We start from the raw sequence: 115,343 nt of genomic DNA on the forward strand, positions 1-115,343 counted from the left end.
GCAAAACCGGGGTGAGCCCTGCGTGCTGGTAACCATCATCGAAGAGCTCGGCTCCACGCCGCGCAATGCCGGCTCGAAGATGGTCATCAGCGCGAACCAGGCCTTCGACACCATCGGTGGCGGGCACCTGGAATACAAGGCCATGAAGATCGCCCGCGAGATGCTCGCCAGCGGCAAGCAGGACACCCATCTGGAGCGTTTCAGCCTCGGCGCCAGCCTCGGCCAGTGCTGCGGCGGTGCCACCGTTCTGTTGTTCGAACCGATGGGCCAGGTGCAGGCGCAGATCGCCGTATTCGGTGCCGGCCACGTCGGCCGCGCCCTGGTGCCGCTGCTGGCCAGCCTGCCTTGCCGGGTACGCTGGATCGATTCGCGGGAAGAGGAATTCCCCGAACAGATCCCCCACGGCGTGCGCAAGATCGTCAGCGAAGAACCGGTGGATGAAGTCGATGACCTGCCCGCCGGCAGCTATTGCATCGTGATGACCCACAACCACCAGCTCGACCTCGAGTTGACCGCCGCGATCCTCAAGCGCAACGACTTCGCCTACTTCGGCCTGATCGGTTCGAAGACCAAACGCGTGAAGTTCGAACATCGCCTGCGCGACCGCGGGTTCGACAACAGCGTCGTGCAACGCATGCGCTGCCCGATGGGCATCGGCGAAGTCAAAGGCAAGTTGCCTGTGGAAATCGCCATCTCCATCGCCGGCGAAATCATCGCCACCTATAACGCGAACTTCGGCCAGCAGACCTCCAGCGCCGAACCGATTGCCAAACTGCTGCCCGCGTCACGCCGCAGCCAAACCGCAAACTTGAAAGCCTCGAACTGAGAATCTCATGCCTTTGACTCGCAAAGCTTACCGCGCCGCCATCCTGCACAGCATCGCCGACCCAGCCGAAGTCGGTATCGAAGCCTCCTACGAGTATTTCGAAGACGGCTTGCTGGTTGTGGATAACGGCCAGATCAGCGCCCTGGGCCACGCCAGCGAATTGCTGCCAACCCTGCCGGCGGATATCGAAATCACCCACTACCAGGACGCACTGATCACCCCCGGCTTCATCGATACCCACATCCACCTGCCGCAAACCGGCATGGTCGGCGCCTATGGCGAGCAATTGCTGGACTGGCTCAACACCTACACCTTCCCGTGCGAAAGCCAGTTCGCCGACAAGGCCCACGCTGACCAGGTCGCGGACATTTTCATCAAGGAACTGCTGCGCAATGGCACCACCACCGCGCTGGTGTTCGGCAGTGTGCACCCGCAATCGGTGAACTCGTTCTTCGAAGCGGCCGAACAGCTCGACCTGCGGATGATCGCCGGCAAGGTGATGATGGACCGCAACGCCCCGGACTATCTGACCGATACCGCCAAGTCCAGCTACGTCGACAGCAAGGCGCTGATCGAGCGCTGGCACGGCAAGGGTCGCCTGCACTACGCGGTCACCCCACGCTTCGCACCGACCAGTACCCCGGAACAGTTGACCCTGGCCGGCCAGTTGCTGACCGAATACCCGGATCTGTATATGCAGACCCACATCAGTGAAAACCTCAAGGAAATCGAGTGGGTCAAGGAGCTGTTCCCCGAGCGCAAAGGCTACCTGGACGTCTACGACCACTACCAGTTGCTCGGCGAGCGCTCGGTGTTCGCCCACGGCGTGCACCTGTGCGATGACGAGTGCGCGCGCCTGGCAGAAACCGGTTCGGCCATTTCGTTCTGCCCGACCTCGAACTTCTTCCTCGGCAGCGGCCTGTTCAACCTGCCGATGGCCGAGAAGCACAAGCTCAATGTCGGCATCGGCACCGATGTCGGCGGCGGCACCAGTTTCTCGCTGCTGCAAACCCTTAACGAAGCCTACAAGGTGATGCAACTGCAAGGTGCGCGCCTGAGCCCGTTCAAGTCGCTGTACCTGGCCACCCTCGGCGGCGCTCGCGCACTGCGCCTGGAAGACAGGATCGGCACCCTGCAACCGGGCACCGACGCCGACTTCCTGGTGCTGGACTACAACGCCACACCGCTGCTGGGCTATCGCCTGAAGCAGGCCAATAACATCGCCGAGACGTTGTTTGTGTTGATGACGCTGGGGGATGACCGGACGGTGCTGCAGACGTATGCGGCGGGCAATCTGGTGCATCAGCGCTAAATTTCTTCGGGCATAAAAAATCCCCCGTTGCTTTTCAGCCCGGGGGATTTTTTGTGTCTTTAAGGCCGCCTTCGCGAGCAAGCCCGCTCCCACAGGGGATTTGTGAACGGCACAGATCAAATGTGGGAGCGGGCTTGCTCGCGAATCAGGCGACGCGGTATTTCAGAGTTTCGCGGTCGATCGACCCGGCTTCTTGGTCTGCAGCAAATGCGAGAACACCGCATGCAGGTCATCCGAAGCACTTTCCTCGTCGAGGTTGAGCTTGCTGTCGATGTGATCCATGTGATGCATCATCAGGTTCACCGCCAGTTCAGAGTCGCGCTTCTCGATGGCGTCGATCAGCTGGGTGTGCTCGTCGTAGGAACAGTGGGAACGGTTGCCGCTTTCGTACTGGGCGATGATCAGCGACGTCTGGGACACCAGGCTGCGCTGGAAGCTGATCAACGGGGCATTTTTCGCCGCTTCAGCCAGTTTCAGGTGGAATTCGCCCGACAGACGGATGCCGGCACCACGGTCGCCACGGGAGAAGCTGTCGCGTTCGTCGTTGACCATCTGGCGCAATTCGGCGATCTGCTCGGCGGTGGCGTGCTGCACCGCCAGCTCGGTGATCGCGCGCTCGACCAGACGCCGGGCCATGAACACCTGGCGCGCCTCCTCGACACTCGGGCTGGCAACCACGGCGCCGCGATTCGGACGCAACAGCACCACGCCTTCATGGGCCAGGCGCGACAGGGCGCGGCGAATGATGGTACGGCTGACCCCGAAAATTTCCCCCAGCGCTTCTTCGCTCAACTTGGTGCCGGGCGCCAGACGCTGCTCGAGGATGGCCTCGAAGATATGCGCGTAGACAATATCGTCCTGGGTACCGCTGCGGCCGGCTTTGCCTGCTCGCGGTTGTTTCTTTAGGGGTTGCAACTGTTCGTTCATGGGCACTCGAGTCGGAAGAACTGCGGCGAATTGACCGTGACTGTAATACGGCACAGTGGGTCGCTGGCAAGTATCGCGTAAAAAACACTGCGATTGTACACAATGGATGGTGGCAACACGACTGTACGGCTGAATGTTGCCTCGGCTGTATCGCAACGCCTGATTACTTTTGAGTTTAGGCTTTAACGCAGAATCCGCTGCCTAAACACGATCCGTGTAGGAGCTGCCGAAGGCTGCGATCTTTTGATCTTGAAAATCAAAAGATCGCAGCCTTCGGCAGCTCCTACAGGGAACAACTTCATCAGTAGAAGGCCCCGTCATGAACGACGCCACCCACACGCAAATCCGCCCGCTGGCCGACACCTCGCCCTCGGCCATCGTCGCCGGGTTCATCGCCATGATGACCGGCTACACCAGCTCCCTGGTGCTGATGTTCCAGGCCGGACAAGCGGCGGGCCTGAGCAGCGGGCAGATTTCTTCGTGGATCTGGGCGATCTCCATCGGCATGGCGGTGTGCTCCATCGGCCTGTCCCTGCGTTATCGCACACCGATCACCATTGCCTGGTCGACCCCGGGTGCCGCGCTGCTGATCACCAGCCTGGGCGGCGTGAGCTACGGCGAAGCCATTGGCGCCTATATGACCTGCGCGGTGCTGGTGACGATTTGCGGGCTGACCGGCAGCTTCGAACGGCTGGTGAAAAAAATCCCCGCCTCCCTGGCCGCCGCCCTGCTGGCAGGGATCCTGTTCAAGATCGGCAGCGAGATTTTCGTCGCCGCGCAACACCGCACGGCCCTGGTACTGGGGATGTTTGTCACTTATCTGCTGGTCAAGCGCCTGTCGCCGCGCTATGCGGTACTGGCAGCCTTGCTGATCGGCACGGCATTGTCAGGTTTCATGGGGCTGCTGGACTTCAGCGGTTTTCACCTGGAGGTCGCCACGCCAGTCTGGACCACACCGCAGTTCTCCCTGGCCGCGACCATCAGCATCGGCATTCCGCTGTTTGTCGTCGCCATGACTTCACAAAACATGCCCGGCATCGCCGTATTGCGCGCCGATGGCTACACGGTGCCAGCCTCGCCGCTGATCACCACCACCGGCATCGCCAGTTTGCTGCTGGCACCGTTCGGTTCTCACGGGATCAACCTGGCGGCGATCAGCGCGGCGATCTGCACCGGTCCGCACGCCCATGAAGATCGCAACAAACGCTACACCGCCGCCGTCTGGTGCGGGATTTTCTACGGGATCGCCGGCGTGTTCGGCGCAACGCTCGCGGCATTGTTCGCTGCGCTGCCCAAGGAGCTGGTGCTGTCGATTGCTGCGCTGGCGCTGTTCGGCTCGATCATCAACGGCCTGAGCATCGCCATGAGCGAAGTGAAGGAACGTGAAGCGGCGCTCATCACCTTCATGGTCACGGCATCGGGGCTGACGCTGTTTTCCATCGGTTCGGCGTTCTGGGGGATTGTCGCGGGGGTGGTGACGCTGCTGATTCTGAACTGTAGGAGCGAGCCTGCTCGCGATGGTCGTCAACGATAACGCTGGAAGCCTGACACCCCGCGGTGTTCTCAGGTTCATCGCGAGCAAGCTCGCTCCTACAAAAAAAAAGCAAAAAAAACGGCGACCCTTGGGTCGCCGTTTTTTCAGAACATCAAGCTACCGGATTGATCGGCTTTTCCGGGTACCAGACGTCCAGCAGCGGGCTGACTTCAACGCTGGTCAGCTCGGTGCGGCCTTTGAGCCAGGCTTCAACGGCAGCGCGCTGTTCAGCGCTGACCGAGCCACGCTTCTGCAGGCAAACCAGACCGTAGTCGTCGCCGCCAACATAACCCAGACCGTTGGCTTCCATGGCTTCTTTGAGGAACGCATCGAGGAAAGCATCAATGGCTTCATCAGCCAAATCTTCTTTGAAATCCAGGTTCAGTTCGAAACCCAGCTCTTGAAATTCATCGACGCACAGTTTTTTGCGCAGACGCTGGGAACGGTTAGTCGCCATTGGAACAATCCTCTTAAGTAATAACGGGCGGCACTTTAGCAGTTTAAGCCGCCGATTGCCCGACTCTCTGGGCCACCACGCCTACCGTCGGTAAAAAAATAGCCGATCAGACAGCCCTCGCACGGCACAAGCCGTGACACCTTGGGGCATAATGCCGACACTTTCATGACCATTGAGGGAATTTATCTTCATGCCCTCATCTTTTTTTCCCTCGGCTGTAGGGTTTTATTTCAGATGATCAAATCTTTGCGTCCATTGCTGTTGGCCGGTTTTCTTCTCCCCCTGGCCCTCCCCGTTTCTGCAGCTCCGGTCAATACTGCGCTGTCGCCCAACGTTGAAAAAGCCCTGAAAGCCAGCAAGCTGCAGGACAACGCCCTGTCGCTGGTGATGATCCCGCTCACCGGCCCCGGTACCCCGACGGTGTTCAACGCCGACGTGTCGGTCAACCCGGCGTCGACCATGAAACTGGTCACCACCTACGCGGCCCTGGAAATGCTCGGCCCGAACCACCAGTGGAAAACCGAGTTCTACACCGACGGCACCCTCAGTGGCGGCATCCTCAACGGCAACCTCTACCTCAAGGGTGGCGGCGATCCGAAGCTGAACATGGAAAAACTCTGGCTGTTGATGCGTGACCTGCGTGCCAACGGTGTCACCCAGGTCACCGGCGACCTGGTGCTGGATAAAACCTTCTTCGTGCAACCGCAACTGCCGGAGTTCAATGACGACGGCAACGACGAGAACAAGCCGTTTCTGGTCAAACCCGACTCGCTGCTGGTCAACCTCAAGGCGCTGCGCTTCGTTGCGCGCAATGACTCGGGCAAGGTACTGGTCTCGGTGGAACCGCCGATTGCGAGCATCCGCATCGACAACCAGGTCAAGGCCCTCAATTCCAAGCAATGCACCGGTGGCGTGCGTTACAACCCGGTGGCGCAAGCCGATGGCACCGTGACCGTTACCGTCGGCGGTCAACTGGGTGAAGGCTGCAGCTCGCAGACCTACCTGTCGCTGCTCGACCATGCGACCTACACCGCCGGCGCCGTCCGCGCGATCTGGAAGGAACTGGGTGGCAGCATCCAGGGCAGGGATGTGCTGGCGCCAACCCCTAAAGACGCCAAGGTTCTGGCCCGGGCGTTCTCGCCGGACCTGGCGGAAATCATCCGCGACATCAACAAGTACAGTAACAACACCATGGCCCAGCAGTTGTTCCTGAGCCTGGGCCAACGTTTCCGCACCGATGCCGATGGTGACGACGCCAAGGCTGCCCAGCGTGTCGTGCGTCAGTGGCTGGCGAAAAAGGGCATCACCGCGCCGCACCTGGTGATGGAGAACGGCTCCGGCCTGTCCCGCGCCGAGCGCGTCAGCGCCCGGGAAATGGCCTCGATGCTCGAAGCGGCGTGGCACAGCCCGTATGCCGCTGAGTACATCAGTTCGATGCCGATTGCCGGCACCGACGGCACCATGCGCAAGCGCCTGAAGACCACGGCGATGCGCGGCGAAGCCCACGTCAAGACCGGCACGCTGAACACCGTACGGGCGATTGCCGGCTTCAGTCGCGACGTCAACGGCAACACCTGGGCGGTGGTGGCGATCCTCAACGACAAGGCCCCGTTCGGCGCCTCGTCGGTGCTTGATCAGGTGCTGCTCGACCTGTACCGCCAACCGAAAGCGCCGCAGACGGCTTCAGTGTTGTAAAGCACAGCTCTGCCCCCTTGTAGGAGCGAGCCTGCTCGCGATGGATTCGAGAGCGCCGCGTACATTCAGTATGCCCGCGTTATCGTTATCGACCATCGCGAACAGGCTCGCTCCTACAGGGTCAGCGTACACCCCGGGTTAATTCATCTCCTCTTCTACCCGGTCTCGCCCTGCCTGTTTCGCCGCATAAACCCCCGAATCCGCGCGCAACAGCAAGGCATCGGCGCCCTCCCCGGCGCGCCAACTGGCAATTCCGAAACTGGCGGTGACCGTACCAACGCCTTCAATGGGTGAGCTGCGCAGGCTGTGCCACAATTGCTGGGCCAGCACATAGGCATGTTCGCCGCCGATGTCCGGGCACAACACCATGAACTCTTCGCCGCCCAAGCGGCAGAACACATCGGTGCGACGCAGCCGGTGGCCGATCCGTTCGCACACTGCCTGCAACACCCGGTCACCGATGGCGTGGCCATGCAGGTCATTGATGCGCTTGAAATGGTCGATATCGAGCATGATCACCGACAAATCCCCACCGCCACGCTCCACCCGGGCCATTTCGGTGGTCAGGCGTTCCTGGAAATAACGCCGGTTGTGGATGCCGGTCAGGGAATCGGTGACCGACAACGCGCGCAATTCTTCTTCCACCCGCTTCATATCGGAAATGTCCGAGATATAGCCGTGCCAGAGCACGCCGCCACCGGGCAGCTCCTCCGGAGTGGCTTCGCCGCGCACCCAACGCAAACCCCGTTGCGGCAGTTGCACGCGGTACTCCTCGCGCCAGGGGCTGAGGGTTTCGGCCGAGGCACGGATCGAGGCGCGGACACGGGTAGTGTCCTGGGGATGAATCCGGGTGAAGATCGCTTCGGCATTGAGCAGCAGCACGTCGGGTTCCAGCTCGTAGATATCGCGAATGCCGTCGCTGGCATAGATCACGCTGAAGCGCCCGTCGAATTCCATCTTGAACTGGTAGATGCCACCGGGCACGTGGGCGCTGAGTTTCTTCAACAGCAGGTCCCGCGCCGCGAGCGCTTCATGGACCCGCTTGCGTTCGGTGATGTCGATGCACACCGCCAGGTGCCCAACCCACAGGCCTTGCTCGTCGAGCACCGGCGTGGCCAGCATATTGACCATCAGGTGGCTGCCATCGCCGCGCACCAGGGTCCACTCCCGTGCCTCGTGACCGCCCTCCACGTCGCCTTCGACCAGCATCGCCTGGCAGGTCGGCACCGGCTTGCCATAGCGCGCGCTCAACTCGGCTGAACGACCAGCCAGCTCCCGGGGCAGGTGCAAGTTCTCCAGGGTCATATGGCCGACCACTTCGGCACTGGTATAGCCGAGCATCTGCTCGGCACCAGCGTTGAAGGTGCTGATGACGCCGCGCAGGTCGGTGGCGATGATCGCAACCTGGGTGGCGGCATTCAGCACGCCACGCAACTGACCATGGGTGCCACGCAGCTCCTGTTCCCGATCGCGCAGCTCCTGGGTACGCTGATCGACCAGTCTCAACGCCCGCTGCCGCTGACTGACCAGCACATAGAGCAAGGCACTGAGCAACAGGCTGAGCAAACCACCCAATACGACCAGACTGGTCACGGAGGAATGGTTGGCCTGCACGAACGCGTCGCTGGGCTGGATATCGACTTGATAGTCATGGTCGGCCATGCGCAACAGGCGCGTAGCCGACAGCTCGCTGACGGCTGGCGGGTTGGGCGACTCGAACAGCACTTCGTGCTGGTCGTCGGTCGACAAATCGAGGATGCGTACCGAGAGATAGTCGCGACTCGCTTCCGGCAGTCCGTCCGCCAGCAATTGGCGCATGCTGATCACGGCCATCACATACCCGTAGGGCTTCGTGCCTTTGTCGTCCTGTCCGGTGCGCTGCGTGACCGGCGCGACCAGCAGCACGCCGCGCGCATAGGCCGGTTCGATACTCACCAGATGCATCGGTTGCGACACTGCCATGCCGCCACGCCGATCGGCCCGCTCGAGCGTGGCACGCCGCAGCGGCTGGGCCAGCAAGTCGTAACCGAGGGGAGCGCCGAGTTTGCTTTGCGTCTGGCTATACAGCACCGCCACGTACTCATCCCGCTCGCCGGCCAGTTGCAATTGGCCGGCGGCGTTGAGTTCTCTCAGGGTGAAGCTGTTCAGGCCCTCGTCTCGCACCCGTCGCTCGAACGCCGCCCGCTCGTCACGAGTGATCCGCTGGGCGTAGGAATACGCCTGGGTTCGCAGCAGCAAAGGTTGGGTGTAGCCGTCGAATTCTGCTCGGGACACTGAACCGGAATTGGCGAAAAACCGGCGCAGGCCGTCGAGGCGCTGCTCCTGATCTTCGAAACGTTCTTCGATACGGCTGTAACGTTCACTGGCCAGCAGTTGAAAGCGTTGCCGCAATTGATGGTGAAACAGATTCAGCGTCGACCACGCCAGCAACCCGGTGAGCACCCCGCCGATCAACAAAACCAGCAGCGCGACCAGCCAGGCCGAGGCATCTTCGCTGATAAAACCCAGGATCTTGGGGCGCACGGCGTGCAACGACATAAAACGCAACTCAAAACGCCAGGTGCGGGAAAGCCCTTTGGCCCTGAGTGGAGTTATAGCTATTAGCCACTAATTTGACCAGCACCCTGTAGGAGCGAGCCTGCTCGCGATGGACTCAAGAACACCGCGTGCTTTCAGAAAGCTCGCGTTATCGTTGTCGACCATCGCGAGCAGGCTCGCTCCTACAGTGGGGCAACCATCAACGCGCCATGATTTTCCAGGCGCGATGGATCTTGGCGTTGCGCGCAAAATCCGGATCGAGGGTCTGGGCAGTGATGTCCTCGACCGCATAACGCTCGCCGAGATTGGCCTCCAGTTCGAACTTGCGGAAGTTGTTGGAGAAATACAACACGCCACCGGGTGCCAGGCGCGCCATGGCCAGGTCGATCAGTTGCACCTGGTCACGCTGCACGTCGAACACGCCTTCCATGCGCTTGGAGTTGGAGAACGTCGGCGGGTCGATGAAGATCAGGTCGTACTCGTCACGACTGGCTTCGAGCCACGCCATCACATCGCCCTGCTCCAGGCGGTTCTTGTCGGAAAAACCGTTCAGCGACAGGTTGCGACGCGCCCAGTCCAGATAAGTCTTCGACAGGTCGACACTGGTGGTGCTGCGCGCGCCGCCCTTGGCCGCATGCACACTGGCCGTTGCGGTGTAGCAGAACAGATTGAGGAAGCGTTTGCCGGCTGCCTCTTTCTGGATACGCATGCGCATCGGCCGATGGTCGAGGAACAGACCGGTGTCGAGGTAGTCGGTGAGGTTCACCAGCAACTTCACACCGCCTTCATTGACCTCGACAAATTTGCCCTGCGCCGCCTGGCGCTCGTACTGTTTGGTGCCGCTCTGACGCTCGCGGCGCTTGACCACCACACGGTTCTTGTCGATGTTCAACGCCTGCGGGATGGCTGCCAGGGCATCGAACATGCGGGCCGACGCTTTTTCCGGATCGATGGACTTCGGCGCGGCGTACTCCTGAACATGGACCCAGTCGTGATACAGGTCGATGGCCATGGAATATTCCGGCATGTCGGCATCGTACACGCGGTAGCAGTCGATTCCTTCACGCTTGACCCACTTGCCCAGGGCCTTGAGGTTCTTTTGCAGGCGGTTGGCGAACATCTGCCCGCCTTCGCTCAGGCGCGGCTGCTCGACCACCGGAGCCGGTGCCGGGGTCGGTTTGATCGGGTTGCCGTTTTTATTGAACTTGCGTTCTTGCGGTTCGTTCGGCGTCTGATCGTAGGCGGCTTGCTCACGCTCAACCTGGCGCTGTTCCGGCGTACGACGCTCGCCGGTGACGAACTGATCGGGCAGCACCTTGATCAGCAGCAGCTTGCACGGCAAGGCGCCGTTCCAGAACGAATACTGCTTGTGGCTGCGGATGCCCATGCGCTTGCCCAGATCCGGCGCGCCGGTGAACACCGCCGCCTCCCAGTTCAGGCAGGCCTGACGCAGGCGCTCGCCGAGGTTCTGGTAGAGATAAAGCAGGCTCGCCTCGTCGCCCAGACGCTCGCCGTACGGAGGGTTGCAGATCACCAGACCTTTCTGGTTCTGGTCCGGGCGCGGCTCGAACGTCGCGACTTCACCCTGGTAGATCTTGATCCACTCGCTCAGGCCGGCGCGCTCGACGTTGTTGCGACCCGGTTGAATCAACCGCGGATCGGCTTCGTAGCCACGGATCCACAGCGGTGTCTTGGCCAGGCCGGCAGCGGCGCGCTCGGACGCTTCTTCGTGGAGTTTTTTCCACAACGCCGGAACGTGACCGAGCCAGGCAGTAAAGCCCCACTGCTCACGGCGCAGGTTCGGCGCGATGTCCGCGGCGATCATCGCCGCTTCCACCAGGAACGTACCGACACCGCACATCGGGTCGGCCAGCGCGCCGCCTTCGGCCGCGATACGTGGCCAGCCGGAACGGATCAGGATGGCGGCCGCGAGGTTTTCCTTCAGCGGTGCCGCACCTTGCTGCAGGCGATAGCCTCGCTGGTGCAGGCTGTGGCCGGACAGGTCGAGGGACAGAATGGCTTCGCCGCGGTCCAGGCGCAGGTGAATGCGCAGGTCCGGATTGAGCTTGTCGATGGACGGACGGTCGCCTTGCGGGGTCCGCAGTTTGTCGACGATGGCGTCCTTGACCTTCAGCGCGCCGAAGTGAGTGTTGTCGATACCCGACCCATGGCCGCTGAATTCGACGGCCAGGGTGCCGTCGTTGAGCATGTGGTCTTGCCACTCGATGTCCAGCACGCCGTGGTACAGGTCTTCGGCGTCCTTCATCGGGAAACGCTTGAGCACCAGCAGCACGCGGTTGGCCAGGCGTGACCACAGGCACAGGCGATAAGCGGTTTCCATGGTGGCCATGCCGCGCACGGCAGAGGTGTGCTCCCGCGCTTCCTCAAGGCCAAGCCCGACGGCTTCCTCGATGAGCAGGCCTTCAAGGCCTTTTGGGCAAGTGAGGAAGAGTTCGAAACGATCGGACATGGGAATTCCAGAACCTTTAGCTGAGTGACCGGGCAACGCATTGCCGGTCCGGTTTTCAATCAGGCGCTTTTCTCGAAGAGCGCCCGCGTGGCACGAAGGTGTGCCGCTCCACCCCTGCTGCTCGGGTTAAATGAGCTTAGATGCAAGGACAGATAAAAAAGTTGATGCAATGAAATGTCATAAGTCGACCCTTCGTCGAATAGTCCCTCCCGGCAACGGGAGCCATTCTCACTAAAGGATTAAGCTCATCATCCAGCGCAGGGCCGATCATACCGGGGTTTGGCTAATAAATACGCTACAAACACTCTGTTACTTATGGCCTTAACACATGAATGGTTACGTCCTTATGACAAAACGATCATTCCCTCGATGTGACGCATTGGTTAGAACTCAACTCAGGTTGGCGCCGCAATGACGCCAACACCTTGGCTCGTCACGCCGGCAACGAGCCCCCAACGGCAGAGTTTTTCTGCCAGACCTCAATAGAGGTCAACGCGATAAATACAGTCAACAAGTGAGGGCAACACCCTATGAGAAGACTTAAGCGTGATCCGTTGGAAAGAGCATTTTTGCGCGGATATCAATATGGCGTTGGTGGGAAATCCCGTGAGCTTTGCCCATTTACTCTACCGTCGGTACGCCAAGCCTGGATCAACGGCTGGCGAGAAGGACGCGGCGACAACTGGGACGGTATGACCGGCACTGCGGGAATCCACAGACTCAACGAACTTCACGCCGTCGGCTAATTACAGGGCACAACACTCCGACACGACAATCTGATTTTGTACTGAATTAACCACGCACGTCCCATCCGGACGGCGGGCTGCGGCCCAGGGGCTCCTTTAAAGGGGCCCTTTTTTATGCCTGCTCCAAACTCAGCGACGATACCCTTGTGGCGAGGGGGCTTGCCCCCGTTCGGCTGCGAAGCAGCCGTGTTTTTTCCTGGCACACCGAGTCGTTTGTTTTCGGGGCCGCTTCGCGACCCAACGGGGGCAAGCCCCCTCGCCACAAAAAGCCCCCAAGCAGGGCTCAGCGCAGGGCTGCGATGGCGTCTACGGACTCGCGAATCAGCGCCGGGCCCTTGTAGATGAAGCCCGAATAGATCTGCACCAGACTCGCGCCTGCGGTGATTTTCTCTGCGGCGTGCTTGCCTTCGGTAATACCGCCGGCAGCGATGATCGGCAGGCGACCACCCAGCTCCGATGCCAGCACCTTCACGGTGTGGGTACTCTTGTCGCGAACCGGTGCGCCGGACAGACCACCGGCCTCGTCGCCATGTTCCATGCCTTCGACGCCGACGCGGCTCAGGGTGGTGTTGGTGGCGATGACCGCATCCATTCCGGTTTCGATCAGCGCTTGTGCAACCTGTGCGGTCTCCTCGTCGCTCATGTCCGGCGCGATCTTGATCGCCAGCGGTACATGCTTGCCATGACGCAAGGCCAGCTCCGCGCGGCGCTCGGCCAGATCGGCCAGCAACTGCTTGAGCGAGTCGCCGAATTGCAGGCTGCGCAGGCCCGGCGTATTCGGCGAACTGACGTTGACCGTCACATAGCTGGCGTGGGCGTACACTTTGTCCAGGCAGATCAGGTAGTCGTCCACGGCCCGCTCGACCGGCGTATCGAAGTTCTTGCCGATGTTGATGCCCAGCACGCCCTTGTATTTGGCCGCCGCCACGCGGGCCAGCAGGTGGTCGACGCCGAGGTTGTTGAAGCCCATGCGATTGATGATCGCCTCGGCTTCCGGCAAACGGAACAGGCGCGGCTTGGGGTTGCCCGGCTGCGGACGCGGGGTGATGGTCCCGATTTCGACAAAACCGAAACCCAGTTGGGCGAATCCATCGATGGCCGCGCCGTTCTTGTCCAGACCGGCGGCCAGGCCCACCGGGTTCGGGAAGTCCAGGCCCATGACACTCACCGGCTTCTTCGCCGGAGCCTTGCACAACAAGCCGTTGAGTCCAAGACGCCCGCCCGCGCCGATCAGGTCCAGGGACAGATCGTGGGAGGTTTCCGGGGAGAGTTTGAACAACAACTGACGGGCCAGGGTGTACATGGGCGGATTTGACTCGATTGGCGGCGAATTGAGGCGGCGATTATAGCCGGGCTACGGGGTGGCAAGCGAGGCGCGCGTTCAAATCAGCAGTTAATGGCATATGCCTTGCACCATTCCGGGCACCAGCACCCCTGCCAGCGTCGGAATGGGTGCAAAGACAATGGCGTCGTCCCCGGCCTGCCCCTGCACGGACCCGGGACGACGTTTTTTTTGCAAGGTGAACGCGCGATGAACGAACCGTCAGCCGGCCCTCTGGCCTGGGTCAATGGCAGCGATGCCCCGGAAAAAACCGAAATCAATCTCGGCTTCATGGCCCTGAGCGACTGCGCCTCGGTGGTGGTCGCCGCCACCCAGGGCTTCGCCCAACCCCACGGCTTGACCCTTAACCTCAAGCGCCAAACGTCCTGGGCCAACCTGCGGGACAAGCTGGTGAGCGGCGAACTCGATGCCGCGCACAGCCTCTACGGCCTGATTTACGCCGTCCACTTGGGCATCGGTGGCGTGGCCGCGACCGACATGGCGGTGTTGATGGGCCTGAATCAAAACGGCCAGAGCATCAATCTGTCCCGCGGCTTGCAGTCGCTTGGGGTGACCAGTCCTGAGGCATTGGATCGGCACGTGCACCAAACTCGCCCAAAACTCACCTTCGCCCAGACGTTTCCTACCGGCACCCACGCCATGTGGTTGTATTACTGGCTCGCCAGCCAGGGTATACACCCGCTGCTGGATGTCGACAGCGTCGTGGTGCCGCCGCCGCAAATGGTCGCCCACCTGCGGGCCGGGCGCATTGACGGGTTCTGTGTCGGCGAACCCTGGTCCGCCAGCGCCGTGCAACAGGACCTCGGTTTCACCCTGGCCACGACCCAGACCCTCTGGCCCGATCACCCGGAAAAGGTCCTCGGCTGCACCCGTGCGTTCGTCGAGCAATACCCCAATACCGCGCGGGTGTTGGTGATGGCGGTGCTGGAAGCCAGCCGCTTCATCGAACAAAGCCGTGAAAATCGTCGCAGCACCGCGCAATTGCTCAGTGCCGCGCAATACCTCGATGCGCCGCTGGAATGCATCGAGCCGCGCCTGCTGGGCGACTATGTCGATGGCCTGGGCAATCGCTGGCAAGACCCGCACGCCCTGCGCTTCCATGGTGAAGGCGAGGTCAATCTGCCGTACCTGTCCGACGGCATGTGGTTCATGACCCAGTTCCGTCGCTGGGGCTTGTTGCGCGATGACCCGGATTACCTCGACGTGGCCCGCCAAGTCCATCAACTAGACTTGTATCGTGAAGCGGCCGGCGCGGCAGGTGTCGCGGCACCGGGCAAGGAGATGCGCAGCAGTCAATTGATCGACGGCAAGATCTGGGACGGTTCGGACCCGGCCGGTTATGCCCGCAGCTTCAAACTGCACGCCATGAGCGACAGCTCCAACCGATCCGCCAGCCGCTGACAGGAGACGACGAACATGCTGCGTATCCTGCTGATCAACGACACCGCGAAAAAAGTCGGACGCCTGAAGGCCGCCCTGACCGAGGCCGGATTCGAAGTGATCGATGAGTCCGGCCTGACCATCGACTTACCCGAACGCGTCGAAACGGTGCGTCCGGACGTGATTCTGATCGATACCGAGTCACCCGGCCGTGATGTCATGGAGCAAGTGGTGCTGGTCACTCGCGACCAGCCGCGACCGATTGTGATGTTCACCGACGAACATGACCCCGATGTGATGCGCCAGGCGATCAAGTCCGGGGTCAGTGCCTACATCGTCGAAGGCATTCACGCCCAGCGCCTGCAGCCGATTCTCGATGTGGCCATGGCACGTTTCGAAAGCGATCAGGCTTTGCGTGCCCAGTTGCAGGCCCGCGACCAGCAACTGGCCGAGCGCAAGCGCATCGAACTGGCCAAAGGGCTGCTGATGAAAATGAAGGACTGTAACGAAGAAGAGGCCTACACACTGATGCGCCGCCAGGCGATGAGCCGCCAGCAGAAGCTGATTCAAGTGGCGGAGCAGATTATTGCCATGAGTGAATTGTTGGGTTGAGCAACAAAAGATCGCAGCCTTCGGCAGCGCCTACAGGAGCACACATTCCCCTGTAGGAGCTGCCGAAGGCTGCGATCTTTTCCAAAGTGGCACAGATCTGGCAAAGCAATCACCACAGGTAACCAACGGCGGTTGCCCCACCTACGACAAAGACGTCGCTCACCTCATTTGCCCTTGGCGGATCGGGTGGCGGCGTTTTTTCGTTTTGGCCCCACAGCACGGGGCCGGTGGAGCGGCCGTAGCGGCGCCCCACCTGCAAGCTCATGACTCCTTTCGAGACTCTTCACAGCTGAGGTGCGCAATGAATTCAAGCTTCTGGAAATCCGGCCATACCCCCACATTGTTCGCAGCCTTCCTCTATTTCGACCTGAGCTTCATGGTCTGGTACCTGCTCGGCCCTCTGGCAGTACAGATCGCCGCCGACCTGCACCTGACGACACAGCAACGCGGGCTGGTGGTGGCCACGCCGATTCTGGCCGGGGCGGTCTTGCGTTTTGTCATGGGGATGCTGGCTGATCGCCTGTCGCCCAAAACCGCCGGCCTGATCGGCCAGGTCATCGTGATCTGCGCGCTGTTCGGCGCCTGGAAGCTCGGCATCCACAGCTACGAGCAAGCGCTGCTGCTGGGTCTGTTCCTCGGCATGGCCGGCGCGTCCTTTGCCGTTGCCCTGCCCCTGGCCTCGCAATGGTATCCGCCGCAGCATCAAGGCAAGGCCATGGGCATCGCCGGCGCCGGCAACTCGGGTACGGTATTCGCCGCCTTGATCGCCCCGGTACTGGCGGCGGCGTTTGGCTGGAGCAACGTGTTCGGTTTCGCCCTGATTCCGCTGATCCTGACCCTGATCGTCTTTGCCTGGCTGGCGAAAAACGCCCCAGAGCGACCAAAAGCCAAATCCATGGCCGACTACTTCAAGGCCCTGGGTGATCGTGACAGCTGGTGGTTCATGTTTTTCTACAGCGTGACGTTCGGCGGCTTTATCGGCCTGGCCAGCGCCCTGCCCGGCTATTTCAACGACCAGTACGGCCTGAGTCCGGTGACGGCCGGTTACTACACGGCGGCCTGCGTGTTCGGCGGCAGCCTGATGCGGCCCTTGGGCGGCGCGCTGGCTGACCGGTTTGGTGGCATTCGAACCCTGTTGGCGATGTACACCGTCGCGGCGATCTGCATTACCGCGGTCGGTTTCAACCTGCCGAATTCCTACGCCGCACTCGCACTTTTCGTCTGCACCATGCTCGGCCTGGGTGCCGGTAATGGCGCGGTCTTCCAGTTGGTGCCGCAGCGGTTTCGTCGGGAGATCGGTGTGATGACCGGCCTGATCGGCATGGCCGGCGGCATCGGTGGTTTTGCCCTCGCGGCCGGCATGGGCGCGATCAAGCAAAGCACCGGCAGCTATCAACTGGCGCTGTGGTTGTTCGCCAGCCTCGGCATTCTGGCGTGGTTCGGCCTGCACGGCGTGAAACGGCGCTGGAGAACCACCTGGGGTTCGGCGGCCGTGACGGCTGCGCGGGTCTGACGCCTCGATGAGCCTGCAACTGAGTTTCGCCGAAGCCAGCGCCATCGGTCCGCGCGAGGAAAATCAGGATGCCCTGCGCCTGGTCACGCCGACCCCGGCGCTGGCGGCGAGCAAAGGTTACCTGTTCGCCATCGCCGACGGTGTCAGTCAGTGCGCCGATGGCGGACTGGCGGCCCGTTCGACACTGCAGGCCCTGGCGCTGGATTACTACGCCACGCCGGAAACCTGGAGCGTGGCGCAGGCACTCGATCGCCTGTTGCTGGCGCAAAACCGCTGGTTGCAGGCCAATGGCGGCGGACAACCGCTGCTGACCACCCTCAGTGCGCTGGTCCTGCGTGGCCGGCGTTTTACCCTGGCCCATGTCGGCGATTGCCGGGTGTATCGCTGGCACGCCGACCGATTGCAACGAATCAGCGAGGACCACGTCTGGGACCAGCCGGGCATGCAGCACGTGTTGAAACGGGCGCTGGGGCTCGATCAACACCTGGTGCTGGATTTTCTCGACGGTGAATTGCGTCTCGATGAAAGCTTCGTCCTGCTCAGCGACGGTATCTGGGCCGTCTTGGGCGATACCGCCATTGCGGCGATCCTGCGTGATCAACCGGACTTGCACAGCGCTGCGCAAACCCTGGTCAATGCCGCACACCTGGCCGGCAGCCAGGACAACGCCAGCGCCTTGCTGGTGCGGGTCGATGCCCTCGGTGAAGCGAGCCTTGGCGATGCGTTGATTCACTTGCAACAATGGCCGCTGCCGCCAGCCCTGAAGCCGGACCAGTCTTTCGAGGGCTGGCAGGTTGAAGGGATCGTCGCGCAGAGTCAGCAATCGCTGCTTTATCGCGTGCGCGACACTCAGCAACAACCCTGGCTGCTGAAAACCCTGCCGGGGCGCCTGCACGACGATCATCAGGCCGGGCAAGCGTTACTGTCGGAAGAGTGGTTTCTCAAACGCGTGGCCGGTCGCCATTTTCCTGAAGTCCATGTCGCCAGTCAGCGTCAGCATTTGTACTACGTGATGCGTGAATATCCGGGTTCCACCCTGGCTCAGCGACATGAGCAAAGCGGACCATTGCCACTGGCCCAATGGCAAGACATCGCCGAACGCTTGCTGCGAGCGGTCGGCCTGTTGCATCGACGGCAGATTCTGCATCGCGACATCAAACCGGAAAACCTGTTGCTGGGGGACGACGGTGAGTTACGCCTGCTGGATTTCGGCCTCGCCTACTGCCCCGGTCTCTCGCAAGACCTGCCCTGGGCTCTGCCGGGTACACCCAGTTACATCGCGCCGGAAGCCTTTCGTGGCGACGTGCCGACACCACAGCAGGACCTGTATGCCGTTGGTGTGACCTTGTATTTCCTGCTCACCGGGCACTATCCCTATGGCGAAATCGAAGCGTTCCAGCGCCCGAGGTTTGGTCTCCCGGTCAACGCCAGCCGCTACCGGCCCGACCTGCCGGACTGGATCGCCCATCACCTGGAACGCGCCGTTGCGGCGGCCCCCGAACAGCGTTTCGAAACGGCGGAAGAATGGTTGCTGCTAATTGAGCAAGGCGAACGCCGCAGTTTGAGCGTGCGCCCCAAACCCTTGCTGGAGCGCGAGCCGCTGAAAGTCTGGCGAACATTGACGCTGGTATCGCTGCTGCTCAACCTGGTGCTGCTGGTAGTGGCGCTCCATTAGCGGGCAACGCGCCTTGAATCGGTGCATTCCCTCGCGACCCTGCCCTTGCGAACGGGAAGAACGCCAGCAAACACGGGACCTGAGCGACTTGGCACAACCACTGCATTACCCTTTTCAACAGACATAAAGCGCAGGCTTCAACGACGAAGGCTGCTCTTCCCGAGAGAACGGGACCAGGACAAAGGCGTCCTCGCTAGGCAACTAGCGGGACGCCTTTTTTTGTTTGCGCAAAATTTGTCGAGCATGGCCTGAACCCTGATGAGGCAGGCCTGAGCTCCCCGGAGAACCTGATGAAAAAACTAAAACTGGTGATGATCGGCAACGGCATGGCCGGGGTCCGGACCCTGGAAGAACTGCTCAAGCTGAGCACAGAGCTGTACGACATCACGGTCTTCGGCGCCGAACCGCACACCAACTACAATCGCATCCTGTTGTCGCCGGTGCTGGCGGGCGAACAGACCTTCGAAGAGATCGTGCTCAACGACTTGGACTGGTACCTGGACAACAACATCAAACTGCTGCTCAATCGCAAAGTGGTGGAGATCGACCGGGTCAAGCGCCGGGTCATTGCCGAAGACGGCAGTGAAGCCGAATACGATCGCCTGCTGATCGCCACCGGCTCGACACCTTTCATCCTGCCCATTCCCGGCAACACCCTCGAAGGCGTGATCGGCTACCGCGACATCGCCGATACCCAGGCCATGATCGACACCGCGAAAACCTACCGGCACGCCGTGGTGATCGGTGGCGGCCTGCTCGGCCTGGAGGCCGCCAACGGCCTGATGCTGCGGGGCATGCACGTCACCGTGGTGCATCTCGGCGAGTGGCTGCTGGAGCGGCAACTGGACAAGACCAGCGGCCAGTTGCTGCAAACCGCCCTGGAGTCTCGCGGCCTGCATTTCCGTCTGTGTGAGCAAACCCAGGCTTTGCACGACGCGGGCAATGGCCGGGTCGGTTCGGTGCAATTCAAGAATGGCGACATCATCCCCGCTGACCTGGTGGTGATGGCTGCCGGCATTCGCCCCAATACCGAACTGGCGGAGAAATCCGGTATTCCGTGCAACCGCGGGATTCTGGTCAACGACACCCTGCAAACCTATGACCCGCGGATCTATGCCATCGGCGAGTGCGCCAGCCACCGCGGCATCGCCTATGGTCTGGTGGCGCCACTGTTCGAACAGGCCAAAGTCTGCGCCAATCACCTCGCCCAACTGGGTTTTGCCACCTACAAGGGGTCGGTGACCTCGACCAAGCTGAAGGTCACCGGCATCGACCTTTTTTCCGCTGGCGACTTCATGGGCGGTGAAGGTACCGAGACCATCACCCTTTCCGACCCGATTGGCGGGGTCTACAAGAAACTGGTGATCAAGGACGACGTGCTGGTCGGCGCCTGCCTGTACGGCGATACGGCCGATGGCGGCTGGTACTTCCGGCAGATCCGTGAAAACCACGCCATCAGTGAGATCCGCGATCATCTGATGTTTGGCGAAAACGCTTTGGGCGACGTAGGGCATCAGGGCCAGGACAAAGCCATGAGCATGGCCGACACGGCCGAAGTCTGCGGCTGCAACGGCGTGTGCAAAGGCACCATCGTCAAGGCCATTCAGGAACACGGGCTGTTCAGTGTCGACGAAGTGAAGAAACACACCAAGGCTGCCAGCTCCTGCGGTTCGTGCGCGGGTTTGGTGGAGCAGATCCTGATCAACACAGTGGGCGGTGCCGCCGACGTAAAACCGAAAAGCGAAAAGGCCATCTGCGGCTGCAGCGACCTCAACCACGGGCAAATCCGCCAGGCTATCCGCGAGCAGCACCTGCTGACCATCGCCGGCACCTTGAGCTACCTGAACTGGCGCACACCCAACGGCTGCGCCACCTGCCGGCCGGCGCTCAACTACTACCTGATTTCCACCTGGCCAGGGGAAGCCAAGGACGATCCGCAATCGCGCCTGATCAACGAACGCGCCCACGCCAACATTCAGAAAGACGGCACCTACTCGGTCGTCCCGCGGATGTGGGGCGGCGTGACCAATCCTTCGGAACTGCGGCGCATTGCCGACGTTGCCGACAAGTACAACGTACCGATGGTCAAGGTCACCGGCGGCCAGCGCATCGACTTGCTGGGGATCAAGAAGCAGGACTTGCCGGGTGTCTGGAAAGACCTCGACATGCCGTCCGGCCATGCCTACGGCAAATCCATCCGCACCGTGAAGACCTGCGTCGGCAGCGAGTTCTGCCGCTTTGGCACGCAGAACTCCACACAACTTGGCATTGAACTGGAACATGACCTGTTCAACATGTGGTCGCCGCACAAAGTGAAACTGGCTGTCTCCGGTTGCCCGCGCAACTGTTCGGAAGCGGGCATCAAGGACGTAGGAATCATCGGCGTCGATTCCGGCTGGGAGATGTACATCGGCGGCAACGGCGGGATCAAGACCGAAGTCGCGGAATTCTTCGTCAAACTGAAAACCGCCGAAGAAGTCCGCGAATACAACGGCGCATTCCTGCAGCTCTATCGCGAAGAAGCCTTTTACCTCGAACGCACCGTGCACTACCTGCAACGGGTCGGCATGGACCACATCAAGAAAGCCGTGCTGGAAGACCCGGAGCGGCGCAAGGCGCTCAACGATCGCCTGCAGTTCTCCCTGTCGTTCGAACAGGACCCGTGGAAGGAACGCCTGGAACAGCCGCAACTGAAAAAAGAATTCGACGTCATCCCCGTGAAAAACCTGGAGGTGCTGGCATGAACTGGCTGGATATCTGCGCACTGGATGAAATCAATGCCCTTGGCTCGCGAATCGTTGCCGGCCCTAAAGGCGACATCGCGATTTTTCGTACCAGCGACGATGAAGTGTTCGCCCTCGACGACCGTTGCCCGCACAAGGGCGGACCGCTGTCCCAAGGTTTGATCTACGGCAAACGCGTCGCCTGCCCACTGCACAACTGGCAAATCGACCTGGAAAGCGGCGAAGCCCTGGCCCCGGACGTCGGCTGCGCCCACCACCATCCGGCGCGGGTCGAAAATGGCCGAGTGATGCTGGCCCTGCGGGACGCAGGCTGATGGACCGCCAGATCACCGCGTCCACCTGCTGCTATTGCGGGGTCGGCTGCGGCGTGCTGATCGAGCATGACGGCGAGCGCATCCTCGGCGTCAGCGGCGATCCGGCACACCCGGCCAACTTCGGCAAGTTGTGCAGCAAGGGATCAACCCTGCATTTGACCGGCGACTTGACGGCAAGAGCGCTGTACCCGGAACTGCGCCTGGGCAAAGGCCTGGCGCGCAGCCGCACCGACTGGGATACCGCGCTTGATCACGCCGCCAGCGTTTTCGCCCAAACCATTGCCGAGCATGGCCCGGACAGCGTGGCGTTCTACATTTCCGGGCAGTTGCTGACCGAGGACTACTACGCCTTCAACAAACTGGCGCGGGCGCTGGTGGGCACCAACAACATCGACAGCAATTCACGGCTGTGCATGTCGTCGGCGGTGGTCGGCTACAAGCGCAGCCTGGGCGCAGACGCCCCGCCATGCAGCTATGAAGACCTGGAATTGAGCGATTGCGTGATGATCGTCGGCAGTAACATGGCCTACGCCCACCCAGTACTGTTTCGCCGACTGGAAGAAGCCAAATCCCGCCGGCCGCAGATGAAAGTCATCGTCATTGACCCACGTCGGACGGACACCTGCGATCTGGCTGACCTGCACCTGGCGATTTTGCCCGGCACCGATGTCGCCTTGTTCCATGGGATTTTGCATCTGCTGCTGTGGGAAGACTGGATCGACCGTGACTTCATCAAGGACCATACCGAAGGCTTGCCCGAGCTGAAGAAACTGGTGCGCGATTACACGCCGCAGATGGTGTCGCAGCTCTGCGGAATCAGCGTCGGGCAATTGCAGCAATGTGCTGAATGGGTCGGTACTTCACCGTCTTTCCTGTCGCTCTGGTGCATGGGGTTGAACCAGTCCACCGCCGGCAGCGCGAAAAACAGTGCATTGATCAATCTACACCTGGCCACCGGGCAGATTGGCCGTCCGGGTGCAGGTCCGTTCTCCTTGACCGGTCAGCCGAATGCCATGGGCGGGCGGGAGACCGGTAGCCTGTCCAACCTGCTGCCGGGTCATCGTGACGCCGCCAACCCTGAGCACCGTGCCGACGTGGCCGCCTACTGGGGTGTTGATCAACTGCCTGAGACCCCGGGGCTGACTGCCATCGAGTTGTTCGAGCAGGTGGGCAGCGGCAAGATCAAAGCCTTGTGGATCGCCTGCACCAACCCCGCGCAGTCTCTTCCCGATCAGGCGGCCGTGCGCGCGGCGCTGGAGGCCTGCCCGTTCGTGGTCTTGCAGGAGGCCTTTCGCACCACCGAAACCGCCAGGTTTGCCGACCTGTTGTTGCCCGCCGCCAGTTGGGGCGAAAAGGACGGCACGGTGACCAACTCCGAACGGCGTATTTCCCACGTCCGCCGCGCGATCGCCGCACCGGGCGAAGCGCGTCCGGACTGGACGATCACAGTGGATTTCGCACAGCGCCTGGAGAAACATCTGCGCCCGGAAGCCACCAGCCTGTTTGCCTTTGACACTCCGGCGCAGGTCTTCGACGAATACAAACAGCTGACGCGGGGCCGGGATCTGGATTTGTCCGGGATCAGCCACGGCTTGATCGACACCATCGGCCCGCAACAATGGCCCTTTCCTGCGGGGTCCAGCGCAGGCACCGCGCGCCTCTATCTCGACGGCATTTTCCCGACTTCCAGCGGACGCGCGCAGTTCGTGGCCGATCCGTATCGCGCCGCCAAGGAACAACGGGATGCGCGCTTCCCTCTGACGCTGATCACCGGTCGTCTGCGCGATCAGTGGCACGGTATGAGCCGCACCGGCACCGCCGCGCAGTTGTTCGGCCATGTCAGTGAAGCCGTGTTGAGTCTGCACCCGGATGAACTGCGCAGGCATCGCCTGCAAACGGGTGATTTGATCAGCCTGAAAAGCCGCCGCGGCGCGGTGATCGTGCCGGTCGCCAGTGACGACAGCGTGCGTCCGGGCCAAGCCTTCTTGCCGATGCATTTTGGTGACCGCTTTCTCAAGGGGGGCGTGAACAGCCTCACCCTGCCCGCCTTCGATCCGTTGTCGAAACAACCGGAGCTCAAACACAGCGGTGTGCGCCTGGAACCGGTGCAATTGCCTTGGCACCTTTTCGCGCTGATTGAGGGCGATGTCCAACAACACTTTGAGACTCTACGCCCCCTCTGCGAGACGTTTTCCTACGTCAGCCTCAGCCTGACCGGTCGTGAGCGCCCTGCGCTGCTCATACGCGCTGCCAGCACCACGGCGCCGGATCCGCAACTGCTGCGCGATATCGATCAATGCCTGGGGCTGAACGATGGACCGGTGCTGGCCTACGACGATCCACGACGCTCCATCGGTAAGCGGGTGCGAATCGAGAACGGCCGGATCACCGCGATCCGCCTGGCAGGTGAAACCCTCGCCCGGCACTGGCTGCAAAACCTCTGGCTCGAAGGTCGCGCAGATGAACAGCTACGGCGCTGGCTGCTCGCGCCCTTGAGTGCCCCGCCGGGCCAGGTTGACGCCGAAGTGATCGGTAACAAAACCCTGTGCAACTGCAAAAACGTCAGCCACAACGCGGTCTGCGCTGGCATCCGCCGCGGCCTGGACTTGTCGGGTTTGAAACAAGAATTGGGCTGCGGCACGCAATGCGGCTCCTGCGTCCCGGAAATCAAGCGTTTGCTGGCCGCTACCGCGCAGCCGCAAGCCGCCATCTCGTGAGGAAAACACTATGAGCGCAAAAGTCTGGCTGGTGGGTGCAGGTCCCGGTGATCCTGAATTACTGACCCTCAAAGCTGTTCGGGCGTTGAGAGAGGCGGATGTCGTGCTGATCGACGATCTGGTCAACGATGCGGTGCTGGAGCACTGCCCCGGCGCGCGGATAATTCCTGTGGGTAAGCGCGGCGGTTGTCGTTCAACGCCGCAAGCCTTTATCCATCGCCTGATGTTGCGTTATGCCCGTCAGGGTAAATGCGTGGTACGACTCAAAGGTGGCGACCCATGCATCTTCGGGCGTGGCGGTGAAGAAGCGCAGTGGCTGCGCGAGCGTGGTGTCGAGGTTGAGCTGGTCAATGGCATCACCGCCGGCCTGGCGGGCGCGACGCAATGCGATATTCCATTGACCCTGCGCGGCGTGGCACGAGGGGTAACGCTGGTGACCGCCCACACTCAGGATGACAGCAGCCTGAACTGGCAAGCGCTGGCCCAAGGTGGCACGACACTGGTGATCTACATGGGAGTGGCGAAGCTCAGTGAAATTCGCGAGCAACTGCTGGCCGGTGGAATGGCAGCCGATACGCCCGTGGCAATGATCGAAAATGCTTCCCTGCCGCATCAACGGGAATGTCGAAGCAACCTGATGGCAATGGAGGACGACGCCTGTGCCTTCGAGTTGAAAAGCCCGGCGATCCTGGTGATCGGTGCCGTGGCGGCCTGTGATGAGATCAAAAGATCGCAGCCTTCGGCAGCTCCTGCACGGGTTCGGCATTTATCCCTGCAGGAGCTGCCGCAGGCTGCGATCCTTCAGTAGCAATGCAAAACCAATGCTGAACCCCAAATCGCAGACAAAGAAAAGCCCGGCCTGAGCCGGGCTTTTCTCAGAGCTGCGGGCTAATTACTTAGCTTGAGCTTCAACCTGCGCTTCTACGCGACGGTTAACAGCGCGACCAGCTTCAGTTTTGTTGTCAGCAACTGGGCGGGATTCGCCGTAGCCAACAGACTGAACGCGGGACGATTCAACACCGTACTGGTTGGTCAGAACTTGCTTAACGGCGTTTGCACGACGCTCGGACAGTTTCTGGTTGTAAGCGTCAGGACCGACGGAGTCAGTGTGACCTTCAACAGTAGTGGTGGTGGATGGGTACTGCTTCATGAAGTCAGCCAGGTTCTTGATGTCGCCGTAGCTGTTTGGCTTGACTACCGACTTGTCGAAGTCGAACTTCACGTCCAGCTCTACACGAACGACTTCAGCAACAGCTGGGCAGCCATCAGCGTCAACAGTTACGTTGGCCGGGGTGTCCGGGCACTTGTCGACGTTGTCGCAAACGCCGTCGTTGTCGCTGTCGGAGCAGACTTCTGGTGCTGGAACCGGAGCAGCAGCAGGCTTGTTGCCGCCACCGAAGTTCACACCCAGACCTACGGACGGGATGTAGTCCCAACGGCCGTTGTCCAGCTTGTAGTCAGCTTCTACGCCAGCACGAGCGTAGACGTTTTCGAGGAAGTAGTACTTCAGGCCAGCGCCAGCAGTCAGGAAAGTCGACTGGTCACGACCGGTGTGGCCGTCAGCGGCTACGTTGGTCATGCTGCCGTGCTTGACACCACCTTGAACGTAAGGACGCAGAGCGTCGCCAGCGTTGTTGAAGTGGTACTGAGCGTTCAGACCGAACTGGTCGCCCTCGATCTTCTGGTTGCCGGTGTTGTTGTTCGAACGGGTGTAGTCATCGTTGTTGTAGGTGAAGTTCAACGATACGTCGTCGGTCAAGAAGTAACCGATGGAGGCGCCAGGAGTGTAGCCGTCTTCAACGTTGTTAACGCTGTCGTTGTACTTCTTCCCGTAGTTGAGCTCGCCTTCAACTGCGCCTTGGCCTTGTGCCAATGCGCCGAACGAAGTAGCGGCAATAAGAGTACCAATGGCCAAGCCCAAGGTGTTTTTCAGTTTCATCCGTTAAATCCCCATCTGGTGATTGTGAAGCAGTCCCGCAAACCGGGGGACAACTCGGCGGCAAGTCTAACAGAACTTGCCTACACGTAAGAGATATTTGCGCTGAACTAAGTTTCAGCAATGCCTGCAAATTTCTCACGCAATTTATCTAGAGCGCGTTTGTACCGCATTTTTGTTGCACTCAAACCCATATGCATGATGTCTGCGATCTCCTGAAACTCCAGCTCTGCGACAAAACGTAGCACCAGAATTTCCCGGTCAATCGGGTTCACATACACTAACCAGCGATCAAGTCCACCCTTTTCCTCAGGTTTCGGCGCCTTTTCTTCGGACGCCTCCTCGAGGGGGTCAAGACTCAATGCGTCCATCAAGCGACGCTTTCGCCGTTCCTTCCGATACTGTGTGATGCACTCGTTGTACGTGATGCTATATAGCCATGTCTTGAACTTCGATTTGCCCTCGAAGTTCTTCAGACCATACAGCACCTTCAGCATGACCTCCTGACAGACATCGTCTGCATCGCGATCGTTCCCGAGATATCTTGCGCACACATTAAATAATGTTCGCTGGTAACGCCGCATCAGTTCTTCGTAGGCGCGTGTTACGTGAAACAGCTCGGTATGCGAGCGCGCGACCAACTCCTCATCAGAGAGCTCGCGGGGGTCGTAGCGCATGGATAGCGATTGAGCTTTATTCAAAACAAGTCGGGCCGACAGTCAGGTCAATATCCTCCGCAGCCAGCGTCAGCTGGAATTTTGCGGCGGCATACATTAGCAGGGTTTGCCGGGTTAGCGGCTACTCACATGCTGCTCGAGGAGGATCCGATTGGAAAGAGAGACTAGCTCACCCTCATCGGTCAGCAATGTGGTTTTAACCGTGCCGATCTCTTCGATCTGGCCTTCGACCTCGCCAACACGCACTTGTTGCCCAACCTGGTACAGCTCACGCACGTAGATTCCCGCAAGAATCTGGCCGGCAATTTCCCGGCTTCCCAACCCCATGGCCAGCGCTACCGCCAGACCAACGGTTATCAGCACAATCACGATCACGTGGTTCAGCAGGTCGGTCTTGACCTCCAACTGGCTGATCGCCACCGAAATACTGATGATGATCACCAGGCCCTGGGCAATTCGTCCAAGCCCTGAAGCATAGTCCAGACCCACGCCTTCTGCCGCTCCGCGCACCAGCCCGTTGGCCAGTTGCGCCAGCAAGACACCTACCAGCAACACCAGCGCCGCGCCGAATACCTTCGGCAAATACAGCGCAAGCATATCCAGCGTAGCTGATACTCGCTCAAGTCCAAGGGATTCTGCGGCAGAAACCAGAAAAATAAGCAGAACGAACCAATAGACGATCTTGCCGATCAGGGTCGAAATGGGAACCTGCAGGCCGGCGCGGGACATCAGCTTGGTCAGGCCGGTGCCGCCCATCAAGCGGTCCAGGCCCAGTTTGGCGAGCAATTTGGAAAGCAGGGTGTCCAGCAGTTTGGCCACGACAAAACCCAACAGCAGCACAACCAGTGCGCCGAACAGGTTTGGAATGAAGTTCGCAACCTTGGTCCACAACGCAGTCATTGCAGTGACGAGGCTCTGTGTCCAGAGATCAAGTTCCATATTCAATCAGCCTTATCAGCAGTGCGGGCAGCAGGTTTACGAAGACGGGATACCGGCGAGACATGGGCCGATCCGTTATTCAGGGCAATCATCAGTGCGGGCAACCAGCGCCCCAGCAGACTGAACAAATCACCGGCGCCGACCTGGCGGTTGGCGGTTTTCAGTACACGCCCCAGACACGCATCGTCGTCCCGGGTGGACGGTGAGGCGTTGAGCATGTCGCGCAAAGACTGTTCAAACGGATCGTGCATACGCACCTCTCGTGATGTCTGTGGGAGACGCGGTCAGTTTTGGTCGGGTCACATGCTTTCCCTCAGACCCAGCGCAAACGTCGGAATAACCACCATTGCCCCAGCGCCACCGAGACCATCATCAGGCAGGCGATCAGAAAGCCGTAAGGGCTGGCAGAGAATGGAATGCCACCGACGTTGATCCCCAAAAGCCCGGTCAGAAAACTCATCGGCAAAAAGATCCCGGTGATGATCCCGAAGCGATACATCGTGCGGTTCATGCGCACGCTCAAGCGACGGTCTTCAGCCTCCAGGACCAGCCCCACCCGCTCCCGGGTCAGTTCCAGCTCCTCGAGGTAGCGGGTCAGGCTGTTGTTCAATTCGTTCCAGTAATCACCATCGTCCTCGACGAACCAGGGCAATCTGATCCGCGTCAACTGACCGAAAATATCCCGCTGCGGAGCGAGAAAACGCTTCAGCGCGGCAGCCCTGCGACGGATCTGCAATACGGCGCCGTGTTCCGGTGCATACCGTTCGTCGGCATCGAGCTTTTCTTCTTCCTCATCGACCACTTCCGAGAGGTCGCTGACCAGATCCTGCACCTTGTTGGTGAGGTACTGCGCCATATACAGGATGAGTTCCGAGGCGGTTTTCGGCCCCTTGCCATCGGCCAGCTGCACCAGCAGCTCTTCAGTGGCGCGCAACGGACGCAAACGCAGGGAGATGACACGCTGGGCAGAACCGAAGATCCGCACCGACACCATGTCTTCCGGCTCGGCACCGGGGTTCAGATTGACCCCGCGCAAAAATAGCAGCAGTTCGCTGTCCGAAAGCTGTAAAAGTCGCGGACGGGTGTTTTCTTCGAGTAACAGGTCACAGCTGAATTCGCTCAGACCGCTGGATTTGCGTAGCCAGGTCTGGGTTTGCGGATGACTGCGATCCCAGTGCAACCACAGGCTTTCATGGGCCTGCAGCTGCAAGTCGTCAAGTTCAGTCCGGGCAATCGAACGCGCACCGCCTCTACCGTCCAGCACCAGGGCATGCACCAGCCCCCATTGCGCGTTTTCTTCCTCGAACATCCGCACTCCTCTGGTCTGCAGCCGTTTTTATTCAGGCATTTTCAGCGGGCTTGGCGAGATGATCACGCCGTTGTTGTCCGCATAGATGTAATGGCCCGGATGGAAGGTCACGCCAGCAAAGGTCACGGCAACGTTGAGATCGCCGATACCGCGCTTGTCGGTTTTCATCGGGTGGCTGGCCAGCGCCTGAACCCCCAGATCGGTTTGCGCGATGACGTCGACGTCACGGATGCATCCATAGATCACCAGGCCTTCCCAGCCATTGCTGGAGGCCTTCTCGGCGAGCATGTCACCCAGCAGCGCGCGGCGCAGGGAACCGCCACCATCGACCACCAGAACCTTGCCATTGCCCTTGAGCTCGACTTGCTCCTTGACCAGCGAGTTGTCTTCGAAGCACTTGATGGTCACGATTTCGCCACCGAAGGAATCACGGCCGCCGAAATTGCTGAACATCGGTTCCAGCACCTGCACCAGTTCCGGATAGGCGTCGCACAGGTCAGGCGTGAGGTAATGGATCATCGAGAAACTCCTGTAAAGAGGAAGACAGCACAAACATCAGTGATGACTCAGTCACGCAAAGTGACCAGAACAGCTCAATGCGTCATATCTTAGCCGCAAGCCGACCGGAGCGAAATGCCCTTGTTAGAGCATCAGGCTCAAACCGCCGCGGCCAAATCCCCTTGCCCACCCAACAAGGGTGTCTGCTGATCCGCCAGCCAGCGGGTCACCAACGGCCAGACTTCGGCCTGGGCAGCTTTGCTGACGAGCATTTCAACGTGACCGAAATTGTCGTTGAAACCCTGGTCACGACCCAGATTGATAAATTGCTTGTGCTCGGAACCGAACTGCTCGAACAGTTTGCGGCACGCCCACGCCGGGTCCTGATGATCACCCGCTGCACTCACGGCGAGCACCGGCAACCTGACCTCGGCCAAACCGGCCCACCAGTCTTTATCGGCATCGCCAAAACGCCCGAACAAACCGAACCATCGCATGCTTTCCAGGGCCAGGCCGATCGGCTCGTCCTCCGGACCACGCTTGAGCCTTGCGCCGGACAACTGGGCAAAACGCTTGAGAATGAAGCGACTGCTCCACTCCACCGGCGGAATCTTCAATGGCCAGTAGGTGCGACTGACTTGTGTACCGAAAAAAGCCGCCGAGGCCACCACCGGCTCACCGATGTACTCGCCACCCAGCGCTGCGGCCAGTGTAGTACCGCCCAGCGAGTGACCGATCCAGTGCGGCACCTGCCCGCTCTGTTCACGCACGAACGCGCCAATGGCCGGCAGGTCATAGCGTGCGTAGTCGGCGACCCGGTTCTTGCGGTAGTCGTGGTTGCGCTGGGACAGGCCATGGCCGCGCATTTCCGGAATCCAGACGTCGAACCCCAGGCGCGCCAGATAGGCGCCCAGCCCCAGGCCCTTGGGAGAGAACCAGAACCGGCGATTGGAAAAGCTGCCGTGCAGCAGGATTACCGGCACACCACGGGATGACGGCTCATCGGCCATGCCAAGGCGTGTCACAGCCAGTTCGACGGTGAAGTCGGGGCTGTTACCGGGTTTCAAACGATACACATCTTCGCTCAGATCGCCGCGCCGTTCGGCGCTGATCAGGGCGACAGGAAATAGGTTGCTGCTGCTTTGCATAATCTCTTGCACAAAAAAGGGCGGCATCCGGAGGAGCCCGCCCTGCTTGAATCTCTAAAAGACCGCTCCCCTGTAGGAGCGAGCTTGCTCGCGAAAAACTTCAGGACACCGCGTTTATCCAGGATAAACGCGTGATCGTTGACGTCCATCGCGAGCAGGCTCGCTCCTACAAAGGCATGTGAGCGGCCCGTTCACATGGGGTCAAGCCTGCGCCTGCCCCTCTGCCAGGAAGAACCAGGTCTCCAGTACGGAGTCCGGGTTCAACGAAACGCTTTCAATGCCCTGCTCCATCAGCCACTTGGCCAGGTCCGGGTGGTCCGAAGGACCCTGACCGCAGATGCCGATGTACTTGCCGGCCTTGTTGCAGGCGGCAATGGCGTTGGCCAGCAGCTTCTTGACCGCCGGATTACGCTCGTCGAACAGGTGCGCGATGATACCGGAATCGCGGTCCAGGCCCAGGGTCAGCTGAGTCAGGTCGTTGGAACCGATGGAGAAACCGTCGAAGAACTCGAGGAATTCTTCAGCCAGGATGGCGTTGGATGGCAGTTCGCACATCATGATCACGCGCAGGCCGTTATCACCGCGGGCCAGACCGTTTTCCGCCAGCAGATCCACCACCTGGCTCGCTTCACCCAGGGTACGAACGAACGGCACCATGATTTCGACGTTGGTCAGGCCCATCTCGTTGCGCACGCGCTTGAGGGCGCGGCATTCGAGTTCGAAGCAGTCGCGGAACGATTCGCTGATGTAACGCGAAGCACCGCGGAAGCCCAGCATCGGGTTCTCTTCTTCCGGCTCGTACAGCTTGCCGCCGATCAGGTTGGCGTATTCGTTGGACTTGAAGTCCGACAGACGCACGATGACCTTCTTCGGCCAGAACGCAGCCGCCAGGGTGCTGATGCCTTCGACCAGTTTCTCGACGTAGAAGCCGACCGGGTCGTTGTAACCGGCGATGCGCTTGTCGACGCTTTCCTTGATGTCCAGCGGCAGACCGTCGTAGTTCAACAGTGCTTTAGGGTGCACGCCGATCATGCGGTTGATGATGAACTCCAGGCGGGCCAGGCCCACACCGGCGTTCGGCAGTTGAGCGAAGTCGAAGGCGCGGTCCGGGTTGCCGACGTTCATCATGATCTTGAACGGCAGCTCCGGCATGGCATCCACGGAGTTCTTCTTGATGTCGAAGCCCAGTTCGCCTTCGAAGATGAAACCGGTGTCGCCTTCAGCGCAGGAAACGGTCACGCCCTGGCCGTCTTTCAACAGCTGGGTGGCGTTGCCGCAACCGACTACCGCTGGGATGCCCAGCTCACGGGCGATGATCGCCGCGTGGCAAGTACGACCGCCACGGTTGGTGACGATGGCACTGGCGCGCTTCATGACCGGTTCCCAGTCCGGGTCGGTCATGTCGGACACCAGTACGTCGCCTGGCTGGACCTTGTCCATCTCGGACACGTCCTTGATGATGCGGACCTTGCCGGCACCGATGCGCTGGCCGATGGCGCGACCTTCAACCAGCACGGTACCGGTTTCTTTCAACAGGTAACGTTCCATGACGTTGGCCTGGGTGCGGCTCTTCACGGTTTCCGGACGGGCCTGCACGATGTACAGCTTGCCGTCGTCACCGTCCTTGGCCCACTCGATGTCCATCGGGCACTGGTAGTGCTTCTCGATGATCATCGCCTGCTTGGCCAGCTCGCTGACTTCAGCGTCGGTCAGGCAGAAACGTGCGCGCTCGGCCTTGTCCACGTCGACGGTCTTGACCGAACGACCGGCCTTGGCCTCGTCGCCGTAGATCATCTTGATGGCCTTGCTGCCCAGGTTGCGGCGCAGGATGGCCGGACGACCGGCGGCCAGCGTACCCTTGTGGACGTAGAACTCATCCGGGTTCACCGCGCCTTGAACGACGGTTTCACCCAGGCCGTAGGCGCCGGTGATGAATACCACGTCACGGAAGCCCGATTCGGTATCGAGGGTGAACATTACGCCGGCGGTGCCGGTTTCGGAGCGGACCATGCGCTGCACGCCGGCCGACAGGGCAACCAGCTTGTGGTCGAAGCCCTGGTGCACGCGGTAGGAAATGGCACGGTCGTTGAACAGCGAGGCGAACACCTCTTTGGCGGCGCGAATGACGTTATCGACACCACGGATGTTCAGGAAGGTTTCCTGCTGACCGGCGAAGGAAGCGTCCGGCAGGTCTTCGGCGGTAGCGGAAGAACGCACGGCCACGGCCACGTCAGGATTGCCGGCGGACAGCGTGGCGAACGCGGTACGGATTTCGGCATTCAGTTTTTCAGGGAACTCGGCTTCCATGATCCATTGACGGATCTGGGCACCGGTCTTGGCCAGGGCATTCACGTCATCGACGTCCAGGGCATCGAGTGCGTCGTGAATCTGCTGATTCAGGCCGCTCAACTCCAGGAAATCACGATAAGCCTGAGCGGTCGTGGCGAAGCCGCCGGGCACCGATACACCGGCACCTGCAAGGTTGCTGATCATCTCGCCCAGGGATGCGTTCTTGCCCCCCACATGCTCAACATCGTGTTTGCCGAGCTTATCGAGGGAAACTACGTACTCTACCAAGGTGATCTCTCCACTAACTGTGTTGGAAAAGCTCAGAAACCGGCTGCTTAAGTGAGCATTTGCCGGCTATATGGCCTGGACCTGGAAAATAAGTGAGAATGCGGGCCATTGGCGGCCGGCAAATCGCGCCTATCATATCCAAGATTCGTTACTAGCTTAAGGCCCAAGGTGCAAATGAAACGATCTGCTTTCTTTATCTCCGATGGTACCGGCATTACCGCCGAAACCCTGGGTCAAAGCCTTCTGGCGCAGTTCGAAAACATTACCTTCAGCAAGGTCACGCGGCCGTACATCGACAACGTGGACAAAGCGCGGGCCATGGTACAACAAATCAACAAAGCCGCCGAAACCGACGGTTTCCGTCCGATTATCTTCGACACCATCGTCAATCAGGACATTCGTGAGATTCTCGCCACCTCGAATGGTTTCATGATCGACATTTTCTCGACGTTCCTGGCACCGCTTGAACAGGAACTGACCGAGCATTCTTCCTACACCGTCGGCAAGTCCCACTCCATCGGCGCCAACACCAATTACATGGAGCGTATCGAGGCCGTTAACTTCGCCCTCGACAACGACGACGGCGCCCGCACGCACTATTACGACAAGGCCGACCTGATACTAGTGGGTGTGTCGCGATGTGGTAAGACGCCGACGTGCCTGTACATGGCGATGCAGTTCGGTATCCGCGCGGCCAACTATCCGCTGACCGAAGACGACATGGAACGCCTGCAACTGCCAAACGCCCTGCGCGCCCACCAGCACAAGCTGTTCGGCCTGACCATCGACCCGGACCGCCTCACCGCGATTCGCAACGAGCGCAAGCCCAACAGCCGCTATTCGAGCTACGCCCAGTGCGAGTTCGAGGTGCGCGAGGTCGAGAACCTGTTCCGCCGCGAAAACATTCCGCACATCAACTCCACGCATTTTTCCGTGGAAGAGATCTCCGCGAAGATTCTCGTGGAGAAAGGTGTGGAGCGGCGTTTCAAGTAAAGCTCCCGGGTAGGCCCGGCCCTATCGCGAGCAAGCTCGCTCCCACATTTGATCTTTGTACACCGTCGATCCAGTGTGGGAGCGGGCTTGCTCGCGAAGGCGGAGTGTCAGTCGACATCAACATTGCCTGACACTCCGCTTTCGTCGGAACGCCGCCCGGAGCAAGCCCGCTCCCACAGGGTTTTGGGTGATCTTAGAAAGAGTCGCCCGGCACCCGCACAAACCCTTCCATCAACACCCGCGCACTGCGGCTCATGATCGCCTTGTTCACGGTCCATTCACCATTGACCAGGCTGGCCTCGGCGCCGACGCGCAGGGTGCCGGACGGGTGTCCGAAGCGCACCGCGTTGCGTTCGATACCGCCTGCCGCGAGGTTCACCAGGGTGCCGGAAATCGCTGCAGCCGTACCGATCGCCACGGCCGCCGTGCCCATCATTGCGTGGTGCAACTTGCCCATGGACAACGCACGCACCAGTAGATCGACATCGCCTGCGGCAATCGCCTTGCCGCTGGACGCCACGTAGTCCGCCGGCTTGGCCACGAAAGCGACTTTCGGCGTGTGCTGACGCTTGGCCGCTTCGTCGATGTTGGCAATCAGGCCCATGCGCAATGCGCCGTAGGCACGGATGGTCTCGAACATCAGCAAGGCTTTCGGGTCGCCGTTGATAGCGCCCTGCAACTCGGTGCCCTTGTAGCCGATGTCTTCGGCATTGACGAAAATCGTCGGGATGCCGGCGTTGATCATGGTCGCCTTGAAGGTGCCGACGCCGGGCACTTCCAGGTCATCGACCAGGTTGCCGGTGGGGAACATCGAACCGCCGCCGCCCTCTTCTTCCGCTGCCGGATCGAGAAACTCGATCTGCACTTCGGCCGCCGGGAAGGTCACGCCGTCGAGTTCGAAATCGCCGGTCTCCTGCACTTCACCATCGGTGATCGGCACGTGGGCGATGATGGTCTTGCCAATGTTGGCCTGCCACACACGAACCACGGCTACGCCGTTATGCGGGATACGGCTGGCGTCCACCAGGCCGTTGCTGACCGCGAACGAACCGACCGCCGCCGACAGATTGCCGCAGTTGCCGCTCCAGTCGACGAAGGGCTTATCGATGGACACCTGACCGAACAGGTAATCGACGTCGTGATCGGCCTTGGTGCTTTTCGACAGGATCACGGTTTTGCTGGTGCTGGAGGTTGCGCCGCCCATGCCGTCGATTTGTTTGTCGTACGGGTCGGGGCTGCCGATCACGCGCAGCAGCAATGCGTCGCGGGCCGGGCCCGGGACCTGCGCCGCTTCAGGCAGGTCCTTGAGACTGAAGAACACGCCTTTGCTGGTGCCGCCGCGCATGTAAGTGGCGGGTATCCTTATTTGCTTTGGAAACGTAGCTGCGTGAGCCATGGTGCTCGTTACTCCTGATCTGAAAGCAGACACGGGACTTGAAGTCCCGTGTCTGTATTGCGTGCGTTAAACGGCAACCGCCGACTCTTCGAGGAAGTCCTGGGCGAAGCGTTGCAGCACGCCGCCGGCCTCGTAGATCGACACTTCTTCGGCGGTGTCGAGGCGGCAGGTCACCGGCACATCGACGCGCTCGCCGTTCTTGCGATGGATCACCAGCGTCAGCTCGGTGCGCGGCGTGCGATCACCGATCACGTCGTAGGTTTCGCTGCCGTCGATGGCCAGGGTGTGGCGGTTGGTGCCTGGCTTGAACTCCAGCGGCAACACGCCCATGCCCACCAGGTTGGTGCGGTGAATGCGCTCGAAACCTTCGGCGGCAATCGCCTCTACACCCGCCAGACGCACGCCCTTGGCCGCCCAGTCGCGGGACGAACCCTGACCGTAGTCGGCACCGGCGATGATGATCAGCGGCTGCTTGCGATCCATGTAGGTTTCGATGGCTTCCCACATGCGCATCACTTTGCCTTCCGGCTCGACACGGGCCAGCGAGCCCTGCTTGACCTTGCCGTTTTCCAGAACCATTTCGTTGAACAGTTTCGGGTTGGCGAAGGTGGCGCGCTGCGCCGTCAGGTGGTCACCGCGGTGAGTCGCGTAAGAGTTGAAGTCCTCTTCCGGCAGGCCCATTTTCGCCAGGTATTCGCCGGCGGCGCTGTCCATCATGATCGCGTTGGATGGCGACAGGTGATCGGTGGTGATGTTGTCCGGCAGCACCGCCAGCGGGCGCATGCCCTTGAGCGGACGAGCACCGGCCAGCGCGCCGTCCCAGTACGGCGGACGACGGATGTAGGTACTCATTTCGCGCCACTCGTACAGCGGCGCGACTTTCGGGCCGGTGTCTTCGTGGATGGCGAACATCGGAATGTACACCTGGCGGAACTGCTCCGGTTTCACCGACGCCTTGACCACCGCGTCGATTTCTTCGTCGCTTGGCCAGATGTCTTTCAGACGGATTTCCTTGCCATCCACCACGCCCAGCACGTCTTTTTCGATGTCGAAACGGATGGTGCCGGCAATCGCATACGCAACCACCAAGGGCGGCGACGCGAGGAACGCTTGCTTGGCGTACGGGTGAATCCGGCCGTCGAAGTTACGGTTGCCGGACAATACCGCAGTGGCGTACAGGTCGCGGTCGATGATCTCTTGCTGGATCACCGGGTCCAGTGCGCCGGACATGCCGTTGCACGTGGTGCAGGCGAAAGCCACGACACCGAAGCCGAGCTTGTCCAGCTCTTCGGTCAGGCCAGCTTCATCGAGGTACAGCGCCACGGTTTTGGAACCCGGTGCCAGGGACGACTTGACCCAAGGCTTGCGGGTCAGGCCGAGCTTGTTCGCGTTGCGCGCCAGCAGGCCGGCGGCGATCACGTTGCGCGGGTTGCTGGTGTTGGTGCAGCTGGTGATGGCGGCGATGATCACCGCGCCGTCCGGCATTTGCCCCGGCACATCGTCCCACTGACCGGAGATGCCTTTGGCGGCCAGATCCGAAACCGCCACACGGGCGTGCGGGTTGCTCGGGCCGGCCATGTTGCGCACGACCGAAGACAGGTCGAAAGTCAGGCCGCGCTCGTACTGGGCACCTTTGAGGCTGTCAGCCCACAGGCCGACCTGCTTGGCGTAGTTCTCGACCAACTGCACCTGATCGTCTTCACGGCCAGTGAGCTTGAGGTAGTCGATGGTCTGCTGGTCGATGTAGAACATCGCCGCGGTGGCGCCGTATTCCGGGGCCATGTTGGAGATGGTTGCGCGGTCGCCGAGGGTCAGGGCAGAGGCGCCTTCGCCGAAGAACTCCAGCCATGCACCAACGACTTTCTGCTTGCGCAGGAACTCGGTCAGCGCCAGCACCATGTCGGTGGCGGTGATGCCCGGTTGCAGCTTGCCGGTCAGTTCGACGCCAACACTTTCCGGCAGACGCATCCAGGATGCGCGGCCGAGCATCACGCTTTCGGCTTCGAGACCACCGACACCGATGGCGATCACGCCCAGCGCATCGACGTGCGGGGTGTGGCTGTCGGTACCGACGCAGGTATCAGGGAAGGCCACACCGTCACGCACCTGGATCACCGGAGACATTTTCTCCAGGTTGATCTGGTGCATGATGCCGTTGCCCGGCGGGATCACGTCGACGTTCTTGAACGCCTTCTTGGTCCAGTTGATGAAATGGAAGCGGTCTTCGTTGCGACGGTCTTCGATGGCGCGGTTCTTCTCGAACGCGTCCGGATCAAAGCCACCACGCTCGACGGCCAGGGAGTGGTCGACGATCAGTTGGGTCGGCACCACCGGGTTGACTTGCGCCGGGTCACCGCCTTGCAGGGCGATGGCGTCACGCAGGCCGGCGAGGTCGACCAGCGCGGTCTGGCCGAGAATGTCGTGGCACACCACGCGGGCCGGGAACCACGGGAAATCGAGGTCGCGCTTGCGCTCGATGAATTGCTTCAGGGATTCGGTGAGCGTGGCCGGGTCGCAGCGACGCACAAGGTTTTCCGCCAGCACACGGGAGGTGTACGGCAGGGTGTCGTAGGCGCCAGGCTGGATCGCCTCGACCGCTGCGCGGACATCGAAGTAATCCAGGTGGGTGCCAGGCAGCGGTTTACGGAATTGTGTGTTCATCGTCAGGACTCGGTCACGGTAGTTACAAAAGGTGGGGCCTGGCACAGTTTCCGAGTTGAGCACGGACCTCTGTAGGAGCTGCCGCAGGCTGCGATCTTTTGATCTTCAAAAAGCAAAGATCGCAGCCTGCGGCAGCTCCTACAGGGTCACCGGTTCATTCAGTGACCTGTGCAGGCATTTCCACCATTCAGCGCTGTTCGATTGGCACGAACTTGCGCTGTTCAACGCCGGTGTATTCGGCGCTTGGACGGATGATGCGGTTGTTGGCCCGTTGTTCGTACACGTGTGCAGCCCAGCCGGTCAGGCGCGAGCAGACGAAGATCGGTGTGAACAACTTGGTCGGGATGCCCATGAAGTGGTACGCCGAGGCATGGTAGAAGTCGGCGTTCGGGAACAGCTTCTTCTGCTCCCACATGGTCTTGTCGATGGCTTCGGAGACCGGGAACAACACCTTGTCACCCACTTCGTCGGCGAGTTTTTTCGACCAGCCCTTGATCACCTCGTTGCGCGGATCGTTGTCCTTATAGATCGCGTGGCCGAAGCCCATGATCTTGTCCTTGCGCTCGAGCATGCCGAGGGTGCCCTTGATCGCGTCTTCCGGCGACGAGAAACGCTCGATCATTTCCATCGCCGCTTCGTTGGCGCCGCCATGCAGCGGGCCGCGCAGCGAGCCGATGGCCGCGGTGATGCACGAATACAGGTCGGACAGGGTCGATGCGCAAACACGTGCGGTGAAAGTCGACGCGTTGAACTCGTGCTCCGCGTAGAGGATCAGCGAAACGTTCATCACCTTGACGTGCAGCTCGCTTGGTTTCTTGCCGTGCAGCAGGTGCAGGAAGTGGCCGCCGATGGACTGCTCGTCGCTGACGCAATCGATTCGCTTGCCTTCGTGGCTGAAGCGATACCAGTAAGTCATGATCGCCGGGAACGCAGCCAACAGGCGGTCGGTCTTGTCGTGTTGCTCGGAGAAATTGTTCTCCGGCTCCAGGTTGCCCAGGAACGAGCAGCCCGTGCGCATCACGTCCATCGGGTGGGCGTCGGCGGGGATGCGCTCGAGCACTTCTTTCAGCGCTTGCGGAAGGTCACGCAGCTTGCTCAGCTTGGCGATGTAGGCGTTCAGTTGCGCCTTGCTCGGCAGTTCGCCGTACAGCAGCAGGTAGGCAACTTCTTCGAACTGTGCGTCAGCCGCCAGTTCACGTACGTCATAACCACGATAGGTCAGACCCGCACCCGACTGGCCCACGGTGGACAGTGCGGTTTGCCCGGCTACCTGGCCACGGAGCCCGGCGCCACTGAGTACTTTTGCTTCGGCCATTGCTGTCTCCAATTTTTTTGAAATTTTTTGGGGAAACTCATTGCTCTTCTGTGGGAGCGAGCCTGCTCGCGATGGTGGACGGCACACCGCGGGGTATCAGGCTTCCCGCGTCATCGTTGACGTCTATCGCGAGCAGGCTCGCTCCTACAGGTACAGGGTGTTCATTACTTCTTCGCGGCAAACAACGCATCGAGCTTCTGCTCGAAGGTGTGGTAGTCGATGCGATCGTAAAGCTCCATACGAGTCTGCATGGTGTCGATGACATTCGCTTGCGTGCCATCGCGGCGCAGTGCGGTGTAGACGTTTTCCGCGGCCTTGTTCATGGCGCGAAAGGCCGACAGCGGGTACAGCACCAGCGACACGTCGACAGCGGCGAGTTGCTCGGTGGTGTACAGCGGGGTCGCGCCGAATTCGGTGATGTTGGCCAGGATCGGCGCTTTCACGCGGCTGGCGAACAGCTTGTACATCTCAAGTTCAGTGATGGCTTCCGGGAAAATCATGTCGGCGCCGGCTTCGATGCAGGCAGCGGCGCGATCCAGGGCAGACTCCAGGCCTTCCACCGCCAGGGCGTCGGTACGGGCCATGATCACGAAGCTGTCGTCGGTACGGGCATCGACGGCGGCCTTGATGCGGTCGACCATTTCCTGCTGGGTCACGATCTCTTTATTAGGACGGTGGCCGCAGCGCTTGGCGCCAACCTGGTCTTCGATGTGAATCGCCGCCGCGCCAAACTTGATCATCGACTTGACGGTACGAGCGACGTTGAACGCCGAGGAACCGAAACCGGTGTCCACGTCCACCAGCAATGGCAGATCGCAGACGTCGGTGATACGGCGCACGTCGGTCAGCACGTCATCCAGGCCGGTGATGCCCAGGTCAGGCAAGCCGAGGGAGCCGGCAGCCACCCCGCCACCCGACAGGTAGATCGCCTTGAAACCGGCGCGCTTGGCCAGCAGCGCATGGTTGGCATTGATTGCGCCGACCACTTGCAGTGGATGTTCGCTGGCGACCGCATCGCGGAAACGCTGGCCTGGTGTGCTCTTGTTCAAACTCATGACTCACCTCGTTTGGCTGTCGGGTTGACGCCGTCCTGGTAATGACGGGCGATATTGCGTTTGGAGGCGCCGATGTGACGGCGCATCAACAACTCGGCCAGCTCACCGTCACGGTCGGCGATGGCATCGAGAATGCGGTGGTGCTCGGCGAACGCCTGGTGCGGGCGATTGGGCGTGGTGGAAAACTGGATGCGGTACATGCGCACCAATTGATACAGCTCGCCGCAGAGCATTTGGGTCAGCGTGCGGTTGCCGCTGCCCTGGATGATTCGGTAATGGAAGTCGAAATCGCCTTCCTGCTGGTAGTAGCCCCGACCTGCCTGGAATGCCTCATCGCGCTCATGGGTTTCCAGCACCCGACGCAGCTCGTCGATTTCTTCGAGGCTCATGCGCTCGGCAGCCAGGCGACAGGCCATGCCTTCGAGGGATTCACGGATTTCATAAAGCTCAAGCAGCTCGGCATGATTGAGCGACACCACCCGCGCCCCGACATGCGGCACGCGTACCAGCAGGCGCTGGCCTTCCAGGCGATGGATGGCCTCGCGCAACGGGCCACGGCTGATGCCGTAGGTACGCGCCAGCTCCGGTTCGGAGATTTTGCTGCCCGGCGCGATCTCGCCTTTGACGATAGCCGCCTGAATGCGGCGGAAGACGTTCTCGGAAAGTGTCTCCGTATCGTCTTGCGTAGAAACCGGGGGATCGAGTTGATCCAGCATATTGTCGACACCTTGTGAGCCAATGCCGCAAAAACTAACGAATACCAGGACCACAGTCAAAGGTTAAATCGATATTGTCGACAATCTTCTGATAACCGGTTGCACCATAACGAAGCATCCCCACAGGCTCATAGCCACCGGCCAGCGCTGGCGCCATCAAACCACCGTGCTAGAATGCCGCCGCATTTGTTTGTCACATCTGCACTGCCTGTCATAAAAATCTGCCAGGCATACGAGGGAGCTTGCGCAGCGATGCCAGGGCCTTGAATCAAGTCGGACCGCTGCGCACCAGGATTTATGAGACTCAAGCCCTTCCCTGCTTTCCTTTATTTACTTTGCCTGCCCGGGTTCGCCATGGCCGGGGAAAAGACTGTGTATGGCCTCAATGAGTACGCATCGCTCAATGGCATAGACCTGGAAGTGGCGGCCAAACTCGACACCGGGGCGAAAACCGCTTCCTTGAGTGCACGGGACATCAAACGCTTCAAACGCAATGGCGAATCCTGGGTGCGGTTTTACCTGGCCATCGACGCCGCCCATTCGCATCCGATCGAACGCCCGCTGGCCCGTGTCAGCAAGATCAAGCGCCGGGCCGGCGATTACGACCCCGAGGAAGGCAAGAAGTACACCGCCCGCCCCGTAATCGAACTGGACATCTGCATGGGCTCGGCCCTGCGCAGCATCGAAGTGAACCTGACCGACCGTAGCGCGTTCCAATACCCGCTCCTGATTGGCTCCGAAGCGCTCAAGCGTTTCGATGCACTGGTTGACCCCAGCCTTAAATATGCTGCCGGCAAACCCGCCTGCACCACCGACGCTCATACCGCCGAGTAATTCAAATGCGCTCTCTTACCCTTCATCTGAAACTGCTGATCGCCATCCTGGTGGTGTTGGGCATTTCAGTTACGGCCTATCAGATCTTCGTGCTGGGCATCCCGGTGACCGAAGACGCCACTGACGACCTGTGGAACATCGACGCCAAGGTTGAGTTCGTCGCCAGCGCCAAGGATCCGGTCAAGATCCAGATGTTCGTGCCACCGCTGAGCCGCGACTTCGTCAGCCTCAACGAGAGCTTCATCTCCAATAACTACGGCGTGGCCGTGAACCGGGTCGACGGCAACCGCAAGGTCACCTGGTCGGCACGCCGGGCCAAAGGCAATCAGACGCTGTATTACCGCCTGGTGCTGACCAAGCGTTATTCCGGCGAGAAGGCCAAGATCAAAGGCCCGACCTTTCGCGACAGCATCACCATCGAAGGCCCGGAAAAAATCGCCGCCGAAGCCCTGCTCGCACCGATTCGCCAGCACTCGGCCGACGTCGAAACCTTTGTCGGCGAAGCCATCAAGCGGGTCAACAACCTCAACGACGACAACGTGAAACTGTTGCTGGCCGGTGATTCATCCACCGCGCACAAGGCGAAAACCGTCGAGCTGTTGCTGTCCATCGCCCACGTGCCGATCGAGAAGGTCCACACTATCCGCCTGGTGGCCGACCAGCCGCAAACACCGGAACTGTGGCTGCGCAGTTTCAATGGCACCGACTGGTTGTACTTCAACCCGGAAACCGGTGAGCAAGGGCTGCCGACCGACCGCCTGCTATGGTGGACCGGCGACGAAAACCTGATCACCGTCGATGGCGGCAAGAAGGCCAACGTGACCTTCAGCCTGAACAACAGCGAAATGAACGCCATTCGCCTGGCCAAGCTGACCGACGAAAACACCGACGCCAACTTCCTCGAGTACTCGTTGTACGGCCTGCCGCTGCAAACCCAGCAGACCTTCATGATCATGGTCATGATCCCGATCGGCGTACTGGTGATCCTGATCCTGCGCAACCTGATCGGCATCCAGACCCTGGGCACCTTCACCCCGGTGCTGATCGCCCTGGCCTTCCGCGAAACCCAGCTCGGCTTCGGTATCGTGCTGTTTACCATCATCACGGCGCTGGGCCTGTCGCTGCGCTCCTATCTCGAACACCTGAAACTGCAGATGCTGCCGCGGTTGTCGGTGGTACTGACTTTCGTGGTAGTACTGATCGCGGCCATCAGCCTGCTCAGCCATAAACTCGGCCTGGAACGCGGCTTGTCGGTCGCACTGTTCCCGATGGTGATCCTGACCATGACCATCGAACGCCTGTCGATCACCTGGGAAGAGCGCGGCGGTGGCCATGCCATGAAAGTGGCTATCGGCACGCTGTTCGCCGCGTCCCTGGCGCACCTGATCATGACCGTGCCGGAACTGGTGTACTTCGTGTTCACCTTCCCGGCGATCCTGCTGATCCTGGTGGGCTTCATGCTGGCCATGGGTCGTTATCGCGGCTATCGCCTGACCGAACTGGTGCGCTTCAAGGCCTTCCTGAAAAAGGCTGACGCCTGATGTTCGGCTTCTGGAAGACCTGGAAGGCCCTGGAAGCCCGGGGCATCATGGGAATCAATCGGCGCAACGCAGACTACGTGCTCAAGTACAACAAGCGCAGCCTGTACCCGATCGTCGATGACAAGATCATCACCAAGGAACGCGCCATCGCCGCCGGCATCCATGTGCCCGAGCTCTATGGTGTGATTTCCACCGAGAAGGAAATCGACAACCTCGAAGAGATCATCGGTGCACGCAATGACTTCGTGATCAAACCAGCCCAGGGCGCCGGTGGCGATGGCATCCTGGTCATCGCCGACCGCTTCGAAGGGCGTTATCGCACGGTGTCCGGCCGGATCATCAGCCATGAAGAAATCGAGCACCAGATTTCCAGTATCCTGACCGGCCTGTATTCACTGGGCGGTCACCGCGACCGGGCGCTGATCGAATACCGCGTGATTCCGGACCAGATCTTCAAGAGCATCAGCTACGAAGGCGTGCCGGACATCCGCATCATTGTCTTGATGGGTTACCCGGTGATGGCCATGTTGCGTCTGCCGACGCGCCAGTCCAACGGTAAGGCCAACCTGCACCAGGGCGCCATCGGCGTCGGCGTGGACCTGGCCACCGGCCTGACCCTGCGCGGCACCTGGCTGAACAACATCATCAACAAACACCCGGACACCACCAACGCGGTGGATGGCGTGCAACTGCCCTACTGGGACGGTTTCATGAAACTCGCCGCCGGCTGTTATGAGTTGTGCGGACTGGGCTACATCGGTGTCGACATGGTCCTGGACCAGGAAAAAGGCCCGCTGATCCTTGAGCTCAACGCCCGGCCGGGGCTGAATATCCAGATTGCCAATGACTGCGGGCTGACGTTGCGTACTCATGCGGTGGAAGCACGACTGGAAGACCTGAAGGCTCGTGGCGCGACCGAAACGGTCGAAGAGCGCGTGGCGTTTGTGCAAGAGATGTTCGGGCATATTCCTGCGGTCGAGGGTTGATCGTCGCCCTGTAGGAGCTGTCGAGTGAAACGAGGCTGCGATCCTTTGATCTTGTTTTTTCAGGATCAAAAGATCGCAGCCTCGTTTCACTCGACAGCTCCTACATTCCCGGACATCCCCTCTAGGAGCAATTCTCCGAGGGGACTACAATCGCCACCCCGCCTCGATGGCTGATCTCCCCCGCCCATGCTGACCTGCTCCGTACACCCGCTGCCCTATTGCGCCAACCCCGCCCAATATTTCGCGGCGATTCGCCATGCCCCCGGTGCCGTGCTGCTCGACAGCGGCCGCCCCAGCGCCGACCGCGGCCGCTATGACCTGCTCAGCGCCTGGCCGCTGGAACAACTGACGGTATCGCCCGACGAAAGTGGCGAGGCTTTCCTGCAACGCCTGCGCGATAACCTGACGTGCCTCGGCGAAGCCTCCTTGCCAGCACCCTATGAGTTGCCGTTTGCCGGCGGGTTGATCGGCTACCTGAGTTACGACTTCGGCCGACATCTGGAGCGCCTGCCGAGCCAGGCCAGTGACGACCTACATCTGCCCGACGCGCGTTTCGGCCTGTATGGCTGGGCATTGGTCAGCGATCACCTTGCGCTGACCAGCCAGCTGGTATTCCACCCGACCCTGCCCGACAGCGAGCGTCAGCGCCTGATCGAGCTGTTCAGCCAACCGGCACCGGAAGCGGTCGCGCCCTTCAAGCTGCTCACCCCGATGACCGCCGACTTGAGCGCTGACCAGTATCAACAGGCCATCGAGCGCATCCAGCAGTACATTCAGGCCGGTGACTGTTACCAGGTCAATTTCGCCCAGCGTTTTCGCGCGCCCTGCCAGGGTGATTCGTGGGCCGCCTACTGCGCCTTGCGCGCAGCGTGCCCGACGCCTTTTTCCGGTTTCCAGAGCTTGCCTGACGGCAATGCCGTCCTCAGCCTGTCGCCGGAACGCTTCGTCAAAGTCAGCCAGCGCCATGTGGAAACCCGCCCGATCAAGGGCACTCGGCCCAGGGGCATTACGCCTGAGCAAGACGCCGCGAACGCCGCCGAACTGCTGGCCAGCCCCAAGGACCGCGCGGAAAACCTGATGATCGTCGACCTGCTGCGCAACGATCTCGGCCGGACGTGTCGCATCGGCTCGGTCCGGGTGCCGGAGTTGTTCAGCCTGGAAAGTTACCCGAACGTGCATCACCTGGTGAGCAGTGTCACCGGTGAACTGGCGGATGATCGCGACGCTCTGGACCTGATCGCCGGCAGCTTCCCCGGCGGCTCGATCACCGGCGCGCCAAAGATTCGTGCGATGCAGATCATCGACGAACTGGAACCGACCCGACGCGGCCTGTATTGCGGTTCGTTACTTTACCTGGACGTGCGCGGCGAGATGGACAGCTCCATCGCCATTCGCAGTTTGCTGGTCAAGGACAGGCAGGTGTGTTGCTGGGGCGGTGGCGGGATAGTCGCGGATTCCGAGTGGCAGGCCGAATATCAGGAATCGATCACCAAGGTGAAAATCCTGCTCGATACCCTGCAAAACCTGTAGGAGCGAGCATGCTCGCGATGGACGTCAACGATGACACGGGGTACCTGACACCCCGCGGCGCTCTCGGGTTCATCGCGAGCAGGCTCGCTCCTACAGGGGGTCGGTTTACAAGGTCAGGGGGCGGTTCGAAGCTTTGATGAACTCCTGCTTGAGCTCTTCAAACGTATGCACCGCCGGGAACTGCGGAAACTCGGCAATCACGTTATCCGGTGCATGGAACAGAATCCCGGCATCGGCCTCGCCCAGCATCGTGGTGTCGTTGTAAGAATCCCCCGCCGCGATCACCCGGTAGTAGAGGCTCTTGAAGGCCAGGACCGACTGACGCTTTGGATCTTTCTGACGCAGCTGATAGCCCGTGACTCGCCCGCTGTCGTCGGTAATCAGGCGATGGCAGAGCAAGGTGGGGAAGCCCAGTTGGCGCATCAACGGCTGAGAGAACTCATAGAAGGTGTCCGACAGGATCACCACCTGGAAGCGCTCGCGCAGCCAGTCGACGAATTCGATGGCGCCGTCCAGCGGCTTGAGCGTGGCGATCACTTCCTGAATGTCGGAGAGTTTCAAGCCGTGCTCGTCGAGAATCCGCAGGCGTTGCTTCATCAGCACGTCGTAGTCGGGAATGTCCCGGGTGGTGGCCCTGAGGGATTCGATCCCGGTTTTTTCGGCGAAGGCGATCCAGATTTCCGGGACCAGCACACCTTCAAGATCCAGACAGGCAATTTCCACAAGACACTCCCATTTGTATTGATTATTGAGTCGAGCGAGCAAAAAGATTGCCGAACTCTAGCGACTCGGGCGTGCCTGCGCAACGCAGAGGATGCCCCGGCCCGTGCAGCTTTTTGTTACCATCGGCCCCATATAGAGCGCCCAGCGCCACCGACCTGTAGGAAGCCGCCCTGATGAGCCCAACGTTCGACGTCGTGGAACTCGCCACGACCTATGCCAACAAATCCGCCCAGGACATCCTGAAACTCGCGTTTGCCGAGTTCGGCGATGACCTGTGGATATCTTTCAGCGGTGCCGAGGACGTGGTGCTGGTGGACATGGCCTGGAAGCTGAACAAGAACGTCAAGGTGTTCAGCCTCGACACCGGCCGCTTGCACCCCGAGACCTACCGCTTCATCGATCAGGTGCGCGAGCACTACAAGATCGACATCGAGCTGGTGTCGCCGGACTACACGAAACTCGAACCCTTCGTGAAGGAAAAAGGCCTGTTCAGCTTCTACAAGGACGGCCATGGCGAATGCTGCGGCATCCGCAAGATCGAACCGCTGCGCCGCAAGCTGTCCGGCGTGAAAGCCTGGGCCACCGGCCAGCGTCGCGACCAGAGCCCCGGCACCCGCAGCGCCGTCGCGGTGATGGAAATCGACACCGCGTTCTCCACCCCGGAACGCACCTTGTACAAGTTCAACCCGCTGGCGCAAATGACCAGCGAAGAGATCTGGGGCTACATCCGCATGCTGGAGTTGCCATACAACAGCCTGCACGAACGCGGTTTCATCAGCATCGGCTGCGAACCCTGCACCCGCCCGGTGCTGCCGAACCAGCATGAGCGCGAAGGCCGTTGGTGGTGGGAAGAAGCGACGCAGAAGGAATGCGGGTTGCATGCGGGGAACATCATCAGCAAATCCAAAGCGTAAACCCACTGTAGGAGCGAGCCTGCTCGCGATGGTCGTCAACGATAACGCGGGGTGCCTGATACCCCGCTGTGTTCTAGGGTTCATCGCGAGCAGGCTCGCTCCTACAGTGTTATCTGCAGCTTCAAAAAACGTGTACACACGATTGTCACCATAGGTGCCATTTGTGTGTGCACTTTTAGTTTCTGCGCCCCAAAAAGTTACATTCCTGCCTCAGCCGTGCGCCGCCACACCCTCCTGAATCCCCCATTCAAAATAAATACCTGTTCAATCGGTCAATTTATATTGTCAATTTTTCAATAACTTGGCGAAACGCCATAACAAAACGAAATGAACAGCGCCGTTCATAGAACGCTCGGCTGGCATGGATCTGGCTTAAGTGCATACATGTTTTGTATACAATCACAACAAAACATACAAACACTTTAGATCCGCAAGCCTGAAGCGCCCTATCCCGTACAGGCTGCAGATGCCCCGTAACCAATGATATTCGCCACCCGCGACGAAGATTTGTCGAGCCAAGGCTCATGCACAGTCATCGCGGCGTCGAGCATCAGGAGCCTGCCGGAATGCGTACTCGTCTCTCCAATAACAATATCGCGCTGGATCTACCCTCCCCCCATTCCACCCACACCGCCGACCATCAGGCGCATCACTCCCCTGTGGTGCTCAGTCCCCGACTGCACAACAAGGACCTCGCACCGACCAAGGCCGAAGGCCGGCGTTGGGGCCGCTACAGCATCTTTGCCTTGTGGACCAATGACGTTCACAACATTGCCAACTACTCCTTTGCCATCGGCCTGTATGCCCTGGGCCTGGGTGGCTGGCAGATCCTGTTGTCCCTGGGGATCGGAGCGGCGCTGGTGTATTGCTTCATGAACCTGTCCGGCTACATGGGTCAAAAGACCGGGGTTCCGTTTCCGGTCATCAGCCGGATCAGTTTCGGCATTCACGGGGCGCAGATTCCCGCGTTGATCCGCGCCGTGATCGCCATCGCCTGGTTCGGTATTCAGACGTACCTCGCGTCCGTCGTCTTTCGCGTGCTGTTGACGGCAATCCATCCCGGGTTCGCCGACTACGACCACGACTCGATCCTCGGCCTGTCGCCCCTGGGCTGGGTGTGTTTCGTCGCGATCTGGTTCGTGCAACTGGTGATCCTGGCCTACGGCATGGAGATGGTGCGCCGCTACGAGGCGTTTGCCGGCCCGGTGATTCTGCTGACCGTTGCCGCCCTCGCCGCGTGGATGTACTTGCAGGCCAACGCGAGCATTGCCTGGTCGATCCGTGAGCCGCTGACCGGTGGTGAGATGTGGCGCAACATCTTTGCCGGTGGCGCACTGTGGCTGGCGATCTACGGCACCTTGATCCTCAATTTCTGCGACTTCGCCCGCTCTTCACCGTGCCGCAAGACCATCAAGGTCGGAAATTTCTGGGGCTTGCCGGTGAATATCCTGGTGTTCGCCAGCATCACTGTCCTGCTGTGCGGCGCGCAGTTCCAGATCAACGGCCGGATCATCGAAAGCCCGACCGAAATCATCGCCTCGATCCCCAACACCTTCTTCCTGGTACTCGGTTGCCTGGCGTTCCTGATCGTCACCGTGGCGGTGAACATCATGGCCAACTTCGTCGCCCCGGCGTTCGTCCTCAGTAACCTGGCGCCGAAGTACCTGACGTTCCGTCGCGCCGGACTGATCAGCGCGACCATCGCGGTGCTGATCCTGCCGTGGAACCTCTATAACAGTCCCCTGGTGATCGTGTACTTCCTGTCCGGCCTCGGTGCCCTGCTCGGCCCGTTGTACGGCGTGATCATGGTCGACTACTGGCTGGTTCGAAAAGGCCAGGTCAACGTGCCGCAGTTGTACAGCGAAGACCCCAACGGCCCTTATTACTACAGCCGCGGGGTCAATTTGCGCGCCGTGGCGGCGTTCATCCCCGCCGCCCTGATCGCCATCGTCCTGGCCCTGGTGCCGGGGTTCCACAGCGTGTCGCCATTCTCCTGGCTGATTGGTGCCGGCATCGCCGGGATGCTCTACCTGATCATCGCCAAGCGCCAACCGCACTACGCCGATGTCAGCGGCGAAGCCATCGCGGTCGAAAACGCCAGCCATTAACTCCATGGCGGCCCGGCAAAGTCGGGCCGCAGAACCATCCGCAATAAGGACTCCCCATGCGCATTCTCGTGGTCAACGTCAACACCACCGAATCCATCACCCAGGCCATCGCCCGCTCGGCACAGGCCGTCGCGTCACCCGGCACGGAAATCGTCGGCCTCACCCCGCACTTCGGCGCCGACTCCATCGAGGGCAACTTCGAAAGTTACCTGGCGGCCATCGCGGTCATGGACCGAGTGATGTCCTACGACCAGCCATTCGACGCGGTGATCCAGGCCGGCTACGGCGAGCACGGCCGCGAAGGCTTGCAGGAGCTGCTCAACGTACCGGTGGTGGACATCACCGATGCCGCGGCCAGCACGGCGATGTTTCTCGGTCACGCCTACTCCGTGGTCACCACCCTCGATCGCACCGTGCCGCTGATCGAAGACCGCCTCAAGCTCTCGGGCCTGTGGGACCGTTGCGCCTCGGTACGGGCCAGTGGCCTGGCGGTGCTGGAGCTGGAACATGAACCGCAACGCGCACTGGAAGCCATCGTGCATCAGGCCGAACTGGCGGTGACCCAGGACAAGGCCGAAGTGATTTGCCTTGGTTGCGGTGGCATGGCCGGGCTGGACGAGCAGATTCGCCGACGTACCGGAGTGCCGGTGGTGGATGGGGTGACGGCGGCGGTGACCATCGCCGAATCGCTGGTGCGGCTGGGGTTGTCGACCTCGAAGGTGCGGACCTATGCGACACCGCGGCCGAAAAACATCATTGGCTGGCCGGGGCGGTTTGCCCGCTGAGTTTGCAACTGTCGACCGAGGCGCAGCCTTCGCGAGCAAGCCCGCTCCCACACTGGATCTCCAGTGAACACAATTTTTGCATTCACAACAGATCGAATGTGGGAGCGGGCTTGCTCGCGAAGGGGGCACCTCGGTCCCAAGCCTGACTCAAACCGCACTGAACCTCTGCCCCAACCCCCGCTCGGCAAACTGCTCGATGATGAAATCGACAAACGCCCGGGTCTTGCCGGGCAGCAGTTTGTGTTCGGCGTAATAGATGGAGGTGTAACCGTCGTCGATGTACCAGTCCGGCAACACCCGCTGCAACCTGCCCGTCTCCAGGTAACCCGAGGCGAACGGCATGCTCACCAGAGCAATGCCCAGACCTTGTGCGGCGGCGACGCAGGCGGCCTCGGAATCGCTCATGGTCATCCGCGCCTTGAGCGTCAACGGGCTGTGTTGCTGATTGCGATGGGTCAACTGCCAGGAGCGCACGCGACCGGTTTGTGGCGAGCGGATCAGGATCCCGTCGTGGTGCTTGAGTTCGTCCGGTTCGATGATTGACGCATGTGTCGCCAGGTAATCCGGCGAAGCCACCAATACCCGATGCGCCGGACTCAGCTTGCGCGCGACTACGCCCTGGGGTAATTCGAAGCCGCCGCCGATGGCCGCGTCGAACCCCTGCCCGATCAGATCGACCTGGCGGTTGTCGAAGTGCCAGTCCGGGTTGATCGCCGGGAATTGCCGCAGAAACTCGCCGAGCATCGGCACTATGTACAGGCAACCGAACACCGTCCCCATGCTGACCTTCAATGTACCCGCAGGCTGCCCACCGGCGCTGGCGAGGTTGGCGACGGCATTCTGGATGGTGTGCAGGCTGGTGCTGACTTCGCCGAGAAACAACTGACCGGCCTCGGTCAGCGTCAGTCTGCGCGTGCTGCGCTGAAACAATCTGACGCCCAGGCGCGCCTCAAGCTTGGCAACGCTCTTGCCCACCGCCGCCGGTGTCAGGCTCAAGCGTCGCGCCGCTTCGGCGAAGCTGCCGACCTCGGCGCTACGCACAAAGCATTCGATACTGCTGAAGGTTTCCATAGGCGCCACTATAAACTTTTGGTTTACACAGACTATCGCAACTATGGTCTACACGACACGTAATCCAGAACTGATACTAGGCTCCATCAACCGGGACATCTCGCCTCGGGACTTGGAGATCGACATGACTACTCAGAACCTCAGCGGCAAAGTGGCATTGATTCAAGGTGGTTCCCGCGGTATCGGTGCAGCCATCGTCAAGCGCCTGGCCGCTGAAGGCGCGACCGTTGCCTTCACTTATGTCAGCTCGACAGCCAAGGCTGAAGAGTTGCAACACAGCATCACCGCCAAGGGCGGCAAGGCCCTGGCCATCAAGGCCGACAGCGCCGACGCCGACGCAATCCGCGGCGCCGTGTCCGCCACGGTGGAGGCCTTCGGTCGCCTGGATATCCTGGTCAACAATGCAGGTGTACTGGCCGTCGCACCGCTGGCCGAGTTCAAACTCGAAGACTTCGACCAGACCCTGGCCATCAACGTACGCAGCGTGTTCATTGCTACCCAGGCCGCCGCCAAACATATGACCGAAGGCGGTCGCATCATCAACATCGGCAGCACCAACGCCGATCGCATGCCCTTTGCCGGTGGCGGCCCGTACGCCATGAGCAAGTCGGCACTGGTCGGGCTGACCAAAGGCCTGGCCCGTGACCTCGGCCCGCAAGGCATCACCATCAATAACGTGCAACCGGGTCCGGTCGACACCGACATGAACCCGGCCGAAGGTGACTTTGCGGAAAGCCTGATCCCGTTGATGGCCGTGGGCCGGTACGGCAAGGCCGAAGAGATCGCCAGCTTCGTCGCCTACCTCGTCAGCCCGGAAGCCGGCTACATCACCGGGGCCAGCCTGACCATCGACGGTGGCTTCGGCGCCTGATGCGTTGAACGCAAAGCAAAATGTGGGAGCGGGCTTGCTCCGGGCGGCGATCCGACGAAGGCGGTGTGTCAGGCAACATTAATGTCGTCTGATTCACCGCCTTCGCGAGCAAGCCCGCTCCCACACTTTCTTTTTGTCAGACCCACTCAAGCGCAGGCAAACCAAAGGCGTCCGGCTCAAACGCCTTCAACGTACGAAGAATGCCATCGGCGTGTGCGTACCTGGCGTCGGCCATTGCCGCATCCGGAATTGCAATCGCCGTCATCCCCGCCGCTTTCGCTGCGGTGACACCAAAGGGCGAATCCTCGAACACCAAGCAATCCTCGGGCGCGACGCCCAGACGCCGCGCTGCCGTCAGGAAGATATCCGGTGCCGGCTTGGCCGCCCCCACCTCGGGGTCATCGGCGGTGACAATGAAGTCGAACAAGGTGAACCAGTCGCGGTGCAGGGTGGTTTTCTGACCGAACGACTGGCTCGATGAACTGGTGCCCACGGCAATGGGAATGTTGTTGGCCTTCAGATGCCGTACCAGTTCCTGTGCGCCAGGCATCGCCTGTGCCGTAGGAAAACGCTCGCGCATCAGCGGCTCGCGGATCACCAGAAACTCTTCGGCGGTAATCGGCAGGTCGAGCGCTTCAACCACATAGCGCGCCAGATCCCCAGCGCCCCGGCCAATGATGTTCTGCTTGATGCTCCAGTCGAACGTTCGGCCGTAACGCGCGGCAATGATGGACGTGACTTCGGTGTAGATGCCCTCTGTGTCCAGCAGCAAGCCGTCCATATCGAAAATCACGGCCTTGATCGGGCCGAATGTTTTGAGCGGTGCATTCATCGCATCTGATCCGTTTTCCAAGGCATCCCGGGCGGCGCAGGTGAGGCCCGCCCCCGAATGGATTAAAGGATTCAGCAGCATAACGAGCGCGGCTGTCTCAGAGCAACGATGAAATCCCGATCCACGCCGAATGGCTCTCGTGATTTAGCGATTTGCCCTACATCAAACGCCAACTTTCCCGACTTCTTTCGTTGAAGATCCTCCGCAGAGTCTCACGTCCTACATTCCGCCAAGCGAAAGTCTGCAGATGTTCGATCCCCAAAAGGTATTGGCATGTCCCGCCAGCGGCCCCCTGATACAAGCGCACAAGTTCGCCGCCAGTATCAATAGCATCGAGCGCACCGCCCCCCAAAACGGCCCGGTTTCGATGGTCACCGGTGAAGTATCACTGACCCTCACGGACGGCACCCTCGACGGGATCTTGCCGTTCGACTTCACCCGCTTCTATCGCACCCGTGCCGTCGAACTCGACAGCGGGCTCGGTTTCGGCTGGCGGCACTCGCTGTGCCAGCATCTGGAATTCCACGGCGAGCAGGTGCTGTGGATCGACGCCGAAAACCGACGCACGCCATTTCCATGGCCGACGACGGCGCGCCCGTTGATCCGTAACAGACTGTCGCGGGCGGCGATTTACCTCGGCGACGAATCGGGCGAACTGATCCTCGCCCAGGCCGGCGACGTGGCGCGTTTTTTTCATTTCCGCGACGGCCGACTGACCGTGATCAGCGACGCCTACGACAACCGCCTGACGGTGCAGCGAGACGGCCTTGAGCGGATTCAGCGCCTGGACAACGGCGCCGACCGTGCCTTGCTGTTGCGTTATAACCTCAAGCATCTGGTGGCCGTCGACTATCAGGTGTTTCAGCGCTGCGGGCCCGAGGCGCACACCTGGCGCACCGAACAGACACTGGCCAGTTACCGCTACGACGCCCGCCAGCGTCTGGTCGAGGCGACCAACGCCGTGGGTGACAGCGAGCGTTATGACTACGACGAGCAGCACGTGATCCTGCAACGGCAACTGGCGGGCGGCGCGAGTGTCTTCTGGGCGTGGGAACGCTCCGGCAAGACCGCCCGCTGCATCCATCATTGGGCCTCGTTTGCGCAGATGGAGGCGCGTTACGTCTGGGACGATCAAGGCACCGTGACGGTGAACAACGCCGACGGCAGCCAGGAGGTTTACGTTCATGACCCATACGCACGATTGGTGCGCCACATCGGGCTGGACGGCGGCGAGCAGCACAAGGCCTACGACAATCTGGGCCGATTGATCTTCGAGCAGGACGCCCTCGGCACCGTCACCCAATACCATTATGACGAAGCCGGGCGACTGATCGCGGTGCATGCGCCGGATGAGGCGCCCACGTCCTACAAGTATCGCCACGGTTTCCTGCACGCCCGCACCCGCGGTCGGGGGACGTGGAGTTACCAGCGCAATGCCCAGGGAGACATCACGGCCGTCACCGATCCCGATGGACAGATCACCCACTATTCCTACGACTCGCTGGGGCGCTTGCTGACGATCCGGTTTCCAGACCGGAGCATTCACCGGTTTGCCTGGAACGTCCTGGGACAGTTGCTGGAAGAAACCTTGCCCGATGGCTCCCAGCGCATGTTTTCCTACGATGCGCTGGGGCGGCGGATTACCGGGCAGGACGAACACGGTGCCATCACCCGTTATGAGTGGGATGCCGTCGGTCGACTGAGCCGGACCACGCTGCCCATGGGTGCCTGCCGTGCCTGGCGCTACAACGCCTACGGCCGGGTCACCGCCGAGACCGACGAACTGGGACGGGTAACCCGTTACGAATACGCCGACGACCTGCACTTGATCAGCCGTCGGACCAACCCCGACGGCTGCGCGCTGAAGTACCGCTACGACCATGCGCAATTGCTGCTGACCGAGATCGAAAACGAGGTGGGCGACACTTACCGTCTGGACTACACCCCGGGAGGATTGATCCGACAGGAAACCGCCTTCGATGGGCGTCGTACCACTTACTGCTACGACCTCAATGGCCAATTGCTGAAGAAAACCGAGTTTGGCGACGACGGTTCGCAGCTGGTTACCGGCTATCAGCGTGACAGCGCCGGGCGGTTACGGGTGAAAACCTTGCCCGATGGGGTCAGGGTCGAGTACCGCTACGACACGCTCGGGCGACTGGTCTGCGTCGATGACGGCCAGGATTCTCCGTTGCAGTTCGAATACGACCTTCAGGACCGATTGATCACCGAGCATCAGGGCTGGGGCACCCTGCGTTACGACTACGACGTCTGCGGTCGGCTCAAGAGCCTGCGCCTGCCGGACGCCTGTATCCTCGTCTACCACCACGCCAAGGGAGGCGCCCTCACGGCCATCGACCTCAACGGCACACCCCTGACCCGCCATCGTTTTGTCGGCGGACGCGAACAGCAGCGGCAACAAGGCCTTCTGCTCAGCGAGTACGCCTACGACGCGCAAGGCCGTTTACAGGCCCATGTCGTCAGCCAAAAACAACGGCCGCAGTACCGCCGCGAGTATGCCTACAGCGCCAAGGGCAATCTCTTGAAGGTTACCGACAGCCGCCACGGTTCACGCCACTATCAATACGATGCACTCGACCGTCTGACCGGCGTACGTCACGCCTGCGACCGGTGCGCAGAGCACTTCAACCACGACCCGGCCGGCAACCTGCTGATCCAAGGGCGTCCCGGCCCATATGTTTTTCAGGGCTACCGCCTGCAGCGCAGTGACGACAGCTGCTACGACTACGACGCCTTCGGCAATCTGATCCGCGAACGCCGCGGCCTGCCGCCCCAGGTCACCGAATACTCTTACGACAGCCAGCACCAACTGATCAGCGTCAGTTCCCCGGACGGTGAAAGTGTCAGCTATCACTACGACGCTTTCGGCCGGCGCATCCAAAAAACGGTTGATGGCTACACCACACAATACTTCTGGCAAGACGACCGGCTGATCGCCGAAAGCGGCCCCCGGCACTACCGCAGCTACCTCTACGAACGCAGCGAGCCCGGCGAGCCCGGTAGCTTCCGCCCGCTGGCGCTGCTCGACGGCAAAGGCCGGGCACACGCCTGCCCATACTACTTTCAACTCGACCACCTCGGCACCCCGCAGGAACTGACCGGCCACGGCGGTGCGATTGTCTGGTCGGCCCAATACAGCGCCCACGGCAAACTCCGAGCATCGAGCCGCGAACGGCTCGAACAACCCTTAAGGTTTCAGGGACATTACTTCGACACTGAGAGTGGCCTGCACTACAACCGACATCGCTATTACCATCCGGACTTCGGTCGTTTCCTGACACCGGATCCGCTCAGGTCGGGCGGTGGGTTGAACCCGTATCGGTACACCCGCAACCCGACGGGGTGGGTGGATCCGCTGGGATCGGGCGCCCCCCTCGGATCGATTCGCTCAGGAAGCATTCAAGCCCCGGATTTCCTCACCGCCGCTTCGAAGTAGCCGGATCTCCCGAGCCATCGGTACCTGCATCGCCCCGATCGCGCGGATCTGCCTCGACATTCTCGTCGCTCTCGTCGCTCGGCACTTGTTCCACGCCGGCATCGTCGTCCGGCGGCCGTTGGTCGCGGCTCAAGGAATCGGTAGGTGACGGCAGCGGATACTCCGGCGTTTCATCAACGTCGAAGGCCTTTGGATCAGTGTTCATATCGCACCTCTCATCTGACCTCAAGCACAGGTCATGACATATCGAGGGTTGCGCGATGGACGCGTTCGACCCGGTAGACGATCGGTTGATTCGGCAACAGGACTCAATCAGTCTTCGTCCTCTTCCTCATCATCAAACTCGATATTTCCCACATCACCTGCGTCATCAGCATCGTTAAGTGGCACCGTCGCATCATCCATCAGCGATCCCGGATCTTCATTTCCGGGATCGTTGATGGATGGCTGGCCACTTGGGTCTTTGTCTTCCGCGCCTTCGGATTCCAGAGTCATGGTTTGCCTCACTCAATCAGTGATGCTTTTTGTGGTGCTTGTTCGAGTGTTTATGTCCGCCACCGGAATGGGAATGGCCACTGTCATCCCCCAGATCATTGCCGATCGCACCGCCGGCTGCACCGCCAAGACCGGCACCGATGGCCGATCCGGTCGAACCGCCAAGACTGTTGCCGAGCACCGATCCGCCCGCCGCGCCCAAACCACCGCCTACCGCCGCTTCGGTGCGATTGTGCTTGGGCGCGGCAACAGCACTGCCGGCCGCCCCGCCGACACCCGCACCAATCGCTGCGCCAGTACTGCCACCCACCTGGCCACCGACTACGTTGCCCAGCACCCCACCAAGACCACCGCCCACCGCGGCATCTCCGTTACCGCCTGCCAGCGCCACCTGGGAGAGCAGTAATCCAAAAATAATCGCAGGCAACATCAATCGTCGAGTCATCGGGCTTGCGTTCTGTTTGCCGTCGGTTTTCGGGTTCATGGCACGCCTCGCATTCTTCAGGGGTATGGAAGATTTGAGCCGTTGCGGCGGGAATCGTTCATATATGAAAAAGCCCGGCATCAAACCGGGCTTTTTCACATCTGGATCAGCATCAATGACGCTTGTGACCGTTGGCCAGGTTGCTGCCAACGCCGCCGCCCAATGCACCGCCCAGGCCGGCGCCGATGGTGGCACCGGAACTGCCACCCAGGCTTTTACCAATCACCGAACCACCGGCTGCGCCGACACCGCCACCGATGGCAGCGCTGGTGCGATGACCTTTTTTGGCGGCAACTGCGCTGCCCGCCGCGCCAGCAACGCCCGCACCGATCACTGCGCCAGTGCTGCCGCCCATCTTCTGGCCAACCACATTACCCAATGCGCCGCCCAAGCCACCACCCAGCGCGGCAGTACCGTCACCGGCCATTGCACCTTGAGCAACCAGAAGCCCCAGAACCAGAGCAGGCAGTGTTAAACGCATGACAAAAACCTCAAAAAATAGGGGTACACAAAAAGGAGGCGAGATTGAATGCTTTTGCGCGGATAGAGTCCAGCACGCCGGTCCAACTTCGCGATTGGCGACGGTTGGACAGCAATTTTGAAAAAGGTTTTACGACGGGCAAAAAAAAGCCCGCTGGGGAAACGGGCCAGGTGTTGCTTTCTAACGGATGAGTCGAGACTACGGAGCGTGCTGTGAAAAGTTTGTGAAAGAGCTCCACTTTAAAAAACTTGTCATGAAACCCTTTCAGACATGAAAAACCCCGTTCAATGACGGGGTCTGCCTGTGTTCGCCTATTTCCTGACCGGTGCTGTCACCTTGGGCAGGAACTTGCCCTTCAGGACCCGGCACGCCCTGGTCTTGATCTTGTCGACCTCTGTCTGGTCTTCGCCGAAACTGGCCACATACTGGGTCTGTCCACACTGTACGCAATTGTTGATCGGAAATTCTGCGCCATCGTCCTCGATATACGGATCAGCCATCTCTTCACCCCTTTCAAAGAGCACGGTCGACACCGGCAAGCCCTTTGCCTGAAAAATATCGACCGCCAAGGCTTTTCAGACTAGCCGGTCACTAATGGACTTTCCGTTCGAATTTTCATGTGACCGACGAATGGCTGCGATCCCTCATCGCAACTTGACCGCTGTCCCGGTCACAAACACGACGACCATCCCGCCCCTGCCGGCCGGCATGCTGATCTCATAGTCAAGCCCCACCACCGCGTCCGCCTGAAGCGCCCGTGCCCGCTCCTTGATCTCATCGGTGGCCTGAATGCGTGCTTCCTTCAACGCTCGCTCCAGCGTCTGGGAGCGCCCACCGAAAAAGTCGCGCATCCCGGCAAATACATCACGAACAACGTTGATCCCTTGCACTGACTCGGCACTGACGATGTCCAGGTAGGCGGTAATTTGCCGGCCTTCAATGGAGTGGGTTGTGGTGGTGATCATTGCTGTTTATTCCTGTTCAGATATTCGGCCAGCGCATCAAACGCCGGCAAAGTCACGGGATCATTCGCCGAGTTGCTGCCCACCGGGTGTGATGCGTAACGGACGATGACTATCGTCACAGTCGCTTTGAACCTGGCGGCAACACGAACACTTGCGGAGGATGGAGCATGATGTCGATTCCATTCGAAGAATTCGAAGAATCCAGACAGTCTAACAGCCAGCTCACCCTGTTCACTGCTTGCGCGGCCAATGCCAGAGTGCCCTGCTGCTATGCTGAAACATCGGTTCCCTGCGCTGGAGACCATCAGCATGGCGGCAGAAGGCAATCATTCCCCGTTCACTTGCAAGGCTATGGCCTACTCGGCTGCAGGCTTCCTTATTGCCCTGATCATTGCCACAAAGCTGCTCGACACTTACTTCGAGCTGACGTTGTTGGCAGAGATCAAGGGCTGGCTGCTACGCACATGGAGCTGGCTTCAACTGGAAACGCCAATGCCGAACTGGTCGCTGCTGATGATTATCGGGGCGTTCGTCAGCACACTGACCTTAGTGATTTACTACTACCGCAGCAACGACGGAGCCTACAGTGAGCTACATGAGATAGAGCGAAAAATTTACAAAAAGAACAACCCACAGTTTCCACAGCTGACAGATAACCAAACGCTGCTGATGGAAGCGTTGGCCTATCACGCAAACTTCAGAAAAGTTGCAAACCTGGACTCGATTTGCAAACTGGTCTCACTCAGCAAGCTGGAAGTTGAAGAGGGTCTGAAGCAACTCCAGGCTAAACGTCTTGTGAATCAAAAAGTGACTCGGGGTACGTTCGGCGCCACCATTTTTGAACTTACCCTGGCAGGTAAGGACTATGCGCAAGAGCGGTTTGAGCTGACGTAGTGGAGACTCGGTAAGTGGCGGGATGTATTGATTGGCACAACTGAAAAAGAAAAACCCCCGCAAACCGTAAGCTTGCGGGGGTTTTCAGAATGTGGCGGTGAAGGAGAGATTCGAACTCTCGATACAGTTTCCTGTATACACACTTTCCAGGCGTGCTCCTTAAGCCACTCGGACACTTCACCGTATCTCTTCAAACATGTTCTGTCTGTCGAGGCGCGCTAATGTAGTCGAAAGCTTTTCCGATGGCAAACATTTTTTTCAGAATTTTCATGCGGTTAACGCGATTCAGCGTTTGCGCTCCCTCCGGGCCATGGCAAACCGGCCAATCTCCGGCTTCGTGCCCTCCTCTATATAGAGGGGAATGCGCAGCAGGCGCGGCGGGCTGCGCCTGGCGGGCGGGCAAAGGGTGACTGGCGGGTCAGTCACGGCGCTTTACCTGGCCAGCGGCGGTGGGTAACGTCTGCCCAACTTTATTGAAAGGAATAGCGTCATGAGTGAGTTGATTTCCTACCATCTCGAAGACGGTATCGCGACCCTGACCTTGAGCAATGGCAAGGTCAATGCCATCTCCCCGGATGTGATTGCCGAGTTCAACGCTGCGCTGGATCGGGCAGTGACTGATCGTGCGGTGGTGATCATTACCGGGCAGCCGGGCATTCTCTCTGGCGGTTATGACTTGAAGGTGATGACGGCGGGTCCTAGAGAAGCCGTGGCACTAGTGACCTCCGGCTCGACCCTGGCCCGCCGCCTGCTGTCGCACCCCTTCCCGGTGATCGTGGCGTGCCCGGGGCATGCGGTGGCCAAGGGTGCGTTCCTGCTGTTGTCGGCCGACTATCGCATCGGCGTAGACGGTCCGTTCAGCATTGGCCTGAACGAAGTGCAGATCGGCATGACCATGCACCACGCGGGCATCGAAATCGCCCGTGACCGCCTGAACAAAGTGGCGCTTCAGCGCTCGGTGGTCAACGGTGAGATGTTCAATCCACAAGGCGCCGTGGCTGCCGGTTTCCTGGATGTCGTGGTGTCGGCGGAAGAACTGCAAGTCACGGCACTGGCGGCGGCTCGTCAGTTGAAGAAGATCAACATGACCGCGCACAAGAACACCAAGTTGAAAGTGCGCAAAGCACTGTTGGAGGCCCTGGACAACGCGATCATCCAGGACCAGGAGCATTTGGGTTAAGCCCGGATCTGCTGCAACGAAAAGCCCGACCGTCGCGTCGGGCTTTTTCGTACCTGTCCTGGTTAAACATCTGTGATGGCTCTAGACCGTGCCTGACCCATTAGTCGGAAACATCAGCACAAACATCGGCTATCGCTCACTACTCTGGCAGCAATTGCCGAAAACAGTGCACATCCGTACACTGCGCCACCTTTTGTCCCGGTGGGGCCTGTAAATGCTGTTTTTGTTCCGTATGTCATTGATGGGCCTGCATTTTATCGTGGCAGGTGTGCTGGGTGTAATCCTCGGCCTGTGCCGCCCTTTCAACCCGGACAACAGCCGCCTGTGCGCACGCCTGTATGCGTGGCCAGCCATGTGTATTTTGCGTTTGCGGGTGAAGGCGGAAGTCGGGCCGTTGATGGATAAACCTGACAGCTGCGTGATCGTCGCCAATCATCAGTCCAACTACGACCTGTTCGTGTTTGGCAACGTGGTGCCCCGCCGTACCGTGTGCATCGGCAAAAAGAGCCTGAAATGGGTGCCACTGTTCGGGCAGCTGTTCTGGCTGGCCGGCAATGTGCTGATCGACCGCGGCAATGCGCACAAGGCGCGGCAGTCGATGTTGACCACCACCCACACCCTGCAAAACAAAGACACCTCGATCTGGGTGTTCCCGGAAGGCACGCGCAACCTGGGCGAAGAGTTGCTGCCCTTCAAGAAAGGCGCCTTCCAGATGGCCATTGCCGCCGGGGTACCCATCGTGCCGGTGTGTGTCAGCAGTTACGTCAAACACATGCGATTGAACCGCTGGCGCAGCGGGAAGATCCTGATTCGCTCGTTGCCGGCGATTCCCACCGCCGGATTGAGCCTGGACGACATGCCCCTGCTGATTGCCCAGTGCCGCGAGCAGATGCGTGAATGCATCGAGTCGATGGACCGGCAACTGCAAGCCGCCTGAACAAGAAAACCCGCCTGGTGCGGGTTTTCTTTTGCCTGCGAGACTTTACCGGCGAACTCGGCAGATTTAACTGACTCTCAAACCCTTGCGAGGCTAAGCTGATCGACACTGCCATTGCATTTGTTGCCAATTGAAAGCTGCCAAGAAGAAGTGAATCACCATCATGGGTAGAGTTGTTGCTGCTGCGGTTTATAGCGCCGGTAAGAAAGTCACCAATATCACCCTCGACGAAGGTGCAGCCTGGGCGGCAAAACCCGGGCACTTTGTCTGGATCGGCCTCGAGGAGCCGAACGCCGAGGAACTCTACAACCTGCAACGCCAGTTCAACCTGCACGAGCTGGCCATTGAAGACGCCCTGGAAAAACACAGCCGGCCGAAGCTGGAAACCTTCGGCGATGCACTGTTCATCGTTACGTACTCGCCGATTCGCAATGAAGGCAAACTCGAGTTCATCGAAACACATATATTTGCGGGCAAGGGTTACATCATTACCGCACGCAACGGCCATTCGGCTTCCTACGCCTATGTCCGACAGCGCTGTGAGGCACGTCCGATTCTGCTGGAGCACGGAGAAGATTTCGTACTTTACGCCATCCTCGACTTCGTCATCGAAAACTACCAGCCAATGGGTGAAGCCATTCATGCTGAAATCGATGAGCTGGAACGCAACGTACTTTGCAGTGCGCTGAATGAGCACGACATTCAGAAACTTCATGGCTTGCGTCGGGATGTATTGCGCCTGCGTCGTTACGCGGCGCCGATGGTGGAGATTGGCGAGGAACTGCAAAAGCTGAGCTTCCCGTTCATCGACAAGAACATGCGTCCGTACTTTCGCGATGTGCAGATCCATGTAACGCGGCAGATGGAAGACCTCACGACCCTGGCGGATATTGCCAGCCAGACAATTGAGGTCGGAGTGCTGCTGGAGGCCTCTCGTCAGAGCGTGGTGCAACGCAAGTTTGCGGCCTGGGCGGCGATTCTGGCCTTTCCGACGGCGGTGGCGGGCATTTACGGGATGAACTTCCAGAATATGCCTGAGTTGGGCTGGCACTACGGCTATTTCGGGGTGCTGGGGTTTATTACGGTGGGCTGCGTGGGGTTGTGGGCGAGTTTCAAGAAATCGGGGTGGCTGTAGGAGCGAGCTCGCTCGCGAAAAACCTGAGAGCACCGCGGGCTGTCAGGTTTGGCGCGTTATCGTTCACGACCTTCGCGAGCAAGCCCGCTCCCACATGTTGATCGCATTTCAATGTGGGAGCGGCGGTGCGGCGATCCGACTTGCTCGCGAAGCATTCAGGTTTTAAACAGCCGCCGGCTTGTGCGCGACAAACCGCATCATCCACTCTGCAACCGTAGTGCCGTGGTGCTCCTGCTCCAGGCTCGCAATGCCTTTGGAGTAGATCTGCTGGCCCAGCGCATCCTGACGAATCTCCAGCAGGGCGCGGGAGTAGTCGTGGATGAATTCCGGATGCCCCTGGAAGCACAGCACCTGGTCGTTGATGTGATAGGCGGCATAGGGGCAGAAATCGCTGGAGGCGATGACCGTGGCGTTTTCCGGCAGCGACGTGACCTGATCCTGGTGGCTGATCAGCAGTGTCAGTTCCTCGCGTACAGGACTCATCCATGGAGCCTTGGCGGCCAGTTTGTAGTTGTGGGTGCCGACACCCCACCCCTGGGTCGCACGCTCGCTCTTGCCACCGAGCAGCAATGCCAGCAACTGATGACCGAAGCAGACGCCGAGCAACTTGTCGCCACGCTCGTAGCGGGTCAACAGGTACTTCTTGAGGGTTTCGATCCACGGGTCGGTGCCGAAGGAGTCGGCCTTGCTGCCCGTCACCAGGTAGGCGTCGAATGTCAGGTCGTCGCTTGGGTATTCACCCTGCACCACGTTGTAGACAGTGAACTCGGCGGCAATCGGCTGCTGCGAAAACAGGTGTTTGAACATCTGCCCGTAGCCCTGATATTGGTCAACCAATTCCGGACGCAGGTGGTCGGTTTCCAGAATGCAGATGCGTAACGACATAAAAAATACCTGACACGTGATGGGAATAATGCACACCCCAGAGCCTGCCTCGAAACACTGTGACAAGGCAAGCCCCGAAATGTGTCATCGCGCCCTTAGAAGGCCTCCCCTTTCGCCGCTTTTTCCAGGAGCAGTGCAGGCGGCGCGAACCGTTCGCCATATTGCTTGGCCAGGTACTGGGCGCGGGCGACAAAGTCCTGTACGCCGTACTGGTTGATGAACTGCAGTGCACCGCCGGTCCAGGCGGCGAAACCGATGCCGAAGATCGAGCCGACGTTGGCGTCCGCCGTCGAGGTCAACACGCCCTCCTCTACACAACGCACGGTTTCGATGGCTTGCACGAACAGCAGGCGATCACGCACATCCACTGGTGAAATCTGCCCGTCGGCTTTCTCGAAGCGCTTTTTCAACTCAGGCCACAGGCGTTTCTGGCCGCCCAGCGGATACTCGTAGAAACCGCCACCGGCCGCCTTGCCCGGACGCTTGAACTCATTGAGCAGCAAGTCGATGACGGCAAACGCAGGATGTTCTGTCAGCGGCTTGCCTTCTGCTTGCAGGTCCTTGGCCGTTTGCAGGCGGATATGGTTCATCAGGCTGAGGGAAACTTCGTCAGAGATCGCCAGCGGTCCTACAGGCATGCCGGCCTTGCGTGCTTCAGTCTCGATCATCGCCGCGTTCACACCTTCGCCCAGCATGGCAATGCCTTCGTTGGTGAAGGTGCCGAACACCCGCGACGTGAAGAAACCGCGGCTGTCGTTGACCACAATCGGGGTTTTCCTGATTTGCAGGACGTAATCGAATCCGCGGGCCAGGGTTTCGTCGCTGGTGTTGGCACCCTTGATGATTTCCACCAGCGGCATTTTTTCCACGGGGCTGAAAAAATGCAGGCCGATGAACTTGCTCTGGTCGGGCACGGCGCACGCCAGGCCGCTGATCGGCAAGGTCGAGGTGTTGGACGCGATTACCGCGTCCGCGCCGACGACCTTCTGCGCGGCCAACGAGACTTTGGCCTTGAGGTCACGATCCTCGAACACCGCCTCGATGATCAGGTCGCAACCGGCCAGGTCAGCATCGTTTTCGCTGGTTTGGATGCGCACCAGCACCGCGTCACGTTGCTCGATGCTCATTTGTCCGCGAGCGACTTTCTTGTCCAGCAGCGCTGCCGAATGCGCCTTGCCCTTCTCGGCTGCGGCAAGGTTGATGTCCTTGAGTACCACATCGATACCCGCGGACGCGCTGACAAACGCGATACCGGCGCCCATCATCCCGGCGCCGAGCACGCCGACCCTGCGGGTGACATAAGGCGCAAAACCTTGAGGCCGCGAGCCGCCGGCGTTGATTTCGTTGAGCTGGAACCAGAATGTACCGATCAGGTTTTTCGAGACCTGGCCGGTGGTCAGCTCGGTGAAGTAGCGGGTTTCGATCAGGTGCGCGGTGTCGAAATCCACCTGCGCGCCCTCGACCGCTGCGCAGAGGATTTTCTCCGGCGCGGGCATCGTGCCCTGGGTTTTGCTGCGCAGGATAGACGGGGCAATCGCCAGCATCTGCGCGACTTTCGGATTCGACGGTGTGCCACCCGGAATCTGATAGCCCTTCACATCCCAGCGTTGTACCGCCACCGGGTTGGCCAGAACCCACGCCCGCGCCTTGGCCAGCAGATCTTCGCGGTCGGTCGCCAACGCGTCGATCAAGCCTGCCTGCAATGCCTGTTGCGGCCGCACCTTCTTGCCTTCCAGCAGGTACGGCAGGGCTTTTTCGATCCCGAGCATGCGTACCATGCGCACCACGCCACCACCACCCGGCAGCAGGCCGAGGGTGACTTCCGGCAGGCCGAGTTGCACCGCAGGATTATCCAGCGCCACCCGGTGATGGCAGGCCAGGCAGATCTCCCAGCCGCCGCCGAGTGCCGCGCCGTTGATCGCTGCAACCACCGGTTTGCCGAGGGTTTCCAGGGTGCGCAACTGCCCCTTGAGGGTCAGCACCATGTCGTAGAAGGCTTTGGCTTCGGGCTTGCCGACCTTGATCAATTCATTGAGGTCGCCGCCGGCAAAGAAGGTTTTCTTGGCTGACGTGATGATCACACCGGCGATGTTGTCCTTGTCGCCCACCAGGCGCGCGACGCAGTCGGCCATGGCCTCGCGGTACACCGCGTTCATGGTGTTGGCGCTCTGGCCCGGCAGGTCGATGGTCAGGACGACAATGCGGTCCTGGTCTTTTTCGTAACGAATGGCTTCGCTCATAACGGGATTCCTTGAAGTCCGGGCTCAGAGGCGTTCGATGATGGTGGCAATGCCCATGCCGCCGCCGACACACAGGGTCGCCAGGCCATAACGCAGGCGTCGGGCTTCCAGTTCATCCAGCAGTGTGCCGAGGATGGCGCAACCGGTGGCGCCCAGCGGGTGGCCCATGGCGATGGAACCGCCGTTGACATTGACCTTGTCCGGGTCGACCGCCATGTCCTTGATGAATTTCAACACCACCGAAGCGAACGCCTCGTTGACCTCGAACAGGTCGATGTCTTCGACCCGCAGCCCGGCCTTGGCCAACGCCTTGCGGGTCGCCGGCGCGGGGCCGGTGAGCATGATGGTCGGGTCGGTACTGGTGACCGCCGTGGCGACAATCCGCGCCCGGGGCTGCAGCCCCAGCTCCCGGCCCTTGGCTTCGGAGCCGATAAGCATCAGCGCCGCGCCATCGACAATCCCGGAGCTGTTGCCGGGGGTGTGAACATGATTGATCCGTTCGACATGGCTGTAGACCCGCAGCGCGGTGGCATCGAACCCCATCTGCCCCATCATCTCGAAACTCGGCTTGAGCTTGCCCAGGCCTTCCAGGGTCGATTCAGCGCGGATGAACTCATCATGATCGAGCAGGATGATGCCGTTCTGGTCCTGCACCGGCACCAGCGACTTGTTGAACGAACCGTCGGCCCGCGCCCGCGCTGCCTTCTGCTGGGAATGCAGGGCGTAGGCATCGACGTCGTGACGGCTGAAGCCTTCAAGGGTGGCGATCAGGTCGGCACCGACCCCTTGCGGAGTGAAATGGCTGTGCAGGTTGGTCGCCGGGTCCAGCGCCCAGGCGCCGCCATCGCTGCCCATCGGCACCCGTGACATCGACTCGACACCACCGACCACCACCAGATCCTCGAAACCGGAACGCACTTTCATTGCGCCGAGGTTGACCGCCTCCAGCCCCGAAGCGCAGAAACGGTTGATTTGTACCCCCGCCACACTGACATCCCAATCGGCCACCTGGGCGGCGGTCTTGGCGATGTCAGAACCTTGATCGCCAATCGGTGTCACGCAGCCGAGCACCACGTCATCGACCTGGCTGGTGTCCAGCGCCGTGCGCTGCTGCAGCGCGCTGAGCAAACCGGCCACCAGGTTCACCGGTTTGACACTGTGCAAGGCGCCGTCGGCCTTGCCTTTGCCACGGGGTGTGCGTAATGCGTCGAAAATCAATGCTTGGGTCATGACGTCCTCGAACCGCAGTGCAGGAGAGTAAAGGCAGAGCGCCCACTCTTGGCCCGAGCCACGTTTGATTCAATGACCGCAGCGCTCACAGATGTTGACGCACACGCTCAGACGGACGGTCGTGAACGAGCGGATTAACCGATTCAGGACACCAAGCTGTCTAGCCAAAGGGCGGCAAAGAAGCTGGCAATAGGCCTCATGCCTTTTTTAAAGCAAATCGCAACCTCACCATATGAAATGGATCTAAACCAAGCGCAGCGCGGGCTCTAAGGTGAACTTGTACGAAGTTGTCGTCGGGTTTTGCCGAGGCGCTCGTCACTACAGGAAGTGCAACGCGCTGCCATCATGGAGCTATGCAGGCAGGCATCAGGAAATAACAATAAAGGCGGTCAAGCCATGTTCAAACAATCGAAAGTACGTCAAGCCGGGCTCATCCTTTTTGCCACCACGCTGTTGTTGATACTGCCGAACCTGACCAAGGTCATCGGCTAGTCGCGTCCAAGAGATACGGCGTCACAGTTTTTGAATTGCCACTATCAAAATGTGACTGGCCCGCTACCCGGGCCAGCGTGGCTGTGCCACCCTTCATGGCACTTCCACGACAAGGACGGCAATCACTTTGAAAATGCTCATTCTGCTCGGGGCCCTGCTGTTCGGCTCGCCCCTTTATGCCGCACAGCTGAATCTGGAGCTGGGCGCGAACAGTCGCACCTGGCAGACGGAGGAATTGCTCAAGCATCCCCAGGTGCAAACCCTCAACATCAGCAACGACGTTTCCTACAAACGGGACATGAGCTACCGCGCCGTGCCTCTGTCCGCCCTGCTGACCGGCATCAAGCCTGACGACCACCTGCAAGCCGTGGCCCTGGATGGCTTTGCCGCCGAGATGGCCGCCGCGCCGTTGCTCAATACCCAAGGGGCACGGGCCTGGCTGGCAATTGAAGACCCGGCCAAACCGTGGCCGGCGCTAGCGGAAGGCAAGCCGGGTGCCGGGCCGTTCTACCTGGTCTGGACCGATCCGCAGGCCGGCAACATCAGCCCCGAGCAATGGCCGTTCCAGGTCGCGAGCATCAAGCGCCTGGCGCCCGTGGCCGAGCGCTTCCCTGCCCTGCTGCCCGATCCGTCCTTGAAGGCCGATGATCCGGTGAACCAGGGTTTTGCGTTGTTCCAGAAGAACTGCCTGGCGTGCCATCGACTCAATGGCGCCGGGGATGCGCAGTTCGGGCCGGACCTGAATATTCCATACGGCCCGACCGAGTACTTCGGCGCGGACTTCCTCAAGCGCTACATTCGCGATCCACAGAGTTTGCGCCAATGGCCGCAGGCGAAGATGCCCGGGTTCTCGGCCGAGGTGTTGCCGGATGGGGATCTGGGGATGCTGGTGGGGTATTTGCAGCATATGGTCGGGCGCAAAATCAAGCCCTGAGTCTTGTGCTGCATGGACCGGCGTCTTCGCGAGCAAGCCCGCTCCCACATTGGAATGCGTTCCCCCTGTGGGAGCGGGCTTGCTCGCGAAGCGGTATCCCCGATTCTACTGTTGTTGCACTGAAATCACCGGCGCTGGCGTCGGTGAGACCAGCACCTTCGCGTGCATCTGCTCACACCCGCCGCCCCGGCGCATGCCGCGTACCGGGCAGGCATCCAGGTAATCCAGGCCCACCGCCAGTTTCAGGTGACGTTCCGGCCGGGCCAGTTCGTTGGTCACGTCGAAGCTGTACCAGGCGTCATCCAGCCAGGCTTCGGCCCAGGCGTGGCTGGCCAGGTGTTCGCTGCTTTCGCTGTACAGATAGCCCGACACATAACGTGCAGGAATGCCCAGGCTGCGGGTGCAGGCAAGAAACGCATGAGTATGGTCCTGACACACGCCGGAGCGTCCGGCAAAGGCCTGGGCCGCGCTGGTGTCCACTTCCGTGGAACCCGGCGTGTAGGTCATATGTTGGTTGAGGCCATGCATCAGATCGATCAACGCCGTGCGATCGCGACGCTGCTTGCATTCCTTCTCGGCGAACGCGCGCAGGGCGGCATCGGCTTCAGTCAAACGGGTGAAACGCAGAAACGGCAATGCCGACTGGCTTTCGTGTTCGGCCTCACGCCATTCATCGATATCGACCTGGCCGCGGGCACCGATGATGATCGCCTCGTGGGGCTCGTCCATGGTCAGTACATGCAGGATGTTGCCGAACGGATCGAGTTGCGCCCGCACCGGACGCGGCAGGTCGAGCTGCCAACTGAGCACGTGCTGGCGCTCGCTGTCGTGGGGCGTCAGCCGCAGGTACTGGATGCTCGCCCGCACCTTGTCTTCGTAGTGATAGGTGGTCTCGTGGCTAATGGAAAGTCTCATGCGGCCTCCAGATAAGAACTGTGAATCGCGTTACCCAACTGGCGCACCAGCGGGATGAACTCGGTCAGCCAGGCGTGCAGGCCTTCTTCGAGAATTTCATGGATGCCGGTGTAGCGCAGGCGCGCGTCCATTTCTGCCGCCAGGCGCTGCGCCGGACGACCGTTGGCCCCCGGCAATTGCGCGAGGATCTGGTCGATTTCTTCGGTGCAGGCGCGCAGAGAACGCGGTACGTCGGCGCGCAGCAACAGCAATTCGGCAACATGGCGGGCGCCAGGGGCGTCACGGTAGATTTCCGTGTAGGCCTCGAACGATGACAACGCCCGCAACAACGCGCTCCACTGGTAATACGCGTGAGCGGTGCCATCGCTGACCGCTTCGGCCTGGTCGCCGGCCATTTCGTAGCGGGCATCGAGCAGGCGCAAGGTGTTGTCCGCCCGTTCGATGAAGGTCCCCAGACGAATGAAGCGAAACGCATCGTTACGCATGATGGTGCCGTAAGACGCGCCCCGGAACAGGTGGGAACGTTCCTTGATCCACTCGCAGAAACGGCTCATGCCGTAGCGACTGAGGCCCTGTTCGGCGATGCCGCGAATCTCCAGCCAGGTGGCGTTGATGTTTTCCCACATGTCGGCGGTGATGCGCCCGCGCACCGCATGGGCGCTGGCCCGTGCGGCGCCGAGGCAGCTGTAGATGCTCGCCGGGTTGGCCGCATCCAGGGCGAAAAAATGCAGCAACCGTTCGGCATGCAGTTCGCCATGGCGCTCCAGGTAATCGTCCAGGGTGCCGGTGATCAACAGCGGCATGGCCAATTCGTGCAAACCGTCGCCACGGCCGTCTTGCGGCATCAGCGACAGCGAATAACTGATGTCGAGCATCCGGGCGAGGTTTTCCGCCCGCTCCAGGTAACGCGACATCCAATACAGATCCGAGGCAGTTCTACTTAACATGGCAGGCTTCCTTTAATCCTCGACCACCCAGGTGTCCTTGGTTCCACCACCCTGGGAGGAGTTGACCACCAGGGAACCTTCGCGCAGGGCGACACGGGTCAAGCCGCCGGGCACCACCCGGGTCTCACGACCCGACAGGACAAACGGCCGCAAGTCGATGTGGCGTGGCGCAATACCGTTTTCGACAAAGGTCGGACAGGTCGACAGCGACAGCGTGGGTTGTGCGATATAGGCATGGGGCTTGGCGATGATCCGCGCACGGAAGGCTTCGATTTCCGCCGCCGTCGCCGCCGGCCCCACCAGCATTCCGTAACCGCCGGAGCCCTGGGTTTCCTTGACCACCAGTTCTGGAAGATTGGCCAGCACGTGGGAAAGTTCAGACGGATTACGGCACTGCCAGGTCGGCACGTTCTTCAGGATCGGCTCTTCATCAAGGTAGAAACGGATCATGTCGGTCACGAACGGATACACCGATTTGTCGTCCGCCACCCCCGTGCCGATGGCATTGGCCAACACCACGTTGCCGGAACGGTAGGACGACAGCAGCCCCGGTACGCCGAGCATCGACTCCGGGTTGAAGGCCAGCGGATCGAGGAAGGCGTCGTCGAGACGACGATAAATCACGTCGACCGCTTTCGGCCCGTCGGTGGTGCGCATGAAGACCTTGTCGTCTCGCACGAACAGGTCCGCACCTTCCACCAGTTCCACACCCATTTCCCGCGCCAGAAACGCATGCTCGAAGAACGCGCTGTTGAAGCGGCCGGGGGTCAGCACGACCACGCTGGGGTTATCGATGGGGCTTGAGCTTTTCAGGGTATCGAGCAACAGGTTCGGGTAGTGGTCGATGGGGGCGATGCGTTGCGCCGCGAACAGTTCGGGGAACAGGCGCATCATCATCTTGCGGTCTTCGAGCATGTAGCTGACGCCGCTCGGTGTGCGCAGATTGTCTTCGAGCACGTAGTAGGTGCCGTCACCGTCACGCACCAGGTCGACGCCGGAGATGTGCGAGTAGATATCGCGGTGCAGGTCCAGCCCCTGCATCGCCAACTGGTACTGCTCGTTGGCCAGCACCTGCTCGGCCGGAATGATGCCGGCCTTGATGATGCGTTGCTCGTGATACAGGTCGGCGAGGAACATGTTCAACGCCTTGACCCGCTGGATGCACCCGCGCTCGACGACCCGCCATTCACTGACGGGGATGCTGCGGGGGATGGTGTCGAAGGGGATCAGGCGCTCTGTGCCCTGCTCGTCCCCGTAGAGCGTGAAGGTAATCCCGGCGCGATGAAACAGCAGATCGGCCTCGCGTCGCCGTTGTGCCAGAAGCTCGTCAGGCGTCTCGGCCAGCCAACGGGCAAACTCCCGATAATGCGGGCGGACCTGGCCGCCGGCATCGTACATCTCATCAAAATAGGTGCGGATCATGCCGTACTCCTTGTCACTCGGACGTCCAGACCTTCGCAAGGCCCGTGCCAGCGGCATAAACGCTTTGATATCAATCAGTTGGATAATCAATGCGCAAGTACCGCACCATTCCTGTGCGGCAAATGCTCCAATCTGATCGCCCCCGCTTCATTGCAAGGCGTGGCTATCGCCTATCACCAGCATAGCTAGAGTTGATTTCACTGCCCGGTAACGGGTGCGGATAATCCAGGCATTCGCTGAAAAGCACACCGAACTTCCCTTTTAGCCGCCTGCTCAGGCGGCTTTTTTTTGCCTTGTTGATATGTTGAGAATCAAAATCAAAAGATCGCAGCCTTCGGCAGCTCCTACAGGCCATAAATGAAAACGGCCAACCCGAAGGTCAGCCGTCAATGCCGGTTGTCACTGTTCATAAGCCTATGCGAGTCGCCCTCGTACCTCCTGTTTCACACCCCAGCCTTCGATGATGCCGCCCAACGGCTCGACTACCGCTTCGAAACCCTGTTCGAAGTCGCCGATATCGTCGTAGGTGGCATACATGACTTTGCACAACTCCAGCGCCCAGGCGCCGTCGTCGCGCACACTGACTTGCGCATCCAGGGATTCACCACGGTGGAAATGACCTGCCGCCCTGCGTGCCCGCTCCTCATCCGGAAAAATGGCGTAGAACTCGATGGGATGAAACCGCGAAAAGTCAAAACCGCCTTCTTTCATGCGGCGCAACACGCTGCTGCTGATGTCTTCTTGATAGGCTGTGCTCATGAAACGTCCTCCTCAAAACGATGGATAGACTTTCCGTACTCCCTCACCCGCAACCGAACAGCGCGAGCGACGGCAACCGATGTGCCGGCGGGAAACAAGCATGGAGCTGACAAGACCAGACCTTAGCGATTCATTCGCTGATCTCGCTTGCAGAGTAGCCTCAAGATAGAGCCTCTGCCAAGGCCTGGATGTGAATGCGACAGGTGTGGTTCAGATTGGAGTAATGCCGAGGATTTCAATGCTGTTCTGGGACTTGAGCTCTTTGACGTTCGCATCGGCGGTCCGCCCCTCCAGATCGTTCAGATCCAGTTCGGCAGCGACAGGAAGAAGCCGTTCCTTGATAAGCTTGGCAGCACGCTCGTTGTCCGGGCACTCATCGCACTCAAAGACCTCGTTAACGGTTTCGCCATGATCATCCACGAAAGTGATTTTCCACTTTTGCATTGATGCCTCCTCGATAAAACCCATGGATGGGCTTACACATATCTGGACTTTGACACCGGGTGATCGTTCAAACGTATTGCGTAGGAGCTGCCGCAGGCTGCGATCTTTTAAAAAGCCAGATCAAAAGATCGCAGCCTGCGGCAGCTCCTACACAGGGGTAGTGCTTTAGTCGTTGCTTGGCTTGTTCACGGCCTGCAACACGTATTGCGGCAGGGCGAACGCGCCGATGTGGATTTCTGGATTGTAGTAGCGAGTGACGATGCCGCTGCCCGTGAAACGCTGTTGCAGGGTTTCGCGAGACAACTTGCGATAAGCGGTATCGGTCGCGCCCCAGGCGAAGGTCATCGAGCCGCCGATGTAGGTCGGCACAGCGGCCTGGTAGAAGTGCCAGTCCGGGAACAGGCTGCGCAGGCGACCGGCGGTCGTCTTCACTTCTTCGATCTGCATGAACGGCGTGCCGTTCTGGGTCACCAGGATGCCGCCTTCGTTCAGGCAGCGGTGGCAAGCCTGGTAAAAGTTTTCCGAGAACAGCACTTCGCCCGGCCCGATCGGGTCAGTGGAGTCGGAAATGATCACGTCGAACTTTTCAGTGGTGGTGGCGACGAAACGCATGCCGTCGTCGATCACCAGGTTCAGGCGTGGATCATCGAATGCACCCTTGGAGTGATTCGGCAGGAATTCCTTGCACATGTCGACCACGGTGCCGTCGATCTCGACCATGGTGATGTGCTCGACACTGCGGTGCTTGGCCACTTCACGCAACATGCCGCCGTCGCCGCCGCCGATGATCAGCACGCGCTTGGCGCTGCCATGGGCGAGGATCGGCACGTGGGTCAGCATTTCGTGATAGATGAATTCGTCGGCTTCGGTGGTCTGGATCACACCGTCCAGCGCCATCACGCGGCCCATGCGCGGGTTCTCGAAGATCACCAGGTGCTGGTGTTCGGTGCGCACTTCGTGCAGCAGTTTTTCCATGCGAAAACGCTGGCCGTAGCCTTCGTAGAGGGTTTCCAGGTAGTCGCTGGTCGGGGTGTTGCTCATGGGAAGTGCTCCGATGAATGCGGGTGGCAACGGACGGTTACCCGCCCATGATGGCCATTCGTTCGTCTCGAATGACCGGGAAAGGCGCGCATTCTACGTCGCGGAACATGACAGGTCGAATGTGGGAGCGGGCTTGCTCGCGAAGGCGGAGTGTCAGTCACCATCAATGTTGACTGATTCACCGCTTTCGCGAGCAAGCCCGCTCCCACAGGGTCGGTGTTGTTTGTGGGAAATCCGTCAGAATTTGACGTTACCCCGCGGCCCGGCGATGGCCCAGATGATCAACCCCAGCACCGGCAACAGTGCGATCAACAGTACCCAGAGGACTTTCATCCCGGTCTCGGCGCTGCTTTTGAAGACGTTGATGATGGCCCAGATGTCCAGGACAAAAATGATCAAGGCAACCAGGCTGTTGAACGTGGAACCCATGGTGACGCTCCTGAAGAGTGATTTGCCCTCTTAGGATAGACGGTCGTCGCGAGGGTTCCCTTTGATTTGACAGTATTTGGCTATCAGACGTGGATCGCCACTTTCAGGGCTTCCAGGGCGGGCGCGGCTGCGATGCCCGCTTCGGCGCACAATTCCAGCACGCGGGGCACGTCATTGCCGTACACCAGCACCACCTGCAATTCGTCATCGAGCAACTGGCTGAAGTTCATCAGCGTGTAGCCCCCGTTTTCCTTGTTCAGGCTGCTCATTTGCACCTGGATGCGGTTGAGCGCGGTCAAGGCTTCGGTCTTGGCCAGTTGCTTGGGCTTGAGATTGAATTCCACACCTGGGCCGAACGAGGCGACGATCTGCGCGAACAGGTCCATGTAGGTGTCAGCCTGGAACAGCACCGTTTCCGGCAGGCTGCCGACCACCACCCATTCACCCAACGGGATCGGGAAGGTCTCGTCGTAGTTGATGTCCGGATTGGCGCTCAGAAAAGCCTGCGGATCGGCGTAGGCCTGGGCCGCTTCGTCTGCGACCTTGAGGATTTCGTCTTCGCCCATGCACCCGGAGCTGATTTTGCTGATGAGTTCGACGAGTGCGGCTTTCATGGGGGCAGATCCTGTAGCGAGGGGGATTTTGAGGGCGCGAAGGATACCGCATTAATGAGGGAAATGCGGGCCTGTGGTGAGGCATTCCCTGTGGCGAGGGGGCTTGCCCCCGTTCGGCTGCGAAGCAGTCGCAAGTCCATTCAGCGCGGTCTGCCTGACAAATCACATTGTCTGAATTTGGGGCCGCTTCGCAGCCCAACGGGGGCAAGCCCCCTCGCCACAAAAGCGCCCTCGCCACAGGATATGGTGTCAGCCCGAGAGTTTTTCCAGTTGCGCCACAGTATCGGCAGCCCCCATGGTCCTGGCAGCCTCCAGCGCAGTGATGCCATTGGCGTCCTTGGCCTGCGGGTCGGCCCCCTTGCTGATCAGGTAGTCGACCACTTCGACGCGGTTGAACATCGCCGCCATCATCAGCGCCGTGCGGCCATCGAAGGACGAGCCTTCAACCTGCGCGCCGCCCTCGACCAGGGCCTTGATCACCGCCAGGTCGCCCTTGAAGGCGGCGCCGGCAATCGGGCTCTGGCCGTTGTCGTTGCGGATCTCCGGGTCGGCCTTGTGCTCCAGCAGGACTTTTACCGTGTCCACATGACCGTGGTACGCGGCCAGCATCAACAAGGTATCGCCCTTGTGGTTACGCAGGTTCGGCGGCAAACCCTTGGTCAGTAGCGCGGCCATCATCGCCGCATCGCCCTCCCGTGCCTTGTTGAATACCTGTTCGGCAAATTCGGCGGCTTCTTCGGGGGTCATCTGGCGGCTTTTGTCTGACATTGGGCACTCCCTTTTCTGTCATTCGTAAAAGCCGACAGTTTCCCGAGCGGTCCTGGCACTGTCACTTGTTTTTTCTCATGGGCCGCCATAGGCAGATTCAATAGCGGTACTTGCCGCCGTGAATATCGGACAACAATTGCTCCGTGACCTGCACGTAAGTCTGGGTTCCCGGCAGCCAGGCATAGATCGGATCATCACCGGTCCTACCTGGGTCGAAGGCTTCGTCCTTGAGCCGGGTTTTCTGATACTTGAAAGTCCCGGTGGTTTCCATTTTCACTTTCACCCGCAGGAACAACGGCACCGCATAGGCCGGCATTTGCTCGCGGGCAAAGGCCAGCAGTTCGCTGAAGTCCAGGGTGGCCAGGGATTCGGCGGGGGTGATCGCCGCCATCCCGGCCCGGCCATTGGTGTTGCGGATTTCCACGCCGTAGGCCACGGCTTCGGAAATATGCGGGTGTTGCAGGAGGATGTTCTCGACCTCCGTGGTCGACACGTTTTCGCCCTTCCAGCGGTAGGTGTCGCCCAGGCGGTCGACAAACTGCGCATGACCAAAGCCGATGTTGCGCAACAGGTCGCCGGTGTTGAAGTAGCGGTCACCCTTTTCGAACACGTCCTCAAGCACGACCTTGGCGGTTTTCTGCGGATCGGTGTAGCCGTCCAGCGGAGCCTTGTCGTCGATTTTTGCCAGCAACAGCCCTTGCTCGCCCTTGGCGACCTTGCGCATCAAACCGTTGGCGTCACGAATCGGCGCCCCGCTGTCGTGGTCGTACGCGACCAGTTCCCAGGACATCAGGGAAAACCCGATGGTGTTGTCGAAATTGAGAATATTGGTGAACCCGATATTGCCGTCGCTGGCGGCATAGAGTTCGCAAATGTGATTCACCGCAAAGCGGGTCTTGAACTCGTTCCAGGCGCCGGGACGCAGGCCGTTGCCGATCATCTTCTTCACATCGTGCCGGCTGTCGTTGGCGCTCGGTGGTTGATCGACCAGGTAGCGGCACAGTTCGCCGACATAACCGATGGTGGTTGCCTGGTATTTGCGAACGTCGCTCCAGAATTGACTGGCGCTGAATTTGCGGCGGATGGCGAACCCGCTGGCACCACTGACGGCCGAGCCCCAGCACACGCAAAGGCCCGTGGCGTGGTACAGCGGCAAGGTGCAATAGACGACATCCTCCGGGCGCATGTCCAACGCGATCATGCCGAAGCTCGCGGAGCTGCGCATCCAGCGGCCATGCTTGAACACTCCGGCCTTGGGCAGCCCCGTGGTACCGGAGGTGTATATATAAAAGCAGGGATCGTCGAAGAAAATCTGCCGGCTGCTGGCCGGGTTGTCGCAGGCGTCGTCGAGGCTGACGGTCATCAGGTTGATGAACCCTTCAGGCGCGATACCCGGTTGGCGAGAGGTGTCCTGATCGGCGACGAACCAGGTTCGGGCAGGCTGGATCGACACCCGATCCCGTATCGCCTGGTACGCCGGGACCAGCTCCTCACCGACAATGATCGCCACCGGCGCCACCAGATTCACACTGTGCACCAGGGTGTCGCGGGTCTGTGAGGTATTGAGCAAGGCACTGATCGCGCCGACCTTGGCCACCGCCAGAATCGTCACCAGCAGTTCCGGGCGGTTCTCGATGAAGACCGCCACCACGTCACCCTTGCCGATACCTTGGCCGATCAGGTGATGAGCGATGCGGTTGGCCCACTGGTTGACCTCGGAGTAACTGAGCGTGATGTCGTCCTGCAGCAGCGCCGGGCCGTCCGGGTTGCGCAATGTGGCTTGCTCGAAACTCCAGCCCAAACCACACGCCTGGGTCGGGTCCTTGACGTTGGCGGCCTTCATGCCCTTGACCACCCGGGGGATGACTTTGGCGATGGAAGGCAGCTTGCGGAGCATCATGCCCCAGGTAATCGTGTCGTTCGACGTGCGGCTCATGATGCTCCCGTTCGGTCTTTTTATTGTCGGGCTGCGATGACTGAGCCCGAAAATACGTCAACGGTTCTTGAGCTGTACACGCGGTTTTTGAAATGTTTTGTATCCGCGATCTTGATCCGCGATCGATAGGTTGCCCGGCGAGAACCCCGACTTGAGCAATGGTTCCATCGAATCGCCGAGCGACCTCGCAAAATGCAGGATGCACGATGGTCAATCATGCAGATTGCACGACTACAAAAATCATCAAAAACAGTAAGTTATTGATTTTTATTGATATTGACCAACTAAAAACACTGGCACAAAGGCTGCAACGGTCTCTCCACGCCATTCAAGTCATCACGGAGCTGAACGACATGAGCCTGATCCAGGAAAAGTTTTCGTCCCTGTTCTCCAACTACACAGTCGCCACCCATCCCCGCCCTGATGGCGGGATCCTGCTGACCCTGAGCGGCGGCGAAGGCAAAGTGTTCAAACGCTCGATTTCCTATCAGCAATTGCACAACGGCGACCAACTGACGTGGGTCATCAGTGCGATTCGCCGCGACCTCGCCGAACAAGCCAGTGAGCTGCCGCAGATTTCCTTGCTGCAAAGCCAGCAACGGTTTGCCTTGCCGACTTATCACTCACTGTAAAAAGTAAAAAAATGTGGGAGCGGGCTTGCTCGCGAAAGCGGGGTGTCATTCAACATTGATGTTAACTGACACTCCGCTTTCGCGAGCAAGCCCGCTCCCACAGGTTTTGTGGCGTTTAGATAATAGCGGGATCGATCCGCGCAAAGCTGTCCACAGTGATATGCCCCACCAGCTCCCCGCCTTCGCGAGCCAGGCCGCAAGTGGCCATTCCTGCCGCGCGCGCCGCGTCGAGCTCTTCGACTATGTCCGACAGAAACAGAATCTGCCCCGCCTCGAGGTTGATCGCCTGGGTGATGTTGACGTAGGACTGCGCCTCGCGCTTGGGGCCCGAAGTCGTATCGAAGTAGCCGCTGAACAGCGGCGTCAGGTCGCCCGCCACCGAACAGCCGAAGATCAACCGCTGGGCCTGGATAGAGCCGGACGAATAAACAAACAGTTGAAAGCCATCCTGATGCCAGCGCTTGAGCGCTTCAACGGCGTCCGGGTACACGTGGCCCTGCAACTGCCCGGCCTGATAGCCCTGCTCCCAGACCATGCCCTGCAACGCTTTCAACGGCGTGGCCTTGCGGTCTTCGGCAATCCAGCCCAACAGGATCTCGACGACCCGTTCGACGTCGGCATCCGGCTCATTGCTCTCGCGGCGTACGGCGGCCAGCTGTTCGGCCACATCAGCGCGCTCGGCCTGCTCTCGAACAAACGCCGGCAGGTGCTTGGCGGCATAGGGAAACAGCACGTCGAACACAAAACTCACCGCGCTGGTGGTGCCTTCGATGTCGGTGAGAATCGCTTTGATCGGCATCGACTCAGTCCTCCAGACGCGGGAATTGGCTGGCGATGTCTTCACCGGTGAAATTGGCCACCCAGCCTTCCGGATTGTTGAACAGGCGGATCGCAATGAAATGCGGGTGTTCGCCCATATCGAACCAGTGTTTGGTTCCGGCTGGCACCGAGATCAGATCGTTTTTCTCGCACAGCACGGCGTAGACGTAATCGTCGATGTGCAGGGTAAACAGACCACGGCCAGCGACGAAAAATCGCACTTCGTCTTCGCCATGGCGGTGTTCGTTGAGGAACTTGGCGCGCAGTTCGGCTTTTTGCGGGTGATCGCTGTTGAGGCTGATCACGTCGACTGTGATGTAACCGCGCTCGGTCATCAGTTGGTCGATTTGCGCTTGATAGGCGGCAATCACTTCTTCCTGGGTGGCACCCGGCTGCAGCCGGGTGGCGGCTTGCCAACGGTCGAAACGCACGCCTTGTTCAGCCAGGGTCGAGGCGATGTCTTCGAAATGGGTCAGCACCTTGTTGGGGATTTCAGGGCTGGAGACGTGATAAACGGACAGGCTGCTCATCAGGGCAACTCCTTAACGGTTCATGCTTTAACGTTCAAGAGCGAGCGCATCTTCAACTCGCACTCGAACAAAAATTCAAAGGCCTCGATCTGCCGCAGGGCATCGCTCATGCGCGCACCCCAGGTGTAGAGGCCATGGCCCCGAATCAGGTAGCCGACGCAATCGGGATGGGCGTCCAGCCAAGGCTGCACCTTGGCGGCCAGGCGCGCAATGTCCTGATCGTTGTCGAAAATCGGCACGCGCACCCGGGACTCGTGGGTCGTCACACCGCTGAAGGCTTTTTGCAGTTCATAGTCTTCGAATTCGATGAAGTCTTGCGGCGTCAGGCGTGACAGCACGGTGGCATTCACCGAATGGGTGTGCAGCACCGCGCCGATCTCGGGCCGCCAGCTGTAAAGCTGAGTGTGCAGCAGGGTTTCGGCGGACGGCTTCTTGCCCGGCTCCAGGCTATTGCCTGACAGGTCGGTGGCCAGCACATCGTCCATGCCCAACTGGCCCTTGTGCTTGCCGGAAACAGTCAGCAAGGCTTCGGTCGGCGACAGACGGGTCGAGTAATTGCTGCTGGTGGCCGGCGACCAACCGCGGCCATAGAGAAAACGCCCGGCGTCGATGATTTCCTGGGCGAGGTGTTCACGGGTAAGGCTCATGGCCTGTCCTCTTGCATACATGTGGCAATGATAACGGCAGCCGCGAGCGCTGCGAGGCTGGCAATACTAAAGGTCAAGGCGGCGCCAAGGGCGTTCCAGCTGTAGCCGGAATACAACGCACCCAATGCACCGCCGGTACCGGCCAGGGCGGCGTACAGTGCCTGGCCCTGCCCTTGCTGGCGTGCGCCGAAACTACGTTGCACGAATGAAATGGCAGCGGCGTGAAAGCTGCCGAATGTCGCCGCGTGCAGCACCTGGGCAAACAACAGCACCCAAAGAAACTCCGCCAGCGAGCCCAGCAACAGCCAGCGCAACGCCGCCAGCAGAAAACTGGCCATCAGTACCCGACGCAATGAGAAGCGCGTGAGGATCCTGCTCATGGCCATGAACATCAAAACTTCGGCCACCACGCCGACCGCCCAGAGCATGCCGATCACACCGCGGCTGTAACCCAGTCGCTCAAGGTGCAGCGTTAAAAATGTGTAATACGGTCCGTGGCTCATCTGCATCAGCGCCACGCATGCATAAAACGCCAATACACCGGGGCTGCGCAGTTGCGTGAGAAATCCCTCCCCCGCCACCCGGTTGCCCGGTGCCGGTTGAGCGTTCGGCACCCACAGGCTGCTGAGCACGATGCCGGCCAGGATCAGCACCAGCGCCGCGGGGTAGATGTCGAGGCTCAGCCATTCGAACAGCCGGCCCAGTGCGACCACGGTGATGATGAAACCGATCGACCCCCACAGGCGAATCTGGCTGTAGCGCGAGGTCTGCCCCTGCAAGTGCGCCAGAGTGATGACTTCGAACTGCGGCAACACCGCGTGCCAGAAGAACGCATGCAAGGCCATGACCATCGCCAGCCAGGCGTAGGTCTTGCTGACAAAAATCAGCGAGAAGGTCAGCAGCGTGCACACCGCGCCGAAGCGCACGATGGCCAGCCGCCGCCCCGTAAAGTCGCCCAGCCAGCCCCAGATGTTCGGCGCCACGCAGCGCATCAGCATCGGGATCGCCACCAGCTCGCCGATGCGCGCGGCGCTGAATCCCAGGTGATCGAAATACAGCGCCAGAAACGGCGCTGTCGAACCGAGCAAGGCGAAATAGAACAGATAGAAACTGGAGAGCCGCCAGTACGGGAGCGCCGCAGTCGCCATCAGACGGCTGCGACCAGCAGGTCAGCCATTTACAGCTGACCCAGCACCGGCGTGCTCACACGCACATCGGCATTCTGCCCACGGTGACGCAACAGATGATCCATCAGCACGATGGCCATCATCGCCTCGGCGATCGGCGTGGCACGGATACCGACGCACGGATCGTGACGGCCCTTGGTGATCACTTCCACCGGGTTGCCATGGATGTCGATGGAACGGCCCGGCGTGGTGATGCTCGACGTCGGCTTCAGCGCCAGGTGCGCAACGATAGGCTGACCGGAGGAAATGCCGCCGAGAATGCCGCCGGCGTTGTTGCTGAGGAAACCTTGCGGGGTCATTTCATCGCGATGCTCGGTGCCGCGCTGGGCGACGCTGGCGAAACCGGCGCCGATTTCCACGCCTTTGACCGCGTTGATGCTCATCAGCGCATGGGCCAGTTCGGCATCGAGACGGTCGAAGATCGGTTCGCCCAGACCTGGCATCACACCTTCGGCCACCACGGTGATTTTCGCGCCGACCGAATCCTGGTCGCGGCGCAACTGGTCCATGTAGGCTTCCAGTTCCGGCACTTTGTCCGGATCCGGGCTGAAGAAAGCGTTCTGCTCGACCGATTCCCAGGTCTTGAACGGGATTTCAATCGGCCCGAGCTGGCTCATGTAGCCGCGAATCACGATGCCCTGGCTGGCCAGGTATTTTTTCGCAATCGCACCGGCCGCGACGCGCATCGCGGTTTCGCGGGCCGAGCTGCGACCGCCACCACGGTAATCGCGCTCACCGTACTTGTGGTGGTAGGTGTAGTCGGCGTGGGCCGGGCGGAACAGGTCCTTGATCGCCGAGTAGTCCTTGGACTTCTGGTCGGTGTTGCGGATCAATAGGCCGATGGCGCACCCCGTGGTGCGGCCTTCGAACACGCCAGAGAGGATTTCGACTTCGTCGGCTTCCTGGCGCTGGGTGGTGTGGCGGCTGGTGCCTGGCTTGCGGCGGTCGAGGTCACGCTGCAGATCCTCCAGGGATATCTCCAGGCCCGGCGGGCAGCCATCGACAATGGCGACCAACGCCGGGCCATGGCTTTCGCCCGCGGTGGTGACAGTGAACAGCTTGCCGTAGGTATTGCCGGACATGCAGGACGCTCCGTGAAATGAACCTGAATACGTAATGCGCGCCAGTATACGCAGGCTACCCAAGTAGTTCATCCTCGAACCTTATGGGTGCCTGTGAGTCCAACCGGCATCTTCTTGATGATGGCGTGATGATGCTGCGAGTTCTAGCCTTGAGCCTTACCCTGATTTCCGGCTTCGCCCAGGCGACAGTCCTGCAACGGCCGATCACGTTGGACACCGGCACCGGCGAGCTTTTCGGCTCTTTGCTGCTGCCCAAGTCCGACAACCCGGTCCCCGTTGTCCTGATCATTTCCGGCTCCGGCCCTACGGATCGCGACGGCAACAACCCTGACGGCGGACGTAACGACAGTCTCAAGCGCCTGGCCTGGGTACTGGCCAAACACAACATCGCCAGTGTGCGTTACGACAAACGCGGTGTTGCAGCAAGCCTGGCCGCGACGCCGGACGAACGCAATCTGACGGTCGACGCGTACGTTTCCGACGCCGAGGCCTGGGGCCAGAAGCTCAAGACGGATCCGCGTTTCGGCAAACTGATCGTACTCGGACACAGCGAAGGCGCCTTGATCGCCAGCCTGGCCGCGCCAACCATCGACGCCGATGCGGTGATTTCCGTCTCGGGCAGCGCGAGACCGGTCGATCAGGTGATCCGCCAGCAACTGGGCAATCGCCTGCCACCGCCGTTGTTGGCGCGCAGTAACCAATTGCTCGACAGCCTCAAGGCCGGGAAACCCGACGACAATGTGCCGCCACCCTTGCAGGCCATTTTCCGTCCGAGCGTGCAGCCGTACCTGATTTCCCTGTTCCGCCAGGACCCGGCTGCAGCGTTCGGCCAGTTGAAGATGCCAGCGCTGATCATCCAGGGCAGCAACGACATCCAGGTCGGCGTCAATGATGCCAGGCTGCTCAAGGCCGCCAAACCGGACGCCGAACTGGCCCTGATCGAGGGCATGAACCACGTCATGCGCATCGTGCCCAACGACGTCAAACGCCAGCTGGCTTCCTACAAGGACCCGCAATTGCCTCTGGCCGCGGAACTGGGCACGCGAATCCTCGGGTTTATCGACGGACTTCGCACCAGTTAACACCTCTGGGGCGTTCTTAACTAGTTTTCGCACCGCGTTGTGAAAACTAGTTGAGAACGCCCCTGGCCCTCCAGTCCTGGGAAAAACGGCCGATAAGCCTTTGTCGCCAACACATTGGTTGGCGACAAGCTGAGCTTGGACAGGATCTCGCCGTTATGACTGACACCCAGACTTCACCCGACACCCCCGCTGAAACACAAGCACCGCCAGCGGTCGAGCTGCCCTGGGCGGACGTCCACGTCGAGCACCACAAGATGCTCCGTCTGGCGCCGCTGCAGACTGACCGCAATACAGGCGGACGCCCATTGCGCTTTGTCGAGTTCGGCTATGCCGAGCGCAACGACAAGGCGCGCAGCCTGATGCGCATGAGCATCACCCTGCCCGCCCAGCGCGTGCGCAAGGAACAGAATCATCTGGATGTGTGGGTCGATCACGCTGAAAAGCGCGTGCATTTCGGACCGGAAAGCGGATTGCAGGTCGAACCGCTGAACCGCGGCATCGGCCGATTCATGATCGCCCAGGGCATCAACTGGGCGAAGAAGCGCTGGCCCACCTACACCGTCGACGGCTTCGACCTGAACAACAAGGAAGCGCTAAACGAAGACACCCGCCAGCGCCGCGATCATTTTTTGCGCGTGCACGGTTTCGACGTGGTGTATGCCGATGCCCAGCATTTGAAAGGCAGTGTCCAAGCAGTCAAGGTCGGCGACCTCGCGGGGGACTGGAACAGCGAAAAACTGCAGGTCGTGGAGATTCTCGAGGCGGCACAGATGCTCCAGCAAGCCGAGCAGAACCTGGCCGAGCAGGAAGTCAAACTCAAGAAACACGAAGAGAAGGTCAGCAAATACAAACGCGAAGACGCCGGGCTGCGTTTCACCATTACGTGCCTGGTGGCGTTTGCGGTGTTTCAGGCGGGGTTGCTGATCTGGATCGCCACGCACCGTTGAATCAAATGATCGCAGCCTGCGGCAGCTCCTACATGGAATACGTATCCCTGTAGGAGCTGCCGCAGGCTGCGATCTTTTGCTTTCTAAACGCGGGAAGCAAACAACGCCTGATGCTCCCGGCACTGCTGCGCGCTCAGCATGAACACACCGTGCCCACCGCGCTCGAACTCCAGCCAGGCGAAGTCGACTTCCGGGTACAACGCCTCGACGTGCACCTGGCTGTTGCCCACTTCGACAATCAGCAAGCCTTTCTCGGTCAGATGATCCGCCGCTTCGGCGAGCATGCGACGCACCAGGTTCAAACCGTCATCGCCGCAGGCCAGGCCCAGTTCCGGTTCGTGCTGGTATTCGTCCGGCATGTCGGCGAAATCTTCCGCATCGACGTAGGGCGGGTTCGACACGATCAGGTCGAAACGTTGTCCCGGCAGGCCCTCGAAACCGTCCCCCTGCACCGTGTACACGCGCTCATCGACGCCGTGGCGCTCGATGTTCTGGTTGGCCACTTCCAACGCTTCGAACGACAGGTCGGCCAGCACCACTTCGGCATGCTGGAACTCGTAGGCGCAGGCGATGCCGATGCAGCCGGACCCGGTGCACAGGTCGAGAATCCGCGCCGGCTCGTTGGCCAGCCACGGGGTAAAACGGTTTTCGATCAGTTCGCCAATCGGCGAACGCGGAATCAGCACGCGCTCATCGACGATGAACGACATGCCGCAGAACCAGGCCTCGCCCAGCAGGTAGGCCGTTGGCACGCGCTCTTCGATGCGGCGCTTGAGCAACAGCTGCAGGTGAACCACTTCGTCTTCTTCCAGATTGCAGTCGAGGTAGCTGTCGGCGATTTCCCACGGCAGGTGCAGCGCGCCCAGCACCAGTTGACGGGCTTCGTCCCAGGCGTTGTCGGTGCCATGGCCGAAAAACAGATCCTCCCCATGAAAGCGGCTGACGGCCCAACGGATATGGTCACGCAGGGTGCGAAGGCGGGAAGTGATCACGACGGCAAACTCCAGAAAAATCGACGGGCGATTCTACCAGTCAAACGGCGCCACGACGACGCAGGAAAACGACCGACCCAAATGTAGGAGTTATCCGTTTTTTCGCCAGGCTATTGAACAAAACGTGACTATTGACAAGGCTAGAGGCCAGCAACCACGGCACCTACGATCGTAGCGATTCACATAACCGCTCAGCCAGAGGACAATGGCGCAAAAGCCCCACTCCAAGGAGCCCCAGAATGTCCGTTCCAAAAACGATGTTTCAACTCAGCGGCCGCGGTTATCCGGCAGCCAAACTGAGTCATGCGACCCTTATCATCATCGATGCCCAGAAAGAGTATTTGAGCGGGCCGCTGGCCCTCAGCGGCATGGATGAGGCTGTCGCGAACATCAAGCAGTTACTCGCCGCGGCCCGTGCCGCCGGCCGGCCGATCGTGCATGTCCGCCACCTCGGCACGCTCGGTGGCATGTTCAACCCGCAAGGCGTCGGTGGTGAATTCATTCCGGGTCTTGAGCCACAAAGCGACGAAACCATCATCGGCAAATTGCTGCCGAGCGCGTTCCACGGGACCGAACTGGCCAAACGCCTGGAGGACCTCGGCGCCCTCGACCTGATCGTCTGCGGTTTCATGAGTCACTCGAGCGTCAGCACCACGGTGCGCGCCGCGAAGAACCTGGGTTTCCGCTGCACGCTTATCGAAGACGCCTGCGCCACACGCGACCTGCCCTACAAGGGAGGTGTCCTGAGCGCCGCGCACGTTCATCAGACCGAAATGGCGATCATGGGCGACAACTTCGCCACCCTCGCGCTGACCTGTGAACTGATCTGATCGACGCTCAATGAGCGGCCTGGAGCGCCGCTCATCCGCAAAAACCTCTCATTTGCCGTAATTGTCTTAGCCTCAGGAACATCCCGGTCAACTCCCGGTCGAAGGGCCGATACCCATTGAGGAAGGTCGGAATGAAGTTATCCGATGGTTTTGACGCTCGCCGCTTGCGGCCCAAAGGCCAACGCAACTGGCGTTTTCGAATCGGCGCGACGTTCGCGGCATTGCTGGCGATGTGCGGCGTGTTGCTCGCCATGGCCGGTGCCGCCGGCCTGCTCGGCCACGCACCCGCCCTGGGTGAATTGAACACCAGCCGCACCGGTGCCGCCGTGATCCTGGCCATCGGCCTGTTCGTGCTGTACCTCGGTGTCTGGCTGTGGCGCCGTTGCCGCCGTCGCTCGCGGCAGTCGCGGGAACTGGCCATGTCCCCGCACCTGATGAAAAAACACGACTGAGCCAAGCACCGCGCGCGTTTTTGTCGCGCCCGATTCGCTTCGAGTTGGGTAAACTGGCCGCCCTTCGCGGAGGCTGACATGCAAGACGACGATTTTTCCCTGTTCAAAAGCGCGATCCAAGGCGTCAAGCCGATCAAGCACGATCGCGCCGAAACCGGCAAACCCAAGGCTGACCGTGCGCAGATTGCCAAACTGCGTCAAGCGGCCACCGTGCGCACCGAATCCACCACCGTTGACGGTCTGTCCGATCAATTCGTCATCGACGTCGGCCCTGAAGACGAGCTGATGTGGGCGCGTGACGGCGTGCAGGAAAGCCAGATGCGCAAGCTCAAGATCGGTCAGATTCCATTCGAAGGCAGCCTCGACCTGCACGGCATGAGCGTGGAAAAGGCCCGGGAAACCCTCTGGGCGTTCCTCGCCGAAGCAACCAGATTCGAAATCCGCTGCGTGCGCGTCACCCATGGCAAGGCAGTACGCCTGGACGGCAAGCGGCCGATGATCAAAAGCCACGTCAACACCTGGCTGCGCCAGCATCCGCAAGTGCTCGGCTTCACCTCGTGCCAGGCCAAACATGGCGGTGCCGGGGCGGTTTATGTGATGCTCAAACGCACCATGATGGAAGGCCGCGACGAGTAAAGCTGATGCGCCACGCTTGCAGCGTCGTGTCCGTCACCGTACCCTTGCCCTTTGCGTAAAATCCCACAGGTAGTTTCATGTCCCTGGAACAGAATTACACGGCGATCCTCGGCCAGCTCGGCGAGGACGTTTCCCGCGAAGGCCTGCTCGACACGCCAAAACGTGCCGCCAAAGCCATGCAGTACCTCTGCCGCGGCTATGAACAGACACTGGAAGAGGTCACCAACGGTGCCCTGTTCAGCTCCGACAACAGCGAAATGGTGCTGGTCAAGGACATCGAGTTGTACTCGTTGTGCGAGCACCACCTGCTGCCGTTCATCGGCAAGGCGCACGTTGCCTACATTCCGAGCGGCAAGGTCCTGGGCCTGTCGAAGGTGGCGCGGATCGTTGATATGTACGCCCGTCGCCTGCAGATCCAGGAAAACCTCAGCCGCCAGATCGCCGACGCGGTCCAGCAGGTCACCGGCGCCCTGGGCGTTGCGGTGGTGATCGAGGCCAAGCACATGTGCATGATGATGCGCGGTGTGGAGAAGCAGAATTCGACGATGATCACTTCGGTGATGCTCGGTGAATTCCGCGAGAACGCCGCGACCCGCAGCGAATTCCTCAGCCTCATCAAGTAATTCGCGGCACGAAGAAAACCGGCATTCATCGCCGGTTTTTTTTCGTCCGCAAAAAATCAGGTAAGCTGCGCGCCCTTCTTCATTTGCACCGTGAGGCTTTCAACGTGTTCGTAAAAGCGCTTCGTGTCGGCCTTGGCCAACTGATCATCTTCATCGACTTCCTGACTCGCCCAAGCAAAAAGCAGCGCCCTGCCGCCGCCCAGGCCCAGGTTGAATCCGCCGCCAAGGGGCTGACCCTGTATCAATTCCACGCCTGCCCGTTCTGCGTGAAGACTCGCCGCACCCTGCGCCGCCTGAACGTGCCGGTGGCCCTTCGCGATGCGAAGAACAACGAACAGGATCGCCAGGCCTTGCTCGAGCAAGGCGGCAAGATCAAGGTGCCGTGCCTGCGTATCGAAGAGAATGGCCAGACCACCTGGATGTATGAGTCCAAGGTGATCATTGATTATCTGGACAAGCGTTTCGCGGCAGCCTGATTTGCTTGTGGTGTTCTGACGGACGCCTTCGCGAGCAAGCCCGCTCCCACAGGGGGAACTCGGTCACCTGTGGGAGCGGGCTTGCTCGCGAAGAGGCCGGCACAGGCACCGCAAACTTCAGACAAAAATAAACCGGCCCTTGCGCCGGTTTATTTGTTTTCAGGCCGCTTGCGCCGCCTGCGCCTGTCGCACCACCGCCGCCAGCCGCTTGAGCCCCTCCTCCAGCCGAGCCGGGTCAATGTGGCTGAAGTTCAACCGCAAATACCCGTGATGCTTGTCCGGATCGGGGAAGAACGGCTCGCCCGGCATGAACGCCACGTCGTTGGCCAACGCCGCATTGAGCAAGGTTCGAGTGTCCAGCGGTTGCTTGAGTTTCAACCAGAAAAACAGCCCGCCCTGTGGCTCGTTCCAGTGCGCCAGATCAGAGAAGTGAGTTTGCAGCGCCAGCTGGAACGCATCCCGGCGCACCCGGTAAAAATCGCGTAGCTCACTGCGATGCTGCTGATACTTCTCGGTTCCGATCCATTGCAGCGCCTGCCACTGGCCTACCCGATTGGTGTGCAGGTCCGCCGACTGCTTGAGTTTCAACAGATGGGGAAACAGGTCCGGGCTGGCAATCAGATAGCCAATGCGCAAACCCGGCAACAGGGTTTTCGACACGGTCCCGGTGTAGATCCAGCTGGTTTTTTTCAAACGGCCGGCAATCGGCGTGGCGCTGCCACCGTCGAAAGTCAGTTCGCGATAAGGCTCGTCTTCGATCAGGGTGACGCCGAACTCGTCGAGCAGCGCTGCCACCGCGTCGCGTTTGGCTTCGCTGTAACGCACCGCCGAAGGATTCTGGAAGGTCGGGATCAGGTAGATGAAGGCCGGGCGGTGTTGCTCCAGGCGAGCGCGCAGCTCCGTAAGGTTAGGCCCGTCAGCCTCCAGCGGCACGGTCAGGCAATCGGCGCCGAACAGTTGGAAAATCTGCAATGCCGCCAGATAAGTCGGCGCTTCGAGCAGGATTTCGGTGCCCTTGTCGATGTAGAGCTTGGCGGCCAGATCCAGAGTTTGCTGTGAACCACTGACCACCAGTACCTGGCTTGCCTCACATGCCACACCCAACGCTCGCGCCTCGGCGGCCAGCGCCTCACGCAGCGCCGGTTCGCCCTCGCTCATGCCGTATTGGCCCATGGAAAGCGGCATCTCGGCCCAGTCGACCTTTGGCAACATGGCTTCGGCAGGTAAACCGCCGGCAAACGACATCACCTGCGGGCGCTGGGCCGCGGCAAGGATTTCACGGATCAAAGAACTTTTAAGGCGTGAGACACGTTCGGAAAAAGCCATGGGGATCACCGGTAGCGAGGCATGAGGAAAATGAGTCAAACTTGTTGACCGAAATTACGCTTCTTCGAATGGATACGTCAACATGCTTGACCTTAAAAACCCGCTTTCCCAACAGCAAGCCATGGAAGCGTTTTTCTTCGGCTACCAGGCTTTCACCGCCAAGGCCGATGAAATGCTCGAACGCCGAGGGCTGAGCCGGGTGCATCAACGCATCGTGTTTTTCATCGCCCGCTATCCGAACCTGAGCGTCAAGGAACTGCTGGCCTTGCTTGGCGTGAGCAAGCAAGCGCTGAACATGCCGTTGCGGCAATTGCTGGAGATGCATCTGGTCGAGAGCGTCGCGTCCGAGACGGACAAGCGTAAGCGTCTGCTGGAGTTGACTGCTGAAGGCGTACGGTTTGAGCAGGCATTGAGGCGTGAGCAGGTGAAATTGCTGGAGCGGGTGTTTGCCGAGGCTGGGGAGACGGCAGTGAATGGGTGGCTGGCGGTGAATCTGGCGTTGGGGAAAAGTCAGGCCCATACCGACTGAATTGCTGATTTTGATGCTGGCTGTTCCGGCCTCTTCGCGGGCAAGCCCGCTCCCACAGTGATGGGTGGTGTTCACAAATCTTGTGCCTGACCGGGTTTCCTGTGGGAGCGGGCTTGCTCGCGAAGGGGCCGGAACAGGCGATATATCCCTAAAGCCAAACTTTTCGTCGACAAAACCAAAAACATTATTTGCATTATTTGTATACAAAAGCATAATCCACTTCGTGCGAGTTCCTGACCAAGCGGTCAACAAATTCGCAAGTGCCTCAAAGGGCCGCTGCCACCCTCATGGGTCCGGCCCTGGAAATAACAATAAAACTCTTGAGGAGTATTCGCTGTGGAAAGCCGCAAATCCGAAGCATCGACGCTGGATCTCTCGCCGCCATTACGCACTGGCTTGCTGGAGCGTCTGTTCAAACTCAGCTTGCACGGCACCACGGTGAAGACCGAGCTGATTGCCGGTCTGACAACCTTCATCACGATGGCTTACATCATTTTCGTCAACCCCAACATCATGGCCGACGCCGGGATCGATCACGGTGCGGCATTCGTCGCCACCTGTATCGCTGCGGCCCTCGGTTGCCTGTTGATGGGCCTGTACGCCAACTGGCCGGTCGGCCTGGCGCCAGGCATGGGGCTCAACGCCTTCTTCACCTACACCGTGGTCGGCACCATGGGCTACAACTGGGAAACCGCCCTCGGTGCGGTGTTTGTGTCCGGTGTGTTGTTCATGATCCTGACCTTCTCGCGGATCCGCGAATGGCTGCTCAACAGCATTCCGGTCAGCCTGCGCTTCGCCATGGGCGCCGGCGTGGGTCTGTTCCTGGGGCTGATCGGCCTGAAAACCGCGGGTATCGTCGTCGATAGCCCGGCCACGCTGATCAAGCTCGGTTCCCTGCGCGAACCCGGCCCGCTGCTCGCCGCCGTGTGCTTCCTGATGATCGCCATCCTCAGCTATCACAAGGTGTTCGGCGCGATCCTCATCAGCATCATCACCGTGACCCTCGCTGGCTGGGGTCTGGGCCTGGTGCACTACGAGGGCATCATGTCGGCCCCGCCAAGCCTGGCTCCGACCTGGATGGCCATGAACGTCGCCGGCGTGTTCAACGTCAGCATGATCAGCGTGGTCCTGGCGTTCCTCTTCGTACACATGTTCGACACCGCCGGCACCTTGATGGGGGTTGCCCAGCGCGCCAACCTGGTGGGCGCTGACGGCAAGATCGAAAACCTCTCCCGCGCCATGAAAGCCGACAGTGCTTCCAGCGTATTCGGTGCAGTAGTCGGCGTTCCGCCGGTCACCAGCTACGTGGAAAGTGCTGCCGGTGTCGCTGCGGGTGGTCGGACTGGTCTTACCGCAGTCACCGTGGGTGTGCTATTTATAGCGGCAATGTTTTTCGCACCACTGGCCGGCATGATTCCCGCCTATGCCACCGCGGGCGCACTGATTTATGTCGCAATGCTGATGATGGGCGGCATGGCCCACATCGAATGGGATGAAGCGACCGACAGCATTCCGGCGATCGTCACCGCAATCATGATGCCACTGACCTTCTCGGTCGCTGATGGCATCGCGCTGGGCTTCATCACCTACGTGGCGTTGAAGGCCGGCACCGGCAAGTACAAGGAAATCTCCGTCAGCCTGTGGGTGCTCTGCGCGATCTTCATCGCCAAGTTCATCTTCCTGTAAGCCTTACGCGGGACCCGCTTCAAAACAGCCTCACCCCGTCGGGTGAGGCTTTTGTGCAAATGGAGGAAAGTGATGAGTCTGGAAACCTGGCTGCTGTTCAGCGGCGCTGCGCTGATAGTGATCCTGATCCCGGGGCCGCTGTCTTTGCTGATGATCAGCAACAGTCTGAATTACGGCCTGCGCCGCTCTTACCCGGCCTTTCTCGGCGGCGTGTCCGCATCGATCTGCCTGCTGAGTGCTTCGGCGCTAGGCCTGGGTGCGTTGTTGCTGGCGTCGGAACAGCTGTTCAGCGCCCTGAAGATTCTGGGTGCCCTTTACCTGTTCTACCTCGCCTGGCAGAGCTGGCAGCAATCACGCCTGCCTTCCCATGGCGCTGAAGTGCCACAGGCCGCACCGGTGCCACGCTTTCGTGCACTGTTCGGGCGTGCGTTCATGCTGGGCGCCAGCAACCCGAAGGACATCCTGTTCTTCGCCGCTTTCCTGCCACAGTTCTTGAGTGCCGAACAACCGTTCCTGCCGCAGCTGCTGGTGATGATTGTCACTTGGACGCTGCTGGATCTGGCCTGCAAGTTGGCTTATGGCCTCGGCGCCCATGGCGCGGCACGTTATCTGCGTAGCGGCAAGGGGCAGAGCTGGTTCAACCGGATCAGTGCCGGGTTGTTCAGTGGTGCGGGGGCTGCGTCCCTGTTGAGCCGCTAAACAGCAAGATCAAAAGATCGCAGCCTTCGGCAGCTCCTACATATCCAGCGTAGGAGCTGCCGAAGGCTGCGATCTTTTGATTTTTTCACAGACGAAAAAAAGCCCGCAGTGTGAGCGGGCGAAAGACCAAAGAAGCTATATGCGCAGTCGCTTCCAGGGTGCAGCAGCTGCTTGGGGGATCAGCTGCCGCGATAGGTGGAGTAGCTGTAAGGCGAAATCAACAACGGCACGTGGTAGTGATCCTGCTCGGCAGAGATGCCGAAGCGCAGCACCACCACATCCAGGAAGGCCGGCTCCGGCAGCTTGACGCCGCGGGCGCGGTAGTAATCGCCAGCATGAAACTGAACCTGATAGACCCCGGTGCGGTAGTCATCGCCTTGCAGCAGCGGTGCATCGACACGGCCGTCGCTGTTGGTTATCGCGCTGGCGACCAATTCCAGGTGCGATCCTTCAACGCGGTACAACTCGACCTTGATCGAGCTGCCCGGGCAACCGTGTGCTGCGTCCAAAACGTGTGTAGTCAAACGTCCCATTGATTCTGCGCGCCTGCCTGCGTGGAGCAGTCAGACTTCGCGCCTCCCGAAGTCAGTTGAAAAGGAGACCGCACCGATTCGGAGCACGAAAAGTTGCGGCGAGCGACTAATTAAGACACTTTTCAAAAAAATTGTACACAATAAAAACGACATTTTTCGCGCTATACCCGGCACCTGCACATTTACCGCCGATTTCCCGCCGAACAGCACAGTCCATGAAGCCTCCATCAAATTACTGACCAGTCAGGCAGATTTCTTGCAGGCTCACGCCAATAGCAGTAAAAGATGACAGTCGGTTAAAAATGCGAAAATTCAGGCTTACAAAGTGAATATAAAGTTGTATACAATCAGCCCATCGCTGTGACGCCAGCCTGCCAACCAATCTTCAGCTGCGTCACACCAACCGTCATCATCGAACAAGAAGGAAGCCTGCAGTGAGCGCTGACTACCCACGCGACCTGGTCGGTTACGGCAGTAACCCTCCTCATCCACACTGGCCGGGCAATGCCCGTATTGCCCTGTCGTTCGTACTCAATTACGAAGAAGGCGGCGAGCGCAACATCCTGCACGGCGACAAAGAGTCCGAAGCCTTCCTCTCGGAAATGGTGTCTGCCCAGCCGCTGCAAGGCGCGCGCAACATGAGCATGGAATCCCTTTACGAGTATGGCAGCCGTGCCGGCGTATGGCGGATCCTGAAGCTGTTCAAGGAATTCGACATTCCACTGACCATCTTCGCCGTGGCCATGGCCGCCCAGCGTCACCCGGACGTGATCCGCGCCATGGTCGATGCCGGCCACGAGATCTGCAGCCACGGCTACCGCTGGATCGACTACCAGTACATGGACGAAACCCAGGAACGCGAGCACATGCTCGAAGCGATCCGCATCCTCACCGAAATCACCGGCGAACGCCCGCTGGGCTGGTACACCGGCCGCACGGGTCCGAACACCCGTCGCCTGGTGATGGAAGAAGGCGGTTTCCTCTACGACTGCGACACCTATGACGACGACCTGCCCTACTGGGAGCCGAACAACCCGACGGGCAAGCCGCACCTGGTGATTCCGTACACCCTGGACACCAACGACATGCGCTTCACCCAGGTCCAGGGTTTCAACAAGGGCGACGACTTCTTCGAATACCTCAAGGATGCGTTCGATGTGCTCTACGCGGAAGGCGCCGAAGCACCGAAGATGCTGTCGATCGGCCTGCACTGCCGCCTGATCGGCCGTCCGGCGCGTCTGGCTTCGCTCAAGCGCTTTATCGAATACGCTAAAAGTCATGAACAGGTGTGGTTCAGCCGTCGCGTCGACATCGCGCGCCACTGGCAGGAAACCCACCCGTACCAAGGGGCCGCGAAATGAGCGCCTTTCAAACATTGAAACCATCGACATTGAGCCGCGACGCCTTCGTCAAAGCCTTCGCCGACATCTACGAACATTCGCCATGGGTGGCCGAAAAGGCCTTCGACCTGGGCCAGGACGCCTCGATCGACGAGATCGAAACCCTGCACCAGCGCATGAGCGACATCCTGTTGAGCGCCGATCACGCCAGCCAGTTGGCTCTGATCAACGCTCACCCGGACCTGGCCGGCAAAGCCGCCGTCCAGGGCGAGTTGACCGAAGCCAGCACTAATGAACAGGCTGGCGCCGGTATTCACCAATGCACGGCCGAAGAGTTCCAGCGCTTCACCGAGCTGAACGACGCCTACAAAGCCAAGTTCAAGTTTCCCTTCATCATGGCGGTAAAAGGCAGCAACCGGCATCAGATCCTCGCAGCGTTCGAAACGCGCATCCACAACCCGGTCGACACCGAGTTCAAGTGCGCGCTGGCGGAGATCAACAAGATCGCCCTGTTCCGATTACTGACCCTATAGCAAGCCTGGCCCAGCGAATTCAAGAACGCCGAATCCGCACAGGGCCTCGCAAGCATCCCAAGCCACTTATTTAAAGGCAGACAAGAAGAATGAAAGCTTACGCCGTACCTTTCGAGAAGTTCGTCAACCTGGCCGACGCCCGCCTGGGCACCAAAATCATCTCGGTCACCGATGACTGGTTCGCAGACGCCAACCGTCTGTTCCAACCGACCCCGGCCGTATGGAAGGAGGGCGTGTTCGATGACAACGGCAAGTGGATGGACGGCTGGGAATCGCGCCGCAAGCGCTTCGAAGGCTTCGACAGCGCCGTGATCCGCCTGGGCGTACCGGGTTCGATCAAGGGCGTCGACATCGACACTTCATTCTTCACCGGCAACTTCCCGCCATCGGCGTCCCTGGAAGCCTGCTTCCTGGCGTCGGGCGAGCCTGATGAAAACACCCAGTGGACTGAAGTGCTGTCCGCCGTCGAGCTGCAAGGCAACAGCCATCACTACCACGAAATCAGCAACGACCAGGCCTTCAGCCACCTGCGCTTCAACATCTACCCGGATGGCGGCGTGGCCCGTCTGCGTGTGTACGGCGTGCCGTTCCGCGACTGGTCGGCCATCGGCGACAACGAGCAAGTCGACCTGGCAGCCGCCCTCAACGGTGGCCGTGCCCTCGCCTGCTCCGATGAACACTTCGGCCGCATGAGCAACATCCTCAACCCGGGCCGTGGCATCAACATGGGCGACGGCTGGGAAACCGCGCGTCGCCGTACCCCGGGCAATGACTGGGTCATCGTCGCGCTGGGTCATGCCGGTGAAGTCGAGAAAGTCATCGTCGACACCCTGCACTTCAAGGGCAACTACCCGGACAGCTGCTCGATCCAGGGCGCCTTCGTGAAGGGCGGCACCGACAGCCAGATCGAAACCCAATCGCTGTTCTGGCGTGAACTGCTGCCAAGCCAGAAGCTGGAAATGCACGCCGAACACACCTTCGCCGAGCAGATCAAGGCACTGGGCCCGATCACCCACATCCGCCTGAACGTGTTCCCGGATGGTGGTGTGAGCCGCCTGCGCGTTTTGGGCAAGGTCGCCAAATAAGCGCCAACCCCAAACCCGTGTAGGAGCTGCCGCAGGCTGCGATCTTTTGATCTTGATCTTAAAAAGCAAAGTCAAAAGATCGCAGGCTTCGCCAGCTCCTACAGGGGATGCAGTAAACCGAACATACATTTGAAAAAAAGAAGACCAGCATGCGCACACTGACGATTGAACCGCTGACCAAAGAAGCCTTCGCCCCTTTCGGTGACGTGATCGAAACCGACGGCAGCGATCACTTCATGATCAACAACGGTTCGACCATGCGCTTCCATAAACTGGCGACGGTGGAAACCGCCAAGCCAGAGGACAACGCGATCATCAGCATCTTCCGCGCCGACGCGCAGGACATGCCGCTGACCGTCAGCATGCTGGAGCGCCATCCGCTGGGCAGCCAGGCTTTCATTCCGCTGCTCGGCAACCCCTTTCTGATCGTGGTCGCGCCACTTGGCGATGAACCTGTATCAGGCTTGGTCCGCGCCTTCGTCACCAACGGCAGGCAGGGCATTAATTACCATCGCGGCGTCTGGCACCACCCGGTGCTGACGATCGAAAAGCGGGATGACTTCCTGGTGGTTGATCGCAGTGGCACAGGCAATAACTGCGATGAGCATTTTTTCAAAGAGGATGAGCGTTTGATCCTCGCCCCCCACCAATAAGAGAAGGTCCGATCACTCGACAACAAGAGTGACGGGCGAGAGGTAAAGACTGTGGAAGCACATCTGTTGGAATGGCTGAACCTGAGCGTGCGCTGGGTTCACATGATTACTGGCGTGGCCTGGATCGGTGCGTCGTTCTATTTCGTCTGGCTGGAAAACAACCTCAACCGGGTCAACCCGAGAACCGGCCTGGCCGGTGATTTGTGGGCGATTCACGGTGGCGGCATCTACCACCTGGAAAAATACAAGCTGGCTCCACCGACCATGCCGGACAACCTGCACTGGTTCAAATGGGAAGCCTACTTCACCTGGATGTCGGGGATCGCGCTGCTGTGCGTGGTGTTCTACTCCAACCCGACGCTCTACCTGCTGGCTCCGGGCAGCACCCTGAGCGGCCCTGAAGGCGTAGCCATCGGTATCGGCTCGCTGTTCATCGGCTGGTTCGTCTACTCCTTCCTGTGCGACTCGGCCCTGGGCAAACGCCCTGCCCTGCTAGGTGGAATCCTGTTCGTGCTGATCATCGGCGCGGCCTATGGCTTCAGCAAGGTGTTCAGCGGTCGTGGTGCGTACCTGCACGTCGGCGCGATCATCGGCACTATCATGGTCGGCAACGTGTTCCGCATCATCATGCCGGCACAGCGCGCACTGGTGGCGGCGATCGCCGAGAACCGCACGCCGGATCCAGCCCTGCCGGCCAAAGGCCTGCTGCGTTCGCGTCACAACAACTACTTCACCTTGCCGGTGCTGTTCATCATGATCAGCAACCACTTCCCGAGCACCTACGGCAGCCAGTACAACTGGTTGATCCTGGCCGGGATCGCGGTACTGGCAGTGTTGGTGCGTCACTACTTCAACACCCGTCATGACAGCCACAAGTTTGCCTGGACGCTTCCAGTTGCAGCCGTCGGCATGATCAGCCTGGCTTACGTCACCGGCCCTGCGCCGCTGAACAGCCCGGAAGTGGCCAAGGCACCGGCGAAGATCGAATACCAGCCGCTGCCGGAAACCGCAGTGGGCGGTGGTTTGAAACCCGTTGAAGCCAAACCTGCAGAAACGCCAGCCGCCGCTCCGGCGCAAGCGTCCAACGCCGGCCCTGCCTTTGACAAAGTGCACAGCGTGATTCAGGAACGTTGCGCGGTTTGCCACTCAGCCAAGCCCACCAGCCCGCTGTTCAGTGCGGCCCCTGCCGGTGTGATGTTCGACACCCCCGAGCAGATCCGTCAGAACGCACCGCGGATCCAGGCGCAAGCCGTCACCAGCCAGATCATGCCACTGGGCAACATCACACAGATGACCCAGCAGGAACGTGACCTGATCGGTGCCTGGATTGTGCAGGGAGCCCAGACCAATTAATCGTTAAAAGCTTCGCGAGCAGGCTCGCTCCCACACAGGCAACACAGATCCTGTGGGAGCGGGCTTGCCCGCGAAAGCGTCAGGTCAGTCAACAACGATGTTGAATGTTATGGCCTCTTCGCGAGCAAGCCCGCTCCCACAGGTTTGCCTGACGCACAAAATCACAAGAATAAAAAAGATCCGAGGTGTTGCATGTCCGAGCTATCCGCAGCGCGCATCCCCGACGCACCCGCCATTCAGCGTTTGCCCCTCTTGCAACTGATCCTGGTCGGTTTGCAACATGTTCTGCTGATGTACGGTGGCGCCATCGCGGTGCCGCTGATCATCGGACAGGCCGCTGGCCTGAGTCGTGAAGAAATCGCCTTTCTGATCAACGCCGACCTGCTGGTGGCCGGCATTGCCACCATCGTCCAGTCCCTCGGCATCGGCCCCATGGGCATTCGCATGCCGGTGATGATGGGGGCCAGTTTCGCCGCCGTCGGCAGCATGGTCGCCATGGCCGGCATGCCCGGTATCGGCCTGCAAGGGATCTTCGGCGCGACCATCGCCGCCGGTTTCTTCGGCATGCTCATCGCGCCGTTCATGTCCAAGGTCGTACGTTTCTTCCCGCCGCTGGTGACCGGCACGGTCATCACCTCGATCGGTTTGTCGCTGTTCCCCGTGGCCGTGAACTGGGCCGGCGGCGGTGCCAGCGCCGCTCAATTCGGTTCGCCGATCTACCTGACCATCGCCGCCCTCGTGCTGGGCACCATCCTGTTGGTCCACCGTTTCATGCGCGGCTTCTGGGTCAATATTTCCGTGCTGATCGGCATGTGCCTGGGCTACGTGCTCTGCGGCCTGCTCGGCATGGTCGACCTCAGCGGCATGGCGCAGGCGCCATGGCTGCAATTCGTCACCCCGCTGCACTTCGGCATGCCGAAATTCGAACTCGCACCGATCCTGTCGATGTGCCTGGTGGTGGTGATCATTTTCGTCGAGTCCACCGGGATGTTTCTTGCGCTGGGCAAGATCACCGGCCAGGAAGTCTGCCCACGGATGCTGCGTCGCGGATTGCTGTGCGATGCCGGCGCCTCGTTCTTCGCCGGGTTCTTCAACACCTTCACCCACTCCTCCTTTGCCCAGAACATCGGCCTGGTGCAGATGACCGGTGTGCGCTGCCGCTCCGTGACCATCGTCGCCGGCGGTTTGCTGATCGTCCTGAGCCTGCTCCCCAAGGCCGCGTTCCTGGTCGCCTCGATCCCGCCGGCCGTCCTGGGCGGCGCAGCGATTGCGATGTTCGGCATGGTCGCCGCCACCGGGATCAAGATTCTCCAGGAAGCCGACATCGGTGACCGTCGCAACCAGTTGCTGGTGGCGGTGAGCATCGGCATGGGCCTGATCCCGGTGGTGCGCCCGGAGTTTTTCGCCCACCTGCCGGTGTGGATGAGCCCGATCACCCACAGCGGCATCGCCTTGGCCACCCTCAGCGCGCTGACGCTGAACCTGCTGTTCAACATCCTCGGTGGCGCCGAACGCGCGGCCATCAACGACTGCCAAGCACACCAACATTGACTGAATAGGCACTGCCCCCTGTAGGAGCGAGCTCGCTCGCGATGAACGCAAGAACACCGCGTTCATCCAGCTAACACGCGTAATCGTTAGCGACCATCGCGAGCAAGCTCGCTCCTACAGGGGCAAGGGCTGCCTGCGCCTCAAAAATAAAAACAAGAGGGAGCAACAGATGATTCGGACACAAACCAACCTGCTGTTGGGTGCTGGCCTGCTGGCTGCGAGTCAGGCCATGGCCGGCGATTTACTGCTGTGGCAGACCAACAGCCTGAGCTATCTGTACGGCAAGGACTTCGTGGTCAACCCGTCGATCCAGCAGACGATAACCTTCGAACACGCCGATCGCTGGAAGTACGGTGACAACTTCATGTTCATCGACAGCACCTACTACAACGGCGAGAAAGACCGGAATAAAGGCGTCCACGCCTACTACGGCGAGTTCAGCCCGCGCCTCTCCCTGGGCAAGATCCTCGACCGTCGCTTCGAATTCGGCCCGATCAAGGACGTGCTGCTGGCCATGACCTACGAGAACGGCGAAGACGACACCGAGGCCTACCTGATCGGCCCCGGATTCGACCTCGCGGTACCGGGCTTCAATTTTTTCACCCTGAACTTCTACTACCGCCAGACCGAAGGCTCGCGTCCCGGCGACGATGTCTGGCAGATCACGCCGGCCTGGTCCTTCACCCTGCCACTGGGCAACTCGAACCTGTTGATCGACGGCTACATCGACTGGGTCGTGGATAACGACCAGAACGCCCATGGCACCTATCACGCCAACCTGCACTTCAACCCGCAGATCAAGTACGACCTGGGCAAAGCCCTGGGCTGGCGGGAGAAACAGGTGTACGTCGGCGCCGAATACAGCTACTGGAAAGACAAGTACGGTATCGAAAACAGCGGCAAATTCGACACCAATGAAAACACCACCAGCCTGCTGGTGAAGGTGCATTTCTGATGCTGCCCCGCAACCGTGCGCCAAACCTGTCGTCGGTGCGCCGTTGCGGAGCACTTGAGACCTGGCCGAGGAGTCAGTATTCTCCGCGGCCGCCCGAATCCGGTTTAAAAAAAAGCCCGGATGTAAAACCTGACCAGCAGGCCAACTTATCCCGGCGCTGGCAGGCACCAAGGCACCCCAAAATCCCTCTCAATCGACTGCTCTTGAGCCGTCGAGCGGGAGTTTTTTTGCTTTTTGAAAGCCTTGGCTCAGCTCTTGCTAACAGCACCAAAGCTGACCGATTGGATGATTTTTTACCGCTACGGAAACAGGCGCCACACCAGAGCGCCGACCTTAAAAAAATAACGTGGAACCACCTACTTTTTGGGAGCAACCGAATGAAACGTACGTGCACTAGCCTGATGCTGGCGGGGTCGATGCTGGCCGGGGGCCAGGTCATGGCCGGCGATTTGCTGCAGTGGCAGACCAACAGCCTGACCTACCTGTATGGCAAGGACTTCCAGGTCAACCCGCGCATCCAGCAGACGGTGACCTTCGAACACGCCGATGGCTGGAAGTACGGCGACAACTTCTTCTTCATCGACAAGATCTTCTACAACGGCAAGGAAGACCACTTCGCGGGTGAAAACACCCACTATGGCGAGCTCAGCCCGCGCCTGTCGTTCAACAAGATCTTCGACCAGAAGTTCGAGTTAGGCCCAATCAAGGACGTCCTGCTGGCTATGACCTACGAGTTCGGTGAAGACGACACCGAGTCGTACCTGATCGGCCCTGGCTTCGACCTGGCCATCCCGGGCTTCGACTACTTCCAGTTGAACTTCTACAACCGTCACACCGAAGGCGACCGCCCGGGCGACAACATCTGGCAGGTCTCGCCGGTCTGGTCCTACACCATCCCGGTGGGTGACTCGGACGTGCTGATCGACGGCTTCATGGACTGGGTCGTCGACAACGATGTCAACAGCAAAGGCGAGTACCACGCCAACCTGCACTTCAATCCGCAGGTCAAGTACGACCTGGGCAAAGCGCTGAACCTTGGCGAAAAGCAGCTGTACGTGGGTGTCGAGTATGACTACTGGAAAAACAAGTACGGGATTGAAGACAGCCAGGGCTTCAAGACGGATCAGAGTGTGACCAGTTTCCTGGTCAAGGTTCACTTCTGATCATTTAATTCTGTAGGCGTCTGTATGGGCGCCTTCGCGAGCAAGCCCGCTCCCACATTTGATCTGCGCCGTACGCAATTATTGTGTTCGCTGAAAATCGAGTGTGGGAGCGGGCTTGCTCGCGAATGGCTGCACCGCCTATCTCAAGCCGAGACTGCAGGCTCCGCCAAGCCGAGAAACCGGCTCAACTCCCCACGCTTGGCCAACGCATCGCTCCGCCCCAACTCAATCAACTCGCTGCAATACCCCGCCTCGAAAAGCAGGTAACTCAACACCCCCGCCCCGCTGGTCTTGGTCGCACCCGGCCCGCGCAGGAACAGGCGCAATGCCGGCGGCAATTCCTGACGATGTCGCGCGGCAATCTCATCGATCGGCTGGCTCGGTGAAATCACCAGCACGTCCACCGGCGCCACGCCCAATGCACGGGTCGGTGTGCCGTCAGGCATCAGGTGACTGAACTGGTTCAGGCGCTGCAACAACTCGATGTCGCTTTCCAGGCTATCAATAAACGTACTGTTGAGCATGTGCCCGCCGATCTGCGCCAGGGTCGGCTGCTGACCGGTGTAGCCGCGCTGCAAGGGTTGTTGCGGGTCGATACCCCGGGGGTTACCGCTGACGCCCACCACCAGCACCCGACTGGCGCCCAAATGCAGCGCCGGGCTGATCGGTGCCGACTGACGCACCGCGCCATCACCGAAATACTCTTCGCCGATTTTCACCGGGGCGAACAGCAGCGGAATCGCCGAACTGGCAAGCAAGTGTTCAACCGACAGTTGGGTGGGAACGCCAATGCGTCGATGACGCAACCAGGCATCGATCTTGCCGCCACCCTGATAAAAGGTGACGGCCTGACCGGACTCATAGCCGAACGCCGTGACCGCCACCGCATGCAATTGCTTCTGGGCGATCGCTTCGGCGATGCCACCCATATGCAGCTTGTCGTTGAGCAGATCCCGCAGCGGCGAACTGTTGAGCAGCGCCACCGGAACCTGGGAACCGATGCCGAGCAAACTGTGGCTGACAAAGCGACTGGCCTGACGGATTACCCCGGGCCAGTCGCTGCGCAATACCAGAGGGCTGCGAAAGCCCTGCCAGAAGGCCGTCAGGCGTTGGATGGCATGACGAAAGTCCATTGCCCCGCTGGCGAGGCTGACGGCGTTGATCGCGCCCGCGGAGGTGCCGACGATCACGGGAAACGGATTGCTTGCCCCCGGCGGCAGCAATTCGGCAATCGCCGCCAGCACCCCGACCTGATAAGCCGCCCGAGCCCCGCCGCCGGAAAGAATCAACCCTGTAACCGGTTCAGCTGGACTCATGCACAACTCTCCATGGTGCTTGATGGGATGACGTTGCCTTGTAGGAGCGAGCCTGCTCGCGATGGACGTCAACGATAACGCGGGTAACCTGACGCCCCGTGGCGCCCTCTGGTCCATCGCGAGCAGGCTCGCTCCTACAGGGGGTCGGGGTTCAACGGCGTTTGGCGTACAGCTTCGGCTCGCCCGGTGGACGGCTCTTGAAGCGGCGGTGGGCCCACAGGTATTGCTCGGGATATTCGCGCAGGACGCCTTCGATCCATTGGTTGATGCGAATGCAGTCTTCTTCCTCGGTTTCACCGGGGAAGCCTTCGAGCGGCGCATGGATCACCAAGCGATAACCGCTGCCGTCCGCCAGACGCTCCTGGGTGAACGGCACCACCAGCGCCTTGCCCAACCGCGCAAACTTGCTCGTGGCGGTGACGGTCGCCGCCTGAATGCCGAACAGCGGCACAAAGATGCTTTGCTTGGCGCCGTAGTCCTGATCCGGCGCGTACCAGATCGCGCGGCCCGAGCGCAGCAACTTGAGCATGCCGCGCACGTCTTCACGCTCTATCGCCAGCGAATCGAGGTTGTGCCGCTCGCGGCCCTGGCGCTGGATGTAGTCGAACAGCGGATTCTTGTGCTCGCGGTACATGCCGTCGATGGTGTGCTGCTGACCGAGCAATGCCGCGCCGATTTCCAGCGTGGTGAAGTGCAGCGCCATCAGGATCACGCCCTTGCCTTCGCGCTGGGCCTGCTGCAGATACTCCAGCCCTTCAACGTGAGCGAGACTCGCCAGGCGCTTGCGCGACCACCACCAGCTCATCGCCATCTCAAAAAATGCGATACCGGTGGAGGCGAAGTTTTCCTTGAGCAGGCGTTTGCGCTCGGCGGCGGTCTTTTCAGGAAAACACAGTTCCAGATTGCGCTTGGCAATGCGCCGTCTGTCGCCGGCCACGCGATACATCAATGAACCCAGGACGCGACCGATCCACAGCAGTGCCGGATACGGCAACTGGACGATCAGCCACAACAGCCCCAGGCCACACCACAGCGGCCAGAAACGTGGAGATAGAAATGTTTTTCGAAAACGCGGGCGGTCCATTAATGCTTCCGGAATGACAATGGCCGCGCATTCTACATCGTTCGACCCGGCTTGCGGCCTGCGGGCGTTCTCGTTATAAGTCTCGGCACTTTTAGTGACAAGTCGTTGTATGCCGACCATGAGCCAAACCGAACCGCTAGACCAAGATCCCGTGTTCCAGTTGAAGGGCAGCATGCTGGCCATTACGGTGCTGGAACTGGCCCGTAACGACCTGGAAAGCCTTGATCGGCAACTGGCCGCCAAGGTCGCCCAGGCGCCCAACTTCTTCAGCAACGCGCCGCTGGTACTGGCCCTGGACAAACTCCCGGCCAACGAAGGCGCCGTCGATCTGCCCGGCCTGATGCGCGTGTGCCGCCAGCATGGCCTGCGCACCCTGGCGATCCGCGCCAGCCGCATCGAAGACATTGCCGCCGCCATCGCAGTCGACCTGCCGGTGCTGCCACCGTCCGGTGCTCGCGAGCGTCCACTGGACCTGACCGAAGGCGAACCGAAGAAAAAACCGGAAAAACCGCCTGAACCGACCATCAAGCCGACAAAAATCATCACCTCGCCCGTACGCGGTGGCCAGCAGATTTATGCCCAGGGCAGCGATCTGGTGGTGATCTCCTCGGTCAGCCCGGGGGCGGAACTTCTCGCCGATGGCAACATCCATGTATACGGCCCGATGCGTGGTCGTGTGTTGGCCGGCGTCAAGGGCGACACCAAGGCGCGGATTTTCTGTCAGCAAATGAGTGCTGAACTGATTTCCATTGCCGGACATTACAAGGTTTCCGAAGATCTGCGCCGCGATCCTCTGTGGGGTTCGGGTGTGCAGGTCAGCCTGTCCGGCGACGTGTTGAACATCATTCGGCTTTAACGGATACTGCCGCATTTTCCAAGCATCTCTAAAACGTAGCGAAAACGGCTCAAACGAAGTAGGAAAAGGCCGAAAGCAGTGTTTACCGGGGGTAAACGCCGCTTAAAACCCGATTCCAGCCAAGGCTGTCCGACTGCAGTAGTTTTTCAGGAGATGTTTTTCAGGGGCTGAAAAGTCCTTTTTCCTTAGGGGTGAAACACCTTGGCCAAGATTCTCGTGGTTACATCCGGCAAGGGTGGTGTGGGTAAGACCACCACCAGCGCCGCTATCGGTACCGGCCTCGCTCTGCGCGGCCACAAAACAGTTATCGTCGACTTCGACGTGGGCTTGCGTAACCTCGACCTGATCATGGGTTGCGAGCGTCGCGTGGTGTATGACTTCGTCAACGTGGTCAACGGCGAAGCCAACCTGCAACAGGCCCTGATCAAAGACAAGCGCCTGGAAAACCTCTACGTACTGGCCGCCAGCCAGACCCGCGACAAAGACGCGCTGACTGTCGAAGGCGTGGAAAAAGTCCTGATGCAACTCAAGGAAGACTTTGAGTTCGTGGTTTGCGATTCCCCGGCGGGCATCGAGAAAGGCGCCCACCTGGCCATGTACTTCGCCGATGAAGCGATCGTCGTGACCAACCCGGAAGTTTCCTCGGTACGTGACTCCGACCGCATGCTCGGCCTGCTGGCCAGCAAGTCCCGTCGTGCCGAACGCGGCGAAGACCCGATCAAGGAACACCTGCTGATTACCCGTTATCACCCGGAGCGTGTGAGCAAAGGCGAAATGCTCGGCGTAGAAGACGTCAAGGAAATCCTTTCGGTGACCCTGCTCGGCGTGATCCCTGAATCCCAGGCGGTGCTCAAGGCATCCAACCAGGGCGTTCCGGTGATTCTCGACGACCAGAGCGATGCCGGCCAGGCCTACAGCGATACCGTTGACCGCCTGCTGGGCAAGACCGTGGATCATCGATTCCTTGATGTACAGAAGAAGGGATTCTTCGAGCGCCTGTTTGGAGGCAACTAAGCAATGAACCTTTTTGACTTCTTTCGTGCCAACAAAAAGCAAAGCACCGCGTCGGTAGCGAAAGAGCGTCTACAGATCATCGTGGCGCACGAACGCGGCCAACGCAGCACCCCGGACTACCTGCCGGCCTTGCAGAAGGAACTGGTCGAGGTGATCCGCAAGTACGTCAATATCGGGTCCGATGACGTGCATGTCGCACTGGAAAGCCAGGGCAGCTGCTCGATTCTGGAACTCAACATCACCCTGCCTGATCGCTGAGTCGATCCGCCAGGAGCCACGGCGGCTCAGGTCCTGAGGGCCTTTGTAGGAGCTGCCGCAGGCTGCGATCTTTTGATCTTGCATTTCAAAAACAAGATCAAAAGATCGCAGCCTGCGGCAGCTCCTACGGGGAACGAGGGGCCTGAGCCGCCGTTGGCGTTTGTTACGAGGCTGTTTTAATGCCGTTGTCCAACATCCACATCATCCATCAGGACGCTGCCGTACTGGTGGTGAACAAACCGACCCTGTTGCTCTCTGTCCCTGGTCGGGCCGATGACAACAAGGACTGCCTGATTACCCGCCTGCAGGAAAACGGCTACCCGGAAGCGCGAATCGTCCATCGGCTGGACTGGGAGACGTCCGGCATCATCCTGCTGGCCCGCGATCCGGATACCCATCGCGAGCTGTCCCGGCAATTTCACGACCGCGAAACCGAAAAGGCCTACACCGCCCTGTGCTGGGGTCAGCCGGAGCTGGACAGCGGCAGCATCGACCTGCCCTTGCGCTACGACCCCCCAACCAAGCCGCGGCATGTGGTCGACCATGAATTCGGCAAACATGCGCTGACCTTCTGGCGCGTGCTGGAGCGTTGCGGCGACTGGTGCCGCGTTGAGCTGACACCGATCACCGGCCGCTCCCACCAGTTGCGCGTGCACATGCTGTCGATCGGTCATCCGCTGCTCGGTGACGGGCTCTATGCCCACGAGCAGGCGCTGGCGGCCTGGCCGCGCCTGTGCCTGCACGCAAGCATGCTGACCTTCACCCATCCCCAGACCGGCGAGCGCCTGCGCTTCGAGTGCCCGGCACCGTTTTAAAAATGTGGGAGCGGGCTTGCTCGCGAAAGCGGTGTAACAGTCACTATTGATGTTGTCTGACACTACGCCTTCGCGAGCAAGCCCGCTCCCACAGGGGATCTCCTCCAGATTCGATTTCCGTGGCCATCCCCGCCATTCAGTGCGACGCCATTTACCAAGCCAATACGTTAAACTGGCGCCACTGCTGTCTGGAGCTACTTTATGCGCGAAGAGTTGAACCAAGGCCTGATCGATTTCCTCAAGGCCTCCCCTACCCCGTTCCATGCCACCGCCAGCCTTGTTCAACGCCTGGAAGCGGCGGGCTATCAACGCCTCGATGAGCGCGAGCCGTGGAATACCGAAGCCAACGGTCGCTACTACGTCACCCGCAATGACTCTTCGATTGTCGCGATCAAAATGGGCCGTCATTCGCCGCTGCACGGTGGCATTCGCTTGGTCGGCGCCCACACCGACAGCCCGTGCCTGCGCGTCAAGCCGCAACCGGAGCTGCAACGCCAGGGTTTCTGGCAGCTGGGTGTCGAAGTCTATGGCGGCGCGCTGCTGGCACCGTGGTTCGACCGCGACCTGTCCCTGGCCGGCCGCGTGACCTTCCGGCGTGACGGCAAGGTCGAGAGCCAGTTGATCGACTTCAAGGCCCCGGTCGCGATCATTCCGAACCTGGCGATTCACCTCAACCGCGAAGCCAACATGGGCTGGGCCATCAACGCCCAGACCGAACTGCCGCCGATCCTCGCGCAATTCGCCGGTGACGAGCGGGTGGACTTCCGCGCGGTACTCACCGACCAGCTCGCCCGCGAACACGGCCTGAATGCCGACGTGGTGCTCGATTACGAGTTGAGTTTCTACGACACCCAAAGCGCTGCGGTCATTGGCCTGCATGGCGACTTCATCGCCGGCGCGCGCCTGGACAACCTGCTGTCGTGCTACGCCGGCCTGCAAGCGCTGTTGACGGCCGACACCGACGAAACCTGCGTGCTGGTCTGCAACGACCACGAAGAAGTCGGTTCCTGCTCGGCCTGCGGTGCCGACGGCCCGATGCTTGAGCAAACCCTGCGTCGCCTGCTGCCTGAAGGTGATGAATTCGTACGCACCATTCAGAAATCCCTGCTGGTTTCGGCTGACAATGCCCACGGCGTGCATCCGAACTACGCCGACAAGCACGATGCCAACCACGGCCCGAAACTCAACGCCGGCCCGGTGATCAAGGTCAACAGCAACCAGCGCTACGCCACCAACAGCGAAACCGCCGGGTTCTTCCGCCACCTGTGCATGGCCGAAGAAGTTCCGGTGCAAAGCTTCGTGGTGCGCAGCGACATGGGCTGTGGCTCGACCATCGGCCCGATCACCGCCAGTCACCTGGGCGTGCGCACCGTGGACATCGGCCTGCCGACGTTCGCCATGCACTCGATCCGCGAACTGTGCGGCAGCCACGACCTGGCGCACCTGGTCAAGGTACTGAGCGCGTTCTACGCCTGCCGCGAGTTGCCGTAACCCTGTAGGAGCTGCCGCAGGCTGCGATCTTTTGATTTCGCTTTTTTAAAAACAAGATCAAAAGATCGCAGCCTGCGGCAGCTCCTACACACGCACATCACTTAGGCCGCTTCAAAAGCGGCCTAGACTTCAAGTATCCCTTCGACAAGGCTGTCTCCATGATTTCGATGTCCACCTTTCACGCCATGCTGATCCCGATTCTTGCCGGGATGCTCCTGCTGGCCGTCGGCTTCAACTTTCGCGACAAAAATGCCGGTGTGTTCGCCATGTGGATCGGCATGCTGACCATCCTCGCCACCGTGGTGATCAAGATCCTCGCCAAACTCAACGGATAATTCATCGCCCTTGGCTCGCATTGATTTTGACGGGCTCGTACACTCGGTCGATCCGCTCCTTGCGAGGTTGACCGCCTAGTGTTCGCTCGTCTTTTTGCCCTCCCGTATTTTTTTCTTGCCTGCCTGTTGCTGCTGCCAGTGGCACCTGCCCAGGCGGCCGGCCTGCCAAGCCTGCTCGGCAGCCAGGCCAAGGCGCAGCCCGAAGCACAGGAACCGCTGGGGCAGTCCCTGGACGAAGTGATCAAGTCACTGGAAAACGATCAGCAGCGCACCAAGCTGCTGGCCGATCTGAAAAGGCTGCGTGACACCACCAAAAAGGCCCAGCCGACTACCGAAGAAGGCGTGCTGGGCCTGATTGGCGGAACCCTGGCCACGATCGAAAAGAAATTTTCCGGCGACGACAGTCCGCTCACGCGCTGGTCCAGCGAGTTCGACCAGGCCCAGGAAGAGTTAATGGCGCTGGCGCTGCCGGCCAATGAATGGCTGCCGATGCTCTTTGCGTTCGCCATGATCCTGATGGTCTGGAGCCTCTTGGCCGCCGCGCTGATCTGGATCAGCCACCGCGTGCGCATGCGTTTCGGCCTGACTGAAGAACTGCCGCAACACCCCCGTGCCCTGGACATGTTGCGCTTTGCCTTGCGCAAGCTCGGGCCATGGCTGATCGCCCTGGTGATCACGATCTACATGAGCTATGCCCTGCCCTCGTCCCTGGGCAAAAGCCTGGCCATGGTGCTGGCCTATGCGTTGGTCGTCGGCACCTGCTTCTCGGCCATCTGCGTGATTGCCTTTTCCCTGCTCGACGGCCCACACCGCCACCGCGCCTTGTACATTCTGCGGCACCAGGCGTTTCGACCGCTGTGGCTGATCGGCAGCTTCGCCGCATTTGGCGAAGCGCTGAGCGACCCAAAACTGGTCGACAGCCTCGGCAGTCATCTGGCCCATACGGCAGCCACGATTGCCAACGTCCTGGCAGCCTTGTCCACGGCCCGGTTCATCTTGCGTTTCCGCCGCCCGATCGCCCACCTGATCCGCAACCAGCCGCTGTCCCGACGCCTGACCCGCCGCGCCCTCAACGACACCCTGTCGATTCTCGGCACCTTCTGGTACGTGCCGGCGCTGGTGCTGGTGGCCATTTCCCTGTTCGCGACGTTCATTTCCGCCGGCGACACCAGCACTGCCCTGCGCCAGTCGCTGATCTGCACCGTGCTGCTGGTGTTGTGCATGGTCATCAACGGCCTGGTACGCCGCCACGCCCTCAAGCCCCAGCGCGGCATCCGGCGTTACGCCGTGTATTCGGAACGGTTGAAAAACTTCTTCTACACAATCCTCCACCTGTTGGTGTGGCTGGCCTTTATCGAACTCGGCCTGCGGGTCTGGGGCATGTCCTTGATCCGCTTTACCGAAGGCGACGGCCACGAAGTCAGCGTCAAGCTGTTCAGCCTCGCCGGCACGCTGCTGTTCGCCTGGCTGATCTGGATTCTCAGCGACACCGCCGTGCACCACGCGCTGACCCGCTCGCGCAAAGGCCTGGCCAATGCCCGCGCGCAGACAATGATGCCGCTGATTCGCAACGTGCTGTTCGTGGCCATTTTCATTGTCGCGCTGATCGTTGCCCTGGCGAACATGGGCATGAACGTCACGCCCCTGCTAGCCGGTGCCGGCGTGATCGGCCTGGCCATCGGCTTTGGTGCGCAATCGCTGGTAGCCGACCTGATTACCGGGCTGTTCATCATCATCGAAGACTCACTGGCCATCGACGACTACGTGGATGTCGGCGGCCACCTCGGCACGGTCGAAGGCCTGACCATCCGCACCGTGCGCCTGCGGGACATCGACGGCATCGTCCACACCATTCCGTTCAGTGAAATCAAAAGCATCAAGAACTACTCCCGGGAATTCGGCTACGCGATCTTCCGGGTCGCGGTGCCGGCCAACATGGACATCGACAACGCCATCAAACTGATGCGCGAAGTCGGCCAGAAAATGCGCACCGATCCGTTGCAGCGGCGCAATATCTGGTCGCCGCTGGAGTTCCAGGGGGTGGAAAGTTTCGAGTCGGGCAACGCAATCCTGCGCGCCCGGTTCAAGACCGCGCCGATCAAGCAGTGGGAAGTGTCGCGAGCGTTCAACCTGTCACTCAAGCGCCATATGGATGAAGCCGGACTGGACCTGGCGACACCGCGGATGAGCATTCAGGTCACCGCCGCCACCGGCTCCCCGGAACAACCCTTGTAGGAGCTGCCGCAGGCTGCGATCTTTTAAAAATCAAAAGATCGCAGCCTTCGGCAGCTCCTACAAAGTCAAACCACGTCTACGCCGACATGAATCGCATCATGTCGCCAGAACTCCAGGTCGCAGTCGATCAGGCGTTCATGCTGGTCATAGTTGACCCGGGCAATCCGTAAGCCCGGGCTCCCCGCCGACACCTTCAACGCCGCTGCCGCATCCACCGACAACGCCGTGGGCACAATCTCGAAGCGCACTCGTCCGTAGTGCAGGTCGTAATGCCGCGCATACAACTCGGTGATCGACTGATTCAAGTCGAAATCGAGGATTCCCGGAAAGTACTGCGGGTTCAGATAGTGCTCCACATACAACACCAGCCGCCCGTCGATGCGCCGTGAGCGGCAGATCTGGATCACGCTCGACAGCGCCGGCAATTGCAGCCAGGCACAAACGGCCGCCGACGCCGGTTGCAATCGTGCCGAAATCACCTCGGTGGACGGCACCCGCCCCTGGGCACTGACCATCGCGTGAAAGTGGCTGCGCTGCATCAGGTTGTACGCCAGGCGTGGCGGCGAGACGAACCAGCCACGACGCTCCTCACGGTAGATTTGGCCCTGCGACTCCAACTGCAACAACGCCTCACGCAAAGTGATCCGCGTGGTGCCGAACAATTCACTGAGTTTGCGCTCGGCCGGCAATTTGCTGCCCGGAGCCAACAGGCCGTGGTCGATCTGCTCCTGAAGCACCTGGCCGATGGCTGTTACCGCTTTTGTTGCCTCGTCACGCATCAATGTTTCCTATCTGGACTAGACCAGCACCAATTCAGGGCAGAACCGCCGCGCAAACCGGCTCATTCAATAGTCTGCAAGCGTAGGCAGCGTAGATGACCTAGATGTGACAAAGCTGCCCAACGGTCGCCATTCTGCGAACGCGAAAACCTGCAATTCATCGGCCAAGTCCCTTGCCATCCGAGGCCTTGACCATGGTCTACGCTTATCAGGCCAGTCGCGATACCGCTGAACAAAAAGTCCTCCAGGGCGACGAGCGACATCAAAGTGTCATCCAGCCCCCTTAAATTGGCTCAGGTATTGCTGACCTAGACCAACACAAACCGCAATCGCAGCGTTGAACACGACCCAAGGAGCTTCGGAATGAAAAAGCTTTTCCTGGCATCACTGTTAGGCTCGACTATCGCAATGTGCACCGCCGCCATGGCGGCCGATGATTTGAAAACCCTGGAAGCCGCTGCGAAAGCGGAAGGCGCCGTCAACAGCGTAGGCATGCCCGATGACTGGGCCAACTGGGCCGGCACCTGGAAAGACCTGAGCGACAAGTACGGCCTCAAGCACATCGACACCGACATGAGTTCGGCCCAGGAAATCGCCAAGTTCGCCGCGGAGAAAGACAACGCCAGCGCCGACATCGGCGACGTCGGTGCAGCCTTCGGCCCGATCGCGGTCAAGCAGGGCGTAGTCCAGCCCTACAAGCCTTCCACCTGGGATCAGGTGCCGGCCTGGGCCAAGGACAAGGACGGCAACTGGGCACTGGCCTACACCGGCACCATCGCTTTCATCGTCAACAAGAAGTTGCTGCACGGCTCCGAAGCCCCGACCAAATGGGCTGACCTCAAGAGCGGCAAGTACAAGGTGTCCATCGGTGACGTGAGCACTGCGGCCCAGGCAGCCAACGGCGTACTGGCCGCGGCACTGGCCAACGGTGGCGACGAGAAAAACCTGCAGCCTGCCCTGCTGCTGTTCGCCGACATCGCCAAGCAAGGTCGCCTGTCGATGTCCAACCCGACGATCGCCACCATGGAAAAAGGCGAAATCGAAGTCGGCGTGGTCTGGGACTTCAACGGCCTGAGCTACAAGGCCAAGATGGCCAACCCGGATGACTACGTGGTGCTGATTCCGTCCGACGGCTCGGTGATTTCCGGTTACACCACCATCATCAACAAGTACGCGAAAAACCCGAACGCCGCCAAGCTGACCCGCGAATACATCTTCAGCGACGCCGGCCAGATCAACCTGGCCAAGGGCAACGCCCGTCCGATCCGTGCCGAGCACATCACACTGCCGGCCGACGTGAAGGCCAAGCTGCTGCCTAACGAGCAGTACAAGAAAGTGACGCCGATCAAAGACGCGGATGCGTGGGAAAAGACCTCCAAAGCCCTTCCTCAGAAGTGGCAGGAAGAAGTCATCATCAATATGCAATAACCGGGAAGATCCCCATTTCGGGATCTGATGGCGATCCAAATGTGGGAGCGGGCTTGCTCGCGAAAGCGGACTGACATCCAGCATCGATGT

At 60.3% G+C, this 115,343-nt stretch carries 106 protein-coding genes and 1 tRNA gene (1 of these 107 only partly in view); 55 read left to right on the plus strand and 52 right to left on the minus strand.

What is annotated here, in order from left to right; all coding sequences use genetic code 11:
- Positions 1–826: the 3' portion of a xanthine dehydrogenase accessory protein XdhC gene (gene xdhC, locus KW846_RS04785; protein ID WP_218481496.1), read on the plus strand. The gene continues 32 nt to the left of window position 1, outside the view; 826 of the gene's 858 nt are visible here — the last part of the coding sequence; its start codon lies beyond the left edge, outside the window; the stop codon is at positions 824–826.
- 7 nt (positions 827–833) lie between these two features.
- Positions 834–2,138 (plus strand): guanine deaminase, encoded by a 1,305-nt coding sequence (gene guaD, locus KW846_RS04790; protein WP_218481497.1) that lies wholly within the window; start codon positions 834–836, stop codon positions 2,136–2,138.
- Between the two features lie 162 nt (positions 2,139–2,300).
- Here the strand turns inward: guaD and KW846_RS04795 are convergent, their stop codons facing one another.
- Positions 2,301–3,065, minus strand: a complete 765-nt coding sequence (locus tag KW846_RS04795) for a GntR family transcriptional regulator (RefSeq protein WP_218481498.1) — start codon at positions 3,063–3,065, stop codon at positions 2,301–2,303.
- A gap of 319 nt (positions 3,066–3,384) precedes the next feature.
- Here KW846_RS04795 and KW846_RS04800 point away from each other — a divergent pair, with 319 nt between their 5' ends.
- Complete coding sequence (locus KW846_RS04800; RefSeq protein ID WP_218475083.1) at positions 3,385–4,599, plus strand: benzoate/H(+) symporter BenE family transporter; 1,215 nt, start codon at positions 3,385–3,387, stop codon at positions 4,597–4,599.
- Between the two features lie 112 nt (positions 4,600–4,711).
- Here KW846_RS04800 and KW846_RS04805 read toward each other — a convergent pair whose 3' ends face one another.
- The gene (locus tag KW846_RS04805; protein WP_007971486.1) at positions 4,712–5,056 is read right to left on the minus strand and encodes a YggL family protein; all 345 of its coding nucleotides are present in this window, start codon (positions 5,054–5,056) and stop codon (positions 4,712–4,714) included.
- A 234-nt stretch (positions 5,057–5,290) separates the two neighbouring features.
- On the opposite strand from KW846_RS04805, the gene dacB reads away from it, so the two are divergent.
- Entirely contained in the window at positions 5,291–6,751 is a 1,461-nt protein-coding gene (dacB, locus tag KW846_RS04810) for a D-alanyl-D-alanine carboxypeptidase/D-alanyl-D-alanine-endopeptidase (RefSeq protein ID WP_007971488.1), read from the plus strand.
- 138 nt (positions 6,752–6,889) lie between these two features.
- On the opposite strand, the gene KW846_RS04815 is transcribed toward dacB, so the two are convergent.
- Together KW846_RS04815 and rlmKL are read right to left on the minus strand one after the other, a co-directional pair.
- Positions 6,890–9,289, minus strand: a complete 2,400-nt coding sequence (locus KW846_RS04815; protein WP_218481499.1) for a diguanylate cyclase — start codon at positions 9,287–9,289, stop codon at positions 6,890–6,892.
- Between the two features lie 199 nt (positions 9,290–9,488).
- Positions 9,489–11,759 carry a bifunctional 23S rRNA (guanine(2069)-N(7))-methyltransferase RlmK/23S rRNA (guanine(2445)-N(2))-methyltransferase RlmL gene (gene rlmKL, locus KW846_RS04820; protein ID WP_217837653.1) on the minus strand — a complete coding sequence of 757 codons (2,271 nt, stop codon included), beginning with the start codon at positions 11,757–11,759 and terminating at the stop codon, positions 9,489–9,491.
- A gap of 530 nt (positions 11,760–12,289) precedes the next feature.
- On the opposite strand from rlmKL, the gene rmf reads away from it, so the two are divergent.
- Complete coding sequence (gene rmf / locus KW846_RS04825) at positions 12,290–12,505, plus strand: ribosome modulation factor (protein ID WP_003223300.1); 216 nt, start codon at positions 12,290–12,292, stop codon at positions 12,503–12,505.
- A 283-nt stretch (positions 12,506–12,788) separates the two neighbouring features.
- Here rmf and KW846_RS04830 read toward each other — a convergent pair whose 3' ends face one another.
- A complete protein-coding gene (locus KW846_RS04830; protein ID WP_218481500.1) occupies positions 12,789–13,808 on the minus strand; it encodes a quinone-dependent dihydroorotate dehydrogenase in 1,020 nt (339 codons plus the stop codon).
- A gap of 228 nt (positions 13,809–14,036) precedes the next feature.
- On the opposite strand from KW846_RS04830, the gene KW846_RS04835 reads away from it, so the two are divergent.
- The 8 genes from KW846_RS04835 (at position 14,037) to cobA (ending at position 25,610) form a co-directional block, all read left to right on the plus strand.
- Positions 14,037–15,248, plus strand: coding sequence for a CmpA/NrtA family ABC transporter substrate-binding protein (locus KW846_RS04835; protein WP_218481501.1), 1,212 nt, complete (start codon positions 14,037–14,039; stop codon positions 15,246–15,248).
- Between the two features lie 15 nt (positions 15,249–15,263).
- Complete coding sequence (locus KW846_RS04840) at positions 15,264–15,839, plus strand: ANTAR domain-containing response regulator (protein ID WP_015096057.1); 576 nt, start codon at positions 15,264–15,266, stop codon at positions 15,837–15,839.
- 301 nt (positions 15,840–16,140) lie between these two features.
- Positions 16,141–17,352: a NarK/NasA family nitrate transporter gene (locus KW846_RS04845; protein ID WP_095965153.1), complete on the plus strand. Its 1,212-nt coding sequence runs from the start codon at positions 16,141–16,143 to the stop codon at positions 17,350–17,352.
- 7 nt (positions 17,353–17,359) lie between these two features.
- The gene (locus KW846_RS04850) at positions 17,360–19,027 is read left to right on the plus strand and encodes a bifunctional protein-serine/threonine kinase/phosphatase (protein WP_218481502.1); all 1,668 of its coding nucleotides are present in this window, start codon (positions 17,360–17,362) and stop codon (positions 19,025–19,027) included.
- 290 nt (positions 19,028–19,317) lie between these two features.
- Positions 19,318–21,771, plus strand: coding sequence for a nitrite reductase large subunit NirB (nirB, locus tag KW846_RS04855; RefSeq protein ID WP_007971499.1), 2,454 nt, complete (start codon positions 19,318–19,320; stop codon positions 21,769–21,771).
- A complete protein-coding gene (gene nirD / locus KW846_RS04860; RefSeq protein ID WP_007971500.1) occupies positions 21,768–22,085 on the plus strand; it encodes a nitrite reductase small subunit NirD in 318 nt (105 codons plus the stop codon). The genes nirB and nirD overlap by 4 nt, the downstream gene beginning before the upstream one ends.
- The gene (locus tag KW846_RS04865) at positions 22,085–24,802 is read left to right on the plus strand and encodes a nitrate reductase (protein ID WP_218481503.1); all 2,718 of its coding nucleotides are present in this window, start codon (positions 22,085–22,087) and stop codon (positions 24,800–24,802) included. The genes nirD and KW846_RS04865 overlap by 1 nt, the downstream gene beginning before the upstream one ends.
- Before the next feature lie 10 nt (positions 24,803–24,812).
- On the plus strand, positions 24,813–25,610 hold the full coding sequence (gene cobA, locus KW846_RS04870) for a uroporphyrinogen-III C-methyltransferase (RefSeq protein ID WP_218481504.1): 798 nt from the start codon (positions 24,813–24,815) through the stop codon (positions 25,608–25,610).
- Between the two features lie 84 nt (positions 25,611–25,694).
- Here the strand turns inward: cobA and KW846_RS04875 are convergent, their stop codons facing one another.
- From KW846_RS04875 to ppsA, 8 genes are all read right to left on the minus strand, one after another.
- A complete protein-coding gene (locus KW846_RS04875) occupies positions 25,695–26,741 on the minus strand; it encodes an OmpA family protein (RefSeq protein WP_007971503.1) in 1,047 nt (348 codons plus the stop codon).
- Positions 26,742–26,848: 107 nt separating this feature from the next.
- Complete coding sequence (gene sigX / locus KW846_RS04880) at positions 26,849–27,439, minus strand: RNA polymerase sigma factor SigX (protein ID WP_075949123.1); 591 nt, start codon at positions 27,437–27,439, stop codon at positions 26,849–26,851.
- A gap of 90 nt (positions 27,440–27,529) precedes the next feature.
- Complete coding sequence (locus KW846_RS04885; protein WP_007916401.1) at positions 27,530–28,354, minus strand: mechanosensitive ion channel domain-containing protein; 825 nt, start codon at positions 28,352–28,354, stop codon at positions 27,530–27,532.
- 2 nt (positions 28,355–28,356) lie between these two features.
- Positions 28,357–28,605 carry a hypothetical protein gene (locus KW846_RS04890; protein WP_007971509.1) on the minus strand — a complete coding sequence of 83 codons (249 nt, stop codon included), beginning with the start codon at positions 28,603–28,605 and terminating at the stop codon, positions 28,357–28,359.
- A 62-nt stretch (positions 28,606–28,667) separates the two neighbouring features.
- A complete protein-coding gene (locus KW846_RS04895) occupies positions 28,668–29,663 on the minus strand; it encodes a zinc transporter ZntB (RefSeq protein ID WP_218481505.1) in 996 nt (331 codons plus the stop codon).
- 27 nt (positions 29,664–29,690) lie between these two features.
- On the minus strand, positions 29,691–30,179 hold the full coding sequence (gene rraA / locus KW846_RS04900; RefSeq protein ID WP_173900792.1) for a ribonuclease E activity regulator RraA: 489 nt from the start codon (positions 30,177–30,179) through the stop codon (positions 29,691–29,693).
- Between the two features lie 140 nt (positions 30,180–30,319).
- Complete coding sequence (locus KW846_RS04905) at positions 30,320–31,309, minus strand: alpha/beta fold hydrolase (protein ID WP_218481506.1); 990 nt, start codon at positions 31,307–31,309, stop codon at positions 30,320–30,322.
- A 201-nt stretch (positions 31,310–31,510) separates the two neighbouring features.
- Positions 31,511–33,886 (minus strand): phosphoenolpyruvate synthase, encoded by a 2,376-nt coding sequence (gene ppsA, locus KW846_RS04910; RefSeq protein ID WP_218481507.1) that lies wholly within the window; start codon positions 33,884–33,886, stop codon positions 31,511–31,513.
- 174 nt (positions 33,887–34,060) lie between these two features.
- Between ppsA and KW846_RS04915 the strand changes: the two genes are divergently transcribed.
- A complete protein-coding gene (locus KW846_RS04915; protein WP_007971527.1) occupies positions 34,061–34,879 on the plus strand; it encodes a pyruvate, water dikinase regulatory protein in 819 nt (272 codons plus the stop codon).
- 193 nt (positions 34,880–35,072) lie between these two features.
- On the opposite strand, the gene prpF is transcribed toward KW846_RS04915, so the two are convergent.
- The 5 genes from prpF to KW846_RS04940 all read right to left on the minus strand — a co-directional run bounded on the left by prpF (position 35,073) and on the right by KW846_RS04940 (position 42,022).
- Positions 35,073–36,275, minus strand: a complete 1,203-nt coding sequence (gene prpF / locus KW846_RS04920; RefSeq protein WP_007971529.1) for a 2-methylaconitate cis-trans isomerase PrpF — start codon at positions 36,273–36,275, stop codon at positions 35,073–35,075.
- 66 nt (positions 36,276–36,341) lie between these two features.
- Positions 36,342–38,936, minus strand: coding sequence for a Fe/S-dependent 2-methylisocitrate dehydratase AcnD (acnD, locus tag KW846_RS04925; RefSeq protein WP_218481508.1), 2,595 nt, complete (start codon positions 38,934–38,936; stop codon positions 36,342–36,344).
- 187 nt (positions 38,937–39,123) lie between these two features.
- The gene (prpC, locus tag KW846_RS04930; RefSeq protein ID WP_007971533.1) at positions 39,124–40,251 is read right to left on the minus strand and encodes a 2-methylcitrate synthase; all 1,128 of its coding nucleotides are present in this window, start codon (positions 40,249–40,251) and stop codon (positions 39,124–39,126) included.
- A gap of 164 nt (positions 40,252–40,415) precedes the next feature.
- Positions 40,416–41,306 carry a methylisocitrate lyase gene (gene prpB, locus KW846_RS04935; RefSeq protein WP_046816178.1) on the minus strand — a complete coding sequence of 297 codons (891 nt, stop codon included), beginning with the start codon at positions 41,304–41,306 and terminating at the stop codon, positions 40,416–40,418.
- Positions 41,303–42,022: a GntR family transcriptional regulator gene (locus tag KW846_RS04940; protein WP_007971537.1), complete on the minus strand. Its 720-nt coding sequence runs from the start codon at positions 42,020–42,022 to the stop codon at positions 41,303–41,305. The genes prpB and KW846_RS04940 overlap by 4 nt, the downstream gene beginning before the upstream one ends.
- 297 nt (positions 42,023–42,319) lie before the next feature.
- On the opposite strand from KW846_RS04940, the gene KW846_RS04945 reads away from it, so the two are divergent.
- From KW846_RS04945 to pabB, 4 genes are all read left to right on the plus strand, one after another.
- Positions 42,320–42,856 (plus strand): ATP-dependent zinc protease, encoded by a 537-nt coding sequence (locus tag KW846_RS04945; protein WP_085716837.1) that lies wholly within the window; start codon positions 42,320–42,322, stop codon positions 42,854–42,856.
- 5 nt (positions 42,857–42,861) lie between these two features.
- On the plus strand, positions 42,862–44,397 hold the full coding sequence (locus KW846_RS04950) for an inactive transglutaminase family protein (protein ID WP_218481509.1): 1,536 nt from the start codon (positions 42,862–42,864) through the stop codon (positions 44,395–44,397).
- Positions 44,397–45,383, plus strand: a complete 987-nt coding sequence (locus KW846_RS04955) for an alpha-L-glutamate ligase-like protein (RefSeq protein WP_007971543.1) — start codon at positions 44,397–44,399, stop codon at positions 45,381–45,383. The genes KW846_RS04950 and KW846_RS04955 overlap by 1 nt, the downstream gene beginning before the upstream one ends.
- A gap of 186 nt (positions 45,384–45,569) precedes the next feature.
- Positions 45,570–46,913, plus strand: a complete 1,344-nt coding sequence (gene pabB, locus KW846_RS04960; protein ID WP_218481510.1) for an aminodeoxychorismate synthase component I — start codon at positions 45,570–45,572, stop codon at positions 46,911–46,913.
- Positions 46,914–47,018: 105 nt separating this feature from the next.
- On the opposite strand, the gene thrH is transcribed toward pabB, so the two are convergent.
- Positions 47,019–47,636, minus strand: coding sequence for a bifunctional phosphoserine phosphatase/homoserine phosphotransferase ThrH (gene thrH / locus KW846_RS04965; RefSeq protein WP_095965141.1), 618 nt, complete (start codon positions 47,634–47,636; stop codon positions 47,019–47,021).
- A 173-nt stretch (positions 47,637–47,809) separates the two neighbouring features.
- Between thrH and KW846_RS04970 the strand changes: the two genes are divergently transcribed.
- The 3 genes from KW846_RS04970 (at position 47,810) to KW846_RS04980 (ending at position 51,443) form a co-directional block, all read left to right on the plus strand.
- The gene (locus tag KW846_RS04970) at positions 47,810–48,550 is read left to right on the plus strand and encodes a phosphoadenylyl-sulfate reductase (RefSeq protein ID WP_007971943.1); all 741 of its coding nucleotides are present in this window, start codon (positions 47,810–47,812) and stop codon (positions 48,548–48,550) included.
- Positions 48,551–49,116: 566 nt separating this feature from the next.
- The gene (locus KW846_RS04975) at positions 49,117–50,658 is read left to right on the plus strand and encodes an NCS1 family nucleobase:cation symporter-1 (protein WP_218481511.1); all 1,542 of its coding nucleotides are present in this window, start codon (positions 49,117–49,119) and stop codon (positions 50,656–50,658) included.
- 56 nt (positions 50,659–50,714) lie between these two features.
- Entirely contained in the window at positions 50,715–51,443 is a 729-nt protein-coding gene (locus tag KW846_RS04980; protein WP_007988885.1) for an aspartate/glutamate racemase family protein, read from the plus strand.
- 147 nt (positions 51,444–51,590) lie between these two features.
- Here the strand turns inward: KW846_RS04980 and KW846_RS04985 are convergent, their stop codons facing one another.
- A complete protein-coding gene (locus KW846_RS04985; protein WP_218481512.1) occupies positions 51,591–52,514 on the minus strand; it encodes a LysR family transcriptional regulator in 924 nt (307 codons plus the stop codon).
- Positions 52,515–52,638: 124 nt separating this feature from the next.
- Between KW846_RS04985 and KW846_RS04990 the strand changes: the two genes are divergently transcribed.
- Positions 52,639–53,385, plus strand: coding sequence for a 3-oxoacyl-ACP reductase family protein (locus tag KW846_RS04990; RefSeq protein WP_218481513.1), 747 nt, complete (start codon positions 52,639–52,641; stop codon positions 53,383–53,385).
- Positions 53,386–53,521: 136 nt separating this feature from the next.
- Here KW846_RS04990 and KW846_RS04995 read toward each other — a convergent pair whose 3' ends face one another.
- Positions 53,522–54,217 (minus strand): HAD-IA family hydrolase, encoded by a 696-nt coding sequence (locus tag KW846_RS04995; RefSeq protein WP_217835885.1) that lies wholly within the window; start codon positions 54,215–54,217, stop codon positions 53,522–53,524.
- Between the two features lie 247 nt (positions 54,218–54,464).
- Here KW846_RS04995 and KW846_RS05000 point away from each other — a divergent pair, with 247 nt between their 5' ends.
- Positions 54,465–57,674, plus strand: a complete 3,210-nt coding sequence (locus KW846_RS05000) for an RHS repeat-associated core domain-containing protein (protein WP_218481514.1) — start codon at positions 54,465–54,467, stop codon at positions 57,672–57,674.
- On the opposite strand, the gene KW846_RS05005 is transcribed toward KW846_RS05000, so the two are convergent.
- From KW846_RS05005 to KW846_RS05030, 6 genes are all read right to left on the minus strand, one after another.
- The gene (locus KW846_RS05005) at positions 57,655–57,879 is read right to left on the minus strand and encodes a hypothetical protein (protein ID WP_218481515.1); all 225 of its coding nucleotides are present in this window, start codon (positions 57,877–57,879) and stop codon (positions 57,655–57,657) included. The two genes, KW846_RS05000 and KW846_RS05005, sit on opposite strands and share 20 nt — an antisense overlap.
- 107 nt (positions 57,880–57,986) lie before the next feature.
- The gene (locus KW846_RS05010; RefSeq protein ID WP_218481516.1) at positions 57,987–58,169 is read right to left on the minus strand and encodes a hypothetical protein; all 183 of its coding nucleotides are present in this window, start codon (positions 58,167–58,169) and stop codon (positions 57,987–57,989) included.
- Between the two features lie 16 nt (positions 58,170–58,185).
- Positions 58,186–58,653, minus strand: a complete 468-nt coding sequence (locus KW846_RS05015) for a YMGG-like glycine zipper-containing protein (protein WP_218481517.1) — start codon at positions 58,651–58,653, stop codon at positions 58,186–58,188.
- A 112-nt stretch (positions 58,654–58,765) separates the two neighbouring features.
- Positions 58,766–59,134, minus strand: coding sequence for a bacteriocin (locus KW846_RS05020; protein WP_218481518.1), 369 nt, complete (start codon positions 59,132–59,134; stop codon positions 58,766–58,768).
- A 311-nt stretch (positions 59,135–59,445) separates the two neighbouring features.
- A complete protein-coding gene (locus KW846_RS05025) occupies positions 59,446–59,634 on the minus strand; it encodes a hypothetical protein (RefSeq protein WP_033047548.1) in 189 nt (62 codons plus the stop codon).
- Positions 59,635–59,778: 144 nt separating this feature from the next.
- A complete protein-coding gene (locus KW846_RS05030) occupies positions 59,779–60,099 on the minus strand; it encodes a YbjQ family protein (RefSeq protein ID WP_218481519.1) in 321 nt (106 codons plus the stop codon).
- Positions 60,100–60,408: 309 nt separating this feature from the next.
- Between KW846_RS05030 and KW846_RS05035 the strand changes: the two genes are divergently transcribed.
- On the plus strand, positions 60,409–60,993 hold the full coding sequence (locus tag KW846_RS05035; RefSeq protein ID WP_218481520.1) for a hypothetical protein: 585 nt from the start codon (positions 60,409–60,411) through the stop codon (positions 60,991–60,993).
- Between the two features lie 92 nt (positions 60,994–61,085).
- Here KW846_RS05035 and KW846_RS05040 read toward each other — a convergent pair.
- Positions 61,086–61,175 (minus strand) — tRNA-Ser (locus KW846_RS05040).
- Positions 61,176–61,483: 308 nt separating this feature from the next.
- Between KW846_RS05040 and KW846_RS05045 the strand changes: the two genes are divergently transcribed.
- From KW846_RS05045 to KW846_RS05055, 3 genes are all read left to right on the plus strand, one after another.
- Positions 61,484–62,173, plus strand: coding sequence for a crotonase/enoyl-CoA hydratase family protein (locus KW846_RS05045; protein ID WP_116582390.1), 690 nt, complete (start codon positions 61,484–61,486; stop codon positions 62,171–62,173).
- Positions 62,174–62,387: 214 nt separating this feature from the next.
- The gene (locus KW846_RS05050; RefSeq protein ID WP_116582389.1) at positions 62,388–63,110 is read left to right on the plus strand and encodes a 1-acyl-sn-glycerol-3-phosphate acyltransferase; all 723 of its coding nucleotides are present in this window, start codon (positions 62,388–62,390) and stop codon (positions 63,108–63,110) included.
- 163 nt (positions 63,111–63,273) lie between these two features.
- Positions 63,274–64,245 (plus strand): magnesium and cobalt transport protein CorA, encoded by a 972-nt coding sequence (locus tag KW846_RS05055; protein WP_102702385.1) that lies wholly within the window; start codon positions 63,274–63,276, stop codon positions 64,243–64,245.
- A gap of 162 nt (positions 64,246–64,407) precedes the next feature.
- Here the strand turns inward: KW846_RS05055 and KW846_RS05060 are convergent, their stop codons facing one another.
- The 3 genes from KW846_RS05060 to KW846_RS05070 form a co-directional block, all read right to left on the minus strand.
- Positions 64,408–65,130, minus strand: a complete 723-nt coding sequence (locus KW846_RS05060; protein WP_007971914.1) for an amidotransferase — start codon at positions 65,128–65,130, stop codon at positions 64,408–64,410.
- Between the two features lie 95 nt (positions 65,131–65,225).
- Positions 65,226–67,370 carry a 3-hydroxyacyl-CoA dehydrogenase NAD-binding domain-containing protein gene (locus KW846_RS05065; RefSeq protein WP_218481521.1) on the minus strand — a complete coding sequence of 715 codons (2,145 nt, stop codon included), beginning with the start codon at positions 67,368–67,370 and terminating at the stop codon, positions 65,226–65,228.
- Between the two features lie 24 nt (positions 67,371–67,394).
- Positions 67,395–68,600, minus strand: coding sequence for an acetyl-CoA C-acetyltransferase (locus KW846_RS05070; protein WP_218481522.1), 1,206 nt, complete (start codon positions 68,598–68,600; stop codon positions 67,395–67,397).
- Positions 68,601–69,225: 625 nt separating this feature from the next.
- On the opposite strand from KW846_RS05070, the gene KW846_RS05075 reads away from it, so the two are divergent.
- The gene (locus tag KW846_RS05075; RefSeq protein ID WP_218481676.1) at positions 69,226–70,026 is read left to right on the plus strand and encodes a cytochrome c; all 801 of its coding nucleotides are present in this window, start codon (positions 69,226–69,228) and stop codon (positions 70,024–70,026) included.
- A gap of 105 nt (positions 70,027–70,131) precedes the next feature.
- Here KW846_RS05075 and KW846_RS05080 read toward each other — a convergent pair whose 3' ends face one another.
- The 10 genes from KW846_RS05080 to KW846_RS05125 form a co-directional block, all read right to left on the minus strand.
- Positions 70,132–70,941, minus strand: a complete 810-nt coding sequence (locus KW846_RS05080; RefSeq protein ID WP_102702381.1) for a transglutaminase family protein — start codon at positions 70,939–70,941, stop codon at positions 70,132–70,134.
- Complete coding sequence (locus tag KW846_RS05085) at positions 70,938–71,888, minus strand: alpha-E domain-containing protein (protein WP_007971901.1); 951 nt, start codon at positions 71,886–71,888, stop codon at positions 70,938–70,940. Before KW846_RS05085 ends, KW846_RS05080 begins: the two co-directional genes overlap by 4 nt.
- A 12-nt stretch (positions 71,889–71,900) precedes the next feature.
- Positions 71,901–73,310, minus strand: a complete 1,410-nt coding sequence (locus KW846_RS05090; RefSeq protein ID WP_218481523.1) for a circularly permuted type 2 ATP-grasp protein — start codon at positions 73,308–73,310, stop codon at positions 71,901–71,903.
- A gap of 414 nt (positions 73,311–73,724) precedes the next feature.
- Positions 73,725–74,069, minus strand: coding sequence for a ribonuclease E inhibitor RraB (locus KW846_RS05095; protein ID WP_007971898.1), 345 nt, complete (start codon positions 74,067–74,069; stop codon positions 73,725–73,727).
- 210 nt (positions 74,070–74,279) lie between these two features.
- A complete protein-coding gene (locus KW846_RS05100; protein WP_218481524.1) occupies positions 74,280–74,513 on the minus strand; it encodes a hypothetical protein in 234 nt (77 codons plus the stop codon).
- Positions 74,514–74,678: 165 nt separating this feature from the next.
- Positions 74,679–75,554, minus strand: a complete 876-nt coding sequence (speE, locus tag KW846_RS05105) for a polyamine aminopropyltransferase (protein WP_116582383.1) — start codon at positions 75,552–75,554, stop codon at positions 74,679–74,681.
- 237 nt (positions 75,555–75,791) lie between these two features.
- Complete coding sequence (locus KW846_RS05110) at positions 75,792–75,983, minus strand: PLD nuclease N-terminal domain-containing protein (RefSeq protein WP_218481525.1); 192 nt, start codon at positions 75,981–75,983, stop codon at positions 75,792–75,794.
- Positions 75,984–76,066: 83 nt separating this feature from the next.
- Entirely contained in the window at positions 76,067–76,597 is a 531-nt protein-coding gene (locus KW846_RS05115; protein WP_218475157.1) for a hypothetical protein, read from the minus strand.
- Positions 76,598–76,846: 249 nt separating this feature from the next.
- Complete coding sequence (locus KW846_RS05120; RefSeq protein WP_218481526.1) at positions 76,847–77,365, minus strand: ankyrin repeat domain-containing protein; 519 nt, start codon at positions 77,363–77,365, stop codon at positions 76,847–76,849.
- Between the two features lie 97 nt (positions 77,366–77,462).
- Positions 77,463–79,301 carry a long-chain-acyl-CoA synthetase gene (locus KW846_RS05125; protein ID WP_218481527.1) on the minus strand — a complete coding sequence of 613 codons (1,839 nt, stop codon included), beginning with the start codon at positions 79,299–79,301 and terminating at the stop codon, positions 77,463–77,465.
- A gap of 353 nt (positions 79,302–79,654) precedes the next feature.
- Between KW846_RS05125 and KW846_RS05130 the strand changes: the two genes are divergently transcribed.
- On the plus strand, positions 79,655–79,933 hold the full coding sequence (locus KW846_RS05130; protein ID WP_033047898.1) for a DUF3509 domain-containing protein: 279 nt from the start codon (positions 79,655–79,657) through the stop codon (positions 79,931–79,933).
- Positions 79,934–80,048: 115 nt separating this feature from the next.
- Here KW846_RS05130 and mtnC read toward each other — a convergent pair whose 3' ends face one another.
- Genes mtnC through aroC form a run of 5 tightly spaced genes read right to left on the minus strand, consistent with a single transcriptional unit; the run spans position 80,049 to position 84,198 of the window.
- On the minus strand, positions 80,049–80,732 hold the full coding sequence (gene mtnC, locus KW846_RS05135) for an acireductone synthase (protein ID WP_218481528.1): 684 nt from the start codon (positions 80,730–80,732) through the stop codon (positions 80,049–80,051).
- 4 nt (positions 80,733–80,736) lie between these two features.
- Positions 80,737–81,282 carry an acireductone dioxygenase gene (locus KW846_RS05140; RefSeq protein ID WP_104449805.1) on the minus strand — a complete coding sequence of 182 codons (546 nt, stop codon included), beginning with the start codon at positions 81,280–81,282 and terminating at the stop codon, positions 80,737–80,739.
- Positions 81,283–81,302: 20 nt separating this feature from the next.
- Positions 81,303–81,929 carry a methylthioribulose 1-phosphate dehydratase gene (locus KW846_RS05145; protein ID WP_095964025.1) on the minus strand — a complete coding sequence of 209 codons (627 nt, stop codon included), beginning with the start codon at positions 81,927–81,929 and terminating at the stop codon, positions 81,303–81,305.
- Positions 81,926–83,077 carry an MFS transporter gene (locus KW846_RS05150; RefSeq protein ID WP_116582375.1) on the minus strand — a complete coding sequence of 384 codons (1,152 nt, stop codon included), beginning with the start codon at positions 83,075–83,077 and terminating at the stop codon, positions 81,926–81,928. Before KW846_RS05150 ends, KW846_RS05145 begins: the two co-directional genes overlap by 4 nt.
- Positions 83,078–83,106: 29 nt before the next feature.
- Positions 83,107–84,198 (minus strand): chorismate synthase, encoded by a 1,092-nt coding sequence (aroC, locus tag KW846_RS05155; protein WP_085716874.1) that lies wholly within the window; start codon positions 84,196–84,198, stop codon positions 83,107–83,109.
- 83 nt (positions 84,199–84,281) lie between these two features.
- Here aroC and KW846_RS05160 point away from each other — a divergent pair, with 83 nt between their 5' ends.
- The gene (locus KW846_RS05160) at positions 84,282–85,280 is read left to right on the plus strand and encodes an alpha/beta hydrolase (protein ID WP_218481529.1); all 999 of its coding nucleotides are present in this window, start codon (positions 84,282–84,284) and stop codon (positions 85,278–85,280) included.
- A gap of 155 nt (positions 85,281–85,435) precedes the next feature.
- Complete coding sequence (locus KW846_RS05165) at positions 85,436–86,227, plus strand: hypothetical protein (RefSeq protein ID WP_218481530.1); 792 nt, start codon at positions 85,436–85,438, stop codon at positions 86,225–86,227.
- 83 nt (positions 86,228–86,310) lie between these two features.
- Here KW846_RS05165 and prmB read toward each other — a convergent pair whose 3' ends face one another.
- Positions 86,311–87,219, minus strand: coding sequence for a 50S ribosomal protein L3 N(5)-glutamine methyltransferase (prmB, locus tag KW846_RS05170; RefSeq protein WP_007974906.1), 909 nt, complete (start codon positions 87,217–87,219; stop codon positions 86,311–86,313).
- Positions 87,220–87,458: 239 nt separating this feature from the next.
- Between prmB and KW846_RS05175 the strand changes: the two genes are divergently transcribed.
- The 5 genes from KW846_RS05175 to KW846_RS05195 all read left to right on the plus strand — a co-directional run bounded on the left by KW846_RS05175 (position 87,459) and on the right by KW846_RS05195 (position 90,236).
- Positions 87,459–88,049 (plus strand): cysteine hydrolase family protein, encoded by a 591-nt coding sequence (locus tag KW846_RS05175; RefSeq protein WP_007974909.1) that lies wholly within the window; start codon positions 87,459–87,461, stop codon positions 88,047–88,049.
- Between the two features lie 131 nt (positions 88,050–88,180).
- Positions 88,181–88,501: a hypothetical protein gene (locus tag KW846_RS05180; RefSeq protein WP_007974911.1), complete on the plus strand. Its 321-nt coding sequence runs from the start codon at positions 88,181–88,183 to the stop codon at positions 88,499–88,501.
- Between the two features lie 78 nt (positions 88,502–88,579).
- Entirely contained in the window at positions 88,580–89,137 is a 558-nt protein-coding gene (locus KW846_RS05185) for a Smr/MutS family protein (RefSeq protein ID WP_007974913.1), read from the plus strand.
- A 77-nt stretch (positions 89,138–89,214) separates the two neighbouring features.
- Positions 89,215–89,760 carry a GTP cyclohydrolase I FolE gene (gene folE / locus KW846_RS05190; protein WP_007988130.1) on the plus strand — a complete coding sequence of 182 codons (546 nt, stop codon included), beginning with the start codon at positions 89,215–89,217 and terminating at the stop codon, positions 89,758–89,760.
- Between the two features lie 104 nt (positions 89,761–89,864).
- Complete coding sequence (locus KW846_RS05195) at positions 89,865–90,236, plus strand: glutathione S-transferase N-terminal domain-containing protein (RefSeq protein WP_007974915.1); 372 nt, start codon at positions 89,865–89,867, stop codon at positions 90,234–90,236.
- A gap of 159 nt (positions 90,237–90,395) precedes the next feature.
- Here KW846_RS05195 and KW846_RS05200 read toward each other — a convergent pair whose 3' ends face one another.
- Positions 90,396–91,562 carry a PLP-dependent aminotransferase family protein gene (locus KW846_RS05200; RefSeq protein WP_218481531.1) on the minus strand — a complete coding sequence of 389 codons (1,167 nt, stop codon included), beginning with the start codon at positions 91,560–91,562 and terminating at the stop codon, positions 90,396–90,398.
- Between the two features lie 82 nt (positions 91,563–91,644).
- Here KW846_RS05200 and KW846_RS05205 point away from each other — a divergent pair, with 82 nt between their 5' ends.
- From KW846_RS05205 to KW846_RS05215, 3 genes are all read left to right on the plus strand, one after another.
- Complete coding sequence (locus KW846_RS05205; protein ID WP_007974917.1) at positions 91,645–92,091, plus strand: MarR family winged helix-turn-helix transcriptional regulator; 447 nt, start codon at positions 91,645–91,647, stop codon at positions 92,089–92,091.
- Positions 92,092–92,427: 336 nt separating this feature from the next.
- A complete protein-coding gene (locus KW846_RS05210) occupies positions 92,428–93,777 on the plus strand; it encodes an NCS2 family permease (protein ID WP_007974918.1) in 1,350 nt (449 codons plus the stop codon).
- A gap of 72 nt (positions 93,778–93,849) precedes the next feature.
- Positions 93,850–94,476, plus strand: coding sequence for a LysE family translocator (locus tag KW846_RS05215; protein WP_053157031.1), 627 nt, complete (start codon positions 93,850–93,852; stop codon positions 94,474–94,476).
- A 179-nt stretch (positions 94,477–94,655) separates the two neighbouring features.
- Here KW846_RS05215 and uraH read toward each other — a convergent pair whose 3' ends face one another.
- Complete coding sequence (uraH, locus tag KW846_RS05220) at positions 94,656–95,009, minus strand: hydroxyisourate hydrolase (protein WP_007974925.1); 354 nt, start codon at positions 95,007–95,009, stop codon at positions 94,656–94,658.
- A 434-nt stretch (positions 95,010–95,443) separates the two neighbouring features.
- On the opposite strand from uraH, the gene puuE reads away from it, so the two are divergent.
- The 8 genes from puuE (at position 95,444) to KW846_RS05260 (ending at position 103,642) form a co-directional block, all read left to right on the plus strand.
- Positions 95,444–96,370, plus strand: coding sequence for an allantoinase PuuE (puuE, locus tag KW846_RS05225; protein ID WP_007974927.1), 927 nt, complete (start codon positions 95,444–95,446; stop codon positions 96,368–96,370).
- A complete protein-coding gene (uraD, locus tag KW846_RS05230; protein WP_218475183.1) occupies positions 96,367–96,882 on the plus strand; it encodes a 2-oxo-4-hydroxy-4-carboxy-5-ureidoimidazoline decarboxylase in 516 nt (171 codons plus the stop codon). The genes puuE and uraD overlap by 4 nt, the downstream gene beginning before the upstream one ends.
- Before the next feature lie 89 nt (positions 96,883–96,971).
- Entirely contained in the window at positions 96,972–97,967 is a 996-nt protein-coding gene (gene alc, locus KW846_RS05235; protein WP_007974931.1) for an allantoicase, read from the plus strand.
- A 149-nt stretch (positions 97,968–98,116) separates the two neighbouring features.
- Complete coding sequence (locus tag KW846_RS05240) at positions 98,117–98,620, plus strand: ureidoglycolate lyase (protein ID WP_008146154.1); 504 nt, start codon at positions 98,117–98,119, stop codon at positions 98,618–98,620.
- 51 nt (positions 98,621–98,671) lie between these two features.
- Positions 98,672–99,973: a urate hydroxylase PuuD gene (locus tag KW846_RS05245; RefSeq protein ID WP_218481532.1), complete on the plus strand. Its 1,302-nt coding sequence runs from the start codon at positions 98,672–98,674 to the stop codon at positions 99,971–99,973.
- A 192-nt stretch (positions 99,974–100,165) separates the two neighbouring features.
- On the plus strand, positions 100,166–101,524 hold the full coding sequence (locus KW846_RS05250; protein WP_218481533.1) for a nucleobase:cation symporter-2 family protein: 1,359 nt from the start codon (positions 100,166–100,168) through the stop codon (positions 101,522–101,524).
- A gap of 169 nt (positions 101,525–101,693) precedes the next feature.
- On the plus strand, positions 101,694–102,479 hold the full coding sequence (locus tag KW846_RS05255) for an outer membrane protein OmpK (RefSeq protein ID WP_218481534.1): 786 nt from the start codon (positions 101,694–101,696) through the stop codon (positions 102,477–102,479).
- 377 nt (positions 102,480–102,856) lie between these two features.
- On the plus strand, positions 102,857–103,642 hold the full coding sequence (locus KW846_RS05260; RefSeq protein WP_218481535.1) for an outer membrane protein OmpK: 786 nt from the start codon (positions 102,857–102,859) through the stop codon (positions 103,640–103,642).
- Between the two features lie 143 nt (positions 103,643–103,785).
- Here the strand turns inward: KW846_RS05260 and KW846_RS05265 are convergent, their stop codons facing one another.
- Entirely contained in the window at positions 103,786–104,958 is a 1,173-nt protein-coding gene (locus tag KW846_RS05265; protein WP_218481536.1) for a patatin-like phospholipase family protein, read from the minus strand.
- 151 nt (positions 104,959–105,109) lie between these two features.
- Positions 105,110–106,042, minus strand: coding sequence for a lipid A biosynthesis lauroyl acyltransferase (locus KW846_RS05270; protein ID WP_218481537.1), 933 nt, complete (start codon positions 106,040–106,042; stop codon positions 105,110–105,112).
- A gap of 118 nt (positions 106,043–106,160) precedes the next feature.
- Here KW846_RS05270 and minC point away from each other — a divergent pair, with 118 nt between their 5' ends.
- From minC to KW846_RS05305, 7 genes are all read left to right on the plus strand, one after another.
- Positions 106,161–106,898, plus strand: a complete 738-nt coding sequence (gene minC / locus KW846_RS05275) for a septum site-determining protein MinC (protein WP_007974945.1) — start codon at positions 106,161–106,163, stop codon at positions 106,896–106,898.
- A 201-nt stretch (positions 106,899–107,099) separates the two neighbouring features.
- A complete protein-coding gene (minD, locus tag KW846_RS05280; RefSeq protein ID WP_007974946.1) occupies positions 107,100–107,912 on the plus strand; it encodes a septum site-determining protein MinD in 813 nt (270 codons plus the stop codon).
- 3 nt (positions 107,913–107,915) lie between these two features.
- Positions 107,916–108,170, plus strand: coding sequence for a cell division topological specificity factor MinE (minE, locus tag KW846_RS05285; RefSeq protein WP_007974947.1), 255 nt, complete (start codon positions 107,916–107,918; stop codon positions 108,168–108,170).
- 179 nt (positions 108,171–108,349) lie between these two features.
- On the plus strand, positions 108,350–108,985 hold the full coding sequence (locus KW846_RS05290) for an RluA family pseudouridine synthase (RefSeq protein ID WP_007974948.1): 636 nt from the start codon (positions 108,350–108,352) through the stop codon (positions 108,983–108,985).
- Positions 108,986–109,186: 201 nt separating this feature from the next.
- On the plus strand, positions 109,187–110,476 hold the full coding sequence (locus tag KW846_RS05295; RefSeq protein WP_007974949.1) for a M18 family aminopeptidase: 1,290 nt from the start codon (positions 109,187–109,189) through the stop codon (positions 110,474–110,476).
- A gap of 158 nt (positions 110,477–110,634) precedes the next feature.
- A complete protein-coding gene (locus KW846_RS05300) occupies positions 110,635–110,811 on the plus strand; it encodes a hypothetical protein (RefSeq protein WP_218481538.1) in 177 nt (58 codons plus the stop codon).
- 78 nt (positions 110,812–110,889) lie between these two features.
- Positions 110,890–113,046, plus strand: coding sequence for a mechanosensitive ion channel family protein (locus KW846_RS05305; protein WP_218481539.1), 2,157 nt, complete (start codon positions 110,890–110,892; stop codon positions 113,044–113,046).
- A gap of 65 nt (positions 113,047–113,111) precedes the next feature.
- Here KW846_RS05305 and phnR read toward each other — a convergent pair whose 3' ends face one another.
- Positions 113,112–113,825 (minus strand): phosphonate utilization transcriptional regulator PhnR, encoded by a 714-nt coding sequence (gene phnR / locus KW846_RS05310; RefSeq protein ID WP_102699330.1) that lies wholly within the window; start codon positions 113,823–113,825, stop codon positions 113,112–113,114.
- 363 nt (positions 113,826–114,188) lie between these two features.
- Between phnR and KW846_RS05315 the strand changes: the two genes are divergently transcribed.
- Positions 114,189–115,253 (plus strand): ABC transporter substrate-binding protein, encoded by a 1,065-nt coding sequence (locus tag KW846_RS05315; protein WP_007974957.1) that lies wholly within the window; start codon positions 114,189–114,191, stop codon positions 115,251–115,253.
- Positions 115,254–115,343: the final 90 nt, after the last annotated feature.

It is taken from the genome of Pseudomonas sp. PDM32, from assembly GCF_019219225.1.
Classification (GTDB): Bacteria; Pseudomonadota; Gammaproteobacteria; order Pseudomonadales; family Pseudomonadaceae; genus Aquipseudomonas; species Aquipseudomonas laurylsulfatiphila.

Coding starts and splice junctions, on each gene's coding strand:
- guaD (WP_218481497.1), top strand. CDS start 834: ATGCCTTTGACTCGCAAAGCTTACCGCGCCGCCATCCTGCACAGCATC.
- KW846_RS04795 (WP_218481498.1), bottom strand. CDS start 3,065: ATGAACGAACAGTTGCAACCCCTAAAGAAACAACCGCGAGCAGGCAAA.
- KW846_RS04800 (WP_218475083.1), top strand. CDS start 3,385: ATGAACGACGCCACCCACACGCAAATCCGCCCGCTGGCCGACACCTCG.
- KW846_RS04805 (WP_007971486.1), bottom strand. CDS start 5,056: ATGGCGACTAACCGTTCCCAGCGTCTGCGCAAAAAACTGTGCGTCGAT.
- dacB (WP_007971488.1), top strand. CDS start 5,291: ATGATCAAATCTTTGCGTCCATTGCTGTTGGCCGGTTTTCTTCTCCCC.
- KW846_RS04815 (WP_218481499.1), bottom strand. CDS start 9,289: ATGTCGTTGCACGCCGTGCGCCCCAAGATCCTGGGTTTTATCAGCGAA.
- rlmKL (WP_217837653.1), bottom strand. CDS start 11,759: ATGTCCGATCGTTTCGAACTCTTCCTCACTTGCCCAAAAGGCCTTGAA.
- rmf (WP_003223300.1), top strand. CDS start 12,290: ATGAGAAGACTTAAGCGTGATCCGTTGGAAAGAGCATTTTTGCGCGGA.
- KW846_RS04830 (WP_218481500.1), bottom strand. CDS start 13,808: ATGTACACCCTGGCCCGTCAGTTGTTGTTCAAACTCTCCCCGGAAACC.
- KW846_RS04835 (WP_218481501.1), top strand. CDS start 14,037: ATGAACGAACCGTCAGCCGGCCCTCTGGCCTGGGTCAATGGCAGCGAT.
- KW846_RS04840 (WP_015096057.1), top strand. CDS start 15,264: ATGCTGCGTATCCTGCTGATCAACGACACCGCGAAAAAAGTCGGACGC.
- KW846_RS04845 (WP_095965153.1), top strand. CDS start 16,141: ATGAATTCAAGCTTCTGGAAATCCGGCCATACCCCCACATTGTTCGCA.
- KW846_RS04850 (WP_218481502.1), top strand. CDS start 17,360: ATGAGCCTGCAACTGAGTTTCGCCGAAGCCAGCGCCATCGGTCCGCGC.
- nirB (WP_007971499.1), top strand. CDS start 19,318: ATGAAAAAACTAAAACTGGTGATGATCGGCAACGGCATGGCCGGGGTC.
- nirD (WP_007971500.1), top strand. CDS start 21,768: ATGAACTGGCTGGATATCTGCGCACTGGATGAAATCAATGCCCTTGGC.
- KW846_RS04865 (WP_218481503.1), top strand. CDS start 22,085: ATGGACCGCCAGATCACCGCGTCCACCTGCTGCTATTGCGGGGTCGGC.
- cobA (WP_218481504.1), top strand. CDS start 24,813: ATGAGCGCAAAAGTCTGGCTGGTGGGTGCAGGTCCCGGTGATCCTGAA.
- KW846_RS04875 (WP_007971503.1), bottom strand. CDS start 26,741: ATGAAACTGAAAAACACCTTGGGCTTGGCCATTGGTACTCTTATTGCC.
- KW846_RS04885 (WP_007916401.1), bottom strand. CDS start 28,354: ATGGAACTTGATCTCTGGACACAGAGCCTCGTCACTGCAATGACTGCG.
- KW846_RS04890 (WP_007971509.1), bottom strand. CDS start 28,605: ATGCACGATCCGTTTGAACAGTCTTTGCGCGACATGCTCAACGCCTCA.
- KW846_RS04895 (WP_218481505.1), bottom strand. CDS start 29,663: ATGTTCGAGGAAGAAAACGCGCAATGGGGGCTGGTGCATGCCCTGGTG.
- KW846_RS04905 (WP_218481506.1), bottom strand. CDS start 31,309: ATGCAAAGCAGCAGCAACCTATTTCCTGTCGCCCTGATCAGCGCCGAA.
- KW846_RS04915 (WP_007971527.1), top strand. CDS start 34,061: ATGAAACGATCTGCTTTCTTTATCTCCGATGGTACCGGCATTACCGCC.
- prpF (WP_007971529.1), bottom strand. CDS start 36,275: ATGGCTCACGCAGCTACGTTTCCAAAGCAAATAAGGATACCCGCCACT.
- acnD (WP_218481508.1), bottom strand. CDS start 38,936: ATGAACACACAATTCCGTAAACCGCTGCCTGGCACCCACCTGGATTAC.
- prpC (WP_007971533.1), bottom strand. CDS start 40,251: ATGGCCGAAGCAAAAGTACTCAGTGGCGCCGGGCTCCGTGGCCAGGTA.
- prpB (WP_046816178.1), bottom strand. CDS start 41,306: ATGAGTTTGAACAAGAGCACACCAGGCCAGCGTTTCCGCGATGCGGTC.
- KW846_RS04940 (WP_007971537.1), bottom strand. CDS start 42,022: ATGCTGGATCAACTCGATCCCCCGGTTTCTACGCAAGACGATACGGAG.
- KW846_RS04945 (WP_085716837.1), top strand. CDS start 42,320: ATGAGACTCAAGCCCTTCCCTGCTTTCCTTTATTTACTTTGCCTGCCC.
- KW846_RS04950 (WP_218481509.1), top strand. CDS start 42,862: ATGCGCTCTCTTACCCTTCATCTGAAACTGCTGATCGCCATCCTGGTG.
- KW846_RS04955 (WP_007971543.1), top strand. CDS start 44,397: ATGTTCGGCTTCTGGAAGACCTGGAAGGCCCTGGAAGCCCGGGGCATC.
- pabB (WP_218481510.1), top strand. CDS start 45,570: ATGCTGACCTGCTCCGTACACCCGCTGCCCTATTGCGCCAACCCCGCC.
- KW846_RS04970 (WP_007971943.1), top strand. CDS start 47,810: ATGAGCCCAACGTTCGACGTCGTGGAACTCGCCACGACCTATGCCAAC.
- KW846_RS04975 (WP_218481511.1), top strand. CDS start 49,117: ATGCGTACTCGTCTCTCCAATAACAATATCGCGCTGGATCTACCCTCC.
- KW846_RS04980 (WP_007988885.1), top strand. CDS start 50,715: ATGCGCATTCTCGTGGTCAACGTCAACACCACCGAATCCATCACCCAG.
- KW846_RS04985 (WP_218481512.1), bottom strand. CDS start 52,514: ATGGAAACCTTCAGCAGTATCGAATGCTTTGTGCGTAGCGCCGAGGTC.
- KW846_RS04990 (WP_218481513.1), top strand. CDS start 52,639: ATGACTACTCAGAACCTCAGCGGCAAAGTGGCATTGATTCAAGGTGGT.
- KW846_RS04995 (WP_217835885.1), bottom strand. CDS start 54,217: ATGAATGCACCGCTCAAAACATTCGGCCCGATCAAGGCCGTGATTTTC.
- KW846_RS05000 (WP_218481514.1), top strand. CDS start 54,465: ATGTTCGATCCCCAAAAGGTATTGGCATGTCCCGCCAGCGGCCCCCTG.
- KW846_RS05005 (WP_218481515.1), bottom strand. CDS start 57,879: ATGAACACTGATCCAAAGGCCTTCGACGTTGATGAAACGCCGGAGTAT.
- KW846_RS05010 (WP_218481516.1), bottom strand. CDS start 58,169: ATGACTCTGGAATCCGAAGGCGCGGAAGACAAAGACCCAAGTGGCCAG.
- KW846_RS05015 (WP_218481517.1), bottom strand. CDS start 58,653: ATGAACCCGAAAACCGACGGCAAACAGAACGCAAGCCCGATGACTCGA.
- KW846_RS05020 (WP_218481518.1), bottom strand. CDS start 59,134: ATGCGTTTAACACTGCCTGCTCTGGTTCTGGGGCTTCTGGTTGCTCAA.
- KW846_RS05025 (WP_033047548.1), bottom strand. CDS start 59,634: ATGGCTGATCCGTATATCGAGGACGATGGCGCAGAATTTCCGATCAAC.
- KW846_RS05030 (WP_218481519.1), bottom strand. CDS start 60,099: ATGATCACCACCACAACCCACTCCATTGAAGGCCGGCAAATTACCGCC.
- KW846_RS05035 (WP_218481520.1), top strand. CDS start 60,409: ATGGCGGCAGAAGGCAATCATTCCCCGTTCACTTGCAAGGCTATGGCC.
- KW846_RS05045 (WP_116582390.1), top strand. CDS start 61,484: ATGAGTGAGTTGATTTCCTACCATCTCGAAGACGGTATCGCGACCCTG.
- KW846_RS05050 (WP_116582389.1), top strand. CDS start 62,388: ATGCTGTTTTTGTTCCGTATGTCATTGATGGGCCTGCATTTTATCGTG.
- KW846_RS05055 (WP_102702385.1), top strand. CDS start 63,274: ATGGGTAGAGTTGTTGCTGCTGCGGTTTATAGCGCCGGTAAGAAAGTC.
- KW846_RS05060 (WP_007971914.1), bottom strand. CDS start 65,130: ATGTCGTTACGCATCTGCATTCTGGAAACCGACCACCTGCGTCCGGAA.
- KW846_RS05065 (WP_218481521.1), bottom strand. CDS start 67,370: ATGAGCGAAGCCATTCGTTACGAAAAAGACCAGGACCGCATTGTCGTC.
- KW846_RS05070 (WP_218481522.1), bottom strand. CDS start 68,600: ATGACCCAAGCATTGATTTTCGACGCATTACGCACACCCCGTGGCAAA.
- KW846_RS05075 (WP_218481676.1), top strand. CDS start 69,226: ATGCTCATTCTGCTCGGGGCCCTGCTGTTCGGCTCGCCCCTTTATGCC.
- KW846_RS05080 (WP_102702381.1), bottom strand. CDS start 70,941: ATGAGACTTTCCATTAGCCACGAGACCACCTATCACTACGAAGACAAG.
- KW846_RS05085 (WP_007971901.1), bottom strand. CDS start 71,888: ATGTTAAGTAGAACTGCCTCGGATCTGTATTGGATGTCGCGTTACCTG.
- KW846_RS05090 (WP_218481523.1), bottom strand. CDS start 73,310: ATGATCCGCACCTATTTTGATGAGATGTACGATGCCGGCGGCCAGGTC.
- KW846_RS05095 (WP_007971898.1), bottom strand. CDS start 74,069: ATGAGCACAGCCTATCAAGAAGACATCAGCAGCAGCGTGTTGCGCCGC.
- KW846_RS05100 (WP_218481524.1), bottom strand. CDS start 74,513: ATGCAAAAGTGGAAAATCACTTTCGTGGATGATCATGGCGAAACCGTT.
- speE (WP_116582383.1), bottom strand. CDS start 75,554: ATGAGCAACACCCCGACCAGCGACTACCTGGAAACCCTCTACGAAGGC.
- KW846_RS05110 (WP_218481525.1), bottom strand. CDS start 75,983: ATGGGTTCCACGTTCAACAGCCTGGTTGCCTTGATCATTTTTGTCCTG.
- KW846_RS05115 (WP_218475157.1), bottom strand. CDS start 76,597: ATGAAAGCCGCACTCGTCGAACTCATCAGCAAAATCAGCTCCGGGTGC.
- KW846_RS05120 (WP_218481526.1), bottom strand. CDS start 77,365: ATGTCAGACAAAAGCCGCCAGATGACCCCCGAAGAAGCCGCCGAATTT.
- KW846_RS05125 (WP_218481527.1), bottom strand. CDS start 79,301: ATGAGCCGCACGTCGAACGACACGATTACCTGGGGCATGATGCTCCGC.
- KW846_RS05130 (WP_033047898.1), top strand. CDS start 79,655: ATGAGCCTGATCCAGGAAAAGTTTTCGTCCCTGTTCTCCAACTACACA.
- mtnC (WP_218481528.1), bottom strand. CDS start 80,732: ATGCCGATCAAAGCGATTCTCACCGACATCGAAGGCACCACCAGCGCG.
- KW846_RS05140 (WP_104449805.1), bottom strand. CDS start 81,282: ATGAGCAGCCTGTCCGTTTATCACGTCTCCAGCCCTGAAATCCCCAAC.
- KW846_RS05145 (WP_095964025.1), bottom strand. CDS start 81,929: ATGAGCCTTACCCGTGAACACCTCGCCCAGGAAATCATCGACGCCGGG.
- KW846_RS05150 (WP_116582375.1), bottom strand. CDS start 83,077: ATGGCGACTGCGGCGCTCCCGTACTGGCGGCTCTCCAGTTTCTATCTG.
- aroC (WP_085716874.1), bottom strand. CDS start 84,198: ATGTCCGGCAATACCTACGGCAAGCTGTTCACTGTCACCACCGCGGGC.
- KW846_RS05160 (WP_218481529.1), top strand. CDS start 84,282: ATGGGTGCCTGTGAGTCCAACCGGCATCTTCTTGATGATGGCGTGATG.
- KW846_RS05165 (WP_218481530.1), top strand. CDS start 85,436: ATGACTGACACCCAGACTTCACCCGACACCCCCGCTGAAACACAAGCA.
- KW846_RS05175 (WP_007974909.1), top strand. CDS start 87,459: ATGTCCGTTCCAAAAACGATGTTTCAACTCAGCGGCCGCGGTTATCCG.
- KW846_RS05180 (WP_007974911.1), top strand. CDS start 88,181: ATGAAGTTATCCGATGGTTTTGACGCTCGCCGCTTGCGGCCCAAAGGC.
- KW846_RS05185 (WP_007974913.1), top strand. CDS start 88,580: ATGCAAGACGACGATTTTTCCCTGTTCAAAAGCGCGATCCAAGGCGTC.
- folE (WP_007988130.1), top strand. CDS start 89,215: ATGTCCCTGGAACAGAATTACACGGCGATCCTCGGCCAGCTCGGCGAG.
- KW846_RS05200 (WP_218481531.1), bottom strand. CDS start 91,562: ATGGCTTTTTCCGAACGTGTCTCACGCCTTAAAAGTTCTTTGATCCGT.
- KW846_RS05205 (WP_007974917.1), top strand. CDS start 91,645: ATGCTTGACCTTAAAAACCCGCTTTCCCAACAGCAAGCCATGGAAGCG.
- KW846_RS05215 (WP_053157031.1), top strand. CDS start 93,850: ATGAGTCTGGAAACCTGGCTGCTGTTCAGCGGCGCTGCGCTGATAGTG.
- uraH (WP_007974925.1), bottom strand. CDS start 95,009: ATGGGACGTTTGACTACACACGTTTTGGACGCAGCACACGGTTGCCCG.
- uraD (WP_218475183.1), top strand. CDS start 96,367: ATGAGCGCCTTTCAAACATTGAAACCATCGACATTGAGCCGCGACGCC.
- alc (WP_007974931.1), top strand. CDS start 96,972: ATGAAAGCTTACGCCGTACCTTTCGAGAAGTTCGTCAACCTGGCCGAC.
- KW846_RS05240 (WP_008146154.1), top strand. CDS start 98,117: ATGCGCACACTGACGATTGAACCGCTGACCAAAGAAGCCTTCGCCCCT.
- KW846_RS05250 (WP_218481533.1), top strand. CDS start 100,166: ATGTCCGAGCTATCCGCAGCGCGCATCCCCGACGCACCCGCCATTCAG.
- KW846_RS05255 (WP_218481534.1), top strand. CDS start 101,694: ATGATTCGGACACAAACCAACCTGCTGTTGGGTGCTGGCCTGCTGGCT.
- KW846_RS05260 (WP_218481535.1), top strand. CDS start 102,857: ATGAAACGTACGTGCACTAGCCTGATGCTGGCGGGGTCGATGCTGGCC.
- KW846_RS05265 (WP_218481536.1), bottom strand. CDS start 104,958: ATGAGTCCAGCTGAACCGGTTACAGGGTTGATTCTTTCCGGCGGCGGG.
- KW846_RS05270 (WP_218481537.1), bottom strand. CDS start 106,042: ATGGACCGCCCGCGTTTTCGAAAAACATTTCTATCTCCACGTTTCTGG.
- minC (WP_007974945.1), top strand. CDS start 106,161: ATGAGCCAAACCGAACCGCTAGACCAAGATCCCGTGTTCCAGTTGAAG.
- minE (WP_007974947.1), top strand. CDS start 107,916: ATGAACCTTTTTGACTTCTTTCGTGCCAACAAAAAGCAAAGCACCGCG.
- KW846_RS05290 (WP_007974948.1), top strand. CDS start 108,350: ATGCCGTTGTCCAACATCCACATCATCCATCAGGACGCTGCCGTACTG.
- KW846_RS05295 (WP_007974949.1), top strand. CDS start 109,187: ATGCGCGAAGAGTTGAACCAAGGCCTGATCGATTTCCTCAAGGCCTCC.
- KW846_RS05300 (WP_218481538.1), top strand. CDS start 110,635: ATGATTTCGATGTCCACCTTTCACGCCATGCTGATCCCGATTCTTGCC.
- phnR (WP_102699330.1), bottom strand. CDS start 113,825: ATGCGTGACGAGGCAACAAAAGCGGTAACAGCCATCGGCCAGGTGCTT.
- KW846_RS05315 (WP_007974957.1), top strand. CDS start 114,189: ATGAAAAAGCTTTTCCTGGCATCACTGTTAGGCTCGACTATCGCAATG.